General features: G+C 32.9%; 100 protein-coding genes and 1 pseudogene (1 of these 101 only partly in view). 90 read left to right on the top strand and 11 right to left on the bottom strand.

Annotation, left to right across the window (positions count from 1 at the left end):
- The 6 genes from adhE to HALSAC_RS0112685 all read left to right on the top strand — a co-directional run.
- Positions 1-741 carry the 3' portion of a bifunctional acetaldehyde-CoA/alcohol dehydrogenase gene (gene adhE / locus HALSAC_RS15975; protein WP_084804529.1) on the top strand. 1,875 nt of this gene lie to the left of the window's left edge, so only the last 741 of its 2,616 coding nucleotides appear in the window; its start codon lies off the left edge, out of view; the stop codon is at positions 739-741.
- Between the two features lie 124 nt (positions 742-865).
- Positions 866-2,041: an IS3 family transposase gene (locus tag HALSAC_RS0112705; protein ID WP_084804506.1), complete on the top strand. Its 1,176-nt coding sequence runs from the start codon at positions 866-868 to the stop codon at positions 2,039-2,041.
- 397 nt (positions 2,042-2,438) lie between these two features.
- Positions 2,439-4,292, top strand: a complete 1,854-nt coding sequence (locus HALSAC_RS16640; RefSeq protein ID WP_051412229.1) for a methyl-accepting chemotaxis protein — start codon at positions 2,439-2,441, stop codon at positions 4,290-4,292.
- A gap of 207 nt (positions 4,293-4,499) precedes the next feature.
- A complete protein-coding gene (locus HALSAC_RS0112695) occupies positions 4,500-4,943 on the top strand; it encodes an Hsp20/alpha crystallin family protein (RefSeq protein ID WP_027340575.1) in 444 nt (147 codons plus the stop codon).
- 549 nt (positions 4,944-5,492) lie between these two features.
- Entirely contained in the window at positions 5,493-8,057 is a 2,565-nt protein-coding gene (gene clpB, locus HALSAC_RS0112690) for an ATP-dependent chaperone ClpB (RefSeq protein ID WP_027340574.1), read from the top strand.
- Between the two features lie 172 nt (positions 8,058-8,229).
- Positions 8,230-8,634, top strand: coding sequence for a bacteriohemerythrin (locus tag HALSAC_RS0112685; protein WP_027340573.1), 405 nt, complete (start codon positions 8,230-8,232; stop codon positions 8,632-8,634).
- Between the two features lie 44 nt (positions 8,635-8,678).
- On the opposite strand, the gene HALSAC_RS0112680 is transcribed toward HALSAC_RS0112685, so the two are convergent.
- Positions 8,679-9,035, bottom strand: a complete 357-nt coding sequence (locus HALSAC_RS0112680) for a four-helix bundle copper-binding protein (protein ID WP_211231346.1) — start codon at positions 9,033-9,035, stop codon at positions 8,679-8,681.
- Between the two features lie 262 nt (positions 9,036-9,297).
- On the opposite strand from HALSAC_RS0112680, the gene HALSAC_RS15965 reads away from it, so the two are divergent.
- The 5 genes from HALSAC_RS15965 (at position 9,298) to HALSAC_RS0112655 (ending at position 13,081) form a co-directional block, all read left to right on the top strand.
- The gene (locus HALSAC_RS15965) at positions 9,298-9,873 is read left to right on the top strand and encodes a TlpA family protein disulfide reductase (RefSeq protein WP_035571904.1); all 576 of its coding nucleotides are present in this window, start codon (positions 9,298-9,300) and stop codon (positions 9,871-9,873) included.
- 101 nt (positions 9,874-9,974) lie between these two features.
- The gene (locus HALSAC_RS0112670; RefSeq protein ID WP_027340571.1) at positions 9,975-10,670 is read left to right on the top strand and encodes a cytochrome c biogenesis CcdA family protein; all 696 of its coding nucleotides are present in this window, start codon (positions 9,975-9,977) and stop codon (positions 10,668-10,670) included.
- A 126-nt stretch (positions 10,671-10,796) separates the two neighbouring features.
- On the top strand, positions 10,797-11,615 hold the full coding sequence (gene zupT / locus HALSAC_RS0112665) for a zinc transporter ZupT (RefSeq protein WP_027340570.1): 819 nt from the start codon (positions 10,797-10,799) through the stop codon (positions 11,613-11,615).
- 370 nt (positions 11,616-11,985) lie between these two features.
- Positions 11,986-12,354, top strand: a complete 369-nt coding sequence (locus HALSAC_RS0112660) for an ArsR/SmtB family transcription factor (RefSeq protein ID WP_027340569.1) — start codon at positions 11,986-11,988, stop codon at positions 12,352-12,354.
- 178 nt (positions 12,355-12,532) lie between these two features.
- Positions 12,533-13,081, top strand: a complete 549-nt coding sequence (locus tag HALSAC_RS0112655) for an MEDS domain-containing protein (RefSeq protein WP_027340568.1) — start codon at positions 12,533-12,535, stop codon at positions 13,079-13,081.
- A gap of 51 nt (positions 13,082-13,132) precedes the next feature.
- Here the strand turns inward: HALSAC_RS0112655 and HALSAC_RS0112650 are convergent, their stop codons facing one another.
- Positions 13,133-13,342 (bottom strand): DUF378 domain-containing protein, encoded by a 210-nt coding sequence (locus tag HALSAC_RS0112650; RefSeq protein ID WP_027340567.1) that lies wholly within the window; start codon positions 13,340-13,342, stop codon positions 13,133-13,135.
- 153 nt (positions 13,343-13,495) lie between these two features.
- On the opposite strand from HALSAC_RS0112650, the gene HALSAC_RS16635 reads away from it, so the two are divergent.
- The 3 genes from HALSAC_RS16635 to HALSAC_RS0112635 all read left to right on the top strand — a co-directional run bounded on the left by HALSAC_RS16635 (position 13,496) and on the right by HALSAC_RS0112635 (position 17,661).
- The gene (locus HALSAC_RS16635) at positions 13,496-16,345 is read left to right on the top strand and encodes an Eco57I restriction-modification methylase domain-containing protein (protein ID WP_051412228.1); all 2,850 of its coding nucleotides are present in this window, start codon (positions 13,496-13,498) and stop codon (positions 16,343-16,345) included.
- A gap of 351 nt (positions 16,346-16,696) precedes the next feature.
- Positions 16,697-17,371 carry a DUF421 domain-containing protein gene (locus HALSAC_RS0112640; RefSeq protein WP_027340566.1) on the top strand — a complete coding sequence of 225 codons (675 nt, stop codon included), beginning with the start codon at positions 16,697-16,699 and terminating at the stop codon, positions 17,369-17,371.
- A gap of 101 nt (positions 17,372-17,472) precedes the next feature.
- Complete coding sequence (locus HALSAC_RS0112635) at positions 17,473-17,661, top strand: hypothetical protein (RefSeq protein WP_027340565.1); 189 nt, start codon at positions 17,473-17,475, stop codon at positions 17,659-17,661.
- A 69-nt stretch (positions 17,662-17,730) separates the two neighbouring features.
- Here the strand turns inward: HALSAC_RS0112635 and HALSAC_RS0112630 are convergent, their stop codons facing one another.
- Positions 17,731-19,776: an amylo-alpha-1,6-glucosidase gene (locus HALSAC_RS0112630; protein WP_027340564.1), complete on the bottom strand. Its 2,046-nt coding sequence runs from the start codon at positions 19,774-19,776 to the stop codon at positions 17,731-17,733.
- A 306-nt stretch (positions 19,777-20,082) separates the two neighbouring features.
- Between HALSAC_RS0112630 and HALSAC_RS0112625 the strand changes: the two genes are divergently transcribed.
- The gene (locus tag HALSAC_RS0112625; protein ID WP_027340563.1) at positions 20,083-20,739 is read left to right on the top strand and encodes a transglycosylase SLT domain-containing protein; all 657 of its coding nucleotides are present in this window, start codon (positions 20,083-20,085) and stop codon (positions 20,737-20,739) included.
- Positions 20,740-20,886: 147 nt separating this feature from the next.
- Here the strand turns inward: HALSAC_RS0112625 and gloA are convergent, their stop codons facing one another.
- Positions 20,887-21,276 (bottom strand): lactoylglutathione lyase, encoded by a 390-nt coding sequence (gene gloA, locus HALSAC_RS0112620; protein ID WP_027340562.1) that lies wholly within the window; start codon positions 21,274-21,276, stop codon positions 20,887-20,889.
- Between the two features lie 283 nt (positions 21,277-21,559).
- On the opposite strand from gloA, the gene HALSAC_RS0112615 reads away from it, so the two are divergent.
- The 17 genes from HALSAC_RS0112615 (at position 21,560) to HALSAC_RS0112535 (ending at position 41,662) form a co-directional block, all read left to right on the top strand.
- Positions 21,560-22,198 carry an MBL fold metallo-hydrolase gene (locus tag HALSAC_RS0112615; protein WP_027340561.1) on the top strand — a complete coding sequence of 213 codons (639 nt, stop codon included), beginning with the start codon at positions 21,560-21,562 and terminating at the stop codon, positions 22,196-22,198.
- Positions 22,199-22,274: 76 nt separating this feature from the next.
- On the top strand, positions 22,275-23,582 hold the full coding sequence (locus tag HALSAC_RS0112610) for a glutamate--cysteine ligase (protein ID WP_027340560.1): 1,308 nt from the start codon (positions 22,275-22,277) through the stop codon (positions 23,580-23,582).
- Positions 23,575-24,900 carry a glutathionylspermidine synthase family protein gene (locus tag HALSAC_RS0112605; RefSeq protein WP_027340559.1) on the top strand — a complete coding sequence of 442 codons (1,326 nt, stop codon included), beginning with the start codon at positions 23,575-23,577 and terminating at the stop codon, positions 24,898-24,900. The genes HALSAC_RS0112610 and HALSAC_RS0112605 overlap by 8 nt, the downstream gene beginning before the upstream one ends.
- A gap of 233 nt (positions 24,901-25,133) precedes the next feature.
- The gene (locus HALSAC_RS0112600; RefSeq protein ID WP_027340558.1) at positions 25,134-25,907 is read left to right on the top strand and encodes an enoyl-ACP reductase FabI; all 774 of its coding nucleotides are present in this window, start codon (positions 25,134-25,136) and stop codon (positions 25,905-25,907) included.
- 153 nt (positions 25,908-26,060) lie between these two features.
- Positions 26,061-26,672 (top strand): NAD(P)H:quinone oxidoreductase, encoded by a 612-nt coding sequence (gene wrbA / locus HALSAC_RS0112595; protein ID WP_027340557.1) that lies wholly within the window; start codon positions 26,061-26,063, stop codon positions 26,670-26,672.
- 255 nt (positions 26,673-26,927) lie between these two features.
- Entirely contained in the window at positions 26,928-28,286 is a 1,359-nt protein-coding gene (locus HALSAC_RS0112590) for a deoxyribodipyrimidine photo-lyase (protein ID WP_027340556.1), read from the top strand.
- A 27-nt stretch (positions 28,287-28,313) separates the two neighbouring features.
- Positions 28,314-29,936 carry a PP2C family protein-serine/threonine phosphatase gene (locus HALSAC_RS0112585; RefSeq protein ID WP_027340555.1) on the top strand — a complete coding sequence of 541 codons (1,623 nt, stop codon included), beginning with the start codon at positions 28,314-28,316 and terminating at the stop codon, positions 29,934-29,936.
- Complete coding sequence (locus HALSAC_RS0112580; protein WP_027340554.1) at positions 29,929-31,146, top strand: ATP-binding protein; 1,218 nt, start codon at positions 29,929-29,931, stop codon at positions 31,144-31,146. The genes HALSAC_RS0112585 and HALSAC_RS0112580 overlap by 8 nt, the downstream gene beginning before the upstream one ends.
- A gap of 14 nt (positions 31,147-31,160) precedes the next feature.
- A complete protein-coding gene (locus HALSAC_RS0112575; RefSeq protein WP_027340553.1) occupies positions 31,161-33,158 on the top strand; it encodes a flagellar assembly protein A in 1,998 nt (665 codons plus the stop codon).
- An 18-nt stretch (positions 33,159-33,176) separates the two neighbouring features.
- Complete coding sequence (locus tag HALSAC_RS0112570) at positions 33,177-33,515, top strand: STAS domain-containing protein (RefSeq protein ID WP_027340552.1); 339 nt, start codon at positions 33,177-33,179, stop codon at positions 33,513-33,515.
- A gap of 178 nt (positions 33,516-33,693) precedes the next feature.
- Positions 33,694-34,998 carry an NfeD family protein gene (locus HALSAC_RS0112565; protein ID WP_027340551.1) on the top strand — a complete coding sequence of 435 codons (1,305 nt, stop codon included), beginning with the start codon at positions 33,694-33,696 and terminating at the stop codon, positions 34,996-34,998.
- A 22-nt stretch (positions 34,999-35,020) separates the two neighbouring features.
- Positions 35,021-35,998, top strand: coding sequence for a flotillin-like protein FloA (floA, locus tag HALSAC_RS0112560; RefSeq protein WP_425402512.1), 978 nt, complete (start codon positions 35,021-35,023; stop codon positions 35,996-35,998).
- An 18-nt stretch (positions 35,999-36,016) separates the two neighbouring features.
- Positions 36,017-36,478: a hypothetical protein gene (locus HALSAC_RS0112555; RefSeq protein ID WP_027340549.1), complete on the top strand. Its 462-nt coding sequence runs from the start codon at positions 36,017-36,019 to the stop codon at positions 36,476-36,478.
- A gap of 432 nt (positions 36,479-36,910) precedes the next feature.
- Positions 36,911-39,343, top strand: a complete 2,433-nt coding sequence (locus tag HALSAC_RS0112550) for a glycoside hydrolase family 31 protein (RefSeq protein WP_027340548.1) — start codon at positions 36,911-36,913, stop codon at positions 39,341-39,343.
- 121 nt (positions 39,344-39,464) lie between these two features.
- Positions 39,465-39,632 (top strand): ferredoxin family protein, encoded by a 168-nt coding sequence (locus HALSAC_RS0112545; RefSeq protein ID WP_027340547.1) that lies wholly within the window; start codon positions 39,465-39,467, stop codon positions 39,630-39,632.
- A 241-nt stretch (positions 39,633-39,873) separates the two neighbouring features.
- A complete protein-coding gene (locus HALSAC_RS0112540) occupies positions 39,874-40,659 on the top strand; it encodes a patatin-like phospholipase family protein (RefSeq protein WP_027340546.1) in 786 nt (261 codons plus the stop codon).
- Positions 40,652-41,662 carry a YlbL family protein gene (locus tag HALSAC_RS0112535; protein ID WP_027340545.1) on the top strand — a complete coding sequence of 337 codons (1,011 nt, stop codon included), beginning with the start codon at positions 40,652-40,654 and terminating at the stop codon, positions 41,660-41,662. The genes HALSAC_RS0112540 and HALSAC_RS0112535 overlap by 8 nt, the downstream gene beginning before the upstream one ends.
- A 105-nt stretch (positions 41,663-41,767) precedes the next feature.
- Here the strand turns inward: HALSAC_RS0112535 and HALSAC_RS0112530 are convergent, their stop codons facing one another.
- The gene (locus HALSAC_RS0112530) at positions 41,768-43,054 is read right to left on the bottom strand and encodes a nucleotidyltransferase (protein ID WP_027340544.1); all 1,287 of its coding nucleotides are present in this window, start codon (positions 43,052-43,054) and stop codon (positions 41,768-41,770) included.
- Between the two features lie 442 nt (positions 43,055-43,496).
- Here HALSAC_RS0112530 and pta point away from each other — a divergent pair, with 442 nt between their 5' ends.
- From pta to HALSAC_RS0112375, 31 genes are all read left to right on the top strand, one after another.
- Positions 43,497-44,495, top strand: coding sequence for a phosphate acetyltransferase (gene pta / locus HALSAC_RS0112525; protein ID WP_027340543.1), 999 nt, complete (start codon positions 43,497-43,499; stop codon positions 44,493-44,495).
- Positions 44,496-44,600: 105 nt separating this feature from the next.
- On the top strand, positions 44,601-45,794 hold the full coding sequence (locus HALSAC_RS0112520) for an acetate/propionate family kinase (RefSeq protein ID WP_027340542.1): 1,194 nt from the start codon (positions 44,601-44,603) through the stop codon (positions 45,792-45,794).
- A 74-nt stretch (positions 45,795-45,868) separates the two neighbouring features.
- Positions 45,869-46,348 carry a YceD family protein gene (locus HALSAC_RS0112515; RefSeq protein ID WP_027340541.1) on the top strand — a complete coding sequence of 160 codons (480 nt, stop codon included), beginning with the start codon at positions 45,869-45,871 and terminating at the stop codon, positions 46,346-46,348.
- Between the two features lie 63 nt (positions 46,349-46,411).
- Positions 46,412-46,579 (top strand): 50S ribosomal protein L32, encoded by a 168-nt coding sequence (gene rpmF, locus HALSAC_RS0112510; RefSeq protein WP_027340540.1) that lies wholly within the window; start codon positions 46,412-46,414, stop codon positions 46,577-46,579.
- Between the two features lie 386 nt (positions 46,580-46,965).
- Positions 46,966-47,544, top strand: coding sequence for a transcription factor FapR (fapR, locus tag HALSAC_RS0112505; protein WP_027340539.1), 579 nt, complete (start codon positions 46,966-46,968; stop codon positions 47,542-47,544).
- A 4-nt stretch (positions 47,545-47,548) separates the two neighbouring features.
- Positions 47,549-48,550: a phosphate acyltransferase PlsX gene (gene plsX / locus HALSAC_RS0112500; RefSeq protein ID WP_027340538.1), complete on the top strand. Its 1,002-nt coding sequence runs from the start codon at positions 47,549-47,551 to the stop codon at positions 48,548-48,550.
- Between the two features lie 2 nt (positions 48,551-48,552).
- Positions 48,553-49,548: a beta-ketoacyl-ACP synthase III gene (locus HALSAC_RS0112495; RefSeq protein ID WP_027340537.1), complete on the top strand. Its 996-nt coding sequence runs from the start codon at positions 48,553-48,555 to the stop codon at positions 49,546-49,548.
- A gap of 14 nt (positions 49,549-49,562) precedes the next feature.
- A complete protein-coding gene (gene fabK, locus HALSAC_RS0112490) occupies positions 49,563-50,507 on the top strand; it encodes an enoyl-[acyl-carrier-protein] reductase FabK (protein WP_027340536.1) in 945 nt (314 codons plus the stop codon).
- Between the two features lie 17 nt (positions 50,508-50,524).
- The gene (fabD, locus tag HALSAC_RS0112485; protein ID WP_027340535.1) at positions 50,525-51,457 is read left to right on the top strand and encodes an ACP S-malonyltransferase; all 933 of its coding nucleotides are present in this window, start codon (positions 50,525-50,527) and stop codon (positions 51,455-51,457) included.
- A 63-nt stretch (positions 51,458-51,520) separates the two neighbouring features.
- Entirely contained in the window at positions 51,521-52,270 is a 750-nt protein-coding gene (gene fabG / locus HALSAC_RS0112480) for a 3-oxoacyl-[acyl-carrier-protein] reductase (protein WP_027340534.1), read from the top strand.
- A gap of 138 nt (positions 52,271-52,408) precedes the next feature.
- On the top strand, positions 52,409-52,639 hold the full coding sequence (locus HALSAC_RS0112475; protein ID WP_027340533.1) for an acyl carrier protein: 231 nt from the start codon (positions 52,409-52,411) through the stop codon (positions 52,637-52,639).
- A gap of 87 nt (positions 52,640-52,726) precedes the next feature.
- The gene (locus tag HALSAC_RS0112470) at positions 52,727-53,695 is read left to right on the top strand and encodes an NAD(P)H-dependent flavin oxidoreductase (protein WP_027340532.1); all 969 of its coding nucleotides are present in this window, start codon (positions 52,727-52,729) and stop codon (positions 53,693-53,695) included.
- Entirely contained in the window at positions 53,688-54,932 is a 1,245-nt protein-coding gene (fabF, locus tag HALSAC_RS0112465) for a beta-ketoacyl-ACP synthase II (protein ID WP_027340531.1), read from the top strand. Before HALSAC_RS0112470 ends, fabF begins: the two co-directional genes overlap by 8 nt.
- Positions 54,933-54,947: 15 nt before the next feature.
- On the top strand, positions 54,948-55,643 hold the full coding sequence (rnc, locus tag HALSAC_RS0112460) for a ribonuclease III (protein WP_027340530.1): 696 nt from the start codon (positions 54,948-54,950) through the stop codon (positions 55,641-55,643).
- A 279-nt stretch (positions 55,644-55,922) separates the two neighbouring features.
- The gene (locus HALSAC_RS0112455; protein WP_027340529.1) at positions 55,923-57,146 is read left to right on the top strand and encodes a BaiN/RdsA family NAD(P)/FAD-dependent oxidoreductase; all 1,224 of its coding nucleotides are present in this window, start codon (positions 55,923-55,925) and stop codon (positions 57,144-57,146) included.
- A 308-nt stretch (positions 57,147-57,454) separates the two neighbouring features.
- Positions 57,455-57,973, top strand: coding sequence for a hypothetical protein (locus tag HALSAC_RS0112450; RefSeq protein WP_027340528.1), 519 nt, complete (start codon positions 57,455-57,457; stop codon positions 57,971-57,973).
- A 301-nt stretch (positions 57,974-58,274) separates the two neighbouring features.
- Positions 58,275-58,673: a HutP family protein gene (locus HALSAC_RS0112445; protein WP_035571997.1), complete on the top strand. Its 399-nt coding sequence runs from the start codon at positions 58,275-58,277 to the stop codon at positions 58,671-58,673.
- A gap of 47 nt (positions 58,674-58,720) precedes the next feature.
- On the top strand, positions 58,721-59,095 hold the full coding sequence (aroH, locus tag HALSAC_RS17415) for a chorismate mutase (protein WP_027340526.1): 375 nt from the start codon (positions 58,721-58,723) through the stop codon (positions 59,093-59,095).
- Entirely contained in the window at positions 59,096-60,193 is a 1,098-nt protein-coding gene (hisC, locus tag HALSAC_RS0112435; protein WP_027340525.1) for a histidinol-phosphate transaminase, read from the top strand.
- A gap of 43 nt (positions 60,194-60,236) precedes the next feature.
- Positions 60,237-61,253 carry a 3-deoxy-7-phosphoheptulonate synthase gene (aroF, locus tag HALSAC_RS0112430; protein ID WP_027340524.1) on the top strand — a complete coding sequence of 339 codons (1,017 nt, stop codon included), beginning with the start codon at positions 60,237-60,239 and terminating at the stop codon, positions 61,251-61,253.
- 12 nt (positions 61,254-61,265) lie between these two features.
- Complete coding sequence (locus tag HALSAC_RS0112425; RefSeq protein ID WP_027340523.1) at positions 61,266-62,357, top strand: prephenate dehydrogenase; 1,092 nt, start codon at positions 61,266-61,268, stop codon at positions 62,355-62,357.
- 12 nt (positions 62,358-62,369) lie between these two features.
- Positions 62,370-63,656: a 3-phosphoshikimate 1-carboxyvinyltransferase gene (aroA, locus tag HALSAC_RS0112420; protein ID WP_027340522.1), complete on the top strand. Its 1,287-nt coding sequence runs from the start codon at positions 62,370-62,372 to the stop codon at positions 63,654-63,656.
- 418 nt (positions 63,657-64,074) lie between these two features.
- A complete protein-coding gene (locus HALSAC_RS0112415; RefSeq protein WP_027340521.1) occupies positions 64,075-64,905 on the top strand; it encodes a sigma-70 family RNA polymerase sigma factor in 831 nt (276 codons plus the stop codon).
- A 190-nt stretch (positions 64,906-65,095) separates the two neighbouring features.
- On the top strand, positions 65,096-66,745 hold the full coding sequence (locus HALSAC_RS0112410; RefSeq protein WP_027340520.1) for a hypothetical protein: 1,650 nt from the start codon (positions 65,096-65,098) through the stop codon (positions 66,743-66,745).
- An 86-nt stretch (positions 66,746-66,831) separates the two neighbouring features.
- Positions 66,832-68,199, top strand: a complete 1,368-nt coding sequence (gene murC / locus HALSAC_RS0112405) for a UDP-N-acetylmuramate--L-alanine ligase (protein ID WP_027340519.1) — start codon at positions 66,832-66,834, stop codon at positions 68,197-68,199.
- 229 nt (positions 68,200-68,428) lie between these two features.
- Positions 68,429-68,728, top strand: a complete 300-nt coding sequence (locus HALSAC_RS0112400; RefSeq protein WP_027340518.1) for a hypothetical protein — start codon at positions 68,429-68,431, stop codon at positions 68,726-68,728.
- A 175-nt stretch (positions 68,729-68,903) separates the two neighbouring features.
- The gene (locus HALSAC_RS0112395) at positions 68,904-69,449 is read left to right on the top strand and encodes a manganese efflux pump MntP (RefSeq protein WP_035571899.1); all 546 of its coding nucleotides are present in this window, start codon (positions 68,904-68,906) and stop codon (positions 69,447-69,449) included.
- A gap of 85 nt (positions 69,450-69,534) precedes the next feature.
- The gene (locus HALSAC_RS0112390; protein ID WP_027340516.1) at positions 69,535-70,866 is read left to right on the top strand and encodes an alpha-amylase family glycosyl hydrolase; all 1,332 of its coding nucleotides are present in this window, start codon (positions 69,535-69,537) and stop codon (positions 70,864-70,866) included.
- Between the two features lie 211 nt (positions 70,867-71,077).
- The gene (locus HALSAC_RS0112385; protein WP_027340515.1) at positions 71,078-71,572 is read left to right on the top strand and encodes a DUF4912 domain-containing protein; all 495 of its coding nucleotides are present in this window, start codon (positions 71,078-71,080) and stop codon (positions 71,570-71,572) included.
- 289 nt (positions 71,573-71,861) lie between these two features.
- Positions 71,862-73,214, top strand: a complete 1,353-nt coding sequence (locus HALSAC_RS0112380) for an FAD-dependent oxidoreductase (protein WP_027340514.1) — start codon at positions 71,862-71,864, stop codon at positions 73,212-73,214.
- A 233-nt stretch (positions 73,215-73,447) separates the two neighbouring features.
- The gene (locus tag HALSAC_RS0112375; protein WP_027340513.1) at positions 73,448-73,675 is read left to right on the top strand and encodes a hypothetical protein; all 228 of its coding nucleotides are present in this window, start codon (positions 73,448-73,450) and stop codon (positions 73,673-73,675) included.
- Between the two features lie 155 nt (positions 73,676-73,830).
- On the opposite strand, the gene HALSAC_RS0112370 is transcribed toward HALSAC_RS0112375, so the two are convergent.
- Positions 73,831-74,046 carry an alpha/beta-type small acid-soluble spore protein gene (locus HALSAC_RS0112370; RefSeq protein WP_027340512.1) on the bottom strand — a complete coding sequence of 72 codons (216 nt, stop codon included), beginning with the start codon at positions 74,044-74,046 and terminating at the stop codon, positions 73,831-73,833.
- A 297-nt stretch (positions 74,047-74,343) separates the two neighbouring features.
- On the opposite strand from HALSAC_RS0112370, the gene HALSAC_RS0112365 reads away from it, so the two are divergent.
- The 11 genes from HALSAC_RS0112365 (at position 74,344) to dnaN (HALSAC_RS0112315) (ending at position 88,972) form a co-directional block, all read left to right on the top strand.
- Positions 74,344-74,862 (top strand): transcription repressor NadR, encoded by a 519-nt coding sequence (locus HALSAC_RS0112365; RefSeq protein WP_027340511.1) that lies wholly within the window; start codon positions 74,344-74,346, stop codon positions 74,860-74,862.
- Between the two features lie 384 nt (positions 74,863-75,246).
- Positions 75,247-77,232, top strand: coding sequence for a hypothetical protein (locus HALSAC_RS0112360; protein WP_027340510.1), 1,986 nt, complete (start codon positions 75,247-75,249; stop codon positions 77,230-77,232).
- Between the two features lie 209 nt (positions 77,233-77,441).
- The gene (locus HALSAC_RS0112355) at positions 77,442-78,749 is read left to right on the top strand and encodes a Na+/H+ antiporter family protein (protein ID WP_027340509.1); all 1,308 of its coding nucleotides are present in this window, start codon (positions 77,442-77,444) and stop codon (positions 78,747-78,749) included.
- A 230-nt stretch (positions 78,750-78,979) separates the two neighbouring features.
- Complete coding sequence (locus HALSAC_RS0112350; RefSeq protein ID WP_245579477.1) at positions 78,980-79,855, top strand: cation diffusion facilitator family transporter; 876 nt, start codon at positions 78,980-78,982, stop codon at positions 79,853-79,855.
- Between the two features lie 318 nt (positions 79,856-80,173).
- Positions 80,174-81,772, top strand: a complete 1,599-nt coding sequence (locus HALSAC_RS0112345) for a bacteriohemerythrin (RefSeq protein ID WP_027340507.1) — start codon at positions 80,174-80,176, stop codon at positions 81,770-81,772.
- Between the two features lie 267 nt (positions 81,773-82,039).
- Complete coding sequence (locus HALSAC_RS0112340) at positions 82,040-83,395, top strand: MATE family efflux transporter (protein ID WP_027340506.1); 1,356 nt, start codon at positions 82,040-82,042, stop codon at positions 83,393-83,395.
- Between the two features lie 326 nt (positions 83,396-83,721).
- Positions 83,722-84,018 (top strand): hypothetical protein, encoded by a 297-nt coding sequence (locus HALSAC_RS0112335; RefSeq protein ID WP_027340505.1) that lies wholly within the window; start codon positions 83,722-83,724, stop codon positions 84,016-84,018.
- 160 nt (positions 84,019-84,178) lie between these two features.
- Complete coding sequence (locus HALSAC_RS0112330; RefSeq protein ID WP_027340504.1) at positions 84,179-84,592, top strand: DUF2593 family protein; 414 nt, start codon at positions 84,179-84,181, stop codon at positions 84,590-84,592.
- A 159-nt stretch (positions 84,593-84,751) separates the two neighbouring features.
- Positions 84,752-85,045: a hypothetical protein gene (locus HALSAC_RS0112325; RefSeq protein WP_245579476.1), complete on the top strand. Its 294-nt coding sequence runs from the start codon at positions 84,752-84,754 to the stop codon at positions 85,043-85,045.
- A 314-nt stretch (positions 85,046-85,359) separates the two neighbouring features.
- On the top strand, positions 85,360-87,453 hold the full coding sequence (gene recQ, locus HALSAC_RS0112320) for a DNA helicase RecQ (protein ID WP_027340502.1): 2,094 nt from the start codon (positions 85,360-85,362) through the stop codon (positions 87,451-87,453).
- A 418-nt stretch (positions 87,454-87,871) separates the two neighbouring features.
- On the top strand, positions 87,872-88,972 hold the full coding sequence (dnaN, locus tag HALSAC_RS0112315; protein ID WP_027340501.1) for a DNA polymerase III subunit beta: 1,101 nt from the start codon (positions 87,872-87,874) through the stop codon (positions 88,970-88,972).
- A 374-nt stretch (positions 88,973-89,346) separates the two neighbouring features.
- On the opposite strand, the gene HALSAC_RS17150 is transcribed toward dnaN (HALSAC_RS0112315), so the two are convergent.
- A complete protein-coding gene (locus tag HALSAC_RS17150) occupies positions 89,347-89,526 on the bottom strand; it encodes a cyclic nucleotide-binding domain-containing protein (protein ID WP_156924192.1) in 180 nt (59 codons plus the stop codon).
- Between the two features lie 568 nt (positions 89,527-90,094).
- Between HALSAC_RS17150 and HALSAC_RS0112310 the strand changes: the two genes are divergently transcribed.
- The 4 genes from HALSAC_RS0112310 to HALSAC_RS0112295 all read left to right on the top strand — a co-directional run bounded on the left by HALSAC_RS0112310 (position 90,095) and on the right by HALSAC_RS0112295 (position 96,772).
- Positions 90,095-91,084, top strand: a complete 990-nt coding sequence (locus tag HALSAC_RS0112310; protein ID WP_027340500.1) for a Gfo/Idh/MocA family protein — start codon at positions 90,095-90,097, stop codon at positions 91,082-91,084.
- A 277-nt stretch (positions 91,085-91,361) separates the two neighbouring features.
- Entirely contained in the window at positions 91,362-93,152 is a 1,791-nt protein-coding gene (locus HALSAC_RS16630) for a M3 family oligoendopeptidase (protein WP_027340499.1), read from the top strand.
- Positions 93,153-93,381: 229 nt separating this feature from the next.
- Positions 93,382-94,170, top strand: coding sequence for an SAM-dependent methyltransferase (locus HALSAC_RS0112300; protein WP_027340498.1), 789 nt, complete (start codon positions 93,382-93,384; stop codon positions 94,168-94,170).
- Positions 94,171-94,300: 130 nt separating this feature from the next.
- A complete protein-coding gene (locus HALSAC_RS0112295; protein WP_035571895.1) occupies positions 94,301-96,772 on the top strand; it encodes a heavy metal translocating P-type ATPase in 2,472 nt (823 codons plus the stop codon).
- 110 nt (positions 96,773-96,882) lie between these two features.
- Here the strand turns inward: HALSAC_RS0112295 and HALSAC_RS0112290 are convergent, their stop codons facing one another.
- On the bottom strand, positions 96,883-97,800 hold the full coding sequence (locus HALSAC_RS0112290) for a chemotaxis protein (RefSeq protein WP_027340496.1): 918 nt from the start codon (positions 97,798-97,800) through the stop codon (positions 96,883-96,885).
- 840 nt (positions 97,801-98,640) lie between these two features.
- On the opposite strand from HALSAC_RS0112290, the gene dnaN (HALSAC_RS0112280) reads away from it, so the two are divergent.
- A complete protein-coding gene (gene dnaN / locus HALSAC_RS0112280) occupies positions 98,641-99,741 on the top strand; it encodes a DNA polymerase III subunit beta (RefSeq protein WP_027340495.1) in 1,101 nt (366 codons plus the stop codon).
- 75 nt (positions 99,742-99,816) lie between these two features.
- Here the strand turns inward: dnaN (HALSAC_RS0112280) and HALSAC_RS0112275 are convergent, their stop codons facing one another.
- Positions 99,817-100,194, bottom strand: a complete 378-nt coding sequence (locus HALSAC_RS0112275; protein ID WP_027340494.1) for a desulfoferrodoxin — start codon at positions 100,192-100,194, stop codon at positions 99,817-99,819.
- Positions 100,195-100,423: 229 nt separating this feature from the next.
- On the opposite strand from HALSAC_RS0112275, the gene HALSAC_RS0112270 reads away from it, so the two are divergent.
- From HALSAC_RS0112270 to HALSAC_RS15940, 9 genes and pseudogenes are all read left to right on the top strand, one after another.
- Positions 100,424-100,612: an aspartyl-phosphate phosphatase Spo0E family protein gene (locus HALSAC_RS0112270; RefSeq protein ID WP_027340493.1), complete on the top strand. Its 189-nt coding sequence runs from the start codon at positions 100,424-100,426 to the stop codon at positions 100,610-100,612.
- Positions 100,613-100,635: 23 nt separating this feature from the next.
- On the top strand, positions 100,636-102,111 hold the full coding sequence (locus tag HALSAC_RS15950) for a sensor domain-containing diguanylate cyclase/phosphohydrolase (RefSeq protein WP_051412225.1): 1,476 nt from the start codon (positions 100,636-100,638) through the stop codon (positions 102,109-102,111).
- Positions 102,112-102,154: 43 nt separating this feature from the next.
- Positions 102,155-102,601 carry a diguanylate cyclase domain-containing protein gene (locus HALSAC_RS0112260; RefSeq protein WP_027340492.1) on the top strand — a complete coding sequence of 149 codons (447 nt, stop codon included), beginning with the start codon at positions 102,155-102,157 and terminating at the stop codon, positions 102,599-102,601.
- A gap of 113 nt (positions 102,602-102,714) precedes the next feature.
- On the top strand, positions 102,715-105,888 hold the full coding sequence (locus tag HALSAC_RS0112255) for a winged helix-turn-helix domain-containing protein (RefSeq protein WP_027340491.1): 3,174 nt from the start codon (positions 102,715-102,717) through the stop codon (positions 105,886-105,888).
- Positions 105,889-106,128: 240 nt separating this feature from the next.
- Entirely contained in the window at positions 106,129-106,281 is a 153-nt protein-coding gene (locus HALSAC_RS16925; RefSeq protein ID WP_084804504.1) for an aspartyl-phosphate phosphatase Spo0E family protein, read from the top strand.
- Positions 106,282-106,664: 383 nt separating this feature from the next.
- Entirely contained in the window at positions 106,665-108,674 is a 2,010-nt protein-coding gene (locus HALSAC_RS15945; RefSeq protein ID WP_051412224.1) for a methyl-accepting chemotaxis protein, read from the top strand.
- 16 nt (positions 108,675-108,690) lie between these two features.
- Positions 108,691-108,999, top strand: a pseudogene (locus HALSAC_RS16920) (AbrB/MazE/SpoVT family DNA-binding domain-containing protein).
- A 255-nt stretch (positions 109,000-109,254) separates the two neighbouring features.
- Complete coding sequence (locus tag HALSAC_RS0112240; protein WP_027340490.1) at positions 109,255-109,620, top strand: alpha-helical endospore appendage domain-containing protein; 366 nt, start codon at positions 109,255-109,257, stop codon at positions 109,618-109,620.
- 76 nt (positions 109,621-109,696) lie between these two features.
- Positions 109,697-110,422, top strand: coding sequence for a M15 family metallopeptidase (locus HALSAC_RS15940; protein ID WP_051412223.1), 726 nt, complete (start codon positions 109,697-109,699; stop codon positions 110,420-110,422).
- A 109-nt stretch (positions 110,423-110,531) separates the two neighbouring features.
- On the opposite strand, the gene HALSAC_RS0112230 is transcribed toward HALSAC_RS15940, so the two are convergent.
- Entirely contained in the window at positions 110,532-111,176 is a 645-nt protein-coding gene (locus HALSAC_RS0112230; RefSeq protein ID WP_027340489.1) for an undecaprenyl diphosphate synthase family protein, read from the bottom strand.
- Between the two features lie 144 nt (positions 111,177-111,320).
- A complete protein-coding gene (locus tag HALSAC_RS0112225; protein ID WP_245579475.1) occupies positions 111,321-112,205 on the bottom strand; it encodes a glycoside hydrolase family 108 protein in 885 nt (294 codons plus the stop codon).
- A gap of 186 nt (positions 112,206-112,391) precedes the next feature.
- On the opposite strand from HALSAC_RS0112225, the gene HALSAC_RS15935 reads away from it, so the two are divergent.
- Complete coding sequence (locus tag HALSAC_RS15935; protein WP_051412222.1) at positions 112,392-112,961, top strand: restriction endonuclease; 570 nt, start codon at positions 112,392-112,394, stop codon at positions 112,959-112,961.
- A 131-nt stretch (positions 112,962-113,092) separates the two neighbouring features.
- Positions 113,093-114,325 (top strand): EAL and HDOD domain-containing protein, encoded by a 1,233-nt coding sequence (locus tag HALSAC_RS0112215; RefSeq protein ID WP_051412221.1) that lies wholly within the window; start codon positions 113,093-113,095, stop codon positions 114,323-114,325.
- Positions 114,326-115,343 lie beyond the last annotated feature (1,018 nt).

Raw genomic sequence — 115,343 nt, 5'->3', positions numbered from 1 at the left:
CCAGATATGGCTATAGTTGACCCAGATTTAGTTTTAACTATGCCACCTAAGTTAACTGCTTACTCTGGTCTTGATGCACTAGTTCATGCGATTGAAGCTTATGTATCTGTATTCTCTAATGAGTATACTAAAGGTCTAGCTCTAGAAGCTATAAGATTAATCTTTAAGTATCTACCTGACTCTTATAAAAATGGTGCCGATGATAGAAAAGCAAAAGAGAAGATCCACTATGCATCAACAACTGCTGGTATGGCCTTTGCTAATGCGTTCTTAGGAATTTGTCACTCCTTGGCCCATAAGTTAGGATCAACTTTTGAATTACCACACGGTTTAGCAAATGCTTTATTGGTTAATCATATAATTAAGTATAATGCTGATGAGAAGCCAGTTAAGCAGACTGCTTTCCCACAATACAAATATCCTTTAGCTAAGACTAACTATGCTAAGATAGCAGATCACTTAGGTTTAGGTGGTAATACTGAGGATGAGAAGGTAGACTTATTAATTGACGCTATTGAGAGATTAAAAGAAGAGCTTGATGTGCCAGCTAATATTAACGAAGCGGGAGTATCTGAATCTCACTTCTACAGAAAGTTAGATAAAATGTCAGAACTTGCTTTTGATGATCAATGTACAGGAGCTAACCCTAGATATCCATTAATAAGCGAGATTAAAGACCTTTATATCAAAGCTTTTAATGATAAAGAGGAAAATAAGGAAGAAAATAACGAAGAGAATTAATAATACCTAAAAGCTAATGCTCATATGAGCATTAGCTTTTTTCTTGATATCTAAGTAATCTTCCCCCTATTTGTTAGACAGTGAGTTAAGGTGTATAATAAAGTTATTCAAAGGGGGAATACACATGAGCAAACCTAAAATAAAACGTGATGAACAATTTAAACGTGATGCTGTTGAATTAAGTCTTAAATCTGATAAAAATTGTAAAGATATTGCTGAAGATTTAGGTGTTAGTTATAATGCACTAATTAGATGGCGTAAAGAGTATAGAGACAAGGGTAATTTAGCTTTCCCAGGCAATGGTAAACAAAATCTTTCTCCTGAAGAACAAGAGATTATAAAACTAAAAAAAGAACTAAAAATTGCAAAAGAAGAACGCGACATTTTAAAAAAAGGCGGTAAGCATCTTCTCGAAGAAACCACAGTAAAATATGGTTTTATCCGAGATCACAGCAATGAATTTGCTGTGGAGAGGATGTGTAAAGTTTTAGAAGTATCTCGGTCAGGATATTACAAATGGTTAAAAAGAAAACCAAGTAAAAGAGAAGAAGAAAATGAAACTTTAAAATTTAAGGTAGCTCAAATATATTGGCAGAGCCGTGGGACTTATGGTAGCCCTAGAATCTACAAACAGCTTAAGAAAGAAGGCATTATATGCAATAAAAAACGAGTAGAAAGATTAATGAAAGTATTAGGATTAAAAGCTATACAAAAGCGTAAATTCAAAGTTACAACAAATTCTAATCATAACCTGCCAATAAAAGATAATATTCTTAACCGAGAATTTGATGTATCTCAAAAAAATAAAGTCTGGGTCTCAGACATCACATATATTCCTACTCAGGAAGGTTGGCTTTACCTTGCTGTCATAATAGATCTATATTCTCGTAAAGTTGTTGGTTGGTCAATGGATAGCACAATGAAAAAGAATCTTGTAATAAATGCTCTTAATATGGCTCTAAACAATCGCCAAGTCTCAAGAGGACTTATATTTCATTCAGATCGAGGAAGTCAGTACGCTAGTATAGAATTTCAAGAACTATTAATTGAAAATGGATTTAAATCATCAATGAGTCGTAAGGGTAATTGCTGGGATAATGCAGTGTCAGAAAGCTTTTTTGGAACATTGAAAACAGAATTAATTCATCATAATAACTATATAACAAGAGCTCAAGCAAGAAGAGATATATTTGAATATATTGAAGTCTTTTACAATAGATTTAGAATGCACTCGACTTTAAATTATAAAAGTCCAGAAAAATACGAAAACGAGAGAAAAGCCACTAAACTTAGTGTCTAATTTAATGGGGGAACCTCAAAGTGTTTTAACTATTAAAAAGTTTATTATATCTAATTTAAAATAAAAATATAAATTACTTTTGAACTGTAGCTTTATAGGTGAAGTAAAAGATAAAAGTAAATATATTATTAATAATTTTAAAAGAGTTATTTGTTTTAATGAAAACAATTGAGAGGATTTAAAATATATATTGTCGTTTAAGCAGGGGGATTGTCGGATGATATAGAATATATAAAATAGAATTCAATATTATTATAGGATTAGTTCTACTATTTATAATGAATATTGTTATGGCAAGGAACGAATTTAGCGACTTATTTTTTATCTCAAGCTAAAGTTTTTTATTTAGTGTTAAATAATATTTTTAAAAATAAGGTATTTTGTGAGGAGGTTGTTTATGTTTAAATCATTAAAAGTTAAAATAACATTAGTTTTTGTATTAGTTGTAATGGCTATTATTTTTACAATTGGTTCTACATTATTTTTTACTGCAAGTAGGACTATGAACAATCTTTCTAATGGACTTAATGCTGAAATTATTAGAACATACTCAAATAATATTGAGTCATTATTAGAGAGGAAAATTTCAGAAACTAGAATAATAAGTCAGAGTGCTGATGTAAAAAGCATGAATCCTAAGAAAGCTCAAACTATTTTAAGTGATGTTTTAAAAGAATCGGATTTTGGAACATTAGCTATAGTATTTCCAGATGGAATAGCTTATGATTCTGATATGTCTGTTTATGATTTTAGCTCTAGTGCATATATGAAACCTATCTTTGAAGAAGGAGAAGATTTTTATATAACAAATCCTTTTCCTAGTTCTATTAATGGCAGACTATTAATAGTAGTTGCTCATAGTATAAAAGACAGTAGTGGCAATAATATAGGAGCAGTTTCAGGTTCTATGTATTTAGATCAAGTAGTTAGTATACTTAAAGGAATCAATATTGAAGATGCTGGCTTTGGTTGGTTATTGTCTGAAGATGGTAGTGTTTTAGCTCATCCAGAGGAAGGATTTAGTGGTAATAATATATCTTCAATAGATGAGTATTCAAACATTAATATAAGTGAAATAGCTAATAAAAATATTGGTCTTAAGCGTGTTATCATCAACGGAGAACCATCTATTATTTTACATTCTAAAATAAAAAATTCGCCGGGGTGGCATTTAATGATTGAGGTTAGTACAGGAGAACTACTTTCCGGTCTGAATACTTTTAGGAATATTGTTATTATAATAATTTTTCTTGCAATTATAATAACTATAATAGTATCTTTAATTGTTGCTAGAAGTATAGTCGATCCTATTGAAATTATAACTGAAGGTATGAAAAGGTTGTCTGATGGTGATTTTACCAAGGTTCAAGAAGAAAAGTTGACTAAAAGAAGAGATGAGGTTGGAAGCTTAGCTAAGAGTTTTAATAAGATAAGCTTTTCTATGCAAGAAATGATAAGTAAAGTTAATGAGAGTATAGAAAATATCTCTGCTTATAGTGAACAGTTATCAGCTTCATCTGAAGAGGGTAATGCAAGTATAGAGACTACAAGTGGATTAATTGAAAATATGTCTGTAGGTATAGAAGAAATTTCAGCATCATCACAGGAAGTAGCTAGCTTTTCTGAACAAGCTAATTTACAAGTGGATATAGGAAGTCAAAATATTAATTCTACAGTTAATAGTATTAAAGAGATTAATGGAATTGTAAAAGAAACTGCAGAAGTAATTAGTGAGTTTGATCAAACATCTTCTGAAATAGGACAGATTGTTGAATTGATAACTAATATAGCAGAACAGACAAACCTTTTAGCTCTAAATGCAGCTATTGAAGCAGCTAGGGCTGGAGAACATGGACACGGTTTTGCTGTAGTAGCAGATGAGATAAGAAGTTTAGCTAGTGAAACTTCTAAGGCAACAGAGAAAATTTCTAATTTAATATCTAAAATTCAAATGCAAGGAAAAGAAGAACTTAAAATGATAAAAAATGTAGAAATAAAGACTAAAGAGGGAAAAAATATAATTCAAAATACAGGTGAAGTTTTTAAAACGATTAAAAAATCAGTAGAAGAAACCTCTTTACAGATAGAGCAAACTGCTAAAGCTAGTAATAAATTAGCGCAAAATAGTAATCAAATAGTAAGTTCAACTGAAGATATAAGTAGTATGTCTAGAGAAATATCTGATTCTTCGCAAGAATTAGCTCAAATGGCTCAAGAGTTACAAGAGTTGATATCACAGTTTAAAATATGAATTTGATTATTATATATTAGACTATGTATTAGTATAATTGTAGATGTTAATCAGGGAATAAAGTTAAACTTTATTCCCTGATTATTTAGAAAATTATTATTAAAATAAAACTATAAATATTGACATTTGAGAGATGTTTTTTTATAATATAATTAGCACTCACCTAAGACGAGTGCTAACAACAAAACCTTAAAGGAGGAGATAGGAATGTTTGATTTACAACCTTTTTTCAATAATCGAAGATCTAATTCTTTGTGGGATGGAAGTTCTGATCTCTTAGGATCAAGTTCAAACCTCTTCGATGAGTTTATGAACTCTAATCTATCACCTTTTAAGGTGGATATCCAAGAAGACAATGACAAGTACCTCTTAGAGGCAGAATTGCCAGGAGTGAAGAAGGAAGATATTAAGCTAGAGGTAGATGATCAGTATCTAAATATAATGGTAAGCAATAGTGAAGAGGTAGAGGAGAAGAAGGATAACTATATTCGCAAAGAACGTAGAGCAGGTAGTTATAGCAGATCCTTTAGAGTAGGTAATATCGTTGAAGATAAGGTTGAAGCAGAATACAACAATGGTATTCTAGAGGTGATTTTACCTAAGAAAGAGATTGAAAAAGATGATGGAAAGAGGGTAATTGACATTAAATAAAAAACTTTAAAATCAAAGGTGTTTGCAGCAGCGCCCTGAGGGCTATGATTTTTGTCGACCGAAGAAGTAATCTTGGGTTGATTAGATCTGATAAGAGCTGATGAAATTCTATTTTAGGAATCGGGAATCCGGAATCAGTAAGTTCAAAATCTTTAAGTCCTTGATTTTGATCTGTACAGACTTCAGACTCTTGGTTCCTGACTCCAGACTCCTGCTTTAAATCAGATTTAATCAGCTCTTATCACTTTTTATCTGTGCCAAGCCTTTGAACTAAAGATTTTAAGAAACTAAAGGTTAAAGGCTTTTGCGCAGACTAAGTTCGGATAAGTGCCGACAAGGTCAGGACAAGAGATTAAATAATTAAAATTAATAAAGATTTAGTTAGATTTTAGATTCGCTTGATTCGTGCGATTCGTTGCTACTTAGTTTTTGAATTTAGGTTTTAAGGTTTTAGCACACCCTACGATTTTTTAAAGAACTAAAAACTCTCCGTAATAAAGATCACTTGCTCAAGGCTCATAGCTTAAAAAAATAAAGAGGTGATAACTTATGAAGATGGATAAGTTTACAATAAAGGCACAAGAAGGAATTTTGGAGGCCCAGCATTTGGCCCAGGATAATAAAAACCAAGAGGTCTATCCAGTACATCTTCTGTTGGCCCTGATAAGAGAAGATGACGGAATAGTTAAACCGATACTTCAGAAGTTAGGAGTTAAGATTGAAACTTTGACTAAGGAGTTAGAAGGGAAGGTAGATAAGCTACCTCAGGTTTATTCTGAAGGTGTAGAACTTTATACTTCACAAGAGTTGGCTAGAGTATTACGAGGAGCAAAGAAAGAAGCCCAGAAGTTGAATGATGATTATATATCTACTGAGCATCTTCTCTTAGCTATATTAGCAGAAGCTTCAGTAGGAGAATTACTTAAAGAAAAAGGGATAGAAGCTAAAAAATTAAAGGATTTAATTGAAGAGATTAGAGGTGGTGAGAAGGTGAGAAGTCAAGGTGCTGATTCTAATTATCAAGCATTAGATAATTATACTATTGATCTGACAGAGCTGGCTAAGGAAGGTAAGCTAGACCCTGTAATCGGTAGAGATGAGAAGATTAGAAGGGTTATGCAGGTTCTTTCTCGTAGGAGAAAGAATAATCCTGTTCTAATTGGAGAACCAGGTGTTGGAAAGACAGCAATTGTAGAAGGGTTGGCTCAAAGAATAGTTAACGGTGATATACCTGGGAGCTTAAGAAATAAGAGGGTTATCTCTTTAGATATGGGGGCCTTGGTAGCTGGGGCCAAATATCGTGGCGAGTTTGAAGAGCGTTTAAAATCGGTACTAAAGGAGGTCAAGAAGGCAGAGGGTAATATCATCCTCTTTATTGATGAGATGCATACCCTAGTAGGGGCGGGTGCTACTGAAGGGGCTATGGATGCAGCCAATCTCTTGAAACCGGCTTTGTCTAGAGGTGAACTTCATTGTGTTGGAGCAACTACCCTAGCTGAGTATAAGAAGTATATAGAAAAGGATGCAGCCTTGGAGCGGAGGTTCCAGCCTGTCTTAATCGATGAGCCTTCTATAGAAGATACAGTATCTATATTAAGAGGATTAAAAGATAAGTATGAGATACACCATGGAATAAGAATACAGGATGGTGCTTTGGTAGCAGCAGCCAAGCTGTCTGATAGATATCTTAGTGAACGATTTTTACCTGATAAGGCCATTGATTTAATAGATGAAGCTGCTTCTAAGTTAAAGATAGAGATAGATTCTATGCCTATAGAGATAGATGAGCTTGACCGAAGGTTAAGGAGGTTAGAGATAGAGAAAGAGGCTCTAAAGAAGGAAGATGATGAGGGAGCCTTAAAGAGGTTAGAGGAGATAAAGGAAGAGATAGTTAACTTAAAGGATAAGATAAATCCTTTAAAGGCAAAGTGGACTAATGAGAAGGAAGTTCTTAAAGAGATTGGTGATTTAAAGGAAGAGATTGAAGAAACTAAGATTAAGGCAGAAGCTGCTGAAAGAGATGCTGATTATGAAAGGGCAGCAAGGTTAAAGTATGGTGACCTTCATGAGTTGAACTTAAAGCTAGAAGAAGCTATAAAGAAAGCAGAAGAGTTGAAAGGAGAGCGCCACCTTTTAAAAGAAGAGGTTGGTGAAGAAGATATAGCTCAAGTTGTAGCATCTTGGACTGGGATTCCTCTTACTAAGGTAATGGAAGGTGAAAAGCAGAAATTATTACATTTAGAAGAGGAGCTATCTAATAGGGTAGTTGGACAGAAGGATGCCATTAAAGCTGTAAGTAATGCCATTAGAAGGTCTAGAACAGGATTACAAGATGATAATAGGCCTTTGGCTTCCTTTATTTTTATGGGGCCAACAGGTGTAGGAAAGACTGAGCTTGCCAAGACTTTAGCTAAGTATCTCTTTGATGACCAAAGGTCTATGATAAGAATGGATATGTCAGAATATATGGAACGTCATTCTGTAGCCAAACTGATTGGATCCCCACCGGGATATATCGGTTTTGAAGAAGGGGGTCAGCTGACAGAGAAGGTTAGAAGAAATCCTTACTCTGTACTTTTATTAGATGAAATCGAGAAGGCACATCCAGATGTCTTTAATATCTTACTTCAAGTCTTAGATGATGGAATCTTGACCGATAGTCAGGGTAAAGAGGTTGACTTTAGAAATACTGTCATAATTATGACCTCAAATATCGGTTCTCAATTCATCCAAGATATTGAAGATGAGCAAGAGAGGGAGAAGAAGGTGAGAGAAGCACTGAAAGCTCACTTTAGACCAGAGTTTATTAACCGTATAGATGATCAGATAATCTTTCACTCTCTAACTAAGGAGGATATAGAGAAGATTATTGAGATTCATTTAAGGGAGCTAAGAGCTAAGTTGAGTGTTAAAGGCTTAGAGATTGAACTTAGTGATAAGGCAAAAGAAGAGATTGCTAACTTAGGTTATGATCCAGTCTATGGAGCCAGACCGTTACAAAGAGTGATTCAGAATTATATTAAAGATCCGTTGGCCCTTAAGCTACTAGAGGGTAAGATAGGAGAAAGAGATAGAATATATATTGGCTATAAAGATGGAGAATTTATATTTTAATCCTTATAATCGTTAGCTTTAAGCTATCAGACTTTAGCTAAAGTCTGATAGCTTAATATATTATTAATTTATATATTTAGATTCCTTTCTTTACATATCAAGGTATCTATAATAAAATATTATATAGAAAAATTAAATTATAAATCAATAAGAGACATAGGAGGGCGAAGTTATGGGGATTTCATGGAAGAAGAGATTTGAGATAGGGGTTGAAGAGATTGATAAGCAACATAAAGAGCTTTTTGAACAGACTGAAAGGTTACTCAAAGCTTGTCAAGAAAAAAGAGGATCAGAGGAGTTAGAATCATTACTAGAATTTTTAGGTAATTATGTACAAACTCACTTTGAGACAGAAGAGAAGTTACAGAAAAAGTATAATTATCCGGATTATAAAGAACATAAGAAAGCTCATAATGATTTCGTGAAAAAGATAGAAGAATTTAAGCAAGAATTTAAGGAAGGTAAAAAGAATGTAGCTTCCTTAATGAGGTTAAATAGAACAATAACTAGATGGTTAGTTAATCATATTAAGAAGGAAGATCAAGGTTTGGGAGATTATATAAAGGGTAATAGTTAGATTAAAAAGGAGAGCTGCAGCTCTCCTTTTTAATCTTTTAGATATTAAGCAGTTAACATAGCTCTACATTCTTGAGCACATTGTCTACATATTTCTGCACATGTTTGGCAGTGATTATCTTGGAATTTATCACATTCCTGGGCACAAGCTTCGCATATCTCAGCACATAACTCACAGACTTGAGCAGCATAGCGACTATTTCCAGACATATATTTAGCTGCTAGTGTACAGATATCTATACAATCTAGTAATAAGCTCATACAATCAACCCTTGCATCTACATCAGGTTCATGTAAGCAAGCATCTAAACAGAACTGACACTCACTCATACATATATTACATAGGTCTATGCACTCTTGGTATCTATCCATATGGGTTTCATAAATTGTTGCTGTAGTCAAATTGATCTCCCCCTTTTTTTATTTTTTAGTTTACGCTAATAGTATTAGACAATTAAATTATAAGTATACATTATTAGCTGCTGCTTTTAGCTAATAACTAGCAACTAGTAGCAAGTTTTTGTGTCATCACAGTACTACTTTATTAAGGAAAGTAATACCTTGTTTTAGATAAGGATGTGTGGTAATATATACTTATCGATAATGATTATAAATAGCTAATTTCGCTTTGAAGGTTAATGATCAGAAGAGAGGATTTGATATTATGGTGAAGAAGTTTTGGTCTAATTACAAGGTTTATTTCTTATTAATTTTCTTTTTAGGGATTGTATTAGTAGCTAGTCTTCCTATTTGGTCTATGAGTAGTCAACCTTTAGATGAAGCAGAAATAGAAGGGGAAGATGAGTTAGTAGTAGGTGTTAATTTAGGAAAGGTTGCTCCGGATTTTACTCTTTTGAATTTAGAGGGTGAGGAGGTATCCTTGTCAGATTATCGGGGGAAGAATGTTTTGATCAATTTTTGGGCTAGTTGGTGTCCTCCTTGTAGAGAGGAGATGCCTGATTTAATTGAATTTCATAATAAATATGATGATTTTGTAGTCTTAGGTGTTAACATAGGGGAACACCGGGATACGGTAAGGGAATTTATCAAAGGAGATAATTATACCTTTCCTATCCTTTTAGATGAACAAAGGGAGATTGCTAGAGATTATCTGGTAACGGTTGTTCCAACATCTTATTTTGTTGGCCCTGATGGAAAGGTTGACTATATAATGAGAGGTATGGTTACACTTTCACAGTTAGGTCAAATAAGGGATAATATCTTAAATAATGATGAGTAATAGAATAGAGTTTTATTAATTTTATCAGTATCAGAATTTAATTTCAGTAAAAGCTTGAGTATAGACACTAACACTATATAAAATTATCTGGAGGTGATAAAGTGGGTGAAGTTTCTTTAGTGGTTGCTTTTTTTGCAGGTCTAATATCTTTTTTATCTCCTTGTGTTCTGCCGCTAGTACCTGCTTATGTTGGTTATATAAATGGGGGAGCTAAGCAGAGAACAAATTTATTTACTTTAATCAGGTCTCTTTCATTTGTACTTGGTTTTTCTATAGTCTTTATCTTAATGGGTGCTTCGGCAAGTTATCTGGGCCAACTCTTTGCTTATCATAGGCAGTTGCTTACCAAAATAAGTGGTATATTGATTATAATATTTGGTTTTCATATGTTAGGGGTCTTTAAGATTAATTTTTTATATAGAGAATTTAGATTTAATTGGGCTCAAAAGGCTAAAAGTTCATTTTCCTCTATTTTGATGGGAATGGCCTTTGCTGCAGGGTGGACCCCTTGCGTTGGGACAGTCTTAGCTTCTATATTATTATATGCAGGGAGTACAGCTACAATTGGTAGGGGGATAGTTCTTTTAGCTTTTTATTCATTAGGTTTGGGAATTCCATTTATTATGACTGCTTTATATGTAAATAAATCTTTATCATTATCAAGTGATTATAATAAGTACCTTCCGCTTATTACTAAGTTTAGTGGGTTTATTATGATTATTTTTGGGGTTTTGATCTATTTTGATAAGATACAAAGAATAATTCAGTTTTCAATTTTTAATTACATCAATTGGTAAAGATTAAAAACTGACTTTATATAAAGGCAGTTTTTTTATTGAAAAAAAGTAAGTATATGTTATAATTGATAGTAACAGTTATCAGTTATACAACTGATTAAAATAATTAAAAAGGAAGTGATTAAGATTAATAATATAACAATTGCGTTTTTACTAACATTTTTAGCAGGTTTATCTACAGTAGTAGGAAGTGTGATAGCCTTTGGTTTTAAGAAGACAAATAAGGCTTTTTTATCAAGTTCTCTAGGCTTTTCGGCAGGGGTAATGATCTATATCTCTTTTGTAGAGTTATTAGATGAGGCTAAAGAGTCATTGGTAGATCATTTAGGTGCTACTACTGGTGAATGGGCTACAGTTGGGTTCTTCTTTTTAGGTATCTTAGTTATTGCCCTTATCGATAAAATGATACCAAATCACGAGAATCCTCACCATGTTTGGGATGAAAAGAAGGTTGAAGGGCTGAGTTCAAATAAGGAGATTGACATTGAGGATAAAGCATCCTTACACAGAACAGGAGTTAAGTCTGCTTTGGCACTTGCTATACATAACTTCCCTGAGGGGTTAGTTACCTTTGTTGCTGCAATGGTAGATCCAGCCTTGGGACTATCTATAGCTATTGCTATCGCTCTTCATAATATTCCTGAAGGTATTGCTGTATCTGTTCCGATATATTACTCTACAGGTTCTAAGAAGAAGGCCTTTGGTTATGCTCTATTTTCCGGTCTTGCTGAGCCAGTAGGAGCACTTATAGGTTACTTTGTCTTTAGTGCTTTATTAAACGAGTTATTCTTTGGATTTATCTTCTCCTTTGTGGCAGGTATAATGGTCTTTATATCTATTGATGAGTTATTACCTACATCTAGAAAATATGGAGAAGGACATAAAGAGATTTATGGATTTGTTCTTGGAATGGCAGTAATGGCAGTTAGTTTAGTTTTAATTTAGATTAAGTTACGAGGCAGTCTCTTTTTAAAGGGGCTGCCTCTTTTTTATTGTTTTAGTATGGAGTTATTACACTATATAAGTAATAAAGCGTAGCTTTATTACTGGTGATGAGTAATGGGTAATGAGTAATGGGTAAAACCTTAAAAAAACAGAAACCCCTTTGTTACCTAAGACTTATAAGAGGTTTTGAGATTTTGACTTTACTCATTACTCTTCACTCATTACCCATTACTAGTGGCACGAAAGTGACACTTAATTACTATTAAATTTCACAATATTAAAGACTAGTGAAATAAATCACAATCTAAAGAAGGTTTTTTTTTAGCTAAATAGAAATACTAGATGAGTAGAAGAACTTAGGAGGGATAGTATGAATAATGATAATTTGATTTGTAGAGGATATTGTATACATAAAGATAATATAAATGAAGTTAAGAGAAAAGAGTTGGAGGATAATACTATTAAGAGGTTGGCTGCTACTTTTAAGGTTCTAGGTGATCCAACAAGGATTAGGATAATTAATGCTTTAGCCAATAGAGAGTTATGTGTTTGTGATATCTCAGAACTTTTGGATATGAGCCAGTCGGCAATCTCGCATCAGCTTAGGAGGCTTAGAGATCTAAACCTTGTCAAATATAGAAAAGAGGGGAGAATAGTCTATTATTCTTTAGATGATGATCACATAGTAGGACTTTTTAATCAGGGGTTGGCCCATGTAATGGAAGAAAAATATAAATAATAATACCAAATAAACCCTTGAATTGTCTATATATATTTGTTATAATTTTCCATAGAGGGCTTAATAATTTCTTTTATGAATTATTATTATAGAATTATAAGCTATTTGAAAGTTTGGTTTTAATAGCTGTATATAATTATTTGTTAGAATGAATATCTTCTTATAGGAGGAATAGGTTATGATATTATCTAAAGATATAGATAGTAGTATAAGTCTTTATTATGGTAAGGAGCATTTTTTGGTTAAGACTGTTAATTATTTGTTAGAAGGTTTGGAAGAGGGAGAAAAGTGCTTTTATTCGGTGGCTAATAGCTTTGAAAAGAGGGTAATCAAGTTTATAGATAATGATTATATTGAATCTAAGCAGATTGAATTCTTTTCTATGAAGGATTTAATAGATATATATAAGCTCAAAGGAACTATAGGTTTAAAGGGCAGGATATCTAGCTTAGCTGAGACGTTATCGCAAGATGGCTACTGTAAGTGTAGATTAATAGCAGAAGTAGGTCATCTTATAAAGGATATAGATAATGAAAAATATTTAAACTTTGAAATCGAGTTATTAAAGACTTTGACAAAATCTAATATATCTTTAGTTTGTGCTTATGATGTTAGCCCTATATTTGAGGAAGATTATGAGGGCCAACCTTCTAATTTCAAAAATATATTAAATAAGACTCTTTCAAATCATTCTTATATCCTAGAAGGGGAGAAAGTTATAAATTAAATAAACTAAGAAGAGACACTCCTTTAAGTTAAAGGAGTGTCTCTTCTTAGTTTATTTTTCGATTTGATTTCTTTCTCTAAAGAAGAGGCTTATCGAATAGATACCTGCCAAGCCAACTAAAGAATAAATAATACGACTAAGAGCATTTAATTCACCAAAGCGAATACCTGATATAAATGCTACAAGATCAAAACCAAATAATCCGATTAGCCCCCAATTTAATCCACCAACTATTACAAGAATTAATGCTAATCTATCCACTTTTAAATCATCTCCTTTTATTAAGTGTCTGAGCTTATTATTCCTGAGATTTGATATATATATACAAAATATTTGTTGATTTAATTTGATTTTTCATTGAGATACTTTATAATAATCATAAAAGGATAAATTTTAAAGTCTAGGAGGCACTTTATGAGAGTTAAGAGATTAAAAGGTTTCAATCTAATATATAAAGATATTTTGAAAGTCTTTAAGTCTAGCTTAAATTGTAAAAAAACAAAGGAGCTTATTCAGGTATATAAGGATAAAGATAGAGTTAAGGAAACTAGAAGGGAAAGGAAATGGGAAGAAGTTCTTGCTTCTAATTCAGCTTATCTATTTATAATAAAATTGCTTTTAATAAAAGCAATAGAAGATAATAAGCTTGCTACCTTTTTAGAAATGAAAGATCTTTCAATAGATCAGATTATTAATAAAGCCTTTAAAGGTGAAGTTGATGATTTACTAATAGACCATAGATGGGAATTGTTACCTTATAATAAAAGCATAGAAGAAATCTACACCAGAGTAAAAGAGGCTGATATTGATTTGGATGGAAGTTCCTTAGGAGATATCTATCAGAGCTTAAGCACTCATAAGTCAAGGAGGGAAGAAGGGAAATTTTATACCCCGAAGGTAGTTGTTGATTATATATTAGAGGAGACTTTGGCTAAGGTAGATATTGTAGATAATATTTATTTGAAAATTTTAGATCCTTCTTGTGGGAGTGGATACTTTCTCTTTAAGGCTTATGATATTTTATATGAGAAATATTTAAGAGAAATTGATAGGTTAAAGTTAGAGTACCCGGATAAAGATTGGAACTTAAATTATATACATAGTCATATTTTAACTAAGAATCTTTATGGTATTGATACTGACGCTTTTGCCCTTCAATTGACTATTATAGGTCTTGTTTTTAAGAGGATAGGAGGAGAGTTAAGTAATTTAAATATAAAAAATAATGATATGCTAAAGGTTGATTCAGGTGAAAAATTTGATCTTATTATAGGTAACCCACCTTATGTTGGGCATAAGGAGTTAAAAAGAGATTATAAGGAATGGTTAAAGTTAAATTATTCAGTTTATGAAGATAAAGCTGATCTCTCTTATTGTTTTTTAGAGATGGGTTTAAATAGACTTAAAAGAGATGGAACTTTAATTATGATAACACCTAGGTATTTTTTAGAATCACCTACTGGAAAAAAGTTGAGAAGATACTTAAAGTCTGAATCTAAAATCGAAAGTATATTAGATTTTTATGGTCTGCAACTTTTTAAAGGTGTGATTGTAGATCCTATTATTATTAAGATGAGGTTATCTGAGGGGGAAGATGGTTTTATTGACCTAATCCGTTTAAAAGCTAATGCTTCTAATCTAAATGGAGAAGATTTATTTGCCCATATATTAAAAGGAGAAGAGCAGGAGTGCTATAAAAGGTATAGCGTTGAACAGGATGCCTTAGATGATGAGGGATGGAGGCTATTATCTGAAGATGAGATAGAGGTTATAGATAAGTTAGAAAGGGTTGGAGACATATATCTAGGTGATATATGTGATAGTGCACAAGGGATTATAACTGGATATGATAAAGCCTTTGTATTGTCTAAAGAAGAAGTGCTTGATCAGAATATAGAGAAGGATTTAATTAGGCCTTGGATTAAGAATAGTGATGTTGGTCCTTATAAGATTAGAAAAGCTAATAAGTATCTAATCTACACCGATAAAATAGGTGAGCGGGATAAATATCCAAAGACAATAAATTATCTTAAATCCTTTAAGCAAAGGTTATCTAAAAGAAGAGAGTGTAAGAAAGGTTTTATTCAATGGTATAATCTACAATGGGGTAGGGATGAGGATAAATTTAAGGCTAAGAAGATAGTTTATCCCTATAAAGCAACTAAAAACTCCTTTGCAATTGATCAAAACTCATATTATGCAAGTGCAGATATTTATCTTTTGACTACCAAAGAAGAGTATAGGGTCAACACCTCATTAGAAGAGATAGTTGGTATCTTAAATTCTAAGTTATATAATTTTTACTTTAAAAGTTATGCTAAAAAAATGAGTTATAGACTCTATGATTATTATCCTAATACAGTTTTGAGGATGAAGTTAAAGCTTAACCCTGCTGATAATAATATAGAGGAATTGGTTAAGGAGATAATGGATATCAAAGTTAAACTAGATAATTGTTGTATTGCTGATCTTTTAAAGTCTAATAGACCTTATTATGAAAAGAAAGATATATACAGAATCTATAATTCTTTTGTAAATGAGAAAAGTAGATTGAAGGTTGAGCTTAAGAATAAGGAGAGGATCTTAGATTATATCATTTATAAAAGGTATAATCTAGACCAGATAGGGATAAAGATAGTTGAAGATAATCAGCGGCAAGGAAAGTATGGTCTTTTGGAAGATAACTGGCTAGAAAGTTATTTTGATGGTGATTATGAAAGACTAATAGAAAATAGAGGAGAGATAGTTGATAATTTAAAAGAGAAGTTAACAAAGGATGAATTTATCCACTTACACCATAAGCAAGAACTTAGTCTAGAGGAGATAGGAGAGAGAGTTGGTGTAGAATACCAGACTTTGGCCCTGCTTAGAAGAAGGTATATTCAAGAGGCTGGTGAAGAGTTTTGGAAGTGTCATAATCTAAATTCCTTAAGAGATGGTATAGGTAGTTATTTGTTAGATCTGCTAGAGTCAATATTGTTAAAGAGGGGAAGTTATCTGAGTATAGAGCAACTTTATGATTCTTTAAAGGAAGACAAGGGAAATATTATGATGTTGGCCCTATTAAGTAAAGAAGCAAAGGATAAAAAGAGATCACTAAAGGATCTAATTTTTAGAAATAAGTATACTCTAAGAGAGTATAAAGTCAGGTTGAAAAAAGGACTTCCTTTAACTAAAAGGTTTATTAATTATAAAGGTTATAATATTGGATTAAGTAATTGGAGTAAAAAAGAGCATAATGTTTACTTTAAGGATGAGCAGTGAGCTAAAGAACAGTTAAGTTCACAAGGGATAAGGGAAGAGGAAAGGTAGCATAGGAGCACCTTTGAAATTGGAATCGCACGAATAGTTTATGGTTTTTTATAAACTATGAGGGCAGGTCCCTGTGCCTGCCCTTTATATATGTCATAGCCAGAGTGCAAAGAGCTGCGCTCTTTGCACGGCACACGGCACATTTTTAAGCAGTGATCAGAAATAATAATTATCAAGTAGCCCTTAATATGGGCTACTTTTTATATTTTTTAATAAGAATAAAATTAGTTGTTTAGTAAAATCTAATATAATAGATGGTTAAGGGTTAGAGTATTAATTATAAATGATAAAAGGGGGCTTAAAATGTCGAATCTATTTCTTAGAACTGTATATATTTATTTTATAACCTTAACGGCTATAAGGTTAATGGGGAAGAGGGAGGTAGGTGAGCTAAGCCCCTTTGATCTAGTTGTATCCTTGATGATTGCAGAGTTAGGAGTTATTGTAATTGAGGAGAGGAGTCTAACGCTTTGGCAAGGCATATTGCCTATCTTCACCCTGGCAGGTATTGAGATATTGATGTCTTATCTATCTCTAAAAAGTAATTTCCTTAGAAGAATATTAAATGGTAGACCTGTTATCTTGATAAAGAATGGGGAGTTGATGAAGGGTGAGATGAAGAAGTCTCGTTATAATATACATGATCTGATGAGACAATTAAGAAAGGAGGGGATCTTTGAAGTATCTGATGTTGAATTTGCTATTTTAGAAACCTCCGGAGAATTAAGTATTCTTCCAAAGTCTCAAAAGAGGGGATTAACCCCTGAACATCTGCATATTCCAACTGAGTATGAAGGTTTATCTTTAACTTTAATAGCAGATGGTGAAATTGATTATAATGCTTTAAATAATGCAGGCTTAGATGAAGAGTGGTTATTAAAAGAGCTAAGAAAGAGAGAGATAAATTCACCTAAGGATGTCTTATTAGCTACTTTAGAGAGTGATGGGAATATTTATATATCCACCAATGAGGAGTAAATTCAAGGGTGCAATTTACAGACTTGAAAAATATAGATTCTTAATAGTAATAGTATAATTGGTGGCTTGAGAAGAGATAATAAAAAGTAGGAGGTGATAAAGTGGCTAAGAAGAAGGGTGAAAAGAATGGTAAAAAATTAAATGAATATACTATCGATTATAATCCAGATGATTTTGAAGACTTTGAAATTGGTGAAGAGTTTAGTGCGAAAAAGGGGAAAAATTTGAAAGAAGTTGAAAATGAAAGGGATTTAAATCCAGATGACTTTGAAGATTTTAAGAAAAAGTAACTTTAATTAAGAAGCAAAAGTGTTAGTTGAAGATCAATTGATCTTTAACTAACACTTTTTTATAGCAATTTAATCTTGTAAATAGCTTTCATAAATTCTTAAAAGTTCTGAAACAGACCAAGCTTGGGCTGGACACCCTCTAGGTTCATGAGGGTAATCGCCGTCAAAGACTTCTGATATTGATCCTATTCCATAATGGTTTAAATGATCTTCAAAGGGTTCATACATCTTTCGAACCTTTTTCTTTGCTTCTTTAGAGAAGTTATTTACCTTAAGGTAACCTTCAAAGAAGTGTCCAATTGGCCAACCCCATACGGTCCCTTGGTGGTAAGCAGCATCTCTTATAGCTCTACGCCCTTTATAGGTAGGATGATAGCTAGAATCATCTGGAGACAAACTCCTTAATCCTACTGGAGTATAAAGCTTTTGATAGACCTTATCAATAACCTTCTTCTCCTTATCCTTATCAAGAAGAGAGTAAGGTAGGCTGACTACAAAGACTTGGTTAGGCCTTAAAGAAGAGTCCTTCTTTTCTTTGTTTATATAATCATAGAGGTATTGGCCTTCTTCATACCAAAATACATCTGTAAAATTATCTTTGATTTTTTCAATTATCTCTAAATTCTTTTCTTCTTCTCCTAGATCTCTTCCTAATTCGTTAAATATTACTAGAGCATTATACCAGAGGGCATTGATTTCGACAGCCTTACCATCTCTAGGAGTAACAACCCAATCTTCTATCTTTGCATCCATCCAAGTTAATTGTACTCCCTTTTCACCAGCATTTAATAATCCATCACCTTCATCCATCTTAATACCATAAAGGGTGCCTTTTTTGTGCTTCTCTAGGATATTATTTAGCTTAGGATAGATTTCTTTTATAAAAGCTATATCCTGGGTGTACTTATAATACTCTCTAATAGAATAGAAGAACCAAAGAGAAGCATCAACAGTATTGTATTGGGCTGCTTCCCCAGAAATATCATCAAATACATTAGGGAGTAATCCATCCTTCACACTTAAAGCAAAGGTGGTTAAAATTTCTTTAGCCTCTTCGTAACGACCAGTCGATAATGTTAGTCCAGGTAGAGCGATCATAGTATCCCTTCCCCAATCTGTAAACCAAGGGTATCCAGCCATAATTGTCTTTTTATCTGTAGATTTTCTATAGGTAATAAAGGCATCTCCAGCCAATACTAGCTTATCCACAAGTCCATCTCTTTGCTTAGGATATTTATTTAATAGTTCTTCTCTTCTTTCTAGTGTCTTCTTTTCCCACTCTTTACCTTTTAGTTCTTTGGTTTTATCTGTAGATAGGGCGATTAGAATCTCTTTTTTTGTAGAGATATCAACCTCTAATTTACCTGGGATATAATGATCATCTAAATCACTTTCTCCTCTATATGTTTCAAAGGGATAATACATACCTGTAAAATATTCTTCGTCCTTTGTGAATTGGCCCTCATTCCAAAGAATATTTAAAGGATATTCTCCAGATTTAAGTTCTACTAGATTATCTTTAATATCTATGATTTTATAGTTATGCTCATCTTTTAATTTCTGACTATGGTGATCTCTGCAGTTAAGAAGAGGTCTTAGGTTTAATTTAGCCCCTTCTTTTGTATCCAGGATCTTGTATTTAATTACTGTAATATTTTCGTTATAGACCATAAAGATCGACTTTTCAATTAAAACACCTTCAACAAGGTATGTATAAGTAGGGAAGGGAGAATTATTAAAGGATATTAGGGAGTTATAATTTGGATTTGAATTTTTAATATTCATTTCAGTTAGAGCTTCCTTGTTACTGTCAAAGGCTGCTTTGTTAATCTCCTTTAAATTTTCTCTCCTTTGTTCTAAGCTTAAATCATTTATTAAATCATTAGTTAAAGGGATCTTTGTATCTTTTAAAATAAGCTCTTCAGATAGTTTAGATACCATTAACCTTCTATATACTGGTGGGTTAAAGGATGAGACAAGAAGTCCGTGGTATTTTCTGGTGTTTATTCCCGATGTAGTAGAGGCAGCAAAGGAACCTAGTCCATTTGTTATAAGCCACTCATCATGAAGACCTCTATTATTTTCGTGAAATTGTGTAGTTGAATATGTTTTCATACAAAAACCTCCTTAAAATTATTTCTAAAGTCTATAATCTAATTCTATATTAGATAAGAAAGACCTTTAGTTAGCAAAGATAAATTAATTTAAAATTCACCATTGATTATTATTTTAAAATTTAGCTTGAAAAATCAGAAAAAAAGTATTATCCTATATATAGGATTAGTTTACATTTTTTATCAAAAAGGTACTAGGGTTTTGAAAAAATTTATTTTTGATTAACTCTAGTATTAGATTTTCTAGGTTTATTTAAAGACCTAGCTGGTATTTATTATCTAAATAAAAGAGAAATGGAGGTAGAACGTGAAGTATAAACTAATTTTATTTTCGTTATTATTAGTACTTACTTTTTCTAATTTTAGTAGTGTAGAGGCTTATGATCATAATACTTTGGAGAGTTATATATCTTATAGGATTAAGTATATCCATAATGTAGCTTACAATACAAATATACGATTAAGCAAACAAAGAGCTAGAGAATATGCTAGAGAGATTATTAAGTGGTCTGATAGATATTCCAAAGAGTTAGGTGTCTCTATAGATCCTTTATTGGTGACGGCTATTATCGAAACAGAGACTAATTTTGTATCTAGATCTGATTATGATGAGGGGATGAGCATTGGAGTAGTCAGTATGGATAGAAGGACTGCAAAGTGGATATCTGATTTAGTTGGGGAAGAGTACAGTAAGTGGCGTGTCTTAGATGCCACAGATTTGGGGATTAGACTTGCAGTTTATTATATAGGTTTAGGTTATAGAAAGTATGATAATGATCTTAATAAGATTATAGTCTCTTATAATCAAGGTTTTGGTAATGCTAGCAGTAAGGATGTGGATATTCTTTATAATAACTATCTTTTTAAGGCGATGGGACGTTTAAAATACTATAGAAAGAGAATTAGTTATCATGGCAGCTCTGCTCAAAAGCACTATGACAATCTCTTTTTAAAGTTGGACTAGAAGAGAGGATTATTATAATTAAAAATTAGATAAAAATTTTAGCCACTAATTATGCTAATTAAATACGAATTAGAAATCAAAGGTTTAAGTTAGATTTGATTTAGGTTCGTAAAATTAGCCTAATTAGTGGCTTGTTTTTTCTTACTATTATTTCTGGATAATTTCAGTTCTGTAGCCGTCAGGGTCAGTTAAGAAGTAGTATCCTCCACTTGCTTCTTCACTTAGACTTTTAATATCTCCAACTTTATATCCTGCTTCCTTGTGTCTTTGATAAGATTTCTTTAAATCATCAACAGTTACAGCTATATGGCTATAGCCATCACCTATTGTATAACCCTCTTCTCTGTCATAGTTATATGTAAGCTCAATCTCAAAATCTCCTAACTTACTTTTCATATAAACAAGGGTGAATTTATACTCTGGAAAATCCCTCCTTCTAGATACCTTTAAGTTTAGAGCCTTTTCATAAAATTCTATAGACTCTTCTAAATCAAGAACTCTAATGCATGAATGAACAAAGTTATACTCTTGTGACATAATATATCTCCTCCTTTTGTTATTAGTTATATTTTATTAATTAGATATTTATTTGTCAATACTTTATTATTTGCCAAAGGACTGTTATAATATAATTAGTAAATATAATCAATATTAGTATATATAGACGTTAGCTAAAAATAAGTGATTTAAGTTTTTGGCTGAAAATAGATTATTTGATAGTTAGTCCATAAGTGTTATTATATTAATATTAAGTCTTACTTATAAGTTAAGAGTGATATTTAGTTTAAAGTTATAGATATATAATAAAGGAGGGAATATAATGGAGTTAAAGAGGTTTGTAGTAGGTGTAGGTGATGTTAATTGTTATATTTTATCTGATGATAATAAGGTAGGGGTGATCGTTGATCCTGGTGATGATGGTGATAAGTTAATAGATTATATTGAGAAGGAGGGTATAGAGCTTAAGGCCATCATTTTAACTCATTATCATTATGACCATATATTGGCCCTAGAAGAGGTTAGGGATAGGTTTAATATTCCTGTACTTATACATAAAGAAGATTTTGAAGGCTTAAATAATCCTGAAATCAATCTATCGGCCAATCGTCCTGTAGGCAGTGTCAGTGTAGAAGCTGATAAAACTTTGGAGGATGGAGAGATATTAAATTTTGGTGAAATGAGGTTGGAAATTATACATACTCCAGGTCATACAGGAGGGTGTATTTGTATTAAAATACACAATATATTATTGACTGGTGATACACTATTTAAGAATTCTCTTGGCAGAACTGATCTAGTCGGAGGAAGCTATGAGAGGTTAGTAGAATCGGTAAAGGGTAAATTGTTGACCTTAGATGATGATATTGTAGTTTATCCAGGTCATTATGATCAAAGTACTTTGGGAGTAGAGAGAAGAAATAATCCTAAAATACAGAGGATTTTAAAGGAGTTTTGTTAAAAAGATAATTATATAAAAAATAATAAATGAATATAATAAAGTTGAATTTATTTAATTAAGTTAATGGGGTGAAGTGATGGACTTTAAAGAGCAAAAGAGGTTATTAGTAGATTATTTTAAAGAAGGTGAAGGTAATGATGAGAAGATAGGAATTGAGGTGGAACACTTTGTAATAGAAAAGAAAAGTCTTTCTTCTATCGATTATAGCCAAAACAATGGGATTGAATCTATTCTTTATGTTCTTAAAGGTAAAGGGTGGAAAGGTCAGACGGAAGGTAATAAGTTGATTGGCTTAAATTCTAATGGAGCAGATATTACTTTAGAACCTGGCGGCCAATTAGAGATAGGGACTAATCCTTATGATAGCGTTGATAAATTAAAGGATATTTACTTTAGTTTCTTAGAAGATATAGTTCCTATATTAGATGAACAGGGCTATCAACTATTAACCTTAGGTTACCATTTGAAGAGCAAAATTGATGATATAGATTGGAATCCTAAGAGAAGATACAAGATAATGTCTAACTATCTAGGGTCAAAGGGCAAGTATGCTCATAATATGATGAAGGGAACGGCTGCTTTGCAGATGGCCTTTGATTATAAAGATGAGATAGATTTTGTAAAGAAGTTTAGAGTAGCAAATGCCTTATCTCCTTTGATAGCTGTTTTGTTTGATAATTCTCCAGTTTTTGAAGGTGAGATATATGAAGGGGAGGCCTTAAGGACTCTAATCTGGGCCAACACTGATAATAATAGAACTGGAGTCATTGAGGAAGCCTTTAAGCCTGACTTTGGTTATGAATCCTATGCAGATTACATTTTGAGTAGAGAGCCTATATTAGTTAAGAGTAATGGGAAGTATATAGATACAGGGTCTAAGAGTTGTAAAGAGATCTTTAGTGAAATGAAGATGGGGAGAGAAGAGTTAGAGCATATATTAACTATGGTCTTTCCAGATGTTAGGGCCAAGAAATTTATTGAGATTAGAATGGCTGACTCCCTACCGCCAGATTATACTTTCAGTTTGGTAGCCTTTTGGAAGGGGATCCTTTATAATCAACCCAATTTAGATGAAGTTTATAATTTGATTAAGCCGCTTAGTTATGAAGATATTCTAAGGGCCAAGGAGGATATCATAGCTAAGGGTATAAGGGCAAATATAGGAGATTATAGCATATTGGATATGGCCACTAAGCTAGTAAAGATTTCTAAAGGCGGGTTGAAGCAAAGTGAGATTAGATATTTAAGTCCTTTTGAGGATATAATATATAAGGAAGAGACCTTAGCAACTAGGGTTAAAAGAGCTTTACTAAAGAAAGAAGATAGAGCATTAAATGATCATATTATGAACTTTTTGGTTGAGGGGAGAGGAGAGAATGAATAGTCCTTATTCTCATTATAAGGAGATTTTATTAGAGAATCCTAATAGGTATAAAGAAGATTATGAGAGGATATTCAAAGAGCTAGAAGATTCTCCTGCTTACTATGGTGGGAAGGTAATTCCTTTCTTATATAGACCTCTCTTCTTTAAAGAAAAGGAGTTAGAAACTTTTGAAGAAATTAGCTCTAAGTTGAAGGTGATATTAAAGAAGGTAGTTCATCAATATTTGGAGGATAAAGAGTTTAGAAGTTACTTTGGCTTTTCTAAGGAGTTAGAGGAGTTGATTCTTGTAGATCCTGGATACTCTGGAGACTTTCCAATGGCTAGATTTGATATTTTTTATTATGGTGAAGATGATATTAAATTTTGTGAGTTAAATGCTGATGGTTCTTCAGGTATGGTAAAGACAAATACTTTAGAAGAAAATTTTTTAGAAGCAGAGGCCGTTAAAGTTTTGACTAAAAGTTATAATGTTGATTATAAGGAACTTATAGATACTTGGGTTGACACTCTTCTTAGAAAGTATAATGAGTTCAACTCTAAAGGTGATAGACCTAATATAGGTATTATGGACTTTAGTGGTTATGGGATGGTAAAGGAGTTTGAACACTTTAAGAAGGTTATAGAAGAGAGGGGTTATAGAGCTAAGATAGTTGACCCAAGGAATTTAGAGTATAAAGAAGGAGCTTTGTTTAGTGGAGATTTTAGAGTAGATCTTATTTATCGTCGGGCTGTAACTATGGATTTGATGGAGCACTATGATGAGATAGGTGATTTGCTAAAGGCTTATCAAGAAGGAAAGGTCTGTCTTGTTGGCCCGATAAGATCTCAAATAATCCATAATAAGGTTCTATTCTCTATTCTTCATGATGAGGATAGGATAAGCTTTTTAAATAAAGAAGAGAAGGAATTTATTAAGAAGACCATTCCTTATACAAGAGTTCTAGATCCGAATAATAAAGAGTTGCTCACCTATGCTAAAGATAATAGAGAAGGGCTAGTTTTAAAGCCTTTGGATTTATATGGGGCTGAGGGCGTAACTATAGGTAAAGATACAAGTAATAAAGTCTGGAGAGAGAGGATTGATGCTCTTGAAGACAAGACTCATCTAATTCAAGAGTTTTGTTTAGTTCCCCAGCTGGAGATGCCAGTATTTGAAGGCGAAAAGATAGAATTTAAACCTTACAAATATACTTTAGGTCTCTTCCTATATGATGAACAAATAAAGGGGATATATACTAGAGCCAGCAAGGAGAATGTTATTGCTAGTGTAACAGGATGCGTAACTTTAGCTAACTTCGTCTGTAAAGAGAAGAGATAGCTATCAGTTGTCAGTAATGGATAAGATCTTAAAAAACAGGATCTCTTTGTTAGTTAAATATTAATAAGTGTTTTGGTCTTACTTATTACTCATCACTTATGATCCATTACCAAATCTTCTTCGTTAAAAGTAGGGCTTAAAGATTTTTAGCTAAAAGCCAGTAGCTAGAGACTAGAAGCTAATAAAGATATGCTTTATTACTATAAAGATTTAATAATCTAGGGGGTATAACTATGTCAAAGGGGTTGATGGAAGGTAAGAAAGGCTTAATTATGGGAGTTGCAAATGATAAATCTATAGCTTGGAAGGTAGCAGAGAAGTTAAAAGAGCAAGGGGCAGAGCTGGCTTTTAGCTATCAAGATGAGAGTGTTAAGGAAAAGGTAGTTCCCTTATTTGAAGATATAGGGTCTAAACATTATTATGAACTTAATGTTTTAGATGATCAAAACTTTGAAGATGTATTTGAAAGGATAAAAGATGAATTTGGGAGTTTGGATTTTTTGGTTCACTCTATTGCCGGTGGTCCTGATAAAGATGATTTAAAAGGTTTGTATTTAGATACTTCTCGAGACAACTTTATAAGGTCAATGGAGATAAGTGTATACTCTTTTGTTAAAGCAGTAGGCTTAGCCTCTCCTATTTTAAAAGAAGGATCTTCAGCTATAACGATGACTTACTATGGAGGAGAGAAGGTTCTTCCTAATTATAATATAATGGGAGTTGCTAAAGCTGCTTTGGAATCATCGGTAAGGTACTTGGCCAAGGATTTAGGTCAAAGAGAGATTAGGGTGAATGCTTTATCTCCTGGACCTGTATTAACTCGTGCTGCTAGTGGTATTGGAGATTTTAGAACACTATTAAAAGACTTTTCTCAAAGAGCACCAATGAAGAGGTTGGTAGAGAAGGAAGAGATAGCAGGTAGTGCTCTCTATCTTTTAAGTGAACTTTCTTCAGGGGTAAGTGGAGAGATTTTACATGTGGACTGTGGATATAATATAATGGGTTAATTCAACTAAAAGGTTAGTAGTTATTAATATCTGCTAACCTTTTTATTCATATTTATTATATAATTATTTTCTAGTTTAAGCAGTTAATAACATAATTAAGTTTTTATATTATAGAATGAATAGATTAAAAACTATTAAAAAGGAGGAAGGAAAATGAAAATATTAATACCGTTTTATTCAACTTATGGTCATGTATATAAGATGGCTGAGGCCATTGCTGAAGGTGTAGAGAAGGTAGAAGGAGTTAATGCTGAACTTCGTAGAATTGAGGAAGCTATACCAGAAGAGACCTTAAAGGAAATAGGAGCCTTTGAAGCTCAAAAAGATTTCGCTCATATCCCAGAGTGTAATTTAGATGATTTGAAAGAAGCAGATGGGATTATAATTGGTACACCCACTAGATTTGGAAATATAGCTGGACAGGTTCAGAATTTTTTGGATACTACAGGAAGTTTATGGATGGAAGGGGCTTTAATCGGTAAGGTAGGTAGCGTCTTTGTTAGTACAGCTAGTCAACATGGGGGCCAAGAGACTACAATCAGGAATTTGCACACTACACTACTACACCATGGGATGATTATTGTAGGGCTTCCTTATTCTTTTGCGGGGCAAGGTACAATAGATGAGATCAGTGGTGGATCTCCATATGGTGCCACAACTATAGCTGGAAGTGATGGTAGTAGGATGCCTAGTGAAAATGAATTAGAAGGTGCTCGCTTTCAAGGTGAGCATGTAGCAAAGATAGTTGCTAAAATGACTGTATAATAAAATTATTGGGGTGTGAGATTTTTGATAATAAGAAGGAGGGTAAATCCACCTTCTTGTTCTTATATAATTAAATGGCACGATCGTGCCACTAGTAATTGGTGATGCGTGATGAGTAATGAGTAAGGTTAAAATATCAAAATTACTTATTAATACTTAGCTAACAAAGGGGCTTTTGATCTTTAAGGTTTTATTCATTACCCAGTACTGATGACCCATCACTATTAACAAAGCGTTTATATAAGGGGTGATTTGATGATTCAAGAAGAGAGAGTCAAGGTATTGAATAATAAAGCCTTTAATAAAGGAGAGTATGTGCTTTATTGGATGCAAAGAGCACAAAGGGCCAACTATAATCATGCCCTAGAGTTTGCTATTGAGAAGGCCAATACATTTAAACAGCCTGTGGTAGTTTATTTTGGATTAACTGATAGTTTTCCTGAAGCTAATTTAAGACATTATTATTTTATGCTAGAAGGTTTGCAAGAGACCAAAGAAGAATTAGAGAAAAGAGGGGTAAAGTTTATATTAAGAAGAGAAGATCCTACTGAAGGGATAGTAGAGTTAGCCAAAGATTCTTCTTTATTGCTTGTAGATGGAGGGTATCTAGAGGTTGAAAGAAAGTGGAGAGATGAGGTTGCCTCTAAGGTAGATATCCCTTGCTTTGAAGTGGAGACTGATATTGTAGTTCCAGTTGAAGTTGCATCAAATAAAGAGGAGTATGCAGCTTATACTATAAGAAAGAAGATTAACTCCAACTTAGACAGGTTCTTAATTCCTTTAAAGGAGAGAAAGGTTGCTTATTCCTCATTAGATTTAGAGATTGAATCTTTAGAATTAGAAGATGTTAATGGGTTAATTAATACTTTGGATATAGACAGAAGTGTTGCTAAAATAGCAAAATTTAAGGGAGGCAATTCAGAAGCGAAAAAGTGGCTTAAGATATTTATAGATCAGAAGTTAGAGAAGTATGAAGATCTTTCCAGCCATCCAGATAAGGATTATCAGTCTAACCTTGGTCCGTACCTACATTTTGGGCAGATATCACCTTTGTATGTAGCTTTAAAGGTAAAAAAGTCTAATAAGAAAGGAAAAGAGGATTTTTTGGAACAACTTATAGTTAGAAGGGAGCTAAGTTATAACTTTGTTTATTATAATGATAAATACAATAAATCTTTAAAAGGTATAATACCTGATTGGGCGTGGAAGACTTTGGAGGATCATAAAGGTGATACAAGGGAATACATTTATACTAAAATTCAATTAGAAGAAGCAAAGACCCATGATCCTTATTGGAATGCTGCTCAAAAGGAACTCTTATTATCTGGGAAGATCCATGGTTATATGAGGATGTATTGGGGTAAGAAGATCTTAGAGTGGACTTCTACACCCCAAGAAGGCTTTGAAACAGCTCTATACTTAAATAACAAGTATTCCTTAGACGGAAGAGATCCTAATGGCTTTGCTGGAGTAGCCTGGTGTTTTGGCAAGCATGATCGAGCTTGGACTGAGAGAGATATATTTGGTAAGGTTAGGTATATGAATGCTAAAGGATTAGAGAGAAAATTTGATATTGATACTTATTTAAAGAAGATAGGGGATGAAAATAGATAATAGTTTATATTTTAGGGAGGTGTTTTTTTGTTAACTTTAAGTGAGGTGTTACCTTGTCTAATTGAGGGAGAAGAAGCTTTGATGTTGGTAGATTTAAAGAAAGGGAAGGTTGTAGATTTGAATAATAGATTTTTGGATCTGTTTAATTATGAAACAATTGATTTGCTAGGTAAAGAGATTAAAGAACTTGATCCTATATTAAAGCATATACATTACGATTTTATTATAAAAGGTGTTTCTAGTGATAAAGTTTATTTTAGTAAGATTAAAAGTTATAGAGGTAATTATTTAAATTTAGTCGTCAACATTGATATGATTAGTTTGAATGAATCTGAATATATCATCTATAGGTTTACAGATATTAGCACGGAAATAAGAATCGAATCAAAAAGATTTGAAATTGAAGAGCTTAAACGAAGATATAAGATGCTAAGAATGATAAATGATATAGAAGGTATTTTCATAGATATGAAGTCAAAATCTGATTTCAATGATTTCATAAAGCAACTTCTAGATATTATAGCTGAAAATTTAGAGGTCAATAGGGTATTAGTTTTAGCTAGAGATTTTTTTGATGATGGATACATTATAAAAGATTACTTTTATGGTTTGGATTTAGAAGAATATAATTCTTTTTTATTATCCTTTGCTAAGCTAAAAGGTGAGTTTAAAGGTGAAATAGAAAGCTTTTTTAAAGATAAAATAAAATTCAAACAGAATGAGGAATTTTTAAACTTTATTATTAGTGAAGGTGAAAAGTTGGAATGTCAAATTGCAGTTACTTTTGACAATAAAAACGATATAGGTTTAATTCAGGAATTTGTTAATATGACTTTGTTATACTTAAAAAGTGGAATGAAGAAGTTGTTGTATATAAAAGAAATTTTAAATAAAGAGAAGATGAATAAGGAGTTAGATATAGCTTCTAATATTCAAACTGCCTTCATTCCAAAAAGTACTCCTAATCATAAAGATGTAGATTTGGCTATTTTTGCCCAGCCTGCTAATAAGGTAGGGGGAGATTATTTTGGGTTTAATTTAAAAGAGAATAAACTTAATTTGTTGGTTTCAGATGTAATGGGGAAAGGGGTTCCAGCTGCAATAGTAGTTGCAACAATACACAGTGCATTTAATATTTTAAGTAGATTAAATTATAGTCCTAATAGAGTTTTAAAACACTTAAATTATAACCTTTATAATGACTTGAAGAGGACAGCAACCTTTGTATCTGCCTTTTATGCTTCCTTAGATATTAATAAAGGGATATTATCTTATAGTAATGCTGCTCATAATCCTCCTTTAATCTGGTCAGGAGAAAAGAAAAAATTAGGGTCACTATCTAAAAAAGGAATACTTTGTGGGGTTGAAGGCTATTATGACTATGATTTTCATCAAAAATCTTTAGAAAAAGGAGATTTAATTTTATTTTATACAGATGGACTAATAGATATCATAAACGATAAGGGCAAAAGATTGGGATTGGATGAAATAAAGAAGCTAATAGAAGAAAATAATTTAGATTCAGCAGAGGATTTAAAAGAGAAGTTGGTAGAAAAGATATATTCTTATATTAATGATAAGGATATACCTGATGATATCAGCTTTATAGTTTTGAAATACCTCAAAGATAGGAGGGGTATAGGTGAATAAAAAAAATATTTCTAATAAAAGTTGCAAGGAGTTAATTAATGGTAAATATTTAGCTAAGGTACCTAAGAATAAAATTACTTCTATTGTTAGAAGTTTAAATGGAGATAAAATTTGTACTGCTTTAGTTTCCTTGATTAGTCCTTTAGGTATTGTCTTGAATACAAATTTACCAAAAGGTAAATATGAAGTTACTTTAGCTAATGATATTAAAGTGATTGTTGAATTAGTGGTTGGTTATTGTGATGATGGAAATCAGGTTTTTGATATAATCTCGGTATTTAGAGATGGGAATAAAAGAAAAAAGCTTAATAAAGAGGATTTTGAAATATTAGATAAATCAATTCTTGATATAGTAGATGATTTAGTGGAGGGTTTATCAAAAGAGCGTAAAAATATTATCTGTGAAAAATTAAAGAAGGCAGTAGAAAAATCTCAATTATTAGATGCTTTTAAGGTTGGAAGTACCTTTAAATATGAAAGCGGCAGATTAAAAAAGATCACAGGTGATGAAGATTTTTCATTAACTGAAGATTATTTAAAAGGTTTTATAGCTGATTCTTTAGCCAATAATCAATATAAAAGAGATAGTGTGGTTGATGGTGGAGGAGAGAGGATCTATGACTTACATGCTTTACCTTTAAGTTATAATTCAGGAGGATTATTAGCTATTGATATAACTAATTTGATTAAGGTGGAAAGAAAGAACAAGGAAAAGGAATTTGAAATATATCAAGATGTTATTTCGGTTGTTACTAAGAATAAATTAAATTTAATTAATGAAGATGATTTAAAAGGGAAAATTGGTGAAGGTGATGAAATATATAGGAAAGATTTAATTGGTCCTCAAGACTTAAATGAAGTTAGAAATCAGGTGAGGGAATTTCTATTAAATTATAAATTTAATTCAAAAGAGATTGTTTATGTGATTTTAGCAACATCTGAAGCTCTAACCAATGCTTTAAAGCATGCAGGTGGGGGTATAGTTGTTGTTAAGATTTTAGATGGTGTTCTTAGAATAATAGTAGAAGATAAAGGGGAAGGTATTAGCTTAGACTCTTTATCTAAAGCAACTTTGATGGAAGGTTATACAGAGTCTAAAGAATTTTCCTTAGGAAAAGGATTCTCGATAATAATAAGGTTCTTTAATCGTTTATATTTAAAGACTGATAGTAATGGAACAGTCTTATTATTAGATAAAAAGATAGGATAAGGAGGGCTGATAATATGGGAGTTGATAGATCATTAGTTGTAGAAGGGCCAACTATAGAGGAGGCTATAAAGAAGGGATTAAATCGTTTAAAGGTTAAAAGAGATGATGTACAGATAGAAATTCTTTCAGAAGAACAAAAAGGAATTCTAGGCTTTGGTAAAAAAGAAGCTAAAGTTAAGCTAATGTCTATGAATATAATTGATGAAGATGAGACTTTAAAAAGTAAAGTCAATAAAACAGATAATGAAGATACTAACTTTTCTCAAGAAAATGAATTATTGCAGATAGAAGGTAATAGATTGATTTTAAAGGAGTTAGAAGTTAAAAAATATCCTGTTGTAAGTAGTGGGAACAATGTTCAATTATATAAAAAAGGGGGGGAGGTAGTTCAGCAGGTTATAGTTACTGAAGATGATGATATAAGTTTTGAAGTAATTAATGAAGAACCAATAAGTGGGATTAGAGTTAGGGTGAGTGATGATAAGTTAAGGGTATTTTTGGAAGTAGAAAGGATAGATGGAGTTAAATTCACCCCTAAAGTAATAAAATCTTCTGAAAAGTATGAGGATTTTGTAATCATTGGTGATAGGGATGATATAGTAGAGGCTCAAAAAGTTAAGGTGAGTGATTTATATGCTAAACTTGATGATTTAGGGATAATATATGGGATTAATGCTAAAAAGTTAGTAGAAGCAATTGAAAACCCAAATGAAGAAATTTTAGTAGCCCAAGGGGAAGAGCCACAAGAAGGGGAAGATGCAAGCATTGAATATCTCTTTAATGATATTAAAAAAAGTGAGGTTGATAAGGAAGATAAGGTAGATTATTTTTCATTAAATCAGGTTTATAGCGTGAATCCAGGTGAAGTTATTGCTATTAAAAAGGATTTGAAAGAGGGTGAGGCAGGCGTTGATGTATATGGTAAAAAGATAGAAGTTGAACTAGCAGTAGATGTAGATTGGAAGATAGGTGAGGGTGTTAAACTAATAAAAAATAAGGCTGTAGCTACCAAGCCCGGAAGACCCATACTAAAGAATGGTATTTTAGAGGTTATGGAGATATACCATGTTCTTGGAGATGTTGATAAATCAGTTGGAAATATTGATTTCAATGGTGATGTAATTATTAATCGCAATGTTCAAGATCATTTTAAAGTAAATTCGGGTGGTAAAATTTCAGTTAAAGGTAATGTTTCCCAAGCACATTTAGAGGGTGATGACCAGATACTAGTTAGTGGTAATATTATAGGTTCTAAAATAATTTCTGGAAGGCTAGCTTCTTATTATAAAAATGCACAGATAAATTTCAAGAAACTAAGAAAGTTATTGGAAAATTTAAAGAGTGCTGTTTTGCAATTAGAAGGTCATAGTGCTTTCAAGACAAGTGACTTAAATAAATATGGGTATAGACAGATAATTCAGTTGCTTTTAGATGGTAAATTTAATGAAATCGTTCATCTTTTAAATAAAATTCATTCTGAAAGTGAAGCTGTATCTTTAAGTAATTTATTTGATGAGATAGCTAATTTAATTAGAAAATTTAAAGATTTAATTAATGAGAAGGGATATTGCAATATTAATAACCTTTCAGATTTGGATAAATTGCTTGAAGAGATTAATATGATTTTAGAGATAATTGGACAAAGTAATTATAATGAGAATGATATAGTAGCTAAATATGTTCAAAATAGTACTTTGATAGCAAGTGGGAGTATTATTGTAGAGGGTAAGGGTGTATATAATTCTAATTTATATGCTGGTGGTAAAGTAGAAATCAAAGGATTTTACCGTGGAGGTAAGATAGAAGCTAATGAAAATGTTTATATTAAAGAGATAGGAAGTTTGGGTGGGAGTTTGGTACAGATATTTATACCAGAAGATAAAAGGCTTATTGCAGATAAGGTCTATTCCAATGTAGAGGTTCATTTTGCTAAGAAGAGATATAAATTTCAAAAGGATACTCAAAGAGTATCCTGCCATATGAATGAAGAAGGGAAAATAAAAATATTTTAACATAAGGAGGAGATAAGTATGGAAATAAAAACTGAATTTAGAGATGATATAGCAATTTTAAATTTAAAAGGAGAGTTAGATATGGCAACAGCTGACTATTTAGTAAAGGAATTTTCAAAATTAAAACCTAAGACTTATAAAGTTATATTAGATTTTTCAGGCTTAGACTTTGTTGATTCCACCGGGGTAGGAAAATTAATCAAATTATTTAAAGATAATAAGAAGTTAAAATGTTTTATAGTAAATCTACAGCCTGAAGTTCAAGAAATCTTTGAAATCTTAAATTTAAGTGCACTGTTAGGTGATGAAGTATTTGAGTATACTTTAGAAGAGGCAGTAGAGAGGTTGAATAAATAATTTAATTAAGAAGTGTTTTGCTTTGATTCTTAGTTTAAAAGATTGAAAAGATAAGTTATTTAGGAAAGTAAGGTGTTTTTTAGAAGGAATTCTTGGACTTTGGTTGAAATAGGGTTAAAGGAAGAGTTTCTTTAAATTATATTAAAGGTATTTTTGAATTTTTTACAGGGGAGGTGGTATGTCATTGAAGGTTAAAATATTTTTATTAATTGTTTTATTAATCTTTAGTTTTAGTACTATGTTATTTGCAGAGAGCAATACCGTAGTTTATCTTATTCCCATTGAGGGGACTGTAGATCCTGGAATGCTCAATCTGGTAGAAAGGGGTATAGAAGAAGGTGAAGAGGTTGGAGCTGATCTTATTGTCTTTAAGATCGATACTTATGGTGGACTTGTAGATTCTGGTATAAAGATTAAGGATCAAATCTTTGGAACTGAAATTCCTACTATAACCTATGTCTCTAATCGTGCTTGGTCAGCAGGAGCTTTAATTGCTTTGGCTGGTGAAGATTTGGTAATGGCATCTGGAAGTAGTATTGGAGCTGCAGAGACCAGACCAAAAGAGGAGAAGTATATCTCTGCTTTGACTAGAGAGTTTAGAGCTACTGCTGAGCGAAGAGAAAGGGATACTGACTTAGCAGCAGCTATGGTCGATTCAGACATAGAGATAGAGGGGGTCATAGAAGAAGGTAAGATCTTAACCCTAACTGCTCAGGAGGCAGTTTCTAAGGAGGTTGCTAATTTAAGGGTAGACTCTTTTGATCAGCTATTAAGAGAGTTTGACCTGGAAGGATCTCAAGTTATTGAGATTGAGCCTACTGCTCCAGAACGCTTTGCTAGATTGGTAACTACTGCTGGTGTTAGTATATTGTTGTTGACTTTAGGGTTTTTGGGTCTTCTTTTTGAGGCTATAGCTCCAGGTTGGGGTGTAGGAGGAACAATAGGTCTATTGAGTTTAGCAGCTTTCTTTAGTGGTTATATTATTAATGGGGTAGCAGGTTGGGGGTTATTAATACTCTTTATTGCAGGGATCTTCTTGATAGCTTTAGAGGTTTTTGTTGTTCCTGGCTTTGGTGTGACAGGGGTTGGTGGTATTTTGGCTATTATATCTAGCCTTTACTTCCTATTCCCGACACCTGATATAGCTATTTCAATTATTGCTACAACTATGGTCTTATCTATTTTGGGAGCTGTTCTTATATTCAAATACTTTGGGAGAAGTAATTTGTGGAAGAGAATGATCTTAGATAAGATGGAGAATCCAGATGATGGGTATATTGCTCCAAAAGATTATAGAGATTTAATTAATAAAGAAGGATTAGCTTTAAGTACTTTAAGGCCAGCAGGTATTGGTGAAATTGAGGGCCAACGCCTAGATGTAGTAAGTGAGGGTGGATATATCGAAAAAGGTAAAAAAATTAAGGTTGTTCAAGTTGATGGTAGAAGAATTGTTGTGAAATTAATAGAAGAGGAGAGTGATTGATGTGACAGGTGCATTTTCTTTAATTGTAATGGTAGGTGTAGTACTATTCATATCTTTATTTGTTTATTTTATACCGATAGGACTGTGGATTTCAGCTCTTTCAGCAGGTGTGAAGGTTAATTTTTCAAATCTCTTTGGGATGAGGTTGCGTAGAGTTGCTCCAGCTTTGATTGTTGGCCCGATGATTAAGTCCCATAAGGCAGGTTTGGAGTTGAGTTCTGATCAGTTAGAGTCCCATTATTTAGCAGGTGGAAATGTAGATAGAGTAGTAGATGCTTTAATAGCAGCTCAAAGGGCACAGATTGAGCTAACTTTTGAGAGAGCAGCAGCTATTGATCTTGCTGGTAGAGATGTTCTACGAGCAGTACAGATGAGTGTTAATCCAAAAGTTATTCAGACCCCGGTAGTAACTGCTGTAGCTATGGATGGAATTCAAGTTATGGCAACTGCTAGGGTAACAGTTAGAGCCAACATAGATCGCTTAGTAGGTGGTGCTGGAGAGGAAACCATCCTAGCTAGGGTAGGAGAGGGAATAGTAACTACAGTAGGTTCCTCTGATGCTCATACTAAGGTTCTAGAGAACCCAGACCTTATTTCTAAAACAGTTTTAGATAAAGGTTTAGATTCAGGTACTGCTTACGAGATCTTGTCGATAGATATAGCAGATGTAGATGTAGGGAAGAATATTGGTGCTGAGTTACAGACTGATCAAGCAGAAGCTGATAAAGAAATAGCTCAAGCCAAAGCAGAAGAGAGAAGAGCTATGGCAATTGCTGAAGAACAAGAGATGAAGGCCAAGGTTCAAGAGATGAGGGCCAAAGTTGTGGAAGCAGAGGCAGAGGTGCCAAAGGCTATGGCAGATGCTTTAAAGTCTGGAAATATAGGTGTCATGGATTATATGAATATTCAAAATATCAAAGCTGATACAGATATGAGAGATAATATTTCTAATGTCGGTTCATCAAATGCTAGTGCTAAGAAAGAATCTCCTAAAAAATAATGGATAGGAGAGGATATAATGAATCTTATTGAAGAATTCGCTTCTTTGATTCCCCTTATCTTTATCTTTATAGCTTTAGCCAATAAGTTTGTAGATTTAAAGGATAAAGTAAGAGGAGAAGATGAAAGTGAACAACGAGTAGAAGAAGAAAGTTCAGACGACATATATATAGAAGAAGAGAAGAAAGCTTATGAAGTTGAAAAAGATTACTCTTTAAATAATACCAAGAGTTTGGCAGAAAAGAAGAAGGCAGATGCAAAGGTACAACAAGTTAAAAGACAAGAACCTTTGCAAAGTTTTGAGAGAAAAAAATTAAGAACATCTAGAAAGAAGAAGATCTCCAAAAGAAAGACTTCTAAAGTTGAAAAGCCTTTGTTAGATGAAGATAACTTAAAAGAGGATGTTTTAAGAGGGATAATCTTCAAAGAAGTGTTGGATAAACCAAGGGCCAAAAACCCTTATAAACCACATAGGTGGTAAAGAAATTCCGTCTACAGCGTTAATAACCCTGTAGACGGAGTTTTTGTTTTGATTAAACTTTATGGTAATAAAGTGTCATTTTCGTACAATTTATATTTGTAGGGGTGAACCTATGTGTTCACCCTAAATACGTCACCGACGAGTATTTAAATCATACATATATTTTTTATCGAAATAGAGATAATAACGATAATGTATTATTTTGGCAGACCTACGAGTTTTAAAAAAGTAAAAACTCTTCGTGAAAACCGCACAAACCGCATCCACATAGGTCTGTCTCTACGATATGGTCGATTAAAAGTTAAATTCTATTACTATACAACATATAACTGAAAAAATGAATTTTAAAGAAGGGTTTTTGGCAGAGTAGTAGAATAAATATACTAAGACAGTTGGAACTGCTTCCACAAATAAAATTAAGGGGTTGATAAGATGAATAGTGAAGAGATAATGGATAAGGGTAGAGATGGTGAGAGTAAAAGATATTTTATATTAACTAAGGTATCTGGTTATATAAAGAAAGGAAATAAGATATATCTGGATCTGATTGAAGGAAAGGTCTTATTAGAATTTCTTAGCTCTGATATAGTGAGGGTGCTTATGGGTAAGAGAGATGAATTGGATGAAGGGAGTACTCCAGCTTTAGTTGGTCATTCCTTGGCCTATGATGATCTTGTAATTAAAGAGGAAGAAGATAAATTAATAATAAGGACTTCTACTTTGAAGGTGGTTGTAAATAAAGTTAAGTTTGGGTTGGAATTTTATGATTTAGAAGGGAATATAATAAATGAAGATTACTCTAAAGGTGCTTTAGGTTGGCAGAAGGATGAGGTGAGAGCCTGGAAGTCTCTTGGAGAGAAGGAAAGGTTTTATGGGCTTGGGGAGAAGACGGGCTTCTTAGATAAAAGAGGTAAAAATTATACAATGTGGAATACAGACACCTTTAATCCTCATGTTACAGGAACAGATCCTCTTTATCAATCTATTCCCTTCTTGATAGGTTTTAAAGAGGGTATCTCTTATGGAATATACTTTGACAACTCTTATAAGACCCACTTTGACCTAGGAAAAGGTGATAAGGATTATTACTCCTTTTGGGGAGAAGGTGGAAAGTTAGATTATTATTTCATCAACGGGCCAACAATAAAAGAGGTAGTCTCATCTTATACTAGGTTGACTGGAAGGATGCCTTTGCCACCTAAATGGTCTATAGGTTATCATCAATCTCGTTATAGCTATCATCCTGAAGAAGAGCTTAGAGAGATAGCTAAAAACTTTAGAGACCGTGAAATACCCTGTGATGTTATTCATTTAGATATACATTATATGGATGAGTATCGAGTCTTTACTTGGAATGAAGAGGAATTTCCTAACCCTAAAAAGATGTTAAATGATCTAAGTGATGATGGATTTAAGGTAGTCAACATAATTGATCCTGGTGTAAAGAAGGATCCTGAGTATAAGGTTTATCAAGAGGGGATTGCCAATGACTACTTCTGTAAGTATCTAGATGGAGATATCTTTACCGGTAAGGTGTGGCCTGGTGAATGTGCCTTCCCAGATTTCGCTAAAGAAGAGGTCAGAAAGTGGTGGGGTGATTGGCATAAGAAACTCTTAGACCAGGGTGTTAAGGGTATCTGGAATGATATGAATGAACCTGCTGTTTTTACCCCTTATAGAGAAGATCCTACTATGGATTTAGATGTTGTTCATAATCTGGATGGAGATTTAATAAGCCAAAGAGGTTTTCATAATTTATATGGATTCTTAGAAGGAAAAGCTACCTATGAAGGGCTGAAGAGGAATAGAGATAATGAAAGACCTTTTGTACTTACTAGAGCAGGTTTTTCTGGGATACAGCGTTATGCTGCAGTTTGGACTGGTGATAATCGTAGTTTCTGGGAGCACCTTCACTTGACAATGCCAATGTTGATGAATATGGGTCTTTCTGGGATAACCTTCTCTGGAAGTGATATTGGAGGTTTTGCTTATGATGCTACAGGTGAGTTATTAACTAGGTGGATTCAGCTTGGAACCTTTATGCCTTTTTTTAGAAATCACTGTGCAATAAATAACCTTAACCAAGAGCCTTGGGTTTTTGGAGAGGATTATGAAGAGATTATTAGAGAGTATATAGGATTAAGGTATAGATTTTTAACTCATCTATATAATTTGTTCTATCAAGCTTCCAAAGAAGGTTTACCGTTAATGAGACCTCTAATAATGGAGTATCCAGATGATGAGAGAACTTATAATCTATCAGATCAATTTATGGTAGGAGATTCTATCTTAGTAGCCCCAATTTATAGACCTGATACCGATCAAAGGCTTGTATATCTTCCAGAAGGCCAATGGTATAATTTCTGGACTGCTGAGATATATGACGGTAGCTCAACGATTATAGCCCAAGCTCCTTTGGATAAGATGCCTATCTATGTGAAAGGTGGAAGTATACTTCCGTTGGCCCCGAGGATGAATTATGTTGGTGAAAATAAGGTAGATGAATTGGAATTAAACTTCTATCTAAGTGCTGAGGTTGAAGGTGGGGAATATAAACTTTATGAAGATGATGGTATATCCTTTAATTATGAAGATGGAGAATATAGTTTGCGAAATATATCGTACAGCAGAGTAGTTGAAGGTTTAAAGATTAAGATTGAAGAGCTAAATGACGGATATGATCTTGAATATAATAATTATAAATTCAAGCTTAACCTACCTCAATCCAGTCCAAAAGCAGTTTGTATTGATGGTAAAGAAATTAAGAAATGGACCTTTGAAGAAGGTATACTTCAACTATCAGTTCCAGTAACTGCACAAGAGGTGGAGATAGACCTAGCGGATAAAGAGATTATAATAGCTTAGTTGATAATGACTAACAGTTAGTAACCATTATTGACAATTAAAATTACCTATGTTATTATAACTTAGTAATATCAGGTTATTAAGGTGATAAAGTAAAAAACTAGTGTTGGAGGTGAAAGGAATGGCTTATACAATTAATGATGCTTGTATCTCTTGTGGAGTATGCGAACCTACTTGTCCAGTAGAAGCAATCTCTGAAGGAGATGCTCAATTTGTAATTGATGCAGATCTTTGTATTGACTGTGGCGCATGTGCTCCATCTTGCCCAGTAGAAGCTATCGAAGAGTAATATCCTTTTACATAAAACCTCAGGCTAAAGCCTGGGGTTTTTATATATTATTAGCTGAACAAAGTATAACTTTATTAATATAATATTTTTTTAATAAATACCATAAACTAATAGCTGAAGTTGTGATATAATGGAAATTAGGAGAATAAAAATATACTAAAGGATAAGAGAGTGTTATGGTTTTGATTATAAAAGTTTTCTTGTTCTCTAGCAACTATTTTTTAAAAGGAGGTGTGTATAAGTGCGTCCAACTATTGGATTGGCTTTAGGTGCTGGAACAGCTAGGGGGTTGGCCCATTTAGGTGTTTTAAAGGCCTTTGAAGAGGAAAGCATACCTATAGATTATATTGGTGGAACGAGTATGGGAAGTATAGTTGGTGGTTTTTATGCCGTGGGATTAGAACTTAATCGATTAGAGAGTTTAGCAAATCATTTAACTTGGGATCATCTTACAGATCTTACAGTACCCAGGAAGGGGTTTATTTCTGGAAAGAAAGCAAAAGAATTCTTTGAACTCTTAACAAAGCAGAAAAAGTTTGAAGATTTAGATACCCCCTTTGTAACAGTAGCAGTTGATATAGAGAGGGGAGAAGAGGTTGTAATAGACAAGGGACTAGTAGCAGATGGAATGAGGGCTAGTATGTCTATTCCTGGGGTCTATGTTCCTTATGAATTGGAGGGTAGGCTTTTAGTTGATGGGGCTTTACTAGATAGGGTACCTGTTAAGCCTGTTAGAGATATGGGAGCAGATATTGTAATTGGAGTTGAGGTAAGTAGAAAGATGGATGGTAGAAGTGAAGTAAATAGCATTTTTGATGTTATTATGCATTCTATAGATATTATGCAAGAGGAACTTGCAAAGAATAAGAGTACAGGTGCAGATCTTTTAATTATTCCTCAAGTTGGTGATATCCCATCTGCAGGTTTGGATAAAGCACAGATTTGCATAGACAAAGGTTATGAAGCGGCGAAAAATGATATTCCTAAGATTAAAGAACTGATAGAGGGGTGGGGAGAGGATGAATAAGTTAAATAGAGAAGATAAGTTACTTTCGATAGTTTTAGTTGTTTTGATATGTGCTGCTGTATTAATGTTTTGGCCTACCAATTATTATAGGATTTCACCAGGTAGAGCTGAAGCTTTAGGGCCAATGATTGCTATTCAGGGTGACAGTTATGAAGTTAAAGGAGAAGTTATGCTAACAGCAGTGTCTATGCGAGATGCTAAATTGCTTGATTACATACAGGTAAGGTTATTTGAGACAGAGTTAATAGAGTTAGAATCTAAGGATTTCTTACCTCCTGGAATGGATATGAGAAAGTACTTTGAATTAATGCAGGAAATGATGGAAGAAAGTCAAATGACAGCTAAGGCTGTTGCTTTGACTAAAGCAGGGTATGATCCTCAAATTACTGGTGAAGGAGTCCGTGTTGTAGATGTATTAAAAGAAGGAACTTCCTATGGTAAACTAAAAGAGGGAGATATTATAGTAGGGATAGATGGCAAACCGGTAAAATTACTCAATGAAACTATAGAGAAGATTCAGGCTAGAGAGGTTGGGCAAGAGGTAGAGATTAGTGTGTTAAGAGAAGAGGAAGAAAAGATATTTCTTCTTAAAACTTATAGTTTAGAAGATAATAATGGAGGCAACCCATCAATTGGAGTTTTAATAACTCCCCATAACCAAAACTTTAACTTCCCAATTGAAATTGATATAAATGCTGGAGAGATTGGAGGGCCTTCTGCAGGAGCAATGTTTACTTTAGAGATATTTAATAGGCTTACACCAGAGGATATAACTCAAGGCCAAAAGGTGGCAGGGACTGGGACAATTGATTTAGATGGGGCTGTTGGTAAGATAGATGGAGTTAGACAGAAGATTGTAGCTGCAAAGGATCAGGGGGCTGAGGTCTTTTTTTCTCCGGCAGGCAATTATGAAGAAGCAAAGACTCTTGAAGTAGAAGGAATAGAGGTAGTTGGGGTTGAGAATATAGATCAGATAATAAAGTATCTTAAAAGCAGAGGATAAGGGATAGAGGCACCTTTAAACTTGAAATCGCACGAGGGGTTTTTGCCTTTTAAAACTCTGAGGGGGCCTCTAAAACTTGAGATTCCACGAAGGATTTTTTGGTTTTTATTTAATAATAGGGTGCTTTCTAAAGTCTATATTAGCCTTTCTTGCTTCAAGGTTAGGATAAGCTAAAGAGTAGATATTGTTGGCCCTTAGGTCATAGCTTAACATCTTTTGTAATAGATTTCTAGGATCTTGGGTGCTTCTGAGGTGATTAGCTACCTTAGTGATTATTGGCAGGTCACCTTTTTCTTTAATAGATTTAAGTAGTTCTCTACCTTTATTATTAAAACCTAGCACCCTAAAGTAAAGTGGGCCATTAGCTTTATCAAACTTTTTTAAATCAGGTTCCTTGATATTTAATAGAACTTGGGATAATATTCTTTGGATTCTAGTTTGGGTAAAGCGTTTTGTTTTAATTAAGGATATTAGCTCTTGTAGGGAGCTGGCTCTTTGAGCTGCTTCTTTGATTCTATTCTCTAGTCCTCCTCTAATATCTTCAAATTCTTTTAAGTCTCTTTCATCCATACGTCTAATTAGAGTTAGTATCTGTTGACTAAAATTATTATAGAAGATAGGGCCAAAGCCCTTAGAGATCTCTTCTTCTAATATCTTTATACTTTCTTGTAGGAGTCCTTTAGAGGTTTCTTCATTAATAAGGGGTCTTTCTTTTAAATAATTATTATATATTTGACTTCTGATAGCTGAAGCACTACTTACCTTATTTAATTTAAGTGAATGATATCCTTCTCCCTCTCTCTTTATTGTAAGTGGGGTTATAGAGCTATCTAATTTATTTAAGGCTTTGATGTATTCTAAACCTAGGATGTTATTTGGGTTTTTAAGTATATTTTCTGCTGTATTTAGTGTGGTTTTTAAATTGTTGGGTGTAAGTCGTATGTAATCTATTAAGGCTTTACTTCGAGCTTCTGGGTAAGACAAACCTTTATTTAATTTACTTTGGATTAAATTACTTAAGGCTAGAGGTTCTTTGCTTAATATTCTTCCCAACTCTACAAAGGGTAGGATATCACCAAGTTCGCTACCAAAGCAGATATTATCAACAATTCCTGTAGAGTTTAATAATTTTATTGAGCCAAAGGCAAAGTGTTCTGCACTTCTTAGTGAGTATGAGATAGGAAGTTGGATCATTAGGTCTACTCCAGCTTCTAAAGCCATCTTAGTACGTGCCCATTGGTTAACTATAGAAGGCTCACCACGTTGTAAGAAGGCTCCGCTCATTATACAGATTACACTGTCGGCTTTGCTAGCTTTGATAGACTCTTCTAGATGTATCTTGTGACCATTGTGAAAAGGGTTATACTCTGTAATTATACCTAATACTTTCATTGAAGATCCCTCCATTATTTAGTAATATAGTTGCACTTTTGTGCAACTAGTAATCAGTGATGAGTGACGAGTAATGAGTAAGATCAAAACCTAAAGACCTCTTATTCAAATTTAGGCAACAAAGGGGTTTTTAAGGTTTTACCCATTACTCATTACTGATTACCCATTACTAGTGGCACGAAAGTGACACTTAATTACTATTAAGTCTTAGTTTAACACTTTTCTATACTATATTATAGTTATTATAGGGAGAAATATCAATTTTATAGTATGAATTATATTTAAATAAAGGGAATACTAAAGGCGAGGTCTTGAAAAATATTCCAATGTAAAAATAGTAGATATTTTGTCTAAAAACAAGGAGATTATATGTATCATCTAGTAATTATAAATAGTAATAGTAAAAGATAATTTCATATTTTGATTATGAGGAGGGTAAGTGATGAGTTTTATTGGAGATATTCATGAGAAAGCTAAGAGTGAAAGAAAGATTATAGTATTACCTGAGGGTACAGAAGAAAGAATGGTTAAGGCTGTTCCAATTATTTTAGAGAAGGAGATTGCTAAGATAATATTATTAGGAGATGAGGATGAGGTTAAAGATGTCGCTTTAAGGCATGGGGTTGATTTGGGTAAAGCTAAGATAATTGATCCTAAAAAGTCTAATAAATTAGAGGGTTATGGGAAAACTTATTATGAGTTAAGAAAACATAAAGGGATAAGCAAAGAAGATGCTTTAGAGCAGATGAAAGATCCTTTATATTTTGGGTCGATGATGGTTAAAGCAGGAGATGCTGATGGTAAGGTGGCTGGAGCAGCTAACCCTACTGGAGATGTTCTAAGAGCTGCTATTAGAGTTATTGGTACTACAGAGGGGATTTCTGTAATATCTGGTGCCTTTATTATGATTGTTCAAGATAAAGATTTTGGTGAGGATGGATTGATGGTCTTTGGAGATTGTGCAGTTAATCCTAATCCAAGTTCTGAACAGTTAGCTGAGATTGCTATATCTTCAGCAGAGACGGCTAAATCTTTGGCTGGCATAGACCCTAAAGTTGCTATGTTGTCCTTCTCGACAAATGGTAGTGCTAAACATCAGATGGTGGACAAGGTGACAGATGCAATAAAGAAGGCTAAAGAGTTAAATTCTGATTTAATTATTGATGGAGAGATGCAATCAGATGCAGCTATTGTACCAAAGGTTTCACAGAAGAAGTATCCAGAGAGTGAGATTGGTGGAGAAGCAAATGTATTAATTTTTCCTGATTTACAATCAGGCAATATAAGTTACAAACTTGTACAAAGGTTGGCCCATGCTGAAGCTATTGGCCCTGTTTTACAAGGAATTGCTAAACCGGTTAATGATCTATCTAGAGGGTGTAATGTGCAGGATATTGTTAATGTAACAGCAATTACTGCAGTCCAAGCACAAAATTGTTAATTAGGTCTTGATAATTGGCCCTTAACAATGATAAGATTAGGGGAGTATTTAATAAAAAACTAATTAGATAAGTGTTACTATACATAATGAAGGAGGAGTTAGTTAATGAAAGTTTTGGTTATTAATAGTGGAAGTTCTTCTATTAAGTATCAACTAATTAATATGGAGGATGAATCAGTTTTAGCTTTAGGACTAGTGGAGAGAATAGGTATTGAAGGGTCTAGATTAGAGCAAGAGCTTGCTAATGGAGAGGAGTTTGAAATTAAAAAAGATATTCCTGACCATTCTATAGGCATGGAACTAGTAATTAACACCTTAACTGATGAGGATAAAGGTGTAATTGGAGATATAAATGAGATTGTTGCTGTAGGGCATAGAGTTGTGCATGGAGGAGAATACTTCGATAAATCTGTTATTATAGATAATGATGTTAAGAAAAAGATTGAAGAGTGTGCCAAATTAGCACCTTTGCATAATCCAGCTAATCTAATGGGGATTGAGGTATGTGAAAGACTGATTTCTAATGCAAAACAAGTGGCGACCTTTGATTCTGCTTTCCATCAATCAATGCCTCAGGAAGTTTATACTTATGCTTTACCATATGAGTTCTATGAAAAATATAGGGTCAGAAGATATGGCTTTCATGGTACATCCCATCAATTTGTTGCCCAAGAGGTTGCTAAGAAGTTAGATAAAGACATTAAAGACTTAAAGATTATTACTTGTCACCTTGGAAATGGTGCTAGTATAACTGCAGTAGATGGAGGCGAATCTTTAGATACAAGTATGGGACTTACTCCTTTAGAAGGTTTAGTTATGGGAACTAGATGTGGTGATATAGACCCTGCTATAGTACCTTTTATTATGGAAAAAGAAGATTTAAGTCCAGAAGAGATGGATTATTTAATGAATAACAAGAGCGGTTTCTTAGGAATTTCTGGTGTAAGTAGTGACTCTCGTGATATTGAGGATGCTGCAGCAGATGGGAATGAAAGAGCTCAGTTAGCTATTGATATGTTTGCTTATCGTGTAAAGAAGTATATAGGTGCTTATACTGCAGCTATGAATGGCATTGATGCTCTTGTATTTACTGCAGGGATTGGCGAGAATGCTATAGGTTTGAGGGAAGATATATGTAATAGTTTAGATTTCTTGGGTATTAAGGTTGATGTTCAACGAAATGATGTTAGAGGTAAATTTACTCAAATAAGTCCTGATGAATCTAGAGTTAAGGTATTTGTTGTACCTACAAATGAAGAGTTGGTAATTGCTAGAGATACTAAAGATTTGATTGGTTAATTTCTACAAAATTCTTGACAAATCTATATTCTCTATATTATAATAAATGATGTTGCCTTAGAGGTGAAAAGTAAATGAGAGCTAAAATAAATATTGCCAAGATAAAAGATGTCTTTGGTGGAACTATGAGTGAAGAATTTTCTGTTGAATTAGAAAGTATAACTATTCATGGTGAGCAGGTCTCTTTTCCTCGAGAAATTAAGATAAACTTAACTGTAGTTAATGATGAAAAAACTTATATAGTTATGGGGAAAGTTGATATCTTGCTTAGATTACCTTGTACTAGGTGTTTGGATGAATTTGAAATGCCTATGAAATTTGATTTTGATTTTGAAATTTCTAAAGAAGAGGTTGAAAAAGATCAGATTGACTTTAAAAATGAACTTTTGCACCATATCAGATTGAATTTACCTATGAAATTTGTCTGCGATGAAGAGTGTGAAGGTTTGTGTCCAAGTTGTGGAAAGAACTTGAACAAAGAAGAGTGTAAATGTATTATGCACAAGGTTGACCCAAGACTTGCTGATCTAGAGAAATTATTGAATCAAGATTGAAGTTAAGCCAGTTATTGAACTAATATATAACTTGAGATGTAATAGATAAAGGAGGTGTTTTTGATGGCTGTACCTAAGCGAAGAACCTCAAAAACTCGTAAGAGAAAGAGAAGAACTCATTGGAAGTTAAGTGCTCCAAATTTAGTTGAATGTCCTCAATGTAGTGAGGCAAAATTGTCACACCGTGTATGTCCTGAGTGTGGATTTTACAAAGGTAGAAAAGTAAAGTAATTATATACAAAAGAGAAGGCGAATATTCGCCTTCTCTTTTGTTTTTTGGAAAGTGAAATATAAAAGTGCTGCTAGTAATGGGTAATGAGTGAAGAGTAATTAGTAAAGTCAAAATCTCAAAACTTCTTATAAGTCTTAGCTAACAAAGGGTTTTCTGTTTTCCTAAGTTTTTATCCATTACTCATCACCAGTAATAAAGCTATGCTTTATTACTATATCGTTTCGCTTTTTAGCATTTAGTTGAGTCTTATTTCTTAAAACTAAAGTATAATTTCCTCTTCTTTTTAGAATAATACTTGCATAGAAGAAAAAAATTATATATAATACTTGTAGAGTTAAATTAGTAGCAGGTCTTAATACAAGATTTTAATAGGTGGTTACAGTTGATGAAAAAAATAAGTAAGTTAGAAAGGCAAAAACTTTTACAAGAAAAGCTAAAAGAGAACCCTTTCTTTATCGATAAAGAGTTAGCGGAGATATTTGATGTTAGCATTCAAACTATTCGTTTAGATAGGATGGAGTTGGGGATTCCAGAAGTTAGAAAGAGAATTAAAACAGTAGCAAAACGGGCCAACGATCAATTGAAGTCAGTTCAAAGTGAAGAGGTGATTGGTGAATTGGTAGATATTAACCTCGACAAAGCAGGAATTTCTATTATGGAGACGTCTAAAGAATTGCTTTTAGAGAAAAGTAAGGTTGTGAGGGGACACCATATATTTGCTCAAGCTAACTCTTTAGCAGTAGCAATCATAGATACTGATGTAGCTTTGACTGGATCTGCTAAGATTCGTTATAATAGACCGGTTTATTTAGGAGAAAGATTGATAGCAAAGGCTAAAGTTGAGAATAAAAAAGGGAATAAGTTCTGTGTAAGAGTAGAGACTAAAGTTAAAGGAGAGTTAGTCTTTAGTGGAGAGTTCATAGTCTTCTCAGTTGAGGCTGATAATGGAATTGAGGAGGTTTAGACAGGTGAAAATTGTAGTAGACGCAATGGGAGGGGATCATGCCCCGTATGAGATTGTTAAAGGTGCTATAGAAGCTAGTGGAGATATTGATGGAAGGATTATCCTTGTAGGACAAGAAGATAAGGTTAATAAAGAGTTGGAAAAATACTCTTATGAAGAAGGAAAGATAGAGGTTGTTCATGCTTCTGAAATTATCGGTATGGATGAGTCTCCAGCTCGTGCTTTAAGAAAGAAGAAGGATTCATCTATTGTAGTAGGGTCTAAGTTGGTTAAAAAAGGAGAGGCAGATGCCTTTGTATCTGCTGGAAGTACTGGTGCTGTGATGGCTAGTGCTTTATTGAAAATTGGTAGAATAAAGGGTGTAGCTAGACCTGCAATAGCAACTGTATTTCCCACATTAAAGGGAGAGACTCTTGTTTTAGATGCAGGGGCCAACGTAGATAGTAAGCCGGAGCATATGGTTCAACATGCACTAATGGCTCATATTTATGCATCAGAACTTCTCGGTAAAAAGAACCCTAAATTGGGTCTTTTGAGCGTTGGCGAAGAGGAGAAAAAAGGAAATGAACTAACTAAGGAAGTACATAAAATTCTAAAAAAGATTGAGGATATTAATTTTGTTGGTAATGCTGAAGGAAGAGATATATTTACTGGGGAATTTGATATTATATTATGTGATGGATTTGTAGGAAATGTAGTTTTGAAAACGACAGAAGGCTTAGCAGATGCCTTATTTAAGATTATAAAAAGAGAGATAAAGGCAAATTGGCTCGGTAAATTAGGAGGGCTTTTATTAAAGCCTGCCTTTAAAAGGGTAGCTAAGAAGATGGATTATACCGAATATGGTGGGGCGCCACTTTTAGGAATTGATGGTGTAACGATAATAAGCCATGGAAGTTCAAATGCAAAAGCTATCAAAAATGCTATTAAGAATGCGCAAAAAGCTATAGATGCTGATTTAATTAATCTAACTAAAGCCAATATTGGTGGAAGGAATGATGGATAGCTATGAGAAGTGAAGTAAGAAAGGCTAAGGTTGCAGGTGTTGGTTCTTTTGTGCCTGAGAAGGTATTAAGCAATTCTGATCTAGAAGATATGGTAGATACTAATGATGAATGGATAACAACAAGGACAGGGATTAAAGAACGTAGAGTTGTTGAGGAGGGGATGAGCACCTCTGATTTAGCATATGAGGCAGCAAAGTTGGCCCTAGCAGATGCAGGTTTAAAAGCTCAAGATTTAGATTTAATACTTGTTGCTACAGCAACTCCTGATCATCTTGCGTTTCCCTCGACTGCTTGTATAGTTCAAGACAAGTTAGGAGCTAAAGGTGTTCCAGCTTTTGATCTTGCAGCAGCTTGTACAGGTTTTGTTTATGGGGTTTCAGTTGCAACTCAATATATCGAAACTGGAGCTTATGATAACATTTTGGTTATAGGGGCTGAGACTTTATCTAAGATAATAGATTGGGAAGATCGTTCTACCTGTATATTGTTTGGTGATGGAGCAGGAGCAGCAGTCTTGACTCCAACTGAAAAGGGAGGTATCCTCTCTAATTTATTAGGGGCTGATGGAGCCCAAAGCCAAGTGTTGAAGGTGGAAGGAGGAGGTTCTAAGAACCCTCTCTCTCAGAGTATAATCGATGAAGGTCTTCATTATATAGAGATGGAAGGTAATCCTGTCTTTAAGTTTGCCGTTAGAATATTAGGAAGAGCAGCTAATGAAGCCTTAGAAATTGCTGGCTTAGATGATAGTGATATAGATTATTTAGTGCCTCATCAGGCAAATATCAGAATTATTGATGCTGCAGCAAAGAGGTTAGATTTACAGAAGGAACAGGTTTATGTGAATCTTGACAAATACGGAAATACCTCGGCTGCTTCCATACCTTTAGCTTTAGATGGAGCAGTTAAGTCAGGAGATATAAAAGAAGGAGATATTGTTGTTCTAGTTGGTTTTGGTGCTGGTTTGACTTGGGGAGCTACAGTTATAGAATGGTCTTAAGGGGGAAGTAGAAGATGATTAAAACTAAATTATGCGAATTATTAGGTATAGATTATCCGATTATTCAAGGTGGTATGGCCTGGATTGCTACAGGTGAATTGGCTGCTGCTGTATCAAAAGCTGGAGGATTGGGAATTATAGGGGCAGGTAATGCCCCAGCAGATATAGTAAGGGAAGAGATAAAAAAGGTTAAAGCAGAGACTGATAAACCTTTTGGGGTAAATGTAATGTTATTATCACCTTTTGTAGATGAAGTTATGGAGGTTGTAATAGAGGAGAAGGTTCCTGTAGTGACGACTGGAGCTGGAAATCCTGGAAAGTATATTGAGAGGCTTAAAGAGATTGGAGCAAAGATAATCCCAGTTGTTCCTTCAGTGGCTTTGGCTAAAAGGATGGCGCGCCTTGATGTAGATGCTATAATTGCAGAAGGTAATGAAGCAGGAGGACATATTGGTCAATTAACTACAATGCCTTTGATACCTCAAATTGTAGATGCTGTTGATATTCCAGTAATTGCAGCTGGAGGCGTTGCTGATGGTAGAGGTTTAGCTGCAGCATTATCACTAGGTGCAGTGGGAGCACAAATTGGGACGCGTTTCATCTGTGCTCAGGAATGTATAGCTCATAAGAACTATAAGAAAGCTGTTATCAAGGCTAAAGATAGAGATGCCATAGTAACTGCTCGATCTACTGGACACCCTGTAAGAAATCTGAAGAATAAGTTAACAAGGAAGATAGATAAACTAGAAAAAGAAGGGGCTCCTAAAGAGAAGATTGAGGAGTTAGGAATTGGTAGATTACAAAGGGCTGTTATTGATGGTGATGTGGTTGAGGGTACAGTTATGGCTGGACAGGTAGCTGGAATGGTTAATAAGATAGAATCGGCTTCAGAGATTATTAATGATATTATGGCTAGTGCAGAAGATGTAATGAAGAATATCTGTCAAAGTATTATTTAAGTTGAGGAGGGGATAAGATGGGAAAGACAGCTTTTATCTTTCCTGGTCAAGGATCTCAATATGTAGGTATGGGAGAAGAGTTGGCTAAGGAGTTTAAGATTGTAGAAGATACTTTTAAAGAAGCAAATGAAGCTTTAGATATAGATGTAAGGAAATTGGCTTTTAAGGGGCCAAAGGAGGATCTAAAGGAGACAGAGAACACTCAGCCTGCTATCTTGACATTAAGTACAGCGGTTTATAGGCTTTTATTAGATAAGGGAATAGAAGCAGATGTTGTTGCTGGACATAGTTTGGGAGAATATTCGGCTTTAGTAGGTGCTGGAGTATTAGATTTTGTTGATGGGGTTAAGTTAGTAAGAAAGCGTGGTCAGTTAATGGCTGCTGCCGATCCTTCTGGTAAAGGTACTATGGCTGCAATTATTGGTTTAAGTGCTGAGGAAGTTAAAGAAGTGTGTCAAGAAGCAAGTGGTGAGGGCGTTGTTGAGCCTGCAAACTTTAACTGTCCAGGGCAGATAGTAATCTCTGGCGAGAAGAAGGGCGTGGAGAAGGCAGTAGAGATAGCTAAAGATAAGGGAGCAAAGAAAGCTATACTCTTATCTGTAAGTGGACCTTTTCATTCTAGTTTAATGGAAGCTGCTGCTAAGAAGTTGGCCCCTCAATTAGATAAGATAGACTTTAAAGATGCTAAAGTTTCTGTTGTGACCAATGTTGATGGTGAGTTTACAACTGACAGTAATAGATTAAAAGAGGCTTTAATCGAGCAGATTAGTGGGTCTGTTAGATGGGAGGAGTCTATTAGGGCTATGATCGATGATGGTGTAGATACATTTATTGAAGTTGGCCCGGGTAGAGTTTTAAAAGGATTCATGAGAAGGATAGATCGTAAGGTGAAAGCTTTTAATGTTGAGGATTTAAGGTCTTTAAATAAAGTCTTGAAAAAGATAAAATAAATTGTTATAAAAAAATCTTTATTTGGTAAAATATTATTATGTTTCTTTTGAAGGAGTGAGAAGATGAGATTAAAGGATAAGGTTGCTATTGTTACAGGTAGTTCACGTGGTATTGGTAAAGAGGTTGCTTTAAAGTTATCCAAAGAGGGAGCTAAATTAATTATAAACTACCCTTTTGATGGAGAAGCCCAAGGTGCTCAAGAGGTAGTAAAAGAGATTGAAGATCTTGGTGGAGAGGCTATAGCAATAGAAGCTGATGTAACTAAAATAGATCAAGTTAAAGCTATGGTTAAAGAGGTTAAAGGGGAGTTTGGAAGGATCGATATCTTAGTTAACAATGCAGGTATTACTAAAGATGGATTGTTAATGAGGATGAAGGAAGAAGATTGGGATGCTGTTATGAATGTTAATCTTAAGGGTGCATTTAATGCTACTAAAGGTGTAACAAGGACTATGATGAAGCAAAGAAGCGGTAGAATAATAAATATATCATCAGTAGTAGGTCTAATGGGTAATGCTGGTCAAGCTAATTATGCAGCTTCTAAAGCAGGTCTAATTGGTTTTACTAAATCGGTTGCTAAAGAGATGGCTACTCGTGGTATAACAGTAAATGCAATTGCACCAGGATTTATTGAAACTGCTATGACTGATGAATTATCTGATAAGGTAGTAGAACAGATGTTGGCTGTAATACCTATGGGTGAGTTTGGTCAGCCTGAAGATATAGCTGATTTAACTCTATTCTTAGCCAGTGATGAAGCAAGATATATTACTGGTGAAGTAATTAGAGTTGATGGTGGAATGGTAATGTAAAACAGTTGAAAGTTGTTAATTGAAAATTTATAGTTAAAAACTAATATAATAAGGTTTATATTTTTAAGTTTTTGCTCCTTAACTATCAATTATCAATTGTCAATTATAAACTAAATCATTTGAAGGGAGGTGAATAGAATGGACGTTTTTGAAACAGTTAAGGATATTGTAGTTGCTGAGTTGGGTGTAGATGCTGATGAAGTAACTCTAGAGGCTTCATTTATTGATGATTTAGGTGCTGACTCTTTAGATATCGTTGAGGTTGTTATGGCCTTTGAAGAGGAGTTTGATATTGAAATTCCTGATGAAGATGCTGAAGATATCGAGACAGTACAAGATGCTGTAGATTATATTGAAAATGCTTTATAATTCTTATTAAATTTGTCCCCGTTTATCTAGATAAACGGGGCTTTAAGCAATAGTTATTATATAATATTATAAATTGGAGGAATAATCTTGAATATACCAAAGTTAAAGATTGGGAAATTAGTCGCTAAGGTTCCTATTATCCAAGGTGGAATGGCTGTTAAGGTATCCACTGCACCATTAGCTGCAGCAGTTGCTAATGAAGGTGCTATTGGATTAATAGCAGGTTCGGGGTTGAAGGTTGAAGAGTTAAAAGAAGAAATTAGGCGTGCTAGGAGTATGTCTAAAGGCATTATTGGAGTAAATATTATGGTTGCAATTAGTGAATTTAAAGAGTTAGCTAATGCAGCTATAAGTGAAGGTATAGATCTAATTGTAGCAGGTGCTGGATTTTCTAGAGACTTATTTACTATGGGAAAAGAGAGTGGTATAGAGGTAGTACCCATAGTATCTTCGGTGAAGTTAGCCAAAATATCTGAAAAGATGGGTGCTTCTGCTATTGTTGTAGAAGGTAAAGAAGCAGGAGGACACTTAGGAACTGACAAGCCTATGAAGTCTTTAGTTAAAAACATTGTCAAGGCAGTAAAAATACCGGTAATTGCCGCTGGTGGAATCATTAATGGTGAAGATATTGCTGAGGTATTAAAAATGGGGGCCGATGGAGTTCAAATGGGATCAAGATTTGTTGCTAGTAAAGAGTGTGAGGTAGATGATTCCTTTAAAGAAGTGTACATAAATGCCACAAAAGAAGATAGTGTTTTGATCGATAGTCCAGTAGGCTTACCAGGAAGGGCGCTAAGAAATCCTTTCTTTGATAGGTTGACAGCTAGTGAGGTTGATACAGGAAAAAGTTGTGATTATTTATGTTTAAAGAAGTGTTCACATAGTTTCTGCATTATGAAATCCTTAATCCAAGCTCAAGAAGGAGATATGGAGGGTGGTCTTGTTTTTGCAGGGGAAAGAGCTCATTTAATTGATAAAGTTTTGCCTGTAAAGGAGATAATAAGTGACTTATTAAGTGATGCTAAGAAGTATTTAGGAGGGAAAACAAATGAATAATCGTGTTGTTGTAACTGGTATGGGAGTAATTTCTCCAGTTGGAATTGGAATAGAAGAGTATTGGTCATCGTTAATCAATGGAGTTTCAGGTGTTGATACTATTACCCACTTTGATGCAAGTGAATATAAGACTAAAGTTGCAGCTGAGGTTAAAGATTTTAAAGCACAAAATTACGGTGTAGATCGTAAGGAAGCAAGAAGGATGGATAGATATGCTCAGTTTGCTGTTGTTGCATCTAAGATGGCTCTTGAAGATGCAGAATTCGAGGTGAATGAAGATAATGCTAAGCGGGTTGGAACTTTAATCGGTTCAGGTATTGGTGGAGTTGAAACCTTTGAAAAACAACACAAGAAATTATTAGAAAGAGGGCCAAACAGAGTTAGTCCTTTTATGATTCCAATGATGATAGCTAATATGGCTGCTGGACAGGTATCTATATATACTGGGGCCAAAGGGCCAAATACAACTTCAGTCACTGCATGTGCTTCTGGTACAAATGCAATTGGTGATGCCTTTGAATTGATTAAACGTGGAGATGCTGATTTGATGATTGCTGGTGGAACTGAAGCAGCAATTACCCCAGCTTCATGTGCTGGATTTTGTTCTATGAAGGCAATGACTACTAATAATGATGATCCTAAGGGAGCTAGTAGACCTTTTGATTCTAAGCGTGATGGTTTTGTAATGGGTGAGGGAGCAGGTGTTGTAATTTTAGAATCTTTAGAGAGTGCTCAAAAAAGAGGGGCTAAGATATACGGAGAGATGGTAGGTTATGGTATGTCAGCAGATGCTCATCATATTACTGCTCCAGCACCAGGTGGTGTAGGTGCAGCAGAAGCTATGAAGATGGCTTTAGAAAAAGGAGATCTTAAAGTAGAAGAAATGGATTATATCAATGCCCATGGAACATCTACTCCAGCAAATGATAAATTAGAAACTGCTGCTATTAAGAAGATCTTTGGAGATTATGCTTATAATTTAGCTATAAGTTCTACCAAATCTATGACAGGTCACTTATTGGGTGGAGCAGGTGGAATTGAAGCTATTGCTTCTATCTTAGCTATTAAGAATAATATTGTACCTCCTACCATAAACTATAAAAATGAGGATCCAGAATGTGATTTAGATTATGTACCAAATAAAGCTAGAGAGACTGAAGTTAAAGTTGCTTTGTCTAATTCTTTAGGTTTTGGTGGACATAATGCTTGTGTCATATTTAAAGAATATATTGGCTAATTAGGGTGTGTATATATGAAGGATAAGGAAGGTTATTTAAAAAAAATACAAGAAGAGATTGGGATTGAATTCAAAGATGAGAGTATATTAAAGAGGGCTTTAACTCATAAATCTTATGCCAATGAAAGAAGAAATTTGAACCTAAAAGATAACGAGAGATTGGAGTTTTTAGGTGATTCTGTTCAGGATTTAGTAGTAAGTGAATATATGTTCTTGAAGTATCCAGATCACCCAGAAGGAGATTTGGCAAAGATAAGGTCAGTTGTGGTAAGTGCTCCAGTCTTAGCCCAAAAAGCACGTGAGATTAGCTTAGGTGATTATCTTCTTTTAGGTAAAGGAGAAGAGATGACTGGAGGAAGAAAAAGAGATTCTATCTTGGCGGATGCTTTTGAAGCTTTAGTAGGTAGTATATACTTAGATAGAGGGTTAGAAGTTGTTGAAAAATTCATTTTAAGTCTTTTAGTTCCCGATATTAAAAATGTAGAGATTGGGGAGCATATCCAAGATTACAAGACCTTATTACAAGAGATTATTCAAAGAGATTCCAATTCTAGACCTGAGTACAAGGTTGTTAAAGAAGAAGGGCCTGATCACAATAAAGAGTTTACTATTGAGGTTGATTTTGATGGTGATATTTTGGGTAGAGGAAAAGGCTCTAGCAAAAAAGAAGCTCAGCAAAGAGCTGCTAAAGATGCAATAAGTAAGATATAGTAGCTCGTCTTGACGAGCTGCTTTTTTTATATTTATCATAATCTTCTAGTAATAAAGTTTTACTTTATTACTAATGATGGGTAATCAGTAATGAGTAATGGGTAAAACCTTAAAAACCAGAAACTAATTTGTTAGCTGATTTTTAATAAGTGGTTTCGATATTTTGATATTACTTATTACTCGTCACTCATCACCCATTACTAGTGGCACGATAGTGCCACTGTATTACTATGTTATCGTAGATACAGCAATAAAAACTTATAAAAATGAGGTGTAAAAATGTATGATCTAATAGTCGTTGGAGGTGGTCCAGCTGGAATGATGGCAGCTGGAGTTGCTGCTCAAAGGGGAAAAAAGGTGTTATTATTAGAGAAGAATGCTCAATTAGGAAAGAAGATGTTGATTACTGGTAAGGGACGGTGTAATCTTACAAATGATTGTGAAATAGAAGACTTCATTAAAAATTTTCCTGGAAATGGGAAGTTCTTGTATAGCGCCTTGTATTCTTTCAGCAATTGGCAATTAATGGATTTCTTTTCGAGGTTAGGAGTCAAAACGAAGGTAGAGAGAGGTGGAAGGGTCTTTCCTGTATCTGATTCAGCAAAAGATATAGTAGAAGCTTTGAAGTCCTTTATAGAAAAAGAGGGCCTTGAGGTTAGGTTAAAGATTTCTATTGAGAGCTTAATCACTGAGGGAGAAATAGTAAAGGGTGTAAAGGATAGAGATGGTAATGCTTATAAAGGTGCAAAGGTCTTAATTGCTGTTGGAGGAAAATCATATCCTACTACCGGATCCTCAGGTGATGGATATTCAATGGCTAAGGAAGTTGGGCATAATATTGAAGCAATTAAAGCTGCTTTAGTTCCTCTTAACACTAAAGAAGGGTGGGTAAAAGACTTACAAGGGTTGCAGCTTAAAAATGTAGAAGCTAGCTTAATTGTAGATGGTAAAAAGGAGACAAGTCAATTTGGAGAGATGTTATTTACTCACTTTGGAGTAAGCGGGCCAATAATCTTAAGTATAAGTAGAGAGGTATCTTATAACTTGGATAAGAATACTTACTTGAGTATAAATCTTAAGCCTGCTTTATCTAGAGAGCAGCTTGATAATAGATTGCAACGTGACTTTGAGAAGTATTCGAGAAAGCAATTTAAAAACTCTTTGAATGATCTTTTTCCTAATAAGCTGATTCCTGTGATAATTAAACTCTCCTCTATTGATAGTGAGAAAGAAGTTCATCAGATTACTAGAGAAGAGCGTGAAGAACTATTGAATTTAATGACCGATTTTAGAATAACTATAACTGGAACACGTGGGTTTAGAGAAGCTATTGTAACTGCTGGAGGTGTAGACGTAAAGGAGGTCAACCCTAGCACTATGGAGTCTAAATTGGTAGAAGGCCTTTACTTTGCAGGGGAAGTTCTTGATATTGATGCTTATACAGGTGGATATAACCTACAAGGTGCATTTTCAACTGGATATTTAGTTGGGATTAATGTATAGATAATAATTGGAAGAGAATTAAGAAGTCAAGTATATAATCTCTCTTTAAACATATTATTATAGTAACGGAGTGTGCTAATTTAAAAGTTAAGATTATTAGTAATAAAGCATAGCTTTATTACTGGTGATGAGTAATTAGTAATGAGTAATGGGTAAAACCTTAAAAAAACAGAAACCCCTTTGTTACCTAAGACTTATAAGAGGTTTTGAGATTTTGACTTTACTCATTACTCTTCACTCATTACCCATTACTAGTGGCACGAAAGTGACACTTTATTACTATAATATTTAGTTTAAGGAGGGGTAGTGTGGGTAGGCATATATTTTATTTAGTTGAAGGTTTGGCTAAGGTTATTGAAAAGATCCTTGTTAGGCTAGTAGTTATAGGTATGGTGATATTAGTTGGGGTGCAGATAATATTAACTAATCCAAATTTAGAGGAGACCTTAATTGCTAGGATTCCCAGATTAGAAGCTGTCTTGGCAATTGGTCAAAGTGATGATTTTAAAGAAGATGCTGTTCCGGTATTTCAAATAAATAATGAGACTATATCTTTAAAACTTTCAACTTATAATAGAGATAGGGGATCAGATTTTAACTTGATTTTAAATGGCCAAAAGGTTGGTGACTTTTCTAGAGACTACATAGAGATTGAAGTCAATGAAGGGGATAGGTTGAGCATAGATGGCAGAGAGAGTAGCTCAGGCATCTGGATTGAAATATCTAGTACATCAAAACCTTTAATTAACTTAGGAGAAGGTAAACAATTTTGGGTTAATAATAAATATAAGGATTTGGGTCATATTGAAGTTATAAATAAATTTTAAAAATAACTTGCTTTAATGATAGAGTTATGCTAACATATTGTATAACAGTTATAAAGTACTATGGTAGTTTTAGGGTAGAGTAGGTAGCTTTTTATTAATTTTTATGTAGTTGTAGTATAATTTAATAATCTGTAGGTAGTATGGTAGGCTAGGTAGGGGAAGTATATTAAAAATCACAAGTACTCCTCGTTCTAGGGGGTACTTTTAATATTTTTTGGATAAAATATTCTAAAGAGATTTTGAAATGTTCATTAACATATTTTATAAATCTTAAAGGAGGGGTATTGTGGATAAGCGTGAGATGAGCAAGAAGGTGGCAACTGCAGCAATTAAGATGGCACTAAGTGATAGAGTTGAAGAGAGTAGATTGAAGGATGATTATAAGAATAAAGAAGTATTGGTAGCAGCAGTGGACTTTGGTGGTGAATTTAACTCCTCGATAAAGAATATTATTGAAAGAGCTATTGTAGCTGCTAAGAGGGAAGGGGTAATCAAAGATACTCATACCGATCAAGGGGCTGTGGCAGGTGCTACTAGAGAAGCTTTAACTCAAATCAATCATAAAGCTTTAGGTCTTAACGTAGGTGGAAAGATTGGGGTAGCAAGAAAAGGTGACCATTTAAGTGTAGCTATATTCTTTGCTATAGGCTTATTACATTTAAATGAGATGGCAATAGGCTTAGGACATCGAGCAGTATAATATATTTAAGAGGTGTTGATTTCTAAACTGACAAGGGGGTGAATGTGATGGTGAGAGGGATAAGAGGAGCAGTTACTGTAAAAAGTAATGATGAGAAGGAGATATTATCAGCAACTAAGGTATTGTTAGAGAAGATGATAAGGGCTAACGATCTAAAGGAAGAGAGGATTGCTTCCATATTCTTTTCTACAACATCGGATCTAACTAAGGCCTTTCCTGCAGTAGCAGCTAGAGAGATAGGTTGGATTAGTGTGCCCTTGTTTTGTACAAAGGAACTTGATATTGAGGGTAGCTTAGAGAAATGTATCCGGATCTTAATTCACTATAATACAAAAAAGTCTTTAGAAGAGATAGAGCATATCTACCTAAGAGAAGCAAAAAGCTTGAGACCAGATTTAATAAAGGAAGGAGAAGAGGAGTAGATGAGTGATAATAAGTTGATAAGAAAAGAAATTTTAAGTATTAAACCCTATATTCCTGGTAAGCCTATTGAAGAGGTAAAAAGAGAACTTGGATTAAAAGAGGTTATTAAGTTAGCCTCAAATGAAAATCCTTTAGGACCATCGCCTTTAGCTGTTGAAAGAATGGGAGAGACAATAAAGGGAGTAAATATATATCCTGATGGAAATGTACATAGGTTAAGAGAGAAGCTAAGTGTTAAGTTGGGGGTAGAAGGTAATCAATTAATCTTTGGTAATGGATCAGATGAGATTTTGGTTATGTTGGCCCAAGCCTTTATAGATAAGGGTGATGAGGTTATTATGGCCGAAACAACCTTTAGTGAATATGAGTTTGCTACTAATATTATGGGTGGCGAGATTGTTAAGGTCCCTTTAAAGGACTATACCCATGACCTAAAGGCTATGGCAGAGACCATTAGTGATAATACTAAGATGATCTTTATCTGTAATCCAAATAATCCAACTGGAACTGCTGTTGGAAGAGCAGAGGTTGAGGATTTCTTAGATAAGGTTAATGAAGATATAATTGTAGTCTTTGATGAAGCTTATTATGAATATGTAAGTGATAAAAATTATCCTCAATCCTTAGATTATCTTTTAGATTATGAGAATCTAATAATTTTAAGGACTTTTTCAAAGATTTATGGATTGGGAGGGTTAAGGGTTGGCTATGGAATAGCAAATGAGAAGATAATAAGCTATTTAGAAAGGGTAAGACAACCTTTTAATGTTAATGCAATTGCTCAAGAAGGTGCTTTGGCTAGTTTGGAAGATCAAAGTCATATTAGGGAGAGTTTGGACTATAATAGACAAGGTAAGGAATACTTGTATAGAGAATTTGATAAGCTTGGTTTAGATTATGTGCCAACTGAAACTAATTTTATACTTGTAGATCTACCTAAATCAAATGATCAGGTCTTTAAAGAGTTATTAAAGCAAGGAATAATTATCAGGAGTTTGTCTTCTTATGGGTATAAGACTAAGATTCGAGTAACAATTGGATTGCCTGAGGATAATAAGAAGTTTATTAAGGCTTTAAAGAGCCTTTTGAATAAATAATTATAAGAATAATAAGTAGAGAGTAAAAGAGGAGGAGTTAATAATGATAATATTAATGGAGAAGCTAGCTGTTGAGAAGGATATTAATGATGTAATTGCTAAAATTGAGGAGTTGGGCTTTGAAGCTCACCCAGATAAGGGAGAGAAACAGACTGTAATAGGTGTTGTAGGTAGTGGTAAGAGAGATGAACTATTAAATTGTATTGGAGCTTTTTCAGGAGTGGAAAATGTAGTGGAGATTACTAAACCTTATAAATTAGTAGGTAAGGAGTTTAAATCTGAGCCTTCTATAATAGATGTTGATGGAGTTAAGGTAGGTGGTGGCAACTTTGCAATTATGGCTGGACCTTGCGCAATCGAAAGTAAGGAGCAGTTATTTGAGGCTGCTAGAGCTGTAAAAGAAGGAGGGGCCAACATCCTAAGAGGTGGAGCTTTTAAGCCAAGAACATCACCTTATAGCTTCCAAGGTTTGATGGAAGAAGGGCTTAAGATGATGGCAGAGGCTAGAGAAGAGACAGGATTGAAGATAGTTACAGAAGTAATGGATACTAGAGATGTGGAGTTAGTAGGAAGATATGCTGATATCCTACAGATTGGTGCCAGAAATATGCAAAACTTTGCCCTTTTAAAAGAGGTGGGTCAAAGTGATGTTCCTGTTCTATTAAAGAGAGGATCAAATGCTACATACAAAGAGTTGTTAATGGCTGCAGAATACATTATGGCCGGTGGAAATTATAATGTAATTTTATGTGAAAGAGGAATTAGAACTTTTGTTAGCGAGACTAGAAATACTGTAGATATGTCTATTGTTCCAGTTGTTAGAGAGTTAAGTCACTTACCAATTATTATAGATCCAAGTCATGGGACTGGTAAGTGGAAGTATGTAAGTCCTTTGGCTAAGGCTGCAATTGCAATTGGTGCTGACGGTCTAATGGTTGAGGTTCATCCAGATCCTAAGAATGCTTTATGTGATGGTCCACAATCTTTAAAACCAGAGAAGTTTAAGCAGATGGTTAATGAACTTAAAGGTATTGGAGAGGTAGTTAATCGTCAATTTTAATGGGGTGAAAGGATGATTAAAAGGGTAGCGATTGTTGGAGTTGGATTGATTGGTTCTTCCTTGGGTTTGGCCCTAAAGGAGTTAGAAGATATAAAAGAGGTAGTTGGAATAGATAAGAATGAGGAATACTTAGAGGAAGCTTTAACCATAGGTGCCATTGATAAGAAGGCAGATTTAATAGATGGTGTTAAGGAGGTTGATCTTCTTATCTTTGCTACTCCAGTTGGTGTGGTTAAACCTTTGGTAGAGATGGTTATACCTTATTTAAAAGAAGGAACAATAATCACTGATGTAGGTAGTACAAAATCTATACTTGTAGAGGAGATCGAGGAGGTAGTTGCAGATTTTCCTTACGTTGGAGGACATCCGATGACCGGCTCTGAGGTTGTTGGCCCTACCGGTGCAGACAAGTATCTCTTTGAGAATGCTATCTATGTCTTAACTGAAACTGAGAAGACGGATAAAGAGGATTTAAATAAGTTGAAATCATTATTAGAGGGGATAGGGGCTCAAGTTCTTATTCTCTCTCCTAAGCACCATGACCAGATAGTTGCTTTAACAAGCCATCTACCTCATATAGTAGCGGTTAATCTAATGAATGTAATTGCAAAGCAATCTCAAGATGATGAGTTAATCACATCATTAACAGCAGGGGGATTTAGAGATACTACTAGAATAGCTGCAGGGGATCCAACTATGTGGCGTGATATCTTTTTAGCCAACAAAGATATGGTCTTGGAATCTATAGATTATTTTCAAGAGGCTTTAGAAGAGTTTAAAAGTCTAATAGTCTTAGAAGAAGATCAAGGGTTGTTTGATAATTTAGCTCAGGCCAGGCAGGATAGATTAGAGGTTCCTATTAAGAAAAAGGGTCTTTTACCTACCAATTATGAACTTATCTTAACTTTAGAGGATAGACCAAATGCTATTGGGGAAGTGGCTTATCTTTTAGGGAGAGAAGAGATCAATATTCAGGATATAGAGGTCTTAAAGGTTAGAGAAGATGGGGGAACCCTTAGATTAAGCTTTGTTAAAGAAGAGGAGCAGATTAAGGGTTGTTCTTTATTAAAGGAAGCAGGATATAAGGTAATTAAGAAGAAGTAGGGAGGAGTTAGTATGGATTTAAAGGTAGAGCCTAAGTCTAATTTAAAGGGTGAGATTAAGGTGTCTGGAGATAAATCTATCTCCCATCGGGCAGTAATGTTGGGTGCTATAGCAGAGGGGAAGACACATATAGAAGGTTTTTTAACTGGTGAAGATTGTTTAAGTACAGCCAAAGCTTTTCAAGATTTGGGAGTTAAAATTGAAGGTGTTGGAGAAGAAAAGATGGTGGTCCATGGTAGAGGGTTGAATGGTCTAGAAGAAGCAGATAATGTTTTAGATTTTGGAAATTCTGGGACTACTACTCGATTAATGATGGGAATCTTGGCAGCTCAAGATTTCTATACAGTAGCTACAGGTGATTCCTCTTTAAGAGGGAGACCTATGGCTAGGGTTACAGAGCCGTTGGCCCAAATGGGAGGAAGTTTTGAAGGTAGGGACAATGCCAACCTACTTCCAATAACAGTTTTAGGAGGAAATAAATTAGAAGGTATTAAGTATGAATCATCGGTGGCTAGTGCTCAGGTTAAATCTGCTATTTTATTGGCTGGATTATGGGCCAACGGAGTAACTGAAGTAAGAGAACCCTCTAAGTCTAGGGATCATACTGAGAGAATGTTAGAGTACTTTGGTGCAGAGATTGAGGTTGACGGTTTAACTGTTAGAGTAAAGGGAGGCAAGCCTTTAAAAGGGAATAAGGTCGTTGTCCCTGGTGATATATCCTCGGCTGCTTTCTTAATGGTGGCAGCAATGATTACTGATGGTTCTGAGCTTTTAATTAAAAATGTCGGTTTAAATCCTAGTAGATATGGTATAATAAAAGCTTTACAGAAGATGAATGGAAATTTAGAGTTATTAAATGAGCGAGAATTAAATGGTGAGCCTGTAGCTGATCTATTAGTGAAAAGTAGTCAATTAAAAGCTACTGTAATTGATGGAGACTTAATTCCTTTGTTGATAGATGAGATTCCTGTATTAGCTATAGCAGCTACTCAAGCTCAAGGGAAGACTATTATCAAAGATGCTAAGGAGCTTAGGGTTAAAGAGACAGATAGAATAGATGCAATGGTAAAAGAGCTAAGAAGAGTTGGAGTTGAAGTTAAAGAGAGAGAAGATGGAATGGAGATTCTAGGAGGTCAGAAGATAGTTGGAGGGGTAACATGTCAAAGCTATCATGATCATAGAATTGCTATGTCTATGGCAATTGCAGCCTTGATTGCAGAGAAGCCTATAGTTATTGAGGGTGCTGAATGTATAAACATATCCTTCCCCAATTTTGCAGATTTGCTAAAGAGTTTATAATATATGTTAGAAGATCAGCCGATATCGGCTGATCTTTTTTTATATTCTTTAATCTATATTTTCTTAAAACTTCAAATGCAAAATTATCTGCGCTGACAAGACCTTAAATAAGTGATGACTAAGATCCGACTAGACCTTTATTAATTTTTTTAATCTCTTGTCCTGGCTTTGTCGGCTCTTGTCTGAACTTAGTCAGCGCATAAGCCTTTGACCTATGCTCTTCCTGGTTTCTTATTTGAGATTACTAAATACCCATTCGCAACCTAGGTTTTATATAAAGTAAAAATAAATAAACAAATATGCAGGAAAATTTTTTTTTGTTTAGAAATAATTATTTATAACTAATTATTGATATTGGTAAAGTTTCTTCCGGCTAAAGAATAAATATTATATAAAGACCTTGGGAAGGGGGAAGGTTATGTGGTATAAAATGAATGATGGAATAAATTTATATCTTAACCAATCTGCTCATGAGTTATTGTCTGCACGTGAAGAACAAGAGTTAGCTAAAAGAATTGATGAAGGAGATAATGAAGCAAAGCAATTATTGATTAAAGCTAATTTAAGGTTAGTTATAAGTATTGCTAAGAAGTATTTGGGTCAAGGGTTAGATTTTTTGGATTTGATTCAAGAAGGGAATTTGGGTTTAATACAAGCTATAAAGAAGTTTGATTATACAAAGGGGTATCGCTTTAGTACCTACGCCACTTGGTGGATAAAGCAAAAGATAAATAGAGCTTTAGCAGATAAGTCAAGGGCAATTAGAATTCCAGCTCATATCTGGGAGATGATCAATAAATATGTACAATCCTTTAATATACTGTCTGTACAGCTTGGAAGAGAGCCTACTATTGAAGAGATGGCAGAAGAATTAGATATGCTTGAAGATAAGATCATAATGATTAGAGAACTGATTCAAGAGCCTGCTTCTTTAGATAGTCCAGTAAGTGAAGAGGATGACTTTCATTTGAGTGATGTTATAGAAGATGTAAGTACCCTTACTCCTGATCAGATGGCTTATAATATGATCTTAAAAGAAGAGTTAGAAAATATATTAAATACTCTATCTCCCAGGGAGAAGAGAGTATTACAATTAAGGTTTGGATTATTAGATGGAAGAGAGAGAACATTGCGTGAGATTGGTCAAGATTATGATCTCTCTAGAGAAAGGATCAGGCAGATAGAGAAGAAGGCTTTGCAAAGGTTACGCCATCCAAATAAAAGTAAGAATTTAAAAGATTTCTTATAGAACAAAGTGGCATATGCCGCTTTGTTCTATTTTGTTATTAGGGGTGTTATATTTTTTATGGCTTTAGTCAGAACTTAGTTTGACTTTAAGTAGCTTATAGTATTTAGTTCAATATTCTAATAGAGGAATAGAGGAAAATTTATAGAATTAATAATGGTAGGAGTAATTTAATAGAAAGAGGGATGAGCAATTGAAGAGAGTTAAAATAATTTTAATTATTATCTTTATTCTTTTTATTAGGCAAGGAAGTTTAGAATCAAGAGGTATACTAGGTGATAGTTTAGATAGGTTTTGGTCGGGAATATCAGGTGATAAGGCAAAATATGAAGGGTATTTAGCAGAGATCATAGACAAAGAGGTTTATATTAACTTAGGAGAATACAACAACATATATGAAGGGGATATATTTGACTTATATAGGGAAAGAAGGATATTAAAAGACCCTGTGACCGGCCTAATCTTAGGAGATATTAAGGTGAAGATAGGAGAGGTTGAAGTAGCTGAAGTTGATAAATTTCACTCTAGTGGTAATATTAATTATAATAGTGGAAAAAGAGCTAGGGTTGGAGATAAAGTAGAGATGAGAACTGGTTCGAGGTCTATTGCTCTAGTAGCTTCTAAGGGCCAAGGAATCAACCAGAGATTATTTGAAGAGTTAATTGATAACCTTGAATATAAAATAGAGAATAATGAAATTTATTCTTTAATATCTGATTTAAAGGTTCAGAAAGTAAAGGATGAATTAGAGTTTGGAGAAAATTTAAGGCGCCATCAATTAGAGCTGCTTAGAGAAGAGTTAGAAGTAGATTTTTTCTTAAAGATTGAATTATCTGAAGGTGTCAATAACCTTTTTCTTCATGGACAATTCTTAGGTGGAAAGAGTTTAGATTTGATTGGGGAAGATATTTTAACTATATCTAAGGATGAAAAACTAGTTCAGCTTTATAATAATGATCCAGAAGAGAAGTCTTATAGTTTATTATATAAAAGTGATAAGTTAGATTATAATGGAGAATCCTTTGTTATAGCAGATTTGAATAATGATCAAAATAAAGAAATTGTATTAAATACTAGAGATTCGATAAAGATATTATCATATAGTAATGATGATATTATTGAGTTAGATTCTATAAATGAATACTCCCTTACCCCTTATGACGATTATAAATTATTAGCTATTAATGATATTGAGGGTGAAGGTGATGTAGTAATCTTTGAATTTTTAAACAACCTTTACCAGTTAAGGTGGGATGGAGAAGAGTATAGTATAGAGTTTTTAGAGGGGTTTTTTAGAAATAGGGCCAAAGCTATGATCCAGATAAACTCTAAAGATCTATTAATTACTAGAAATAATCAAAATCTATTAAGGTTTAATCAATGGCAAGGTGATAATTATTTAGAGGAATTCAATCTAAGGGTTAAGAGTAATGAAGGTTTTAGAGTTAAAGCAGGTGATTTAAAAGGAAAAGGGCAAGATAATATAGTTATTACCTCGTATGATGGTAATGAAGATTATAAAATTAAGGTTTATGATTTAGAAGGTAAATTAATCAATACTTTCCCAGGGGCCTATGCTCCAATAATAAACCTTAGTGATATAAGAAGTGGAGGAGAGAAAGAGATATTTTTGGTTGAATATGAAGAAGATAGTTCAAAGTTAGTATCATGGAAATGGGATGGAGAAGATTTTATCAAAGTGTGGGAGAGTAAAAAGTTCGAAGGGAAGATTAAAGATATAGTCGTTGCTGATATAACAGGAGATTTTAGACAAGAGTTAATATTTCTTCTTGCAGGTGAAGAAGGTAGTAACTTTTATATCTATGAGTTTAAAAATAAGTAATATTATTGGTATTTATCTATAAGGTATAATATACTAAAATAGGTGTTTAAAAATTATGTAAATAAACAGGTTGTAAGGAGGTTATTATGAAAAGGGCACATATTATAGGAATTGGAGGAATAGCTATGTCGGCTATTGCCCAATCTTTGATTAAATTAGGTTATAAGGTTACTGGATCAGATTTAAATAGGACATCATTAACAGAAGAACTTAAGGGGATGGGTATTGAGGTAAGTATAGGTCATAGTCCTGATAACATCTTTAATGATATAGATAAGGTTATCTATTCTGATGCTATTCCTAAAGATAATGTAGAGTTAGTTACAGCTAAGAGATATGAGATTGATACACTAGGCCGTTCTAAAGCTCTTGCTTGGATCACCAAAGGCAAGAAGGTCATTTCAGCTGCTGGAACTCATGGTAAGACCACTACATCTGCAATGATTGCCCATTTGTTTGAAGAGGCTAAAAAAGAGCCTAGTTTTATTATAGGTGGGATTTTGAATAATTTTAATAGTAATTTCAAGGCTAATATAGGTGATTATTTTATTTTAGAAGGTGATGAATATGGGAAGTCCTTCTTAAAATACTCTAGTGATGTTGGAGTTATAACCAATATAGAGTTTGATCATCCTGATATATATATAGATATGGAAGATATGCTTTTAACTTATAGAGAGTATGTTAATAATCTAAATGAGGCTTTAATTACTAATAAAGAAGTAATTGATCAATTGAATTTAAATCCCAAGGAGATGGATATTGAAGTTATTACAGTAGGTATAAATGATAAAGAAGCTGACTTTAATATTGTAGATATTAAAGAAGAAGAATTAACCTCTCATTTCACATTATATTATCATGGTAAGGAGGTTAGTTCTTTTAAGTTAAATGCTTTAGGTAATTATAATATTATGCATAGTGTAGAAGCTATTGCTGTTGGTAATTATTTTGGTATAGATCCTTTGGAATTTAAAGAAGCTTTAATGAATTGGAAAGGGGTAAAGAGAAGGTTTGAAATTCTAAGAGATGACTCTAAGAGGATAATAATCAGTGATTATGCCCATCATCCAAGTGAGGTTGAGGCGGTGGCTGAAATTTTAGAGAGAATTAAGACTGATAAAAAGAAGGTTATAATATTCCAACCTCATCAATACATTAGAACCAATTCTCTTTTTGATTATTATAAAGGTATTTTAGATAAGAAGATAGATGAAAAAATGATTTTAAAGATTTATAAAGTTCGTGAAAAAGTTGAAAAGAATAAGTTAGAATCTCTGGGCAGAGAGCTTAGTGAGATTATAAGTAAAGATAAGGTGTCTTATTTTGGAGATTATGAAGGGTTAAGAGAAGTTTTAAATGAGTATGAAGCAAAGAATAATGGAATCTACCTCTTTTTAGGAGCTGGAGATATAGATGACTTTGCTCGTTTATGGGCCAAAAGTTTAAGCTAGGCTATAATTATAGCCTAGCTCTTTTTATTTCTTGATTTTATCAAAAACAGGAATATTATCCTCCTTATTTATATAAATATTAATTAAGAAAAAATAAAGTGGGGCCAAGTTTTTATTTTTATCAACTTTAAAACTTAGGCTAAAAATTCAGATGCTTGATGCTAATGATCTTTACTTAGATAAAGAATAGGATTTAGTGTCGCTTAGCTGCTGGATGAAGGAGGATAATATGTTAATTACAATCATAGTATTAGTAGCTTTGATAGTAGTGGCTGTTTGGTGGGCAAAAAGAAAGCATACTACAAAGGAGAAGGTACTTCCAGTAGAGGAGAAAGAAGAGTTTGATTTAGGAGGAGATGCTGTAATTGGAGAATTAGAAGAGGATCAGTTGGATTTTGATTATGGTTGCCTTAAAGACGAGATAGAAGATGGAGTCGAAGAAGAGGTAAAGGAAGATAAGCAAGAGTTAGATTATGATTTTATGGTTGACCGAATAGAAGAAGATGATGACTTAAAAGAATTAAAATAGAATGACCTAAAAGCTAATAATTAGAGTGTAAAAGAAGTGATTTTAATTATTAAGAGATTATTCTTTTATTATCTTAGAATCTTTGCTATAATAGTCTTAAACTTAGGAAAAAATAAGATATTAATAGAATTATAAGTCGAAGGTGGATGAAGTAGATATAAAAGGAGTGTTTAAAATGGTTAATATATTAGTGATTGGTTTTGCTTTAGCTTTAGATGCTTTTGCAGTTGCAATGGGGCTGGGGTGTGGTAATAGGTTGAGATTAAAAGAGAAGTCCTTAATAATTCTCTCTTTTGGCTTCTTTCAAAGTTTATTGACTTTTTTAGGGGCAGAGTTAGGGAATTATATAAATGCTAATCTCTTTAATATTACAAATTATTTAAGTGGAATTATCATTATTATTATAGGTATTTTATTTTTAAAGGAAGGGCATTATAATGATGAAGCTTGTGTTTATAAGAAGTTTAACTTGTGGACTTACATAGTTTTAGGAATTAGTGTCAGTATTGATGCCTTTGGGGTAGGATTTTCTATTCTTTATGGAGGGAGTATGGCCTATATACTAACAAGTGCAATAATTGTAGGGGTGATAACTTCTTTTTTAACTTGGGCATCTTTCTATATAGTTAATTATGTTAAGAACTTTTCTTTAGTAGAGAAGTATGCTGCTTATCTTGGGGGAAGCATTCTCTGTTTCTTAGGTTTAGTATTAATAATTTAAACTTTAAATTATTTCTTAATTTAGCAGGATTTAATCTAGTTTTCGAGAATTAAATTAATTAAATAATAATAAGGAGGGACTATTAATGGCTAGTGATACTAAGGTTGAGTTAAGAAATCAGATTATATATTCAGTTTATGTAAGAAATCATAGTGAAGAAGGTACCTTTAAGGGAGTTGAAAAAGATTTAGATCGGATCAAAGATTTAGGAACAGATATTCTTTGGTTATTACCTATACATCCAATTGGGAAAAAGAATAAGAAAGGTGATCTAGGTTGCCCTTACTCTATTAAAGATTATAAAGGTATTAATCCAGAATATGGGGATTTAGATGACTTTAGAAGTTTAGTGGAAGCGGTTCACCAAAAGGGAATGAAGGTTATAATTGATGTGGTATATAATCATACATCTCATGATTCTAAGTTGTTAGAAGAGCACCCAGAGTGGTTTTATAGAACAAAAGATGGAGAGACAGGAAATAAGGTAGGAGATTGGTATGATATAATCGATTTAGATTATGATAACAAAGAGTTGTGGGACTATCAGATAGATGCATTGAAGTATTGGGTTAAAGAGGGGGTAGATGGATTTCGTTGTGATGTAGCTTCTTTATTACCTTTAGATTTTTGGCAGAGAGCTCGAAAGGAAGTTGCCCAGGTTAAAGAAGATGTGATCTGGCTAGCAGAGAGTGTAGAGCCTGATTTTATTAGAGCTTTAAGAAGAGAAGGTTTTATTGCTTTATCAGATTCTCAAACTTATGATGCTTTTGATGCTACATATGATTATGATGTCTTCCAATATTTTAAGAAGTATAAAGAAGGCAAGATCTCTTTAGGTCAGTATTTAGAGAAAGTAAGGAGCCAAGAGTATATCTATCCAGATAACTATGTGAAGATGAGGTATATAGAGAACCATGATCAGCCTAGAGCCACAACTTGGTTCCCATCTGAGGAGGAGTTGATTAATTGGACGGCTTTCTACTACTTCCAACAAGGTCTAACTTTAATCTATGCGGGTCAGGAAGCACAAGATGATAATACACCAAGTCTATTTGATCGTGATTTGGTGGACTGGAGCGGTGAAAGTGAAGAGTACCTACAATTACTAAAGAAATTAGGGGAGATAAAGAGGGATGAGATAGTTGCTAAGGGTTACTATGAGCTTTTAGATTTAGAGGTGGAGGGAGTTGCTGTAGCCTCTTATAGGTTGAAGAATGAGAGAAGGTATGGCATCTTTAACTTAGAAAGCAAGGTAGGACAGTTGGCCCTTCCGATAGTAGATGGAAGCTATACTAATTTAATTAATGGTGAAGAGATTGAGGTTGTAGGAGGAAAGTTGAGTTTGAATAATAGTCCTATAATTATCTCTGTAAAAGTTGAGGATGGTAAAGAAGAAATCTTCTTAGAAGAGATGTAATTATATGTTTTTTATGGCTCTGGGCTTTTATGCTTCAGAGCTTTTTATTATTAAGCAAGAAGATGTCTCTTTCTTAAGAGTAATCCTGATATTTTTCATATTTTAGATAGAAATTATGTCATAAATTAATTTCATTTAAATATACTTATCTTAGTGTTAAGAAATAACATAGTCATTTGCTTTGATAATTTTTATAAGGAGGTATTATGGTATGTTAAATATTCAACAAAAAGATGAGTTGGAGAATGCAGAGTTATATCTAGGAATTAGTGGTGATAAAAAAGAAGATCTTATAAGATTACAATTTAAAAATGAGCGATCTGCTTATTTATATTGGTATTTTGAAGATGAAAAAATTAAAGTTTTTTTATCAGAGTTCGGATGTGAAGGTGATTTGAATAATAACTTAGTATTAAGGTTAGAATACTCTGGCAGGGAGGGTGAAGCTTACAAAGTATTTAGAGAACTAGAGGTTAGTTTAGATGAGAGTAGTCTTTATTTAAATGATCTCAAAAGTGGATCAAGTTATATAGCAAAATTAGGTGCTTTTGATAACAAAGGAGTCTTTCGCCCGTACTTAGAGTCTAATGAAATTAACTTACCATCAGGAGAGAGTAGTGATCTCAGTAAAGATGGTGAAAAAATTTATATCTTGTCTAAGGGAGATAGTTTTTGTTATGACTCTTCTTATAACTTATCTGTTTAATTAATTTTAGATAAAATCCATATTTGTTTTAGTAGAGTAATCCTTGATTAATAACTATAGTTGGGTAATTAGATATAAATATTAAAAAGCATTATACTACTATAAAAGCTAAGAAGTTGCCTTAAGGCAACTTCTTAGCTTTTATAGGTAAAGAAAGAATTTAAAATTTGTTTTTTGTACATATTAAAAAGGATGTTTTATATAAAAAAACAATTAATTTAATAAAGGTGTATTAAATTAATTGTTAATTATTTTATTTATTTCTATCAATATTAAGGAGGTAAAGATAATGAAGATAGTAGTTATTGGAGGTGTAGCAGCTGGTACAAGTGCTGCTGCTAGGGCCAAAAGAGTTAATCCAGAAGCTGAGATAATCATCTTTGAAAGGGATAGTGACATATCTTATTCAGGTTGTGGCTTACCTTACTATATATCGGATATAGTAGAGGGGAGAGAAGATATAATAATCTATACCCCAAAAAGATTTGAAGATAAGAAAGGAGCCGAGGTAAGGTCAGAACATTTAGTAGAAGATATACTGTTAGATAATAAAGAGGTTGTAGTTAAAGATTTAAAGACTGATGAAGTTAAAAATATTAGATATGATAAGCTACTGATTGCTACAGGGGCAAGTGCTTTTTTGCCACCAATTAAGGGTAGTGAATTAGAAGGTATATTCCCATTGCGCAATGTTCATAATGCAGATACTATAAATAAGTTTATAAGTGATAAGAAGCCTAAAAGTGCTGCAATTGTCGGTGGGGGCTATATTGGTCTAGAGATGGCTGAGTCCTTATTAGATAGAGGGATAGAGGTAAGTGTTGTAGAGATGGCCGAACAAATATTGACCAATTTGGATGATGATATGGCTGAGATTGTTCACGATCACTTAAAGGATAAGGGTGTAGAAGTTATAGTAGGCGATGGAGCAGCAGAATTTGAGGGGGATACTATGGTAGAGAAGGTCATCACTCAATCTGGTTGCAAGTTAAAGGCTAATATGGTTATCTTAGCTATTGGTGTAAAACCTAATGTAGAGTTGGCAGAGAAAGCAGGAATAGAAATAGGTAAAACAGGTGCTATTAAGGTAAATGAAAAGATGGAAACATCAGTTGAGAATATTTATGCTGCCGGAGACTGTGTGGAGAGTAAGAGCATGATTACAGGAAATCAAGTTTGGATTCCTTTAGGGTCGACAGCTAATAAGCAAGGCCGGGTAGCTGGAAGTAATTTGGCAGGAGGAAATGATAGATTTAAAGGGATATTAGGAACAGCAATTACTAAAGTTTGTGATTTAGCTGTAGGTAGGACTGGTTTAACTCAGCGTGAAGCTGAAAATGAAGGGTATAAAGTCATAAGCTCTGTGGTTAAAGCTGGTAATCATGCAGGCTATTATCCTAACTATAAAAAGATAAATATTAAATTAACAGTTGAGAAAGATAGTGGCCAAATATTAGGAGGACAGATAATAGGAGAAGATGGAGTTGATAAGAGAATTGATGTCCTAGCTACTGCCATACATAATAAGATGAAGGCTCATGAGTTGATTGATCTAGACTTAGCTTATGCACCTCCTTTCTCAGTTCCTAAAGATGGAGTAATGGTGGCTGGAATAGTTGCTGATAAGAAAAGAAATAAATGAAATTACTAGCTGTTTGTTATTAAGTTCTAGCTACTAGTCTTTATTAGAGTAAAGTTTGAAATTTTTAGATAGTGGCCAGTAACTAATAAATAGCTACTGCCATAATAAAAAACAAATCAAATATATTAAATCTTACTTAAGTTTGTTATTCCATTAATTTCTTTTGTCTAAATTGATATAAGTTGATAGAATATTTATAGGATCAATGTAGTTTATTAGGAAGGGGAATTTAAATGAGAAGAGAGTATAATTTTATAAAGGCTTTGGGTGATCTGTATGAAAGCGATTCTATAAGAGAATCCAATAATGATTTAATAGTTATGAGGTCATCCTATTTAGAAGTTTTAGAAGGATTATCTCATAGAGAAGGTTTAGAGACAGAACAGAAAGAAGTTGGATTGATTCAAGATTTTATTTCAAACATAAGTAAAATTATAAAAAAAGAAGATAATAAAAAATAACTTCAAATTAATGATACCCCAACTACTAGTAGTTGGGGTATCATTAATTTGTTAGCCATTTAATTTAAAGGCAAAGAGGTTAGTTAAACTTATATTTGGAAAAGATTCTAGTTATCAGGTGGGGAATAATTATCTTGATCTTTAGTCTATTAAATTTAATTATTAGCCAATTGATTTTCATACTGCTCAACCATTTTTTTTACCATTTCTCCACCTACAGATCCACATTCACGAGAAGTCATATTTCCCCAGTAGCCAGACTGATAGTCATTAGAGATATTAAGACTTGAGGCAACCTCTAATTTGAATTTATCCATTGCTTCTTTAGCCATAGGGTTTACTAATCTATTACTACCAGTTCTAATACTCATTTTTTTCACCTCCTTTTATTTATTAATATTATTCCTCACAAATTAATTATTATCCCAGTAAAGATATCTTTAGAATAATCTAATTAGTTAAAACTAGATATAAAATCTTTTATTTGAATTAATTACTACAGTTTGTTTTATTTTTTTAATAATAATCAACTTTTATTCTCAAAATAAATTAGAATATGAATAATATTAATCTCTAGAAGGTATTTAATTGAGGTTATTGAATTAATAAATAATACAGAAATTTATTACTAATAAGATAAATCTATGATTTAAGGAGGTGAGTTCTTTATGTCTGCTAAAGATAGAAGGAGAAATCTTTTAGAGGAGCTATGTCAAAGTGATGGGCCAATGACTGGGTCTCAATTGGCAGATGAATTTGGGGTGAGCAGGCAAGTAATAGTACAAGATATTGCTCTATTAAGAGCAGAAGGTAAAGATATATTGGCAACATCTCAAGGATATATAACTAACAAGAAGGAAGATAATATAGTAAAAAAGACGATAGCTTGTAAACATAGTGGGGTGGAAACAAGAGAAGAGCTAGAAATAATAATAAAGTATGGAGGTAGAATAAGGGATGTAATTGTTGAACATCCTTTATATGGTGAGATTAAAGGAAACCTAATGATTCAAAAGAAGAGTGATTTAGAACTTTTTATGAAAAAATATAAGGAAGAAGAAGTCAAACCGTTATCTACCTTAACTGACGGTGTTCATCTTCATACTATTGAGGCATTAAATTTTGAGGTGATTAATTTAATTGAAATTGAACTTAAAAAGAGAGGTTATCTACTTGAAGGTAGGTAGCTTAAAAATTTTAAATATTTAGTTATATCAATAAAGTTAAACTTTAAACTTATTTATCTAAATTTAAAGTTAGTAAGGTAGTATGAAAAATATTAGAATGTTTATAGATAAATGCTAAATACAGGTATAGTTATTACCTAGCTATTAGCTGTTGCTGAAATCAAAGAATATATTAATATAAGATTATATTAAAAAACTATTTTTAGTGAATAGCTATGTGCAGTAATAAAAAGAGGTGTTACTAGGTAATTTATTTAGATAGACTAGAATATTATTTATTAGGTCACTGTGCTTACAGTGGTCTTTTATTTTTGACAAGGAATTTTCTTTAAAAAGTAGAAGTAGTTATTAGATTAAAAATAATATAAGAAAGAGGGGGAGAGAATGCTAAGAGGTAATAAGTTATATGTCTTAATAGTAAATTTTTTATTAATTATATTCTTAGTGTCTTGTAGGAGTGGGGTTGATTTGAATTTGGTCTTAAATTCTTTTAACATAAGTTCAAATGAAGTTTTGATTGGTGAGAGTGTAATTTTAGAGGTGGATATAGATGAAGGTATAAGTGAGGATTTAAATTATATATGGATGGTTGAAGCCGGGGAGATTAAGGGGGAAGATTCTAAAGTAATTTATTACCCCCCTAAAGAGGAAGGGGTTTATCAATTAACTTTATTGATCAGTGACAATAGGGGCCAAGAGTTGATTATAAAGGAAGAGGTTGTAGTAATAGATTTTGGAATGAAGATCATAGGTGAAGATAGTGTTTATCTTGGTGAAAGTTTAGAGTTAGAGGTTGTTTCTAATATAAAGGGTTTAAATTTTAGTTGGGAGGTCAAAAAGGGAGAAATTTTAGGCCAAGGAGATAAAGTTATTTATAATGCTCCTGATAAAGAAGGTGTCGATAAGATAAAGGTTGCTGGAAGAGATGAGCTGGGTAGAGAGATGGTAAGTGAAGCTGAGATTGAAGTTGAAGCTTACCCTATTATATCTGATAAGGGTTTGACTGCTCAAAGTACTATTATCGCCAAGGGCCAACGCCAAAAAGTTAATATAGAAGCTTTCAGCACTAGAGATGGAGAATTGGATTATAAATGGAAGGCTAAGCGAGGAGAGATTATAGGTCAGGGGCAAGAGATTATTTATCTAAGTCCTAAAGAAGTGGGAGAAGATATAATAAAAGTTAGTATAGTAGATGAAAGTGGATTTGAATTAGTTTACGATATGATTATTACAGTTATCGATACTTGGGAGAGAAGTTTTGGTGGTGTTATCAATGATGGCTTTGAAAGTGGAGCTGTGACTGAAGACGGTTATTTGATTGTAGGGTATACTACTTCATTTAATGAAAATAGCTCTTATCCTAAAGGTTATGCAGTAGGAGTCAATGAAAGCGGAGATAAGGTGTGGTCTTTAATAGATAGCTCAAGGGCTGATTTTAGTTATTTTAGAGGTGTTAGTAAGGAAGAAGATGGTGAATATATTCTTGTTGGTGCTAGAAGTAACCTTCGCGATGGATCTAAGGACGGATATATATTAAGGATAGATGGAATAAAAGGTGAAGAGTTGGCCCGTTATAGTTATGGGGGGCTAAATAAAGAAGAAGAATTTTATAATGTAGTAAAAAATTCTAAAGGTGATAATCTTGTAGTTGGTTATACCTATGAAGGTGGGCGATTAGCCTACTTATTAGAGAAGAGTAAGGATAAGGGTAGGCTGTTAGATATTAGAGAGTATAAATATAATCATTATGATGGAGGAAGCAATAATTACTTTACTCATCTTTTGGAGAAGGAAGAAGGGTATTTATTGGCAGGTTATACTAGCGACTTTGGAAGTCAGTTTGGGAAAGGACTATTGGTAGAGATAGATAAGAAGGGTAATTTAATTGAAAGTTTAAGCTATGATAGAGATAATTTAGACCTTAGGATTGAAAGGGTTCTTCCTAGTACTGAGGGAGGATATCTATTAGTAGGAGCTTTAGGCTCTCCTGATACCTTTAATTATCAGGGATATGTTATCAAAGTTGACCAGCAGGGAAGAGAGCTCTTCTCTAAAAGTTATGGGTTTGAAGATAATGATAGCGGATTTAGAAGTGGAGTTTCTACTGTAGATGGAGGATATCTTTTGTTAGGTTATACAGGCGATAATCGATATAAAGAGTATAGTGGATATTTGTTGAAGATAGATTCTAATGGAAAGCTAGAGTGGGAGAGGAATTATAATGGTAGAGGGATTAGTGAGTTTATGGATATTATTCCAAGTAAAGATGGGGGATATTTATTGATAGGATATACTGCTATCTCTTCTAATGGTAGCAGAGATGCTTATCTGCTAAAGGTCGATCCTTTAGGTAAGTATTTTGTTAATTAAATAAGTAGTATAGGTGGTCAGCCTTTGTTATTAAATTTGAGTTTTTTGCCGGCTATCTAGAACTTGTTGTAAAAACACAATTCTTTCTTGACTTCAAGAAAGAATTGTGATATTCTATTAATGCTTTAGTGAGTTAAAGCATTAAAACAATAATTTGATCAAGAAGATTTGAGTCAAAGCTTAATTAAAAGTGAAAGGGGTTTTTATAGATGAATCCAGTACTTATATCAGTATTAGTAATGATTGGTCTTAGTTTAGCAAAGTTGAATGTGATCTTAGCTTTATTAGTGGCTGCACTTGTTGGTGGTATCTCTGGTGGTTTAGGAATTACAGAGACAATGGATATTTTAATTGGTGGTATGGGAGGTAATGCTGAGACTGCTTTAAGCTATATCTTGTTAGGAGCTTTGGCTGTAGCAGTTGAGAGAATAGGTTTGGTAAAGATATTAAGTGATTTTTTAGTTAAATTTGTTAAGGGGAGAAAATCATTGTTTGTTATAGTGATTGCTGCTTTTGCTTCCTTATCACAGAATTTAGTTCCAGTTCATATTGCATTTATTCCTATTTTAATTCCGCCTTTATTAGGGCTGTTTAACAAGTTAAATATTGATAGGAGAGCAGTTGCTACTGCTTTGACCTTTGGGTTAAAGGCTCCTTATGTTGCTCTTCCAGTCGGTTATGGACTTATATTCCATGGGATTATCCGCGATGAGATGGGGGCCAACGGTATGGAGGTCTCCTTAGGACAGATTGCCAGTGTTATGTGGACTTTAGGTTTGGCAATGGTGGTAGGATTAGTAATTGCTGTATTCTTTACTTATAGAGAAAAAAGAGAATATGATATAAATGAAAGTGATTTAGCAGGAGTGGAGGTTGCTGCAACAAGTGAAGAAACTTCTTTTACCTTACAGCAGCTATTTTCTTTAATCGCTTTGGTTTCTGCCTTGGGGATACAATGGGCTTATGGATCATTACCTTTAGGAGCCTTGGTTGGATTAACGATTATGGTATTAAGTGGTGCTATTAAATGGAAAGAGATTTCCCAGTTTATTAATTCCGGTATTGGAATGATGGGCTTTATTGCCTTTGTTATGTTGGTAGCTGCTGGATATGGTAGCGTTATTAGAGAGACTGGCGGGGTAGATGGTATAGTAAATGCAGTTCAAGGTTTAATTGGCGGTAGTCAGCTTATTGGAGCATTCTTGATGTTACTTGTTGGATTGGTAGTTACGATGGGGATTGGGACTTCCTTTGGAACTATTCCTATCCTTGCAGCTATCTATGTGCCCTTGGCCCAGGCATTATCCTTTAGCCCTTTAGCGACTATCGTTTTAATCGGTGCTGCAGGAGCTTTAGGAGATGCAGGATCACCGGCTTCTGATAGTACTTTGGGCGTAACTGTTGGATTAAATGTAGATGGACAGCATGATCACATCTGGGATACCTGTGTACCAACTTTCTTACACTTTAATATTCCATTGATTATAATGGCGACTTTAGTTGCTTTAATTGTATAATTGAGTTTCTTAGGAGCAGAGAATATTCTCTGCTCTTTTTTATGTGTTTTTATAATAAGAGTTGGCTTTGTTAATAATATTATTCTTTTGAAATGGGATTCAACTTTTTAGCTAAAGGCTAATAGCTAATAAAGCTAGGCTTTATTTTAATTTCTCGGTAGTATTTAACACTCTTAACTTTCTAATGAATAGTATATAATGAAATAAAATATTAGGAGGTGTTTAAGATTGTGAATAGGTACGAGGTAGGAAAGAAAGTTACTTTTGTTAGCTTTTTGATAAATGGAGTACTGTCAATAATCAAGATAGTGGTAGGAGTGACCTTTAATAGTAGTGCCTTGATAGCTGATGGAGTCCATTCTTTGTCAGACTTCTCCTCTACTATTATTGTCATAATAAGTATGAAGGTTTCTTCTCAACCACCAGATTCTTGCCACCCTTATGGCCATGGCAAGGCAGAGTCTATCGGGACTAAATTATTGGCTTTGATATTGATTGGGACTGGTGTTTTATTACTTAGGGATATAATAATTAATTTATTAAGGGGAGGCGTTGATATTCCAGGTGGGCTTGTCTTGTGGATAGCATTAATTTCTGTTATTGGTAAAGAGATTCTTTATAGGTATACTATTAAAATAGGCAGAAAGATCGAGAGTAAGGGTTTAATAGCTGATGCTTGTCATCAGAGGTCTGATGCTTTATCTTCAATTGGAGTTTTAATAGGTGCTGGAGGAGCAAGATTAGGTTATCTTTTTTTAGATCCAATAGTAGGGTTAATAATAGCTCTATTTATTATAAAAACAGGATTTGAAATATTATTTAGGTCAATAAATGAATTAATGGATGCTAACATAGATCAAAAAAAGGCGGAGAAGATTAAAATGGAAGTAGATAGATTAGATAGAGTACTTGGTGTTGGTGATATAAAATTGAGATTCTATGGGCCAAACATATCTGTAGACATAGAAATTATAGTGGATAATCAATTAACTGTAGTAGAAGGGCATAGGGTGGCAGAAGAGGTTCAAAGTAGTGTAAAAAATTTAAACCCCAGAGTAAAAAAAGTGTTTGTGCATATTGATCCAGAAAGTACTGTCAATAAATAAAGGTAATTAAATCACCCTTTGAGTTAAATGTTTTATTACTATTCCAGCTAATATATTATTATTTTATATAAATTTTCATAAAAATTTATATTATTAAAGAGGATAAATTTAAGTTTTAGCTAATTAAATTAATATACATCTAAATTATTAATCAAGTGATTTAAGTAAGAGATATCTTTTTCAAAATAAGTTATCTGACTTAGAGCTTAAATAATTAGTTTAAGTTATTTACAGTTTATAAAAAATTCAATAATTAACTTTTAGTTTGGGGTAGAATGGATTGGGTTTTGAAATTAAGTAAAACAAGGAGATGGTAGGATGGAAAGAAAATTATTTAATTATAAGAGGAGTAAGTATTTGTTTTTAGCACTGTCTTTTATCTTGGTTACTAGCTTGGCTTTTTTTTTGATAAATGGTTATTTGGCTAATTTATTAGAATTAGATCAATCAATAGAGATGGAGGGGTTAAAAAGATCAATAACTATTACAATGCTATCCTCTTTTGTCATTTTATATATTATAGTAGTGACTATAATATCAAAATTATTCAAGTCTTTCGATGAGGGATTGTTCTTAATAAAGAGTAGGCTTGAAGGCTTGGCCCAAGGTGATTTAACTAGAAAAATAGAAAAAGAAGGGTCAAAAGAGTTTAAGGATATATACATAGCCTTTAATAGTTTGGTTGATCAACAGAGTAACCTAATAACTAAAATATTAGAAGAGTCAGAGAATCTTTCTTTATATAGTGAGATACAGGCTGCTAGTACTGAAGAAGGAGATGCAGCAATAGAGACTACAAATGATTTAATTAGTAATATTTCAGCTAGTATACAAGAAATTTCAGCAAGTTCAGAGGAGGTTACCAGCTTTGCCCAGGAGTCAACCTCACTTACTCAGACAGGTAAGGTAAATATGGAGGGGACTGTAGATAGGATGGAGGCAATTTCAAAGCAGGTAAATAATACGGTTTTTTTAGTTGAAAAATTAAATAATAATGCTGAAGAGATTGGTAGTATGATTGAATTGATTACCAATGTTGCTGACCAGACCAATCTACTTGCGTTAAATGCTGCTATAGAAGCGGCAAGGGCTGGGGAACAGGGCCATGGTTTTACAGTAGTGGCAGAAGAGATTAGAGAGCTTGCTGAGGAGACAACTAAGGCAACTATTAATGTTAAAGATTTGATCAATAATACTCGCAATAATTCTAAGAAGGTAATAGAAGCTATAAAAGAGGTTGAAGTTAAGACCAAAGAAGGTCAAGAGATTACTCAAGAAACTAATCAAGTATTTATAGAGATTGAAAAAGCTACTGAAGAGACTGCTACACAGATTGAACAGATTGCTTATACAGCTCAGGATTTGGCCCAAAGTAGTGAAGGGCTCTTAGAAGCAGCTCAAGATATAGGAAGTATGTCAAAGGAAATTAATGATTCGTCTAAGGGCTTAGATCAGAGGGTGAATAGCTTAAAGAAGCATCTTGGTAAATTTACTTTAGAGGATATGGTTAATGGAAATCAGTGGAGTAATAAGTTTGAAGTAGGAGTAGAGAAGATAGATGAGCAACATAAAGGTATCTTTGATCAGGCTAACTATCTTTTAGAAGCTTATAAAGAGCAAAAAGGTGAAAGTGAGATAAATAAAGTTTTAGATTGGTTGGTAGATTATATTGAAGAACACTTTGATGATGAAGAAATAATACAGCAGGAGTATAAGTACCCTGATTATGAGAATCACAAGAAGATACATGATGGGTTTAAAGCTAGAGTACAAGAGGTAGTTGATGATTACAATAGATCAGCTAATATAACAGCACTAATGAAATTAAATAAGATGGTTACTGGGTGGTTAATTGAGCATATAAAACGTGAAGATCAAAAATTAGCTGCTCATATTAAAAGTTATAATAAGAGTTAAGAATTAAGAGTGAAAAATTAGATTTCTCAAGAAATCTAATTTTTCACTCTTAATAATATTGACTTTAGTCTTTAAATAAATTATACTTTTATTAAACGTATTATTTATTATAATAAAAGGTTGAAGAAATTAGTTGCATTTAAATTTATTTTTTTGGTTTCAATTGGAAGCACTTCCTCGGCATTATCTCTAGCTCTTAAGTCAATTGAAATAATTATATTTGAAGTGCAGGAATACTTAAATCAGTATATGGAAATGAGGGTAATTATGGAGAAAAGAAAGAATTTATATCAGCTAGCAGGGCCAATATTTATCGAGATCCTGCTCTTTATGCTACTTGGAGTTGCAGATATCTTTATGCTTAGCCAATTTGATGATCGTGCTGCTGGAGCAGTAGGTGCTTCAAATCAGGTCATAGGTAATTTTAACATAGTATTTGCAATTATCTCTGCTGGGACTGCTGTACTAGTAGCTCAGGCAGTTGGAGCACAGATGAAGAAAGAAGTGGAGAAGGTTAGTGCAGTATCTTTGGTTATGAACTTAATTGTAGGAATAATAATTAGTATATTTATGGTCTTTTATGGTGAATGGATTTTGATCCAGATGGGTGTCACACCAGATTTGATGAATTATGCTGCAGATTATATTAAGATAGTAGGTGGAGCTTTATTCTTCCAAGCAATTTTAAATACTTTGACAGCAATTATCAGAAGCCATGGCTATACAAAGGAGACTATGGTAATTACAGTTATAATGAATATTGTAAACATTATTGGTGATGCTGTATTTATTTTTGGCCTCTTTGGAGCTCCAGTTTTAGGAGTGAGAGGTGTTGCAATTGCTACTACCTTTAGTAGAATATGTGCAACTATTGCCGCTGCAGTATTTTTAGTTAAAAAGCTTGTACCAATTACTATGTTCTCTCATTTAGGAAAGAAATCTTTTATTATACTCAAGAAGTTATTTAAAGTAGGTTTTCCAGCAGCGATGGAGAATATGTCATATAACTTATCTCAGACAGTTTTGATGAGTATTATATTAATTAATTTAGGAGAGAATGCTTATATAACAAGGACCTATGTAATGACAATAATTTGGTTTGCTATGTTGTTCTCTATTGCTATAGGTCAGGCAAATCAGATTATGATTGGTCAACTTGTAGGGGCCAACGAAATTGATGAAGCTCATGATGTAGGCCTTAAGAACTTTAAGATTGGAATGGTCTTTTCAATAATAGGTGGGATATTTTTAATTCTTTTTGGAAGAGTATTTATGAACTTTTATACAGATAATCCAGAGATAATTGCCTTAGGAGTAGCTACCTTAATGGTAGATGCTTTCTTAGAGCCTGGAAGAAACTTCAATATAGTAATTATAAATGGTTTAAGAGGGGCTGGAGATGTTATTTTTCCTGTTGTTATGGCTATCTTCTCTATGTGGGGAGTAGGGGTGCTAGGAGGTTACTTCTTTGGAGTAGTTTTAGGTTATGGTCTTCCAGGAATTTGGTTAGGCTTATTGTTGGATGAATGGCTTAGAGGCATCTGTATGTATTATAGATGGAAGGGTAGAAAGTGGACAGAAAAATCAATGGTTGGAGAAAAAAATCCAGTATCGGCCACATAGGCTGTACTGGATTTTTTCTTAAGTATAACTTTTGGTTGCAGGAGTTAGGACTCAGGAATCAGGAACTAGGAATGGCAAGGGCATAAAGAATAAAAATAAAAAAGGTTAAAAGGGTTTAAATCAGATTTAAGCAACTTTGATCGTGTTTTAATCTGCTTTTTAGAATTCTGTTAATTGTTGTGTGAGTTTTTTCATTAAAAAACTTAAATTACAATATTTAGAAGGTGCAAAGGTGTTTATGTAGAATATTAATATAGCAAGGGCCAAATTTGGGAATACATCTATTGGCTTATTTATATAAAATTAAATATTAAATGGGTGTTTATATGGAGAAGCTTCTTTTAGCAGAAGGGATGACTATTAAGGATAGTATGAAGGTTATGGCTATGGTTATTTTATTTTTAAACTTAATTAGTATCCCTTTTTGTGCCTTAGGAGCAATATTTGGAGTGTTAGGCTTGGAAGGTATAGGCCCTTATATAGAGTTGTTAGGTGGTGTAGTGGCTTATATCTATATTATAAGGAGGCTAAGAAGAAGAAGGGGCTATAAACTTGAATTGGGAAGGATGGGCCAACCCAATGAATATCTACCTACTATGATATTTTTAATTGGTTGCAATTAATTATTGATTTAATTGCTCTAGGAATCTATTATTATCTCTTTAAGAACTTGAGTTTTAAGGGAAGAAGTGAGAGTATATAAATGCTAAGGATATTCTAGAAGTTGAAATGGTATGAATTGAGCAATCACTGAGTATTGAATTAGAGAAAGGGTGAGGATAAATGGATGAAAGGCCAATTTCTATAACCATAATTTCTTGGGTTTTAATTATCTTAGCAAGTATTTCGCTTCTAGATTTTATTTATCTATTAGGGGAGCTGGAGGAGTCTGAAATTAGAATATTGATGGATAGTAATGCTTCTGCTATTTGGATACAGGGTTTCTTAATTTATGCGGGAATGATTATACCCCTTATAAGTGGGATAGCCATCTTAAGGGGTTTTAATTGGGGGAGGGTTCTCTATCTGCTTTGGAATATAATTATTGGGTCACTTAATCTATTGGTGTCTGCAGTATGGATTCTAGCACTGCCTGGACTAATAGTTTTTGCAACTTTCACCTTCTTCTTGTTTCATCCTGAGGTCAAGGATTACTTTAAATCTACTAGAGTACTAGATGCTAGAGGTGATAATTGATATCCTTTCAAGTATAAAAAGTAATTTATTGTAAAAAATACATATTAAAAGAGAGGGGGGATTCATATCTTTTATCTACTTATTTTGTTGACCTTCTTAGTAGCATTATTATCTTGCTATATAGTAGTGAGAATTTTTAGTAGTTCTGTTCATAGAATATTGGATATGATAGTTCCTAAGGAGATTAGTCGAGCTTGGTTGAAGTATATAAAGTTTGCTATTTATATAGTTGGAATTTCAGGTGGGGTAAGGGTTAGGGATTTAGAGAGGTATATAACTGCCCAAATTAGTGGTAGAGATCCTATACCTTTAACACTAGAGCGTTGGACTTTAGAAATTTATAGGACATTAATTGGTTCCTTGCAGAGCATTGCTTGGATGCTTTTAGTATTCTTTGTTTTCACCTTAATTGCTTATGTAATAATTAGGATAGCAGAGCGAAGAAAAAATTAGCTAATTTATAATTTGCAATTATAAGATATATTAAGAATAACTATATCCTATTTTGGAAAAATGGCAGGAGAATTTTCTAAGCTAAGAGCTTTGGAGGTTCTCTTTTGCTTTGAGGCTTGAATTTTGTTCATTAATTAGATAAGATTATATAGGATGGAGTGGCACTATCGTGCCACTTAGTAGTGTGTTGTAGGTAGTGAGTGTGAGTAAAGGTAGAAAATTTGAGGATAGAAAGTAATAATGATTTAAGCTTTTGATCCTACAACGCAAAACACAAACTCACACTGGTAACTTAAAACATAAGGAGTGTTTTGATGATAGAGAAGGCAAGGAAATATTTACAGGAGTACTTTGGTTATCCTTCTTTTAGAGAGGGCCAACGCGAGATTATAGAGAATGTTTTGGAGGGGAAAAATACACTAGGGATAATGCCTACTGGTGGAGGAAAGTCTATCTGTTTTCAGATTCCAGCTTTATGTTTTGAAGGAGTAACTTTAGTAATTTCTCCTTTGATCTCTTTGATGAAGGATCAGATAGATGCCTTAAATACTATTCAAATTCCAGCCACATATATTAATAGCTCTTTAGATTGGATTGAGATAGAAGAGCGTATCTCAATGGCTAGACAAGGAGAGTATAAGTTGATATATATTGCTCCTGAGCGCTTAGGGAGTGGAGACTTTTTAGAGCGTCTAGGCCGAATGGATATATCTATGGTTGCTGTTGATGAGGCTCATTGTATATCTAGCTGGGGACATGATTTTCGCCCTAGCTATAGGTTGATTTCTAAGCTGATGGACTCTTTAAAGCCTAGACCTATAGTGACTGCTTTCACGGCTACAGCTACTAAAGAGGTAAGATTTGATATTAATGATCTTTTAAGTATTAATAAGAGAGATACCTTTATAACAGGCTTTGATAGACCAAATCTAAATTTCAAGGTTATAACAGGAGAAGATAAGAGAGAATTTATCGAAGAGTATTTAGAGGTTAACAAGGATGATTCGGGTATAATCTATGCCAATACTAGAAAAGAGGTTGAAGCCCTTTACGAATTTCTCAAAGGAAAGGATTATAAGGTTGGCAAGTATCATGGAGGGATGAATCACCAGGAGAGAAAGGCTATTCAAGAAGGTTTTATCTATGATAAGTTGAAAATTATTGTAGCGACCAATGCCTTTGGTATGGGAATAGATAAGTCCAATGTTCGTTATGTAATTCATCATAATATGCCTAAGAATTTAGAGGCTTATTATCAAGAGGCTGGAAGGGCAGGTCGTGATGGAGAGTTTAGTGAGTGTATATTATTATTTAGCCCTGCTGATATTAGAATACCCAAGTTCTTTATCGATCAATCCAATCTAAGTGGGGAGCGTAAAGAGTATGAGTATGAGAAACTACAAAGGATGGTTGATTATTCCTATACCAATCAATGCTTAAGGCACTTCATCTTAGATTATTTTGGTGAGATGGGTATGGGAGAAGGCTGTGATAATTGTAGTAACTGTAATGGTAGTAATGAATTAGAGGAGGTAACGGTAGAAGCACAGAAGATACTCTCTTGTGTTTATAAATTAAAAGGAAAGTTTGGTGTAGGTGTAGTGGCTGGGGTCTTGAAGGGATCTAAGAGAAAGCAGATATTAAATAGAAACCTGCATAAATTATCAACTTATGGGATTATGAGTGGGTATCGGATTAAAGATATTAAGAATATGATAAACTTTTTAATTGCAGAAGGCTATATTATATTAACTAATTCCAAATACTCAGTAGTTAAGTTATCTTCAACTGCTTCTCCTGTTTTAAAGGGTGAGAAGAAAGTCTATCATAAAGTAAGAGATAAAGTGACTAAAATATCTGTTAAAGACGAACTTTTTGAATCATTGCGTAAATTAAGAGCTAACTTAGCTGAAGAGGAAAAGGTACCACCTTATGTTATATTTCAGGATAGTACTTTAAAGGAGTTAGCAAGTAAGTTACCAAGTGATAAGGACCAACTTTTAAAGGTCAAAGGGATGGGAATAGTTAAGTATAGAAAGTATGGTCAGATCTTTTTAGAAGAGATTGAAAAATATTTGGATAAAAAGAGAAAGAGAGCATCTAGGAGAGCTAAGGGTGATGAGACCCCTAGCCATATGATAAGCTGTAAGTTATATCAAGACGGGAAGACAGTTAAAGAGATCTCTAAGGATAGAGGATTGGCTACTACTACTATCGAAAGCCATCTGATTAGGGGAGCAAGTGAAGGTTTAGAATTGGACCTGGTATCTCTTGTTCCAGAGGATTATAAGAAGTTGATCATATCCAAGCTTAAAGAAGATGACACTGGGAAGTTAAAGCCTATTAAAGAAGCCTTACCAGACGAGGTAAGCTATTTTCATATTAAAATTATGAAAAACTACGCATAGAGTTATTACAAGAGAGCAGCTAATGCTGTTCTCTTTTTGATTATAAAATTGTTTTTATTTAATACTAAGGTCTTATAGATAATAAAATATAACTTTTAGTTATAGGAACTTGGAATTTGGAATCAGGAGTCAGTAAGACCGTTAGTTCCTAAAAATTTATGTTTTGATTCTCTACAAGCCTAAAGAGGCTTTTCGTTCTTATTATTTTTACCTAAAAACATTTAAAAATAGTTTTGCTACTGATGCCATATTCCTAGTAATAAAGTTATGTTATATTACTTTTCTAGACGATTAAAGAAATAATGGCGAAGGAAAATTTTAGTCTATGTCTAAATATAAAAATTATAGATTACATAATATAGAGTTTCTTTAATTATATACAAATGGGTACCTAGAAATCCTTAAAAGGGGGAAGGTTATGAAGTTAGAATTAGGGCAAAAGGGATTTTATCAAGGGATTAATATAGTTAGGAAGGCTGTAGCTTCGAATAGAACCTTGCCTATTCTATCTAGTATCTTGATTAAGGCAGAGTCTGGAAGGATTAAATTAATAGCTACAGATTTGGAGGTTGGAATTGAGTCCTTTGTAGAAGGAAAGGTGCTGGAAGAAGGGAGTGTTCTTTTACCGGCTAATTACCTGGCTAATATAATAAAAGAGCTACCAAGGGAAAAGATTAAATTGGAGTTAGATTCATCAAAGACTAAAGTATCTATTAAATGTAGAGGGTCGCACTTTAGTATTAATGCAGGCAGTCCTGATGATTTTCCTTTATTACCTGAAGTTAAGGGGGCTCTTAGATTGAAGGTTAAGCAAGGGAAGTTAAAGGAGATGATTGATAGTGTAGACTTTGCAGTATCTCAAGATCAGACAAAGCCTTTCTTAGCTGGAGGATTATTAATGGTAGAAGATGGAGAAGTTAGATTTATAGCTACTGATACTTATAGGCTAGCCTATAAGTATAATGTTATTGAAGATAAAGGGGTTAGCGCAGAAGCTATTATACCTAGAAAGAGTATGAATGAATTAAGTAAGTTGCTAGCAGATTTAGAGGATGAAGTAGAGGTTGCTATTACTCAAAGTCAGGTGCTTTTTGAATTTTCTGGTATAGTAGTAGTATCACGATTAATTGAAGGTCAATTTCCTAATTATAAGCATGTTATTCCTAATACAAGTAAGACACAGGTCTCACTAAAAAAAGGTGAGCTCTTAAAAGCTGTTAAGCGAGCAGCTTTGTTGGCTAGACAAGATGATAATATAATCAAGTTGAGCTTTAGCCCAAAAGAATTAGTTATCACTGCAAAGGCTCCTCAAGTTGGGAAAGCTTATGAAAAGGTTAAAATATCTTTAAAAGGTGAAGAAGCCCAAATAGCCTTTAATGTAAATTATTTAATAGATTCATTGAAGGTAGTAGCTGAGCAAGAGGTTATTATAGAGTTATCAGGACCGTTGGCCCCTGGGGTAGTAAAGACTAAAAAGGAAGATTATATCTCGGTAATTATGCCAGTAAGAAGTGCCTAATCGGCTTTTGATATAAATTAAATATACTAGGAAGATAAAGAGTAAAGGGTGGTTTAACTTCTCATTTACTCTTTATCTTTTTTAGTTACACTAGCTATAAGTTGTGAGGCATATGTCATAAGCTAGTTCAAAAGCAAAAATCTTAGACTCCATCCCCTTGTCTAAAGAGAAGGGGCAGGGGGAGAGGTGTAAGCACTTGATCTTACTCATTACTCCTTAGTCATCACTGATTACTAGTTAACTATATTACTATTAATCTTAACTTTATTATAAAGGAGATGACTGAATAAAGATGTGATTAGAATCACTTTGAATAAAAAAGACCAAAATCATCAATGATCTTGGTCTTTAAAGAGCTTGGATTATTTAATCTTTTAGGTATAGCTTTTTAGTTTATCTTTATCTAGGATGATTATATAAAGGGTATGGGCTTCCATACCTTCAAAGCAGATGGTATCACCTTTAGAAAACTTTTCACTACCTGTAGTAGATATGATTTCTACTAATTCTTCCCTTGAAAGTGTAGAGAAGATAGGAATCCTAGAGGCGCACAATCTATTTTTGCATCTATTACAATTTTCTTTTATATTATAAAACCTCCTATACTAAGGATGTTGAGTAATACTATATCAGATTAAAGGAAAAAATTAAAGTTTTTACTTCTGCAAGCCTAAAAAACAGAGAGATGTCATAAAATTAAAGTCTTTAACTATATAATCACAAAATTGTAACTAACAGAAGCATAAAAAATACTTCTTATTTGTAAAAAAGTAGATGAAAATAAGACTTTCATTATATTATTATTAATCCTAATAATAATATAATGAAGTAAAGCAAGAGAAAATAGATAAGTTAATACCTAACGTGATTTAAGGTAAAATAAATTATAATCTACAAGAAAGTAAAATTATTTAAATAGGGATATAGCATAGATGCAACTTAAATTAAAATATTTATAGGGAACGCTCAGAAAACCCCTTATGCTTGTCTTAGGGGATGAATGAGCTTTTTTGTTATATGGATATATGTAAGGATAATACGGAGGACTTTAAGATTTTGAAAGGAATATTATATATAAGAGTATGGTTTAATCAAAAATGATTTGAAAAAGGAGGTGTTCTAATGAGAATTGGCACTATAGGAACAGGATCTATAGTAAAAGTATTCTTATCTGCTGTAGAAGAAGTAGATGGGGCCAAAGGTGATGCAGTCTACTCTAGAAGAGAAGAGAATGGGAGAGGTTTAGCCGATAAATTTGGTATTAAAAAGGTCTATACTGATTTGGATGCTATGCTTGATGATGAGGATATTGATTTTATCTATGTTGCATCACCAAATAGTTTACATTATGAACAATCTTTAAGGGCTTTAGAAAGCGGGAAGCATGTAATCTGTGAAAAGCCTTTTACATCAACAGTAGATGAGATTGATGAATTAATCAAGGTAGCAAAAGAGAAGAAGTTGATGTTATTTGAAGCCATCACAACGATATATTTGCCAAATTATAAGCTGATAAAAGAGAGTGTGAAAAGATTGGGTAGGATTAAATTGATTCAATGTAATTATAGTCAATATTCAAGTAAATATAATAAATTGCTTGCTGGTCAGACACCCAATGTATTTAATCCTAAGTTCTCTGGTGGGGCTTTACAAGATATAAATATTTATAATCTCCACTTTGTTATGAATATCTTTGGATCTCCCCAAAAAGTCAGCTATACAGCCAATAAGCACCCAAATGGAATTGATACTTCAGGAGTTTTAGTATTAGAATATTCAGATTTTATTTGTGAATGTGTAGGGGCCAAAGATACAACTGGTATGAACTTTGTCCTAATTCAAGGAGAGAAAGGGTATCTCTATGTAAAAAAAGGGGCCAATGGTTGTCGTGAATTTAGCCTTCATATAGGTGATAAAGAAATTAGAATAAATGAACAAGAAGATAATATGAATAGGTTATACCATGAAATCTTAGCTTTTGCTGACATCTATAATAGAGGGGATTTTGAAAGATGTTATGAGCTGTTAGATTATTCTAGATCGGTAATGGAAGTACTTGTAGCTGCAAGAAAGGATGGGGGTATAGTCTTTGAGGCTGATCTTAAAAGATAATTCTTCACTTTTTACTTTTGTACTAGAAAAATTTATTATATTAATAATTCTGTTTATTTACTACTAAGAAAAATAAAAAAAGGTTAGAGATTAGAAGTTGGTAGGGGTAACAGGTGTGAGCTTAGCAAGAGAATGGGAGATTATATCCTGTTCTCTTTTTATATTTTGGTCCTAACTATTAATTCTTAATTTTCAACTGCCTTTTGGTTAATCTTTACACGTCATTTTAATCTATGACATTAATAAGTATTAATAAGGTCGACTAAGGAGGGGTTCTATGTTTAAAAAGAAGAGATATGGACTGATTTCTTTGATTACCTTAATAATACTTACAATATTATTTCTCAATATAAATAAAAATAATTATAGTACAATGGATAGAGAGGAAATACCACAAAGATATAAGTGGGATCTATCTTCTATTTATTCGAGTGATGATGAATGGGCCAAAGATTTTGATCATTTTCAGGCTAAGTTGGAGGGGTTTGAAAGGGATGGGATAAGTGTAGAGGTTAGTGGTCAGGAGTTATTAAATCTAATAAACTTTAAAGAAGAGGTTGCAAGGGGTGTAGAGAGGGTATACATTTATGCTCTATTAAGAAGTGATGAGGATATTAGAGACAATAATAATCAAAAACTCCTTCTTAAGGCAGAAGGATTGAAAGGAGACTTAGATAAGGTCTTTGCCCTTATAAGTGTACAAATTGCCAATATACCAGAAGAGAGGCTTCAGGAGCTTTTAGAGGAAGAAGAAAAGCTTATGGTATATAAGGATTATTTATTAAGTATAATTAGGGGCGGGGGGTATCTAAGCCCCAAGGAGGAGAGGATAATATCTTTGGCTGGGGGAATGGCTGGGAGTCCGCGCAATATCTTTAGAATGATAAATTATGCTGATAAGGGTGGGGGATTAAATCAGAACACTCGAGCAGCAATATTAAATGCTAAGGTGGAGAAAGACATTTTTTATATGCGAGCAAGAGGTTATGAGAGTGTTAGAGAGTCAAGAGGGGTTCCTGTAGAGGTCTATGATTCCTTAATTGAGTTAGTAAGCTCCAATTTAGAATCCTTACACCGATATAGGTCTACCCAGCCCCTTAAAATTTCAACATCTGCTCCTTATAAGGGGATAAGTTATTTAGAAGCTCAAGAAATCATAGTAGAAGCTTTAGAACCCTTAGGTAAGGATTATATTAAAGTTATAAATAAGGCCTTTGAAGAGAGGTGGATAGATCTATATCCTAATAAAGGAAAGAGAAAAGGAGCCTATCAGATAGGGATTTATGACCATAACCCTTATATAGCTACCAATTATACTGAGGATCTAAGGGGATTATTTACTTTGGTCCATGAGCTTGGGCATGGAGTTCATTTTTATTACTCAAGCCAGAACCAACCTTATCTTTATTCAAGATCATCTATACTTTTAGCAGAGGTAGCCTCAACTGTTAATGAGATATTATTAATAAATCATCTCTTAAATAATGCAGATAGTAGGGGGGAGTATAGCTATCTACTTAATTTTTATTTGCAAGAGTTTGAGTCTACACTTTACTTTCAAACTATGTTGGCCCATTTTGAACGAGAAATTTATAAAGTTGCCCAAAGAGGAGAAGCTTTAACAGCTCAGTTTTTATCTCAATTATATTATAATCTTAGTCAAGAGTATTTTGGCACTGGTGAAGGAAGTTATTGGTCACAGATACCCCATTTTTATGAGAGTACCTTCTATGTTTATCAGTATGCCATCAGTTTTCCTACAGCCTTATCAATAGCTTATAATATTTTAGAGGAGCAAGAAGGTAGTTTAGAGAGTTATCTTGCTTTCTTAAAGGGTGGTGGATCAGAGGAGTCTCCTTATTTGTTGGTTAATGCTGGGGGGAATATTATGGATGAGAAGAATATAGAAAGGTCTTTGGCCCATTTTAATAATATATTAAGAGAGTATGAAAGGGTTCAAAGAGAGAGGAAGGCAGTTTTGGTCACGTTTTTCTTAACCTCCTTTATAATAATGATAGCTTTAGTTGTAGGTTATAAGATCTGGAAAAGTTACATTAGTAAAGCTTAGTTGTTAGGGGGACTGGAGAGATGAGTAGAGGTTTTTCATATTTGAATGTTATTGTTTTATTATATGTTTTTTATTAAATTAAGGATAGCAGGCTCAAGTCTGCTATCCTTAATTTTAAAGGGGTGATAAAAATTTAAAATTAAATTTTAAAGTGGATACTATATCTGCTCTTTAAGTATGGACATAACTATGCTAAAATATTAGAATATAAGATATAGGAGGGATAATTATGACTAATAATTGGTGGGCCAAGGCCTATGATAAGATGAAGGACTTAGAGTATGACTACCATTACATAGATTTTTCTACTGCTAAGCAAGAGGTAGAGTTTATAGAAGAGGTTCTAAATTTAAGCAAAGGTGCAGAAATTTTAGACTTAGGGTGTGGTAATGGGAGGCATAGTATTTTGTTGGCCCAGAAAGGTTATAAAGTAAGAGCCTTAGATTACTCAGCTCAGATATTGGCCCAAGCTAAGAGAGAGGCAAACAGAAGAGAAGTTAAGGTGGATTTTATAAAAGGTGATATGAGAGAGATAGGAGATAAGGGTAAGTATGATGGGATAATAGTTTTAGATGGATCTTTTGGGATCTTTTCTGATAAGGAGAATGAAGAATTAATCAAGAGGGTGAGTGCTTCTTTGAAGGTAGGAGGAAGATTATTAATACAATCTTTTAACCCTTATTACATAGCAAATAATCAAAGCATAAGCTATGAGAATGAAGGTGATAAGACTTTTATAAGGGAGACCAGATTTGACCCTTATAGTGGTAAAGTTGTGGATAAGATATCTCTTTTAAATAATAATGGGGAGAAGAAAGAAGAGATACCTACAAGGTACTATAGGGCTTATACCCTACCTGAGTTGGACAAGATGTTTGCTAAGGCCAATTTAGGGACTATGGAGGTATATGGTCATAATGAAAGTTATACACCAAAAGTCGATGAATCTTTTAACGTTAGAGAACATACTGTCTTTTATACGGTAGTACAAAAGGTGAAGATTAATATATACCCTTGACTTATCCAAAAGAGTATGTTAATATTACTTTAAAGATACCCCCAGGGGGTAGCAAGAAATAAAATAATCGAGAGGGAAATTGATAATTAAAAATTTAAAATTATCAATTGATATAAAGGAGGTAATATTAATGATTGGTATTGCAAAAGAAGTGAAGAAGACTACTTTAGAGATAGAGGGAATGACTTGCACAAGTTGTTCTCAAAGAGTAGAGAAGAAGCTACAAGATATGGAGGGAATCATCTCTGCAAGGGTAAACTTTGCAGTTGAAAAGGCATATGTAGAGTATGACATTAGCGATATCGATGTTGAGGAGATGATCTCTACTATCGATGAATTAGGTTATGGTGCTAAAGAGAAGGATGAAGAGACTAAGAAGGTCTCTTTGAAGCTAGGTGGAATGACCTGCTCTTCTTGTGCACAAAGGGTTGAAAAGTCCTTAAATAATTTAGAAGGTGTAAAGCAAGTAAATGTTAACTTTGCAACTGAGAAGGTGAGTATAAATTATTATCCGACTGAATTAAGTTTGTCTCAGATAAAGAAGGATATTAAAGATACAGGTTATGAAGTTATTGATGAAGAGAAGGTTGAAGATAAGGATGCAGATGAGAAGCGTTTAGAGAAAGCTGCTAAGAAAATGTGGTTTGCAGCAGGCTTTGCTTCTACAATTATGGTTTTGATGATGATTCATATGTTTGTTAGAGAGATACCAAATTACTTTGCTATAGTAACTATTTTAGGTTTCCCTCCAATTGTAATTGCAGGTTGGGAGACACATAAGGCCAGTTTTAGAGCCCTAAAGAATCTAAGTCCTAATATGGATACCCTAGTAACAATGGGATCTATTATTCCTTACTTTTTAAACTTCTTAGGGTTCTGGTTGCCAATAACCTCCTTTGTAGAGATGGCGGCTTCTATTATGACCTTACATTTAGTAGGTAGGTTCTTAGAAGCAAAGGCAAAGGGAAGAGCTTCTCAAGCAATCAAGAAGTTACTAGAGATGGAAGCTAAGAGTGCAAGGGTAGTTAGGGATGGAGAAGAGATGGAAATCTCTATTGAAGAAGTTAAGGTTGACGATATTATGTTAGTTAAGCCTGGAGAGAAGATTCCTACTGATGGTATTGTAGTAGATGGCCAAAGTACTATTGATGAATCTATGGCAACTGGTGAGTCACTACCAGTTAAGAAGTCAGAGGGTGATGAAGTAATTGGATCTACTATTAATAAGCAAGGTGCTTTAAAGATTAAAGCAACAAAGGTAGGGAAAGATACCTTCTTTTCACAGGTGATCAAGATGGTTGAAGAGTGCCAAGGTTCTAAGGTTCCTATCCAAGAATTTGCAGATAAAGTTACAGGTTATTTTGTACCTGCTGTAATAGGAATTGCCATTTTAGCATTTATTTCGTGGATGTTATTTCCACAATTTCATATAAGTATAGTTGAATTCTTCAATTTCCCTTGGACAACAGTAGATCTACCCCAATTTTCATTAGCGGTACTGGCTACAATTGCAGTTTTAGTAATCTCATGTCCTTGTGCTTTAGGATTAGCAACACCAACAGCTATTATGGTTGGTAGTGGTTTAGGAGCAGAGAAGGGTGTGCTAATTAGAAAGGGAGAGGCGATTCAAACCATTAGAAATACTCAAATAATTGCCTTTGATAAGACTGGTACTATTACAAAGGGTAAGCCAGAGGTTACTGACTTATTATCTTTTAATGATTATGAAGATGAAGATATACTATTTTATGCAGGTAGTATCGAGAAGTCATCTGAACATCCTTTAGGAGAGGCTATCTTTAATAGGGCCAACGAAGAGTTAGATGATTTAGCAGAGGTTAAAGACTTCTCTTCTATTACCGGTATGGGTGTTGAAGGTTTGGTAGAAGATAATAGAGTTTTGATTGGAAATAGAAGGTTAATGGATGAGAATAGTATAGATTATAAAGAATATGAAGAAGAGTTGATTAGATTAGAGGATGAAGCTAAGACTGCTATGTTATTAGCTTTAGATGATAAATTGGCAGGTATTATAGCTGTAGCCGATACTATCAAAGGAGATTCAATTAAAGCTATTAAAGAGATTGAAAGAATGGGTATTAAAACAGCAATGATTACAGGTGATAACCAAAGGACTGCTAATGCTATTGCTAAGAAGGTGGGTATAAGCAGAGTTCTAGCTGAAGTATTACCTGATGGTAAGGTTAATGAGATTGAAAAGTTACAAGAAGAGTATGAAACGGTAGCTATGGTAGGAGATGGGATCAATGATGCTCCAGCCTTAAAGCAAGCAAATGTGGGTATAGCTATTGGTACAGGTACAGACATTGCCATTGAAGCAGCAGATATTACTTTGGTTCGTGGTGATTTAAGTAGCGTTATTTCAGCAATCAACCTTTCTAATGCTACCTTTGCTAAGATTAAGCAGAATTACTTCTGGGCTTGGTTCTATAATGCTTTAGCCATTCCAGCTGCTTTCTTAGGGTTGATTCACCCAATTATTGGTGCTATTGCTATGGCAACTAGCTCAATAAATGTTATCTTAAATTCTACTCGTTTAAGAAAGGTAGAGGTAGAGCCAGAGTATAAAGGAGGTAACTAGTAATGAGTAAGTATTAAAATCAATAATTTCATTTAATTTTGGATTTTGATCTTGCTCATTACTCTTAACCTATTACTCATTACTAAAAAAATGGGCGTACGCCCATTTTTTTAAATCACTAAATTGTCTAATATATCTACTAATTTATCTATTTCAGGTTTGCTTATCTGCTCGTCAGCTCCTACAGATTCTCCTTTATGTCTAAGCTCATCATTTATCAGTGAGGAGAATATTATTACGGGTAGTTCTTTTAAATAAAAGTCATCTTTAATCCTTTTAGTTAAAGTATGACCGTCAAGTTGAGGCATTTCAATATCTGTAATGACACCTTGGATATGATTTAGGATGCTATCACCTTGATTCTCTTCTTTGATTTTATACAGATGTTTTAATAATTGTTGACCATCATTAAAGAATATAAAGTCATTATAACCAGCCTTAGTTAAAGAATCTTTTAGAATCTCCCTAATGGTTGGAGAGTCATCAGCTAAAGCTAGGGTAATATTCTGTCTTCTTTTTTTATCCCCTTCGCTTATATTCGATTCATAAGCCATACCTTGATTTAAGCTCAAATCATCAAGGATTTTCTCAAAATCTAAGAAGTTAACTAGATTATTATCCAAGTTTATAACTCCATTTGTCAAATTACCCATTAATTGATTAGGTTCTCTTATATCTTTCCAAGTTAACCTGCTAATACCTAGTACTTGATCCACAACAAATAATACCTTAGTATTGTTGAAATTAGTTAATATACTTAAATTAAGCCCGTTACTATCTAAGTTGTTTTTAGCTCCTAGATAATATCTAAGATCAATTACACTAACAACATCACCTCTAATATTTGTAATTCCCCTTACTGCTTCATTATCTTGAGCTGGTAGAGGCTCTATAGCTTCATTCTTTAGTTGTAAGATCTCTTTAACTTTTATTACATTTATAGCATATAATGAGTCTCCTACTTCAAACTTTAGAACTTCTAACTCTCCAGTTCCACTTTTTAATAATATGTTGTTTTTATTTCTCATAACCGTTGGCCCCCTTTAAGGTTTTAAATTCTTTTTTGTTGAAATTTATAATTGAATCTACAAAGGGATACGAGTACCCTTTAGTATTTTATTCGACATAAGCATTTATTTTTCCTTGTTAATTTTAACTTTAGATACAAATAAACTTTTTAATTATTATTATCAGTAGGATTAAGGGCAAAATGAGGTTTAGATGAAAATCTATCTTTGGATTAAAGAGGATTTTTAAAAAACATAAAGAATATATACTTATAGTATCAAGTAGAATACTTTTTGCTTATCCCTTATAAGTAAATGACTTTAGTAGGTTGGTGAGCTATTATAATAAGAAGGGAGTTGGAGTATTTGAATATAATAATTTGGTTATACTTATTAGGAGTCTTTTTTAATTTTTTAGTTTTTATTATCTATTTGATCAATGATTTTAGAACTTTAAAGGTTAACCTTAGAGGCAGTATTATATTCTTTATTTCTAGTTGGATTATTTATCCTATATTAATGCTTCGTAGATAATAACTATAGAAATTTGATCTATAATAGAAATTACTAAGAGAGTAAAAATAGGCTCTCTTTTCTTTTGTGCTATATAAATTATTATTTGATTTGAAAAAAATAATAGTAATGATATAATATATAGATGCAGAATTAATTATTAGTATTAACTCATATATATTTTATACATAAGGTATAAGAAAACTATTTATTTGGAATTATTGCTTATGTTTTTAAATGGGGACAAGCCAAGCAGAGAGGTATTATCACTTATCTTTTATTTTAGGGATTAGTGTTAATTGATCTTCAGATAAAGCCATTTTTTAATCTTTAATTAGGAGGTTATTTATGAAAGTAGAAGTAAATCAAAAGGATTTTTATCAAGCTATTAATATTGTAAGGAAAGCGGTATCAACCAAGACTACTCTTCCAATTTTATCGGGGATATTATTAAAAACAGAAGGTCAAAGGTTGAGATTAGTGGGAACAGATTTAGAGATGGGTATAGAGGCCTTTGTAGAGGCTGAAATAATTGAAGAGGGAGAAGTAGTTCTTCCGGCTATTTACTTTGCAAATATAATCAAAGAGTTGCCAAATGAGAAGGTTGACTTAGAGATAAGTAAAGATAACAATACAGCTTTTATTAAGTGTGGATATTCAAAGTTTAATATCAATGGTTCTCCTGCAGACGAGTTTCCTTCTTTGCCAAAGGTGAAGTCTGGAAAGAGCTTTAAGATAAAAGAAGGACGATTAAAAGAGATCTTTGGACAGGTAGAATTTGCTATATCAAAAGATGAGAGTAAACCTTTTTTAAATGGAGGACTCTTACTTTTTGAGGAAGATAAGATAAAGTTAGTAGCAACTGATACTTACCGATTAGCTTATCGAGAAGATAGTATTGAAGAGTTGGATATAGAGGGAGATGCTATAGTTCCTAGCAATACAATTAGCGAAATTGCAAAGTTATTAAATGATTCAGAAGATCTTGTTGAAGTGGTTCTTACAGAGAATCAGATACTTTTTAACTTTGCAGGTATAACTATGGTATCTAGATTAATAGAAGGACAATTCCCTAATTACAAACAGGTAATTCCAAAGAATAGTAAGACTAAGGTTGAAGTTGATAGAATGGAACTCTTAAGAGCAACTAAACGTGCAGCTCTTTTAGCTAGGCAAGATGCAGATATAATTAAGATAAATCTAAAAGAGGATAGGCTTGTTATTACAGCAAATGCTCCAGAGGTAGGTCAAGCTTATGAAGAAGTAAGTATATCATTGCTAGGACAGGAGACAGAGATAGCTTTTAATGCCAATTACTTAGTAGATTGTTTAAAGGCTATGAAGGATGAAACTGTTAATGTTGAGCTTTCTGGGTCTTTGGCCCCGGGAGTTATAAAGAGAGATTCAGATGATTATGTTTACGTGATAATGCCTGTAAGGAGTGCTTAGAGTTCAGTTGAGAATTGAGAGTTAAAAGTTAAAAAAGAATGCCATCATTGCAGCTGCAATGATGGCATTCTTTTTTTATACTCGCCATAAATTGTGGAGATTACAGTACTCTCTAACTTTTTCAACTTTATTTTTGTTCACATTAAAGCTTGCAGTTGGCTTATCTCCAGGCTTTAGCTCTGCTCTAAGTACCTTATCGGAAGTTAAAACCTCGATAAATTGGATATAATGTTTTTCAGTCATTGGGTGTTCAGTAGACCCAACTGTAACTTCAATTCCACCGTCTATCTCTTCAACTACTGGAACATGCTTTTCGATAGTAGCATCTTCAGTCTGTTCCTCAAGTTTATTCATCTTCTCGTCACAACAAACTAAAGTTGGTTGGCCCTTGTGCACTATCTCTACCACATGTCCACATACTTGACACTTATAAAGATCTCTTAAATTTGTCATTTCTAAATCACTCCTTTATTAATTTTAAATAGTACTTCTAAGTCAGTATTTCTACAAAAGCTAAATATATCCTTCTAATAATAGTAATTAATATTAATTTTCAATCAAGAGGTTGAAAATTATTCTTTTTAGTGATATTATTAGTAATAATAATTGATAATTAGATTTAAAAAAGAATTTTATAAATATTTATGAAGCAAGAGATTATATATAAAGGAAGGTGATTAATATGGAAAGTCAAATAAAGAGAAAGATTAATAGATTAAAGAAGAGAATGGTGAGTATGGCTTATGAAAATAAAAACAATTTATTAGATGATAATTTACAAAAAGTTAGTAAAGAATTAGATAAGGCAATTCTTGAATATATGAGTAGTGCTGATGATGTTGAAGATGAAGATTTTCCTATTAATCTATAAAGCTTATATAAGGGGTGATTAGAATGCTAATAGTTAATGGTGGAGAACTTGGATTATTATCCATTTTTACTTTAGTTGTGATTTTTCTATTAATTAGAAAAAATTTTATTTTACGGGATAAACTAAATAAAAAGAAGACTATCTTAAATAACTGTGATGTATATGTATGGTGTTTAAAAACTGAAGAGACTTATGGGATTGTAAATAAGCCCTTTTCTGATTTTTTAGGTTTTGATAAAAAAGAGGTAGAGAATAATACTATAAGAAATGTATTAAAAGAAAGAAAGGCTAAAGAAGAAATAGCTAAGAATAAGAGAGCTTTTACAGAGAAGGAAGTGTTGATTACAGAAGAGAATTATACCAATGATAGAGGAGAAGAGAGAATATTAAATGTGACTAGAAGTCCCGAACTAGATAAGCGAGGGAATGTACAAAGAGTTATATGTTCTGCTTATGATATTACTTTTAGAAAGAATATAGAGAAGAAGATTGAGTATGCCAGTTTTCATGACACTTTAACTGGTCTTTATAATAGATTCTATTTTGAAAATCATCTACCTCAGATTGATAAAGAAGAGAATCTTCCTATAAGTATAATAATTGGCGATATAAATGGGTTAAAGTTAGCCAATGATGTATTTGGCCACAAAGTTGGAGATAGATTATTAAAAAAAGTTGCTCAAATATTTAAAGAGGCAACAAGATCTGATGATCTAGTAGTTCGTTGGGGTGGTGATGAATTTTCGATAATTTTACCTAATACAGATAACCAAGGTGCACAAAAGATCATAGATAGAATCAAGAAAAGGTGTAAATCGTGCAAAGCACTGCCCTTCTCTCCAGATATAGCGTTAGGAAGTGCAACTAAATATGAGATAAATAAGAGTATAAAGGATTTATTTAGTGAAGGTGAAGATAAAATGTATAAGAGAAAGGAAGCGGCAAAAGAAGGTCTAGATAACCCAGTATTAAATTCTTTGATGGATCGTTTCCTTAATAATGGATTTGAAGAGAAAAAACATATTAGCCGGGTAAAACAATTATCGTTAGAGTTAGCTAAGAAGATGAACTTGTCAGATAATCTTCTTGAGAAATTGCTCTTATTATCAGACTTTCATGATATAGGTAAGTTAACATTAGATTCAGAATTATTAAATAAGAAGGAAGAATTAGACAGAGAAGAAATAAAAGAATTAAAAACTCATGTAAAATCTGGGTATAATATAGCAAAGAATTTTCAATCTTTAAATAAGATTTCTGAATTTATTCTATATCATCATGAAAACTGGGATGGCAGTGGATATCCACAAGGGTTAAAAGGAGAGGAGATACCTCTTTTATCAAGAATGTTGAGGATAGTAGATGCCTATGATAAAATGATCTATGGCAACTCTTATAAAGATCCTATTTCTAAAGAAGAGGCCTTATCTAAGCTAAAGAAGGGATCAGGTATAAAGTATGACCCGAATATAGTAAAAGAATTTATTGAGGTTATTTAGATTGATTATTAAGTGAAAATAAATTTATAAAGGGGTATAAAGAATGAAGAAAGAAATTATAGAAGATCGATTTGAGATAAAGAAGAGAATCAAAGAAAGTTTGGATTATGCTAAAGATAGTAATTCAAGTTTTGGGCTTTTGTTTATTGAAATTCCTACTTTAGAACCTTTGATAAAAGACCATGGTCAATTGGTTAAGTGGGTAATAATTGAAGAATTATTTCTAATTTTTAAGAGGAATTATGTCTTTTTTGATGAATTATTATCTTGGCAGGATAATAAGTTTATGATAATAATAAAAAATATCTATGATGGAGATTTAAGTATTGTAGTTGATAAACTTAGAGTTGAGATAATGGAGACTAAGTTTACTATCGATTTTAAAGAGCTTGGAGTAGATATATTTATAGGCTGTACTTTAGCTAGTGAGGATGATTCATTAGATTCTTTGGTTGGAAGGTTATTTGTTAATACAGAAAAGATAGATTAAAATGAAATACTCCGTCATAGAGTCTATAGACTCTATGACGGAGTATTTTGTTTTTTCTAAAGACTACTTAATTAAGATAGGATATAGATAATAGCAGGGGAGGAGGAGATAATATGAATCAAATAATTTTGAAACCGAAGCTTGTTTTACCGAGTGTAGAAGAAGATCTTTGGGAGAATAATAATTTGTTATTTAAGTATAATCGAGTAATGAAATATCCATTAACAATAGTAGAAGCTAGGACTGGGTCTGGAAAGACTACTACTCTAGCTTATTTTTTAAGTAAGTATCATTCTAAAAACAATTACTTCTATCATCTAAAGATTAAGGATAAGGGATTAGAACTTTTTTGGAGAAGTATGATGTCTAGTTTTGATTTTATAGAAAAAGAAGATATTGATTTACTTAATTTTTTACTTATTAAGATAAAGAAAAAAGAGGGTGAAATTGAAGATGTAATTGATTATTTTATAAATAGATTATCAGCAAACTTAAAAGAAGATACAATTTTTCTTCTAGATGATTTTCATCAGATAATAGGCAAAAATGATATATTAGATTCGCTCAATTATTTTATTGGAGTAATGCCTAATGAGTTTCATTTAATAATATCATCTAGAATGAAGGTTGATCTACCTATTATTTCAAGGTTAAAAGTTAAAAGAAAAGTGCAGTTAATAACTGATAAAGATTTTAAATTAAATAAGGATCAAATAAAAGAGATGTATAAACAGCAATATAAGGTTGAGTTAGATGAAGAAACATCAAAAGAAATCTTTGAACTTACTGAAGGATGGTTACTGGCTTTAGATTTTATTGGGGATAAGATTTATGTAGGTTTAGAGTCAGAAATAATTCTTGCAGAAAGTTTAGACTTTGAACTTATATTTGATTACTTTGGGTACGAGATAATGGAGGGTATAAAGGGTGAAGACAGAGACTTTTTATATAAAACTTCAGTTTTAGAATATTTAAATATAGATATATGTAATCAGTTTATGGAAGTAGAAAATTCTAAAGCTATAATAAATAAGCTAAAGGCTAAAGGTGTTTTTATTTCTGAAGATGATCAAGGTAAATATAAATATCATCCGATTTTCAAAAAATTTTTATTAGAAGAAGCTAATAGAACATATGATTTAAATGTTTTATATAAAAGAGTTGCTAGAATATATGAAAAAAATAATGATCTGCTAGCTAAGGTCAATGCTTTAATTAAGAGTAAAAATCAAAAAGAACTATTAGAGTTAGTAAAATCTCAAGGTGCTTTATGTATGGAAGTGTCAGAAAATAAGGTATTGACGAAAGCTTTAGATGCTTTACCTTTAGAACTTTATTACAATAACCCTATACTTTATATCTACAAAGGTGATATTTTAAGAGGAGAAAAAAGATATCATGAAGCAATAAGGGCTTATAATAAAGGTGATAAGTTAATTGAAAATTATGAAGATGGTACTAGCTTAATTTATCCAAAATGCAGAATATTAAGTTTATACTGTTTTTTTGGTTCAAGCAAAGCAGAAGATTATGCTTTAGGTATAAAAGACTATAATTGTGGTAGATGCTCTGAATGTAATTTTATTTATTTTCAGGCTATAGTTGGGGTCATAAAAGGTAAGATCCAAAATATTGATCAGATATTAAAAAATATTGATCAATCAACCAATAAATACTATGAGATTAAAGTTAATTATCTTTTTATAAGAGGTAAGATTGATGAAGCCCTTAGTTTATATAAATATAGCGGCTTAGAAGAAGTTAAGGTTAATGACTTATTACTTTTTAGAACTCTCTTTATTCCAGTTATTATTTACTTTCTAAGAGGAGAATATAATCAAGCTAAGGCTTATATCTGGAGTAAATTTAAATTTGAAGATGGAATAGTTAAATTATTTGCTAACTACTATCTTCAACTAATTAATTTTTCTTCTAAATCAATAGAAAAAAAATATATAAAAGATTCTTTAGTAATGAATTTTATAGATAGGTTTAAGGAATGTCCATTTTCAGTTTCTGGACCAAAGTTACAGGTTATAATTAATACAGTATCTATGAATATACTTTGCGGGGAATATGATAAGGCCATAGCTTATGCCCAAAAGGGGCTTATAGAAGTTGAGAAGAAAGGAGATGTTTATAGTAAAGGAATACTTCTTAACCGTTTAGGAAAAGCTTATTGTTTTAAAGAGGAATTTAAAGGAGCAATTAATGCTTTTAAAAAATCTATAGGTTACTTTGAAAAGGTAGATAATAAAAGGCTTTTAATTTGTAGTAATATTGGTCTATCTGCTGTTTATTATCAGTTAGAAGATAATAAGAGGTTCAAAAATAGTATCAAATCTGCTTTGAAGTTAGCTAGTTTAAAATCAGCCGAGTATATTATAATAAAGAAGAATCCTATATTTATAAAAGACCAAAGTGTTATTTTTCGAATGCTCCTAAAGGCAAAAAAAGAGGGGATAGAAGTTGATTATGTAAGTGATTTTTTAAAGTCATTTGGATTAGAGGGACTTTCTTACCACCCTGGGTATTCTCTTAGAGTTAAAACTTTTGGTGGTTTAGAGGTATATGCCGGTGATAAGAAGATTTTAGAAGAAAAATGGACTAGAAAGAAGTCTAAGGAGCTACTAATGATATTATTAGCTAATTATGGTAATGCTGTTTGTAAAGATATATTATGTAATCAGCTTTGGCCTGACAAGGATTATGAAATTGCTGAACGTAATTTTTATGTAGCTTTAAGCACTTTAAATAAAGTACTAGAACCCAATAGAGGTAAAAAAGAAGATCCAGTTTTTATAGTTAAAAAAGGTACAACCTATAGGGTTAGTAATAGTTTTTTAGTAGATTATGATGTTCAAAAATTCAAAGAGTTAGTTAAAATAGGAAGACGAACAGATGATATATATATATCTATTAAATTTTATGAAGAAGCAATTGATCTTTATAATGATGGTTTTTTGCCTAGTATATTATACCAAGAATCCATTATAAAAGAGAAAGATAGATTAGAATTGATTTATTTAGATATAATTAATATATCTTTAGACTATTACTATTCTATAAAGAAATATGATAAAGTTATTGAGTTGGCTGATAAAGCTATTAAAGTAGATAATTATTTTGAGGATGCCTATTTATATAAGATGAAATCTTATGAAAAGACTGGAATGAGAACTAGGGCAGTTAAAATTTATAATAAGTTAGTTGAAATTTTAGCTAATGATTTAAATCTAAAGCCTAGAGAAAACATAAAGAAATTTTATATTAACCTGACAAAATAATACATTAAATAAATAAAAAACCAAGCTCAGGCTTGGTTTTTTATTATTAGAGAAAGAGAAAAAAGAGGCTTATTGTCGAAAAATGACAAAAATAAAAAATAAAGATAAAAAATAGAACAAAATTGAATTTGTAAGTGTATTGTAAGTAATTTGTAGGTCTTTTATAAGTTAGAAATGTTAAAATATATTTAAGGTCAATCAATAAAATATTACTTTTTCTGAAAGGAAGTGGTTATATTTATGAAAGGAACTAAATTGACTAAAGATATTGATTATTTAAGAAGTAAGATGTTAAAGAAGTCTCAAAACGGTGATCTTTTGGATAAAGAAGTTTTAAAGTTAAGTAGAATTCTTGATAAAAAAATTTTAGACTATATGATATTAACTAAATAACAAAGAATATTTTAGGTATGTAAAAAGGGGCTGTCATATGAAAGAGATAGGAGCTTTAATGGATGGACTAAGACATTGAGATAAGAGATAAAGGAAGGTGCTAATATTGTAAAGAAGATATGTTAGTTACTTAATCATTCTTTATAAACTTTATAACTACAAATGTCACTGGGTTTTTTAGAGAAAGACATCATTTTGAATTTATAGCTAATGAGATTTCAAAAAAAATTAAAGGAAGAGAGTAGTAGCAGAGAATTTAGAATTTGGAGTTATTCTTGGGTAACTCGGAATTTATAAATTTTATTAAAGGTGGTGATTGGAAATTAGTAGGGCCAACGATTTATAAAAAAATAATTTGAAAGACCTTATAGGAGGTGCTAATGGTGTTAGAATTTTTAAAGAGAAGAATAACCTTAAGAAACAAGTTATTGATATTTATTTTGGTTCCATTTGTAATAATTACATTTTGGGTGATGGATAGGAATAATGATTTGATTTCTGAGAATATAGTGGGGGTTGTTGAGAATAATGGAATGCAGATGGTTGCAAATAACGCTGATTTTGTTAATTTATGGCTAGAAGGCAAAGTAAATGAATTGCAAGTTATTGCAAATATGCTTGGACTAGAAGAGGTTTTGCGTCAGGATCAAAATAATACGAGAGAATTACTAACCTTGATTAGGCAAGGGGATTTAGATTATGATTTTCAGTCTATAAGTTTGATAGATAATAACGGACAAGCTATTGAGACACAGACAGCTAAGGTTTATGATTATAGCGATAACAATTATTTTCAAAAGGTTAGGGCGGATAAAGAGGCTTTAATTACTTCCCCTTTAATATCTAAAATCAATGGAGAGTATATATTTAAAATATTTATTCCTATAGTTGATGGGGAGGATAATTATTTAGCTACCTTAGCAGGAGAGGTACCCTTAGAAGGTCTTAAAAATTTAATAGGAAACTTTGGTTTGGGAGAGAGTGGTATAGGTTATATAATAGATAATAGTGGAACCGTAATTGCTCACCCGACATTGTCAATGGAGATTAACTTATTAGATAGTGAAGGTGGTCTAGATAACAATTTAAATACTTTAGCACAAAGAATGGTTCGAGGTGAGATAGGATCAGGCACTTATTTTTATCAAGGGATAGAAAGGTATGCTTTTTATCATCCAATACCTAATGCCAATTGGTCAATGGTATTAATTGTACCAGAAGATGAATTGACTTATATTATTAGTGATATTTCAAATGAGATACTAAAAAGTTATATTGTTTTCTTCTTAATCATTTTAACAATAGTCTTTTTAGCAACAAGTTCAGTCTCTAAAACAGTAAATAATATCAATAAGGTTTTAGCTAAGGTCTCTGAAGGTGATTTTAGCCAGAAAGTCAAGGTAAAGAGCATAGATGAATTTGGTAGAATGGCCGATTCTTTAAATAAGACAATCGATTCATTAAGTGAAGTAATCTGGAAGGTAAAGAGTACGACAATTAATATTTCTTCATCATCTGATGAGTTGGCCCAAGGGAATGATGAATTATCAAATAGAACTCAAAATAATGCTTCGACTTTAGAGGAAATTTCAGCAACTATTGAAGAAATAGCATCTTCTATGCAAAATGTTGCTAATAATTCACAGAGTGCTAATGAAATTTCAGAAGAAACAATGGATTCGGTAAAAGAGGGGGCAAATGTTGTAAAAAATACAATTCATGCTATGGATGATATAACTGACTACAGTCAGAAAATATCTGAGATAATTGTAGTAGTAAATGAGATAGCTTCACAAACAAATTTATTAGCTTTAAATGCTGCAGTAGAGGCTGCTAGAGCGAGTGAACATGGCAAAGGGTTTGCAGTGGTTGCTGATGAGGTAAGGAATTTAGCTGAGAGAACAGCAACTTCAGCAGCAGAGATATCTAAGTTAATTACTAATATTATTAAAAAGATTGAAGAGGGGAATAAATTAGTAAATCAGACTGGTCATACTTTAGAGGATATAGTTGAGAATAGTACTAATGTCTATGAATCGATCTCATCTATAACAAATGCTACTAATGAGCAGGCTGCGGCAATAGAACAGACTCAAGATGCATTAGAAGATTTAAACCAAGGTACCCAAGATAATGCTTCTATGGTAGAACAGATTGCTGCTTCAAGTGGATCTCTAAGTATAGAAGCTAGTCAGATGGAGGATTTGGTTAGGAAATTTAAAGTCTCTGAGAAGAGAGATAGGAAGAAGGCTTTGATGAAGTTGTTAGAAGATAGTTTAGATAAGCCTAATAAAAAAGCAAAGAAAAAGATTAAAAATAAAGTTAAAGATATAGAGGAAGATTTAAATTTTGATGATTTAATTAATGGTGATGATTTGGATATTAATATTTAATTAGGAAGGATAAATTATGAAATCAACTGGTATAGTAAGAAAGGTGGATAGTTTAGGTAGAATAGTTATACCTAAAGAGTTGAGAGGTGTATAAGGGATTAATATTAAAGACCCATTAGAAATATATGTAGATAGAGAAAAGATTATATTTAAAAAGTATCAACCAGTATGTATATTCTGCAATAGCACTGAAGATACATTGAACTATGAAGGAAGAGAGGTTTGTGGTGAGTGTGTTCATAAAATTTTAGACAAGTTGGATAGTGGAGATAAGACAGCTCAGTTAATACACCCAACTGCTCTTAAGAGCAGTTGGGTGTATTAAAAAATCACTATCTATTAATTACTCCTATATTTTAGGGCCTATACCTAGAATTTAAATATAAGGTTCAACTAATTTCTCCCTTAAGAATACATTGGTATGGGCTCTATGATATGGGAGTGATTTTTAATAAAACATAATTAGAATCTAATTATAAATTTGAATTTTTGATCATATATCTCGACGGGTTTTAATAGAATATAATGATATATAAAAGATATAATTTTATCGAAATTAAAATTTAAGGAGGAGGTAATAATGCCAGAAGTTAAAATTAATCCCAAGAAGCGAGATGAAGCCCTAACAGATATAATAGAGGCTACAGCTTTAGAAAGAGCAGCTTTGGCTGAATTGATTAATGCAGGGGCTGAGGAGATGCGTGAAGTAATGAGGTTAGAGGATATTAATATGGATAAATTAATTGAATTTCAAGGAAGTCTTAAGGGTATTATTGATAGTGGTATTGAAATTCGTAAGATAGTAAAAGATGATATTAATACTAATTCAAGTGAAAGTTCATTAGAAAGTGAAGAGGTAATAGAAGTTGAAGAAGAGATAATAGAAGATGTTACAGATGGTAAGAAAAGGATAACTAAAGTGATTAGAAAAAAGAAGAAGGATTAACTTAATTTTAAAAGAAGGTTTTTGCTCTCTTTTCTTTAATATAAGTAGTATGATTTATAGAAGGGAGCTTAGGTAAGTGAAAATTAAATCAGTGGTTATATTATTATTTGTAGTTAATTTTATAGGATTAAATATGATTGCAGTGGATATTTTGGCTCAAGAGAGAAGAGAGAGAGTTAAGATTAGAATTATATACCCTGCCCAGGAGGAAGTTAGAGATGGTGGAGTCCTAGATGACCCAATGGATATTTTGGTATTAGTCAATAAAGATTGGTCTTTGCCGGAGTATTTTGAAGCTGATGATCTGGTAGTTCCTAATATCCCTTATCTATCAAGGGTGGCTAGAGAGAATAGGTTGTTAAGAGAAGAGGCGGCTTTAGCTTTAGAGAAGTTATTTGCCCAGGCTAAGGAGGATGGGATTAAACTTTATGGAGTATCTGCCTACCGCTCTTATGCAAGACAAAAGTTTTTATTTGACTATTACACTAAGAAGCTAGGAGAAGAAGAAGCAAAAAGGCTAAGTGCAAAGCCTGGTCATAGTGAGCATCAAAGTGGTTTAGCTATTGATTTGACCTCTTCTAGTGTTGGTTACGGATTGACTGAAAATTTTGGAGAGACTAAAGAAGGTAAATGGTTGGCTCAAGTTGGTCCTGAATTTGGGTTTATAATACGTTATCCTCAAGGAAGAGAGGATACTACAGGTTATAGTTATGAACCTTGGCATATTAGATATGTAGGTGAAGAGGCTGCTTTAGAGATTCATAAAAGAGGTATTGTTTTAGAGGAGTATTTAGGTAAGTAAAAGCTAACACCTTTAATTAAAGGTGTTAGCTTTTTATTGTTTGATTTTAGTGTTGATTATTAATAAAGTTTAGTTTTAGAAGAATATTATTTACTATCAATTATTTTTATCATCCTCCTAAGGTTATATCTTGCTTATCATACCATTTGAGGGCATCATAAAAATCTTGCGCCTCAAAGTCAGGCCAAAGTTTATCTACTATATAAAAGTCAGAATAAACAGATTGGGCTGGTAAGAACCCACTTAATCGTCGTCTATCACCCCAACGGATTATTAGATCTATTGGAGAGATATCCTTAGATTTCAAAGAACCGATTATTTCTTGTTTTGATCGACTATTTATTTGATTTAAACCACTTAAATCCCAATGCCATCCGTAGTTGACTAAAAGGTTGACCTTAATACTTCCCTTACCAAAGTTAACTCTCTTTGTATAAGGAAGAAGTTCTTTAGGGAACATAGGAGATTTAGTGTTTCCAAGTACTAAAAGTGATACATCCCCATTAGATATTAATTTAACAGCTTCGATACAAGCTTGAGTAAAAGCTTTAGTCTGTACAGATCTTCTTTTAGTATTATCCATAGTAAAGCCATAATAAGTTAACTCTTTAATCCCAGCTTCTTTACAAAGATTTAAAACTTCTAAGCCAGGTGCTAATCCGTAGGTATAACCTTCCTCCTTATTTAATCCATTTTGTATTGCCCACCTTCTGTTTCCATCTGGTATAACTCCAATATGCTCAGGTACTCTCATCTCTTACCTCCTAATTCAATTTATATTTCTATTATTTCTATTATTTGTTTATTTATACATTGTTTTAAAGTAATAAGTATGCTGTTATAGTAGAGAAGGTCGATATTTTGGTGTTAAATAGAGCTATTTAATTTTAAATAATTATTAGTTTTTAGTTCTCTTTAGCCAACCTCGGATAAATCTCTTTTGACTCTCATCTTCTTCAACAATTTTAATGTAAAAGATACCTTGAAATATATTTAAAGAGTGGAGGAGATAATTTTGATATTGATAATTGTTTATAGCTTTTATAGTTTGAGGGCCAACGATTCCATCTACTGTTATAGTATTTTTATTGAGAACATTATAGGCACGTTGTAAGTTTTTGTTGGCTCGTTTTGGCCCTAGATTAACTGCTTGATCAAAAACTTTGATTACAATATCAGGGTTATTTATCTTCTGGTAATTGTGATTGGCCCAATAATGCTTATAATATATTTCTTTTGCTTCTTCAAGGGTTAAGCCTTTAATATCACCATCATAACCGGCTCTTCTAGCAGTTTCTTCTGTTATACCATACTTTGTCCTTCCTCCTCTATCTATTGGATCATTAACATAACCGCCTTCATACTTTAAAATAACTTTATCAAAGGCTTTATTAAATAAGTCATTGTTTTTTTTAAGCTCATCATCATCAAAACCAAATCTATCTCGCCATTCTTCTTCTAACTCTTCGACTTTATCTATCCAATCATTTCCAACAAATTCATTTAAAGTTGCAATTAGGGCATCAATGACTTTAGATAAGAAAAATTCTATTAACTGTTTTTTAATCCAATTAAGGTTTATATTTTCATTTATATACTTCATTAACTTATCCATAACCCATTTTTTCTTCTCTTTACCCTTGCCTGATTCATCCCAACGTTTCTCAGCTTCTATAACCAGTTCAAATATTATTTCCCAAACTTCACCCCATAAACCTTCTAAGGTATTATTTAAAATATTTCTAACAATTAAACCAAGAAAGGATAATATTTTATCACTCATTTTATCACCTCCTTTCTTAGTTTATATATATTATGTTGTTATTAATAAAACTGTTCTTGTTGACTATAATCAAGTAAGTATATTATCTGTCTTTTTTCATTAAAATTTGTTAAAATAAGATAAAGTCAATTAAATACTTGGTATAAAATGGTGTTATAATATTTTTCAAAAAGGATGTTATAGGATATGAAGTATTTCAAATTAATCATATTATTTATTTTTTTAGGAGGAGCAATAAGGTTTTATAGGGATTGGCCTATATTTATGTTAGCTTTTTCTCCTATTTTAGCTTTAATAATTTTGACTTTGCAAAATTCTTTCATAGAAGAGAAGCGCTCTGTTAAAGATGAGGTTTCTATTTTTGATATTGATAAGATGGAGGGGCTAGAGTTTGAAGAATTTCTTTTCACCTTTTTTAATAAAAAAGGGGTGAAAACAGAGATTACTCAGGGATCAAGAGATCAAGGGGGAGATCTTATAATAAGAAAAAAAAAGAGTGATTTATTTAATTTAAGCAAGAGAATTGTAGTTCAAGTTAAACGTTATAGTGGGAAAGTGGGTAATTCAGCGGTGCAGGAGGTTGTAGCTGCTAAGGCTTATTATAATTGTTCTCATGCAATGATAATAACTAATAGTACATTTACTGCTTCCGCTAAAGAGTTGGCTCATTGTAATTCTGTTGAACTTTGGAATAGAGAAAAGATGATAGAAGAATTAGAGGAGACTCCTATTTCTAAAAAAGAGATTTCAATTTAAAGAAGTTATAATAAAAAATTTAATCTTTAAAATAATATTTGAGTATAAAGATGAAGGAATAATTATTTTTTTATAGAATTTAATTTAATATGTGGTAAACGTGGTAAACTAAATATGTTTTAAAATGATAAATGGAGGTGAGGCAGGTGGAGGTCTTTGTAGCTAGACAGCCAATATTTGATAGAGATAAAAATATATATGGTTATGAGCTACTTTATAGAAATGGGTTTGATAATTTTTATAAAAGCATAGATGGGGATAAGGCCACATCTGAGGTTATAAATAATAGTTTCTTACTAATTGGGATCGAAAACCTTACTGAAGGTAAAAAGGCCTTTATTAACTTCACAACCAAATTACTTAAAGAAGAAGTTCCTAATATATTTAATAAACAAATTTTAGTGATAGAAATATTAGAAGGTGTACAGCCAGACAGGGAACTTATAAATGCTTGTAAGAGAATGAAAGAAAAAGGGTATAGTATTGCCTTAGATGATTTTATCTTTGAGCCCAAATTTCTACCTCTTTTAGAGCTAGCTGATATAATAAAGGTTGATTTTATCCAAAGTGATAAAAATGAGAGAAGAAGGTTGGCCCAAATAGGAAAGAGGAAAGGTATTACCTTACTGGCTGAGAAAGTGGAAACTAGAGAGGAGTTTGAAGAAGCTTTAGATATGGGGTATTCTTTATTTCAAGGTTATTTCTTTAGTAAGCCAGTTATTCTTAGTGGAAATGATTTACCTACGATTCCTAATAACTATTTTAGAATTATTAAAGAGGTAAATAAAGAAGAACCTGATATAGCTAAAATTTCTTCAATTATTGAAAGAGATCTATCTTTATCTTATAAACTATTGAGGCTTATTAATTCAGCATCTTTTTATTTAAGAGAAGAGGTCAATTCTATCAATAATGCCTTGGCTTTGCTAGGACTTGAGGAATTTGAAAAATGGATAAGTTTAATTGTGATAAAGGATATTTCAAAAGAAGGTACTATAACAGAAAACATTAAGACATCTTTAATTAGGGCTAAATTATCTGAATCTATTGCCGAAGAGATGGGAATTGAGGAGAATAAGTCAGAGTTTTTCTTAATGGGTATCTTTTCTATGTTAGATGTCCTTATGAATAGAAAGTTAGTCGATATATTAAATGATCTACCTATTTCTAATAAAATCAAATGGGCACTCTTAGGAGCTCAAGGTGAGTTAAGGGATGTTTACGAATTAACTTTATCCTATGAAAGAGCTAATTGGGATAGATTATTAGAATTAATAGATAAATTTAAGTTAAAAGAATATATTATTGGGGAATTATATATTGAAGCAATTGAATGGGCAAATCAGATTTTAGAATTAGAATAGAAGCTAAAACATCTCACTATTTGACTGCTAAGTTCTACCAAAAACAAATAAAAAAATAAAATTAATATAAGCAAATTATTTTTAAAATAGGGTATACTATTAATAAGTTAAGGTAAATCTAAAAACTGAATATATGGAGATTCATAGTTTTAAAATTCAAAAACTACTTATGTAAAAAGCACTGCAATAGGAATTGAAGCGATAACCAAGCTCCTCTATTGCGTAAAATATTCAAGGTATCAGAACTACTTAATCGTCAACCTATGAGTCTAAACATCAAGACTCTTCGTGAAAACCATAAAAACCATATCTACCGTAGGGCGTACGGGGGCGTACGGGATTCTAAGCCTCTGGAGAAACTGTAAGATCTAATTTCTTACTTAATACTTGATATTAAGCAGAAATAGGCTCGTTTCTAGGAATGAGGAATCCACGCGGGCTTGCCCCGTGGAGCGTCAAGTTTAGGTTATTAATTTGGTAGCTTTATTTCAAAAGTAAAGAACTAAATACTTTAAATTACAAGTATATGTTGTGTAAAGAAATTATATTTTTAGATTAAAGTCATCCAATATTGGATGACTTTAATCTTTATATCTATTTTTTTTATTGCGGATAATTTCATTGACCTCATTGTGAATCTTATATATTAACCTTCTCAAATCTTGAATTTCTTTTTCTAATTTTTTATTGACCCTATAGATCAAATATGTCAATAATAACATAAAAAATATTAAAAAACTTAAAAAACTTGTAAGAAAAATATTCATTTTATCATCCCCTTTCTTTAGAGGCTAAGAGAGTAAGAAAGCGCACAAAAGCATTCCATATATTTACATTTTATTAAAAGTGAGATAATTTTAGTACAATAGAGGATAAAAAAATATATATGTATATTCTAAGGCTAGATAAATTAAAAGGTGAAAGGAGAAATAAAAATAGGGCAAAGCTTTATTTTTGGGTGTAAAGTTAAAACCTAAATCACTTAAGTAATTTAGGTTTTCTAGATTTTAGATTCCTA

Origin of the sequence: Halonatronum saccharophilum DSM 13868 (assembly GCF_000517025.1) — a bacterium.
Taxonomy (GTDB): domain Bacteria; phylum Bacillota; class Halanaerobiia; order Halobacteroidales; family Halobacteroidaceae; genus Halonatronum; species Halonatronum saccharophilum.
Note: the sequence above shows the minus strand (reverse complement) of the source record. Positions and strands in the feature narration are given on the sequence as shown.

Bases quoted from the DNA above. Each gene is read 5' to 3' on its own strand.
- HALSAC_RS0112400 (WP_027340518.1), top strand. From the start codon at position 68,429: ATGTTAATTACAATCATAGTATTAGTAGCTTTGATAGTAGTGGCTGTT.
- HALSAC_RS0112390 (WP_027340516.1), top strand. From the start codon at position 69,535: ATGGCTAGTGATACTAAGGTTGAGTTAAGAAATCAGATTATATATTCA.
- HALSAC_RS0112475 (WP_027340533.1), top strand. From the start codon at position 52,409: ATGGACGTTTTTGAAACAGTTAAGGATATTGTAGTTGCTGAGTTGGGT.
- HALSAC_RS0112705 (WP_084804506.1), top strand. From the start codon at position 866: ATGAGCAAACCTAAAATAAAACGTGATGAACAATTTAAACGTGATGCT.
- murC (WP_027340519.1), top strand. From the start codon at position 66,832: ATGAAAAGGGCACATATTATAGGAATTGGAGGAATAGCTATGTCGGCT.
- HALSAC_RS0112295 (WP_035571895.1), top strand. From the start codon at position 94,301: ATGATTGGTATTGCAAAAGAAGTGAAGAAGACTACTTTAGAGATAGAG.
- HALSAC_RS16640 (WP_051412229.1), top strand. From the start codon at position 2,439: ATGTTTAAATCATTAAAAGTTAAAATAACATTAGTTTTTGTATTAGTT.
- HALSAC_RS0112520 (WP_027340542.1), top strand. From the start codon at position 44,601: ATGAAAGTTTTGGTTATTAATAGTGGAAGTTCTTCTATTAAGTATCAA.
- HALSAC_RS0112575 (WP_027340553.1), top strand. From the start codon at position 31,161: ATGGGAGTTGATAGATCATTAGTTGTAGAAGGGCCAACTATAGAGGAG.
- HALSAC_RS0112600 (WP_027340558.1), top strand. From the start codon at position 25,134: ATGTCAAAGGGGTTGATGGAAGGTAAGAAAGGCTTAATTATGGGAGTT.
- HALSAC_RS15965 (WP_035571904.1), top strand. From the start codon at position 9,298: ATGGTGAAGAAGTTTTGGTCTAATTACAAGGTTTATTTCTTATTAATT.
- HALSAC_RS0112610 (WP_027340560.1), top strand. From the start codon at position 22,275: ATGGACTTTAAAGAGCAAAAGAGGTTATTAGTAGATTATTTTAAAGAA.
- HALSAC_RS15950 (WP_051412225.1), top strand. From the start codon at position 100,636: ATGCTAATAGTTAATGGTGGAGAACTTGGATTATTATCCATTTTTACT.
- HALSAC_RS0112270 (WP_027340493.1), top strand. From the start codon at position 100,424: ATGGAAAGTCAAATAAAGAGAAAGATTAATAGATTAAAGAAGAGAATG.
- HALSAC_RS0112615 (WP_027340561.1), top strand. From the start codon at position 21,560: ATGGAGTTAAAGAGGTTTGTAGTAGGTGTAGGTGATGTTAATTGTTAT.
- HALSAC_RS0112655 (WP_027340568.1), top strand. From the start codon at position 12,533: ATGATATTATCTAAAGATATAGATAGTAGTATAAGTCTTTATTATGGT.
- clpB (WP_027340574.1), top strand. From the start codon at position 5,493: ATGAAGATGGATAAGTTTACAATAAAGGCACAAGAAGGAATTTTGGAG.
- HALSAC_RS0112365 (WP_027340511.1), top strand. From the start codon at position 74,344: ATGTCTGCTAAAGATAGAAGGAGAAATCTTTTAGAGGAGCTATGTCAA.
- HALSAC_RS0112385 (WP_027340515.1), top strand. From the start codon at position 71,078: ATGTTAAATATTCAACAAAAAGATGAGTTGGAGAATGCAGAGTTATAT.
- HALSAC_RS16925 (WP_084804504.1), top strand. From the start codon at position 106,129: ATGAAAGGAACTAAATTGACTAAAGATATTGATTATTTAAGAAGTAAG.
- pta (WP_027340543.1), top strand. From the start codon at position 43,497: ATGAGTTTTATTGGAGATATTCATGAGAAAGCTAAGAGTGAAAGAAAG.
- HALSAC_RS0112565 (WP_027340551.1), top strand. From the start codon at position 33,694: ATGTCATTGAAGGTTAAAATATTTTTATTAATTGTTTTATTAATCTTT.
- HALSAC_RS15935 (WP_051412222.1), top strand. From the start codon at position 112,392: ATGAAGTATTTCAAATTAATCATATTATTTATTTTTTTAGGAGGAGCA.
- gloA (WP_027340562.1), bottom strand. From the start codon at position 21,276: ATGTCACAAGAGTATAACTTTGTTCATTCATGCATTAGAGTTCTTGAT.
- recQ (WP_027340502.1), top strand. From the start codon at position 85,360: ATGATAGAGAAGGCAAGGAAATATTTACAGGAGTACTTTGGTTATCCT.
- wrbA (WP_027340557.1), top strand. From the start codon at position 26,061: ATGAAAATATTAATACCGTTTTATTCAACTTATGGTCATGTATATAAG.
- HALSAC_RS0112530 (WP_027340544.1), bottom strand. From the start codon at position 43,054: ATGAAAGTATTAGGTATAATTACAGAGTATAACCCTTTTCACAATGGT.
- HALSAC_RS0112455 (WP_027340529.1), top strand. From the start codon at position 55,923: ATGTATGATCTAATAGTCGTTGGAGGTGGTCCAGCTGGAATGATGGCA.
- rnc (WP_027340530.1), top strand. From the start codon at position 54,948: ATGAAGGATAAGGAAGGTTATTTAAAAAAAATACAAGAAGAGATTGGG.
- HALSAC_RS0112660 (WP_027340569.1), top strand. From the start codon at position 11,986: ATGAATAATGATAATTTGATTTGTAGAGGATATTGTATACATAAAGAT.
- HALSAC_RS0112640 (WP_027340566.1), top strand. From the start codon at position 16,697: ATGTCGAATCTATTTCTTAGAACTGTATATATTTATTTTATAACCTTA.
- HALSAC_RS0112240 (WP_027340490.1), top strand. From the start codon at position 109,255: ATGCCAGAAGTTAAAATTAATCCCAAGAAGCGAGATGAAGCCCTAACA.
- HALSAC_RS0112300 (WP_027340498.1), top strand. From the start codon at position 93,382: ATGACTAATAATTGGTGGGCCAAGGCCTATGATAAGATGAAGGACTTA.
- HALSAC_RS0112335 (WP_027340505.1), top strand. From the start codon at position 83,722: ATGGAGAAGCTTCTTTTAGCAGAAGGGATGACTATTAAGGATAGTATG.
- HALSAC_RS0112310 (WP_027340500.1), top strand. From the start codon at position 90,095: ATGAGAATTGGCACTATAGGAACAGGATCTATAGTAAAAGTATTCTTA.
- HALSAC_RS0112590 (WP_027340556.1), top strand. From the start codon at position 26,928: ATGATTCAAGAAGAGAGAGTCAAGGTATTGAATAATAAAGCCTTTAAT.
- HALSAC_RS0112605 (WP_027340559.1), top strand. From the start codon at position 23,575: ATGAATAGTCCTTATTCTCATTATAAGGAGATTTTATTAGAGAATCCT.
- aroA (WP_027340522.1), top strand. From the start codon at position 62,370: ATGGATTTAAAGGTAGAGCCTAAGTCTAATTTAAAGGGTGAGATTAAG.
- HALSAC_RS0112260 (WP_027340492.1), top strand. From the start codon at position 102,155: ATGAAGAAAGAAATTATAGAAGATCGATTTGAGATAAAGAAGAGAATC.
- HALSAC_RS0112290 (WP_027340496.1), bottom strand. From the start codon at position 97,800: ATGAGAAATAAAAACAACATATTATTAAAAAGTGGAACTGGAGAGTTA.
- fabD (WP_027340535.1), top strand. From the start codon at position 50,525: ATGGGAAAGACAGCTTTTATCTTTCCTGGTCAAGGATCTCAATATGTA.
- HALSAC_RS0112395 (WP_035571899.1), top strand. From the start codon at position 68,904: ATGGTTAATATATTAGTGATTGGTTTTGCTTTAGCTTTAGATGCTTTT.
- HALSAC_RS0112415 (WP_027340521.1), top strand. From the start codon at position 64,075: ATGTGGTATAAAATGAATGATGGAATAAATTTATATCTTAACCAATCT.
- HALSAC_RS0112360 (WP_027340510.1), top strand. From the start codon at position 75,247: ATGCTAAGAGGTAATAAGTTATATGTCTTAATAGTAAATTTTTTATTA.
- HALSAC_RS0112230 (WP_027340489.1), bottom strand. From the start codon at position 111,176: ATGAGAGTACCTGAGCATATTGGAGTTATACCAGATGGAAACAGAAGG.
- HALSAC_RS0112215 (WP_051412221.1), top strand. From the start codon at position 113,093: ATGGAGGTGAGGCAGGTGGAGGTCTTTGTAGCTAGACAGCCAATATTT.
- HALSAC_RS0112535 (WP_027340545.1), top strand. From the start codon at position 40,652: ATGAATAAGTTAAATAGAGAAGATAAGTTACTTTCGATAGTTTTAGTT.
- fabF (WP_027340531.1), top strand. From the start codon at position 53,688: ATGAATAATCGTGTTGTTGTAACTGGTATGGGAGTAATTTCTCCAGTT.
- HALSAC_RS0112370 (WP_027340512.1), bottom strand. From the start codon at position 74,046: ATGAGTATTAGAACTGGTAGTAATAGATTAGTAAACCCTATGGCTAAA.
- HALSAC_RS0112330 (WP_027340504.1), top strand. From the start codon at position 84,179: ATGGATGAAAGGCCAATTTCTATAACCATAATTTCTTGGGTTTTAATT.
- HALSAC_RS0112570 (WP_027340552.1), top strand. From the start codon at position 33,177: ATGGAAATAAAAACTGAATTTAGAGATGATATAGCAATTTTAAATTTA.
- HALSAC_RS0112630 (WP_027340564.1), bottom strand. From the start codon at position 19,776: ATGAAAACATATTCAACTACACAATTTCACGAAAATAATAGAGGTCTT.
- rpmF (WP_027340540.1), top strand. From the start codon at position 46,412: ATGGCTGTACCTAAGCGAAGAACCTCAAAAACTCGTAAGAGAAAGAGA.
- HALSAC_RS16630 (WP_027340499.1), top strand. From the start codon at position 91,362: ATGTTTAAAAAGAAGAGATATGGACTGATTTCTTTGATTACCTTAATA.
- HALSAC_RS0112425 (WP_027340523.1), top strand. From the start codon at position 61,266: ATGATTAAAAGGGTAGCGATTGTTGGAGTTGGATTGATTGGTTCTTCC.
- HALSAC_RS0112550 (WP_027340548.1), top strand. From the start codon at position 36,911: ATGAATAGTGAAGAGATAATGGATAAGGGTAGAGATGGTGAGAGTAAA.
- fabK (WP_027340536.1), top strand. From the start codon at position 49,563: ATGATTAAAACTAAATTATGCGAATTATTAGGTATAGATTATCCGATT.
- HALSAC_RS0112340 (WP_027340506.1), top strand. From the start codon at position 82,040: ATGGAGAAAAGAAAGAATTTATATCAGCTAGCAGGGCCAATATTTATC.
- HALSAC_RS0112545 (WP_027340547.1), top strand. From the start codon at position 39,465: ATGGCTTATACAATTAATGATGCTTGTATCTCTTGTGGAGTATGCGAA.
- HALSAC_RS0112515 (WP_027340541.1), top strand. From the start codon at position 45,869: ATGAGAGCTAAAATAAATATTGCCAAGATAAAAGATGTCTTTGGTGGA.
- HALSAC_RS0112695 (WP_027340575.1), top strand. From the start codon at position 4,500: ATGTTTGATTTACAACCTTTTTTCAATAATCGAAGATCTAATTCTTTG.
- HALSAC_RS0112495 (WP_027340537.1), top strand. From the start codon at position 48,553: ATGAGAAGTGAAGTAAGAAAGGCTAAGGTTGCAGGTGTTGGTTCTTTT.
- HALSAC_RS0112445 (WP_035571997.1), top strand. From the start codon at position 58,275: ATGAGCAAGAAGGTGGCAACTGCAGCAATTAAGATGGCACTAAGTGAT.
- fabG (WP_027340534.1), top strand. From the start codon at position 51,521: ATGAGATTAAAGGATAAGGTTGCTATTGTTACAGGTAGTTCACGTGGT.
- fapR (WP_027340539.1), top strand. From the start codon at position 46,966: ATGAAAAAAATAAGTAAGTTAGAAAGGCAAAAACTTTTACAAGAAAAG.
- aroF (WP_027340524.1), top strand. From the start codon at position 60,237: ATGATAATATTAATGGAGAAGCTAGCTGTTGAGAAGGATATTAATGAT.
- HALSAC_RS0112555 (WP_027340549.1), top strand. From the start codon at position 36,017: ATGAATCTTATTGAAGAATTCGCTTCTTTGATTCCCCTTATCTTTATC.
- HALSAC_RS0112355 (WP_027340509.1), top strand. From the start codon at position 77,442: ATGAATCCAGTACTTATATCAGTATTAGTAATGATTGGTCTTAGTTTA.
- HALSAC_RS0112380 (WP_027340514.1), top strand. From the start codon at position 71,862: ATGAAGATAGTAGTTATTGGAGGTGTAGCAGCTGGTACAAGTGCTGCT.
- HALSAC_RS0112345 (WP_027340507.1), top strand. From the start codon at position 80,174: ATGGAAAGAAAATTATTTAATTATAAGAGGAGTAAGTATTTGTTTTTA.
- HALSAC_RS0112275 (WP_027340494.1), bottom strand. From the start codon at position 100,194: ATGACAAATTTAAGAGATCTTTATAAGTGTCAAGTATGTGGACATGTG.
- HALSAC_RS0112255 (WP_027340491.1), top strand. From the start codon at position 102,715: ATGAATCAAATAATTTTGAAACCGAAGCTTGTTTTACCGAGTGTAGAA.
- hisC (WP_027340525.1), top strand. From the start codon at position 59,096: ATGAGTGATAATAAGTTGATAAGAAAAGAAATTTTAAGTATTAAACCC.
- dnaN (WP_027340495.1), top strand. From the start codon at position 98,641: ATGAAAGTAGAAGTAAATCAAAAGGATTTTTATCAAGCTATTAATATT.
- HALSAC_RS0112375 (WP_027340513.1), top strand. From the start codon at position 73,448: ATGAGAAGAGAGTATAATTTTATAAAGGCTTTGGGTGATCTGTATGAA.
- aroH (WP_027340526.1), top strand. From the start codon at position 58,721: ATGGTGAGAGGGATAAGAGGAGCAGTTACTGTAAAAAGTAATGATGAG.
- dnaN (WP_027340501.1), top strand. From the start codon at position 87,872: ATGAAGTTAGAATTAGGGCAAAAGGGATTTTATCAAGGGATTAATATA.
- HALSAC_RS0112225 (WP_245579475.1), bottom strand. From the start codon at position 112,205: ATGAGTGATAAAATATTATCCTTTCTTGGTTTAATTGTTAGAAATATT.
- HALSAC_RS0112685 (WP_027340573.1), top strand. From the start codon at position 8,230: ATGGGGATTTCATGGAAGAAGAGATTTGAGATAGGGGTTGAAGAGATT.
- HALSAC_RS16635 (WP_051412228.1), top strand. From the start codon at position 13,496: ATGAGAGTTAAGAGATTAAAAGGTTTCAATCTAATATATAAAGATATT.